Source organism: Aeromonas sp. 600886 (assembly GCF_049174935.1).
Lineage (GTDB): Bacteria > Pseudomonadota > Gammaproteobacteria > Enterobacterales > Aeromonadaceae > Aeromonas > Aeromonas veronii_A.
Genome location: NZ_JAAKUB010000013.1, coordinates 1 through 115,343 on the forward strand (window position 1 = coordinate 1; position 115,343 = coordinate 115,343).

Sequence of the window (115,343 nt, forward strand, 5' to 3'; positions counted from 1 at the left end):
GTTGCGGGGGCCGGATTTGAACCGACGACCTTCGGGTTATGAGCCCGACGAGCTACCGAGCTGCTCCACCCCGCGTCCGAATTGTCACCCTCAAGCCGAGCAGTAGCTTGATGGCGTTTGTCTGCTTTCGACTGTTGACACAATCGCAGGCTGACGAAAAGTTGGTTGCGGGGGCCGGATTTGAACCGACGACCTTCGGGTTATGAGCCCGACGAGCTACCGAGCTGCTCCACCCCGCGTCTGAGGTCGCCAATAATAGGCGCCAGCGCACAGATTGCAAGTAAATATCTCAAAAAAAGTTTATTCGTAGATTAATCAGACAGAGAGTGAGGACATTAGCAGCATCATGCTGTTTTTTCAGGCAATAGAGTCAAAGCCACATACCAGGCACTACACTCAGTGAGATGAACACTCCTCATTTTGGGTAGGTATGATATGCGCATCTCCGCCGGTCACTGCCGTCAGTTGGGGGCGACACCCGACAACCGCGGCGTCAACTTCGCCATCTGGGCCCGCTTGGCCAGCCGGGTAGAGCTGCTGCTTTTCTCCAGAGCCGAAGATGATAGTCCCGAGGTAATTCCCCTCTCCCCCCGTTTCAACCGAACTGCCTACTACTGGCATATCCATATTGAAGGACTCCCCATCGGGCAACGCTACGCTTACCGTATCCAGGGACCATGGCGTCCCTATTGTGGCACCCGCTTTGATGGTGACAAGGTTCTGCTCGATCCCTATGGGCGCAGTATTGAACTGGGCCCCAACTATGACCGATGGGCGGCTGCACGCCCCGGCAGCAATATGGCTTGCTGCGCCAAAAATCGGGTAGTCGATACCCGCCACTACAACTGGGAAGGAGACAAACTGCCTGCTCACTCTCTCTCCCGCTCGGTGATTTACGAACTCCATCTGGGGGGGTTTACCAACTCCCCGAGCTCCGGGGTTGATCCTGCATTGCGGGGCACCTATCTTGGATTGATTGAGAAGATCCCCTATCTGCAATCTCTCGGAGTCACCGCCGTTGAACTGCTGCCGGTGTTTCAGTTCGATCCTCAGGATGCTCCCAAGGGGCTATCCAACTACTGGGGATACAGCCCCATGTCCTTTTTCGCCCCCCATGCCCAGTACGCCTGTGGCGATGATCCGCTGACCGAATTTCGCGATATGGTCAAGGCGCTGCACAGGGCCAATATCGAGGTGATCCTGGATGTGGTCTACAACCACACCGCCGAGGGGGGAGATGATGGCCCCACCTTCTCGTTTCGCGGCATCGACAACGAGGCCTACTACATCCTCGACAACAACCAGAAGGACACCAACTACTCGGGCTGTGGCAACACCTTCAACGGCGCACACCCGGTGGTACTGCGGATGATCATGGACAGCCTGCACTTCTGGCGCCAGGAGATGCACGTCGATGGCTTCCGGTTTGATCTGGCTGCCATTTTGTCGCGGGATGAATCGGGCCAGCCACAGGCCAATGCCCCGACCCTGCGCACCATAGATACCGATCCCAAGATCGCCGATATCAAGCTGATCGCCGAGGCCTGGGATGCAGGGGGGCTCTATCAGGTGGGATCACTGGCCGGCGCCCGCTGGCGTGAGTGGAACGGCCAGTTCAGGGACGACGTACGCCGGTTTCTGCGCGGGGATGACAACAGCGTCACCGCCTTTGTCGAACGGTTGTGCGGTAGCCCCGATATCTATCACTATCACCATGCAGATCCCGAGAAGAGCATCAATTTCGTCACCTGCCACGACGGCTTTACCCTGTGGGACTGGGCCAGCTACAACAACAAGCATAACGAGGCCAATGGCGAGCAGAACCGTGATGGCTGTGATCACAACTTCAGCTGGAACCACGGCCATGAAGGGGTAACGGACGATCCCCAGATCAATGCCCTGCGCACGCGCCAAGCCAAGAACATGATGGTGGCAACCCTGTTATCGGTGGGATCCCCGATGCTGTTGATGGGGGATGAACTGCTGCGCACCCAGCACGGCAACAACAACGGTTACTGTCAGGACAACGCGACCTGCTGGATGGATTGGCAACCAACTCCCCGCAGCCAGGAGATGTTCCGCTTCATGAAGGAGCTGATCCAATATCGCAAACATCTGTTCCAGCGCCCGGAGCAGGAGAGCATGCCACTGTCGCTCACCGAAATCCTGCGGCACAGCGAGATCTGCTGGCACGGAGTCAATGCCATGCAGCCAGACTTCAGTCCCCACTCCCATGCAATCGCCATGTCGGCCCTGTCAAGCGAAACCCGACTGGCCCTTTACGTACTGTTTAACGCCTACTGGGAGCCCCTCACCTTCAACCTGCCCAGCCCGCCCAAGGGAGTTGGCGGCTACTGGCGGCGGATCCTCGATACCGCCCTCCCCTCACCGCAAGATATCTGCACTTTCGGCATGCCACTGGAAGGGTTGACCAGAGAGTATCTGGCCCAGCCACGCAGCAGTTGCCTGTTTATCTGCGGGGCCGATGACTTCTATTGATTCTCGAGAGTCAGATATGAAAAAGCCCCGGGCCTTGGCTCGGGGCTTGCTCTTTTCAGTACCAGTGTCAGATCAGCTGGTACAGCACGCTGGTAGCGGCGATCTGGGCGATAAGCAGGCCACACAGGGAAGTGGAAACCACCACAGGCGCGGTATCACGCTGCAAGTAGAGCGGGCTGAACCAGAGCAGCAGGGAAGCCACCAACAAGGCAGCCTGTGTCACCACCGCCGGGATCAGATCATCGAGATTGGCTTCAGCCCCTTGCCAGCCCACCAGCACGGCCAGCCAGATAAGGCTGGCCATGGCGCCCGCCAGCGCAGCCAGCGGCAGAAGAGTATTAAACGCCTTGAGGCGGTGACGGGCTCGCAACAGCATCAGGTGAGCAAAGGCCGCTCCCAGCATCACCATCTGCAATAAACCGCTCACCCAGCCCTGCAGCTGCAGCAGCCCGAAGCCATAAACAGCGAGTGGCAACGCCGGTAGCCAGAGCAGCGTTGAGGGGACTGCACGCTTGCCCTCCAGCCGTGACTGGGCCAGCGACAAGCCGACCCCGAGCACCAGTGCGGCACCACCACTCCAGATCAGCCAACTGGCCGCCTTGGCCTCTACCGCCAGCATCAAGGAGAGCGCGGTAATGACCCAGATGGAGAAGAGCTGCTGAGTGATGCGTGAGCGCTGGCCGGGGCAGATATCACCGCGCCATAACACGATACCGAGGGCAATGAGGGCACCAAGCGCCATCAAGCCGGTAAGGGGAAAGAGCCAAAGTGGGAGTTGGACGAACATGACGCCTCCAGCAGCAAGAATTCGGGAGCGCCACCGGGGCGCCAGAGAAGAGTGGGCGAGTATACCCAAACCTGCGGCTATCCCCAATCACGACAAACAGACCGGCAAAAAATGAGCAGATGCCCCGAAGGTCATGATGCAGCCGACAGGCCCATTATCACACCGACTTCACACCTGACCGCGAGCCAGTGCCACTACCCGCGCAAACATCTGACGCAGCACGGGAGGAATATGCTCGGCACCAAGCCGCTCGGCTTCTTCCACCACCGCCAGTGCCATCCCCGGCTTGCTGCGGTGATGAATCGCCTTATTGATGATATGACTGGCACTCCACATGGCTCGTCCGCCCACCCCTGCTTCCCGCCGGAACACGGCTTCAAAACCATTGTGATAGAGGTAATGTTCAATGTCAGAGGCTGGCAACTGAGTCAACCGATCCCGTTCCCGCTCCCCTTTGAGTTGGCCCCGGGCCGAAGCAGCATACTTGAGCCCCGCCTCGTCGCCATCGGTCAACAGGTGCCACTCGATACCAAAATCCCGCGCCACCTTGATCAGCGGTGACTGGCCGCACTGGGCAAACTCGATAATCCGCACCCCTTCGGCCCGCAAACTGTAACCACAGATCTGGGCCAGCTCGGAGAGCAGCCAGATCTCGGTCTCCCCCTCCACCAGCAGCCAGCAACGGGCAAACAGCGACATGGGGCGGTTGATCCGCACGTGGAAGGCGATCTTGCGCAGATCGTCGCTGCTGTAACGCTCGCCCCCCAGCTGGTGACAGAGGATATCCTGCTGACGGCGCACCAGTCGTCGCACCTGATTGAGCGGCAGGGAAGAGAGCAGATCTCCCGAGTTGGTGGTGAGCAGCTTCTGGCCCGGCAGTTGTTCCAGCAGCCCCCACGCCAGCGCCAGCATGGTCGGGTGCAGCCGGCTCTCAGGATCCTCCAGGATCATGATGGGACGGGCCCCCTCCTCCAGCTCGCGATTGCCTCGCGCCTGCAGCAGGGTCGCCGCCATCCCGGCCATCGCCAGTTGCAGGGTGCGGTTATCGGCATGGCGCAGCAGGGTGTGCAGGTTGCCAGGATTGCGCAACGTCATGGGACGATTGATGATGTCACGCTGGCTGCGCGGTTTGTTCTTGATGGGGGCCAGAGCGTTGAAATAGTGATCCATCAGCTGGCGCACTGCTTGCAGCGCCTCCTTCAACTCCGGCTCCCCGATGCGCTGGGGCTCATCGATCAGCTTGTCGGCCAGTTCACTGAGTCTGTGCTCCGAGAGATCTCCCCACTGCAGGGTTTCCACCCCGTTGCGGGCACTGCGAGCGTCCCGCAGCCGGAACACCGGGTTCATGGTGATCAGCAGGCTAACCAGTTCGTTAGTATTGGCAATAGGCAGGCTCTTGCCCACCCCGTCGAGAAAGTCGTGAATGGTGAGCACAGAGCCATCAGCTTGCAGCTCGGCACTGGCACGATAGTGGATGCGATGAAACTTGTCCTTGTGCAGCACCCAGGAGGCGCCAAGACGAGCCAGACGGCGAGAATGCTGGCACATTTGTGGCCTGTGCTCACTGAAGGTGAGCACCAGTTGCAGATGACGCGAAGGGGCCAGCTCGGGATCTTCCGGTTGGTGAAAATCCTCGGCGGTGAACTGATAGGGCTCGGCATTCTGCCCCAGCAGACACCAGAGCGCGCGCAACAGGCTCGACTTGCCCCAGGTATTCTCGCCAATCAGCACTGTGGTGTGATCCAACCCGAGCGAAAGACGATTTATACCGCGAAAACCTTTGACTTCAATACGTTCCAGAAACATCCAGCAATGTCCACGTCACTCAGATTGAGCAATAGTGGCAAAGTTAACTGGAAAATCCTATCGGCAGCCGGGCTTTTTCAACGTGAACTGTGAGGCACTGCAGGTTCGGGAGGGGTGACGACAGCGGTGCGATCTTGCGGGGCATTCCAGTGGCTGAACCAAAGGTGACGGGTACGGATTTGACGTTTGCGATAATTCAATGGGCATTCCTTTCAATGGATAGTGGTAGAGAGTACACCTCTTTTGCCCAAAGTCTCAGGGTTATCTGTGACGGGAAGATGACAATTGTGCCCGCCACTGCCCCGGCGTCAAACCAAACGCCTTGCGAAAACGATTACCAAAATGGGCCTGGGAAGAGAAGCCACACTGACTGGCGATGCTGGCCAGCGGCTCGGGGCCAGCCAACAGCTGCTTGGCCCGTTTGAGCCGCAGCCCCAGCAGATAGCGGTGGGGCGGGCAGCCGATACTCTGGCCGAACATGCGGGCGAAGTGGTACTCGCTCAACCCAGCCTGCTGCGCCAGCTCTGCCAGCGTGACCGAGTCGGCCAGATGGGCCTGCAGATACTCCTGCACCCGTTTGATCACCACGGGCGCCAGCCCGCCGCGCAGAGGCGGCAAACCTGGGGCCTCCTCGGTATGGTGGCGGTAGGCGTGGAGGATCAACATCCAGGCGCCGTGGGAAAGCGCCAGCCGATCGACCCCGTGCTGCCACTGAAGTTGCATCAACTGGCGCTGCACCAGTCCGGCCGCCTGCGGATCATCGATGAAAGTCTTGTCCACCAGTTGCAGGTGGCGCCCCTCCTTGTCACACACCTCCTCGGCGATACGGGTGAGGTGAGTCGGGGTGAAGTAGAGATGAAAGAAGCGAAACTCTTCGCGCACCAGCCACTCGGATCTGTGGTGATCCGGCATGATGCACACCTTGCCGGTGCCGCCGTGGCCACCCGGCCCATCGAGTCGCTCGGTCTGCTCGCCTCCTTGCAGATAGACGCTCAGGGTGTGGTGGCCCGGCTTGTGATAGCGGGTCTGGTCATAGCAGTTGCGCCAACTGGCGACGCCAAGCCCGGGTTCGAGCCAGCAGGCGTCCTCCAGCCGGGCGCCGGTGCTGACCAGTGCATCGAATACCCTTGCTGTTTTCATTAGTCCCTGCCAACTGTTCTGGTTATGTGTACGGGTTATTCCGCTGCCATCCATCTTACCGACCGCGCCCGCAGATGACAGCGCAGGGCGATGAAAAACCGCAAGATGGTGCAATCCAGCCATCAGGGCTTGCCCCATAGTGGGTCATCTCTCCCTGACTCACCGGAACTGTGATGAACCTGATGCTCTATCTTGCCACCGTGCTTATCTGGGGCAGCACCTGGATTGCCATCGCCTGGCAACTTGGCCCCATTCCCATCGAGGTATCGGTGCTCTACCGCTTCCTGCTGGCAGCGGTGGCACTGTTTGCCCTGCTCACCGCCAGCGGCCGCTTTCCACGCCTCCCCTGGCACGGCCAGCGTTACGCCGCGTTGCTCGGAGCCCTGCTCTTTTCCACCAACTTTCTCTGCTTCTACCACGCCACCCGTTACATCCCGAGCGGCATGTCGGCGGTGATCTTCGCCAGTGCCAGCATCTTCAACGGCCTCAACCTCTGGCTGTTCGAGGGCAAACGTCCGAGCATGCGCTGGCTGCAAGGGTCGTTACTGGGGCTCTTTGGCACCCTGCTGCTGTTCTGGCCGGTGCTGGCAGATGCGCAACTGGGTGCAAACGGCTGGAAGGGATTGCTGTTCGCCTGTGGCGGCACCCTCTGTTTTTCGCTGGGCAATCTGGTCTCGGCCCGCGGCCAGCGCCACGGCTACCATGTGTTGCAGATGGTGCCCTGGGGCATGGTTTACGGCGTGGTGCTGTTGCTGGGCTGGGTCACATTGCTCGGGCAGCAACTGGTGGTGCCGACCGACAGCCACTATCTGGCGGCCATGGTCTACCTCGCCCTGTTTGGCTCGGTGATCGCCTTTACCGCCTACCTGACCCTGGTTGGGCGCATCGGTGCCAGCAAGGCCTCCTACGCCACCGTGCTCTTTCCTCTGGTGGCGCTTACCCTCTCCACCTTCTACGAAGGCTTTGTCTGGCAGGCGGTCTCGGTGGCCGGGGTGGTGGTGAGCCTGATCGGCAATCTGGTGATCTTCGCGCCGCCCTTGAGCGAATGGCGCATTCGACCGGCCAAGGCAGCAAACGACCCTTGCTCCTGAACCAGTCAGCCCCTAAGGTAACGCTCAATCTGTGACGATCCTGATGGCGATAAACAAGGGGGCGAGATGTTACTGGAAGGGCTGGAGACGCTGAGCCTGCTGGCAAGTGAAGGAACCATGGCCAAGGTGGCCAGTCGCCTCTATATCAGCCAGTCGGCGGTGAGCAAGCGGATTGCCCAGCTGGAGCAACGCCTTGGCAAGAAGTTGATCGAGCCGGAGGGGCGCCAGATCCGCCTCACTCCGCAGGCGCAGGAGCTATTGGAGCGAGTGGCCCCGAGTCTGGCCGAAATGAAGGGGGTGCTGGCCGATAGTCAGGATCTGGCGGACCAGAGCCCCCTCCCCATCGCCTGCTCCGAAACCCTGCTGGCGGGCTACCTCGCCCACTTTATGCGCGACTATCTGGAGCGCGATCCCCACCTTGCCCTCTCTACCCACCACACGCCGGTCATTCTGGCGCGGGTGCGCAGCGGCGATGCCCTGCTCGGCATCTGCGCCGGTCGGCTCCCGCCCGGCCATGGCCTCGGCGCCGATCTGCTGCTTGAGGAGCCCTTCTATCTGGTTGGCGAGGCGCAGCAGAGCCTGCCGCCAGCCAGCTCAGAAAGCAGGCGCAAGATCCTCACCATGGATCTGGAGAACCCCTCCAATCGCTACCTGCGCGAACCGTTGGCTGATTTGGGGCTGGAGCCCGCCATGGAGCTCGACTCCTATCTTGCGCTCATCGAACTCGCCAAGGCAGGCATTGGCCCTGTGCTGCTCCCCGCTGGCCTGCTGGGGCTGGTGGGAGAACAGGGGGAGATGGCACGCCCACTGCCCGGGCTGGGCCGCCCCCTTCATCTGGTCTACCGACCAAACAGCCTAAAGCGCGAGCGGATCGCACGGCTGGTGAACGCCCTGCACCAACACTTTCGCCACCGCAGCGTCACGCCGAGCTAACTGCTCAACCCAGCAGATGTGACAACGGGGCCCGAGGGCCCCGTTAACAATTGCGATGCGGCAAGCAAGGCGCACATCAGATCCAGGCAAACAGCTCCGGATACTGGCTCCACACCAGCTTGGCAGACATCAGCAAGGAGACGGTCACCAGCAACGGCTTGATCAGCTTCACCCCTTTTTTCAGCACCATTTTGGAGCCAAAACGGGCGCCGATAAACTGCCCCAGCGCCATGCAAAAACCGACACTCCACACCACCTTGCCACCGAGCGCAAAGAACAGCAGGGAGGCGATATTCGAGGTGAAGTTGAGCAGCTTGGTATGGGCGGTGGCGCGCGCCATGCCAAAGCCCGCCAGCGCCACGAAACCAATGGCAAAAAACGAACCTGTGCCCGGCCCGAAGAAGCCGTCATAAAAGCCGACACCGCCCCCCACCAGCAGCGCAAACAGCATGGGAGTCAGACGGCGGGAGCTCTCGGCATCGCTTACCCGCGGCGAGAAGTAGAAGTAGCAGGCAAAGGCCATCAGCAGGAAAGGGAGCAGGCGCTCGAGAATGGCGGCATCTATGGTCTGCACCGCCAGCGTGCCGATGGCCGCACCGATAAAGGTGCAGATCACCGCAGGCCAGATCATCACCCACTCCAGCAGCCCCTTGCGAGCATAGAACCAGGTGGCGGAGAAGGAGCCAAAACTGCTCTGCAGCTTGTTGGTACCGAGCACCAGCGCGGGCGGCATGCCGGTGGCCAGCAAAGCCGGCACCGTCAGCAGACCGCCGCCACCGGCGATGGCATCGATAAAGCCGGCGACAAGCGCCACACCGAACAGGGCAAACAGGGTAACCAGTTCCAATTCCATCCATAGACCTCACGAGAGTGGGTTGCCCGAAGGGGGCGGGCAACCGGAGAACACCAAAACGACGTTGTGCGGGGGCACAGGCTGTTCGCTATCCTAGCGGGCCACTGACCATGAATCTAACGAAACAGTGGCAGCCAATTGATTCCTGATTTTCATTAATTTGAGCGGCCACGCCCCTGCCCCAACCCTCAGAGGGCCCGTTACAGCGCGGGTGACGGGACTTCCGCTTCCTTGATGGCCGCCAGCGCCTCACATAGATGATCCTCATCGGCACCGGGGAAACGGCTGACCCGACCGGCCATGTAGCGTCTGCTGAACAGATTGAACCAGTGCTGCAATGCCTGCCCCGCCTTGAGCTCCCCCGCCACTTCCAGCACGCAGGCCGCCACTTCGGCGGTGCAGAGGTGCTCGTCGCAGTTGGCCACCCGCATCCCATAGGTCGAGAGCGCATCGGGCTTGATGGCGAGCACCGGAAATCCGTCGAGATAGGGGCTCTTGTTGAACATCTTGCGCGCCTCCGGCCAGGTGCCATCGAGCAGGATAAAGAGCGGTTTTTTACCCGGTGCCAGCGTCACCTCGCCGGTCAGGCGGGCAGGCTCCTTCTCGCAAGCGGGAAAGACCACATAGGGCTGCCAGGCTGGATCGGCCAGCAGGGCCAGCAGCTCGGGATGGGGCTGGGTACGTGACCAGAGAAACGCCCAGGTGGTATCCGGCAACACATCGGCAATGAGGCGACCGGTGTTGGAGGGTTTCATCGGCTCACTGTCATACATCAGCAGGCAGAAACCTGCCTCTGCTTTGAGTTCGGGGCGCCACTCGCAGGCACACCAATCCTCGCGCAGCTGACAGGCCGGACAGCGGGCCAGAGTGCCGCCACGGGCAAGAAACGGTCGGGTAGAGATACTCTTGCGCCAGGCCCGCAGGCGGTTGACGGCGTGATCAGGAACAGGCTTCATCTAGGTTCACAACTGGAGTCAAAACAGGAACGGCAGCGGTGCCAACATGTCACGGCGCCACAGGGCGCGATAACAGGGGGACTGCCGGAAAAGCGCAAGATTGTACCGAGTTACGCGCTGGCGGAACAGCAATCCCTGCCCTTTTCGCCAGACACTGCGCCAACTCCTCTTGTCTTACGACTCCTGACAGCTGCGCAGCAGCTCCAGCAACAGGCTGCCATCGCGCAGCGCCTTGTGCACCTGCACCGAGGTGGGCTTGGTGGGATCTTCGTAGAAGTGGGTGGATTCAATCTGCAGCCGAACCAGATATTCGGCGGGCAACTGGCTGGCCAGCGACTGGTGCAGCATGGGGAACAGCAGCCGATCGGCACGGGTGATCTCGCCCCCCAGCAGCAGCTTGCCCGGATTAAGCAGGCAGATGAGGTTGGATAGCACCTTGGAGAGGCGGCCCGCCGCCTGATGGAGAATATCCTGACAGAGGCTGTTGCCCGCCAGCGCCAGCTCGCACAGCTCGCGGATGGTAACGCTCTCGGGCAAGTCGTGCTCCTGCATCCGCTCGCGCAGATCCCGGTATTGCGCCTCCAGCGCCTGATTGGTCACCAGGGTACAGGCGCAGCCAAAGCCGCCGCAGTAGCAGCGCTGGCCATAGGGCTCGAGCTGCAGGTGGCTGAGATCACCGAGCAGCGCATTCTCGCTCTCGATAAGCTGGCCATTGACCACCATGCCAACCCCGATGTCGTTGTGGACAAACACCAGCACCGCATCGGCGCAATTTTTGGCGGCCCCCCACTCCCGCTCTGCCTGGATCCAGGTGCGCACATCACCACTCACCAGCACAGGTACCGAGAACACCTCCTGCAAGGTCGGCCCAAGCGGCCAGTTGCGCAGATCATAGAAGGGGAAATGTTTGACCATACCGGAGTGACGCTCTACCTGTCCGGGTAGACAGAGAGCGATACAGGCCAGATTGAGGGACTTTCTCGGCAAGAACCCCTGGATCGCATGTACTAAGCTGCCCAGCAGGTCGTTACGCTCAAGCTCGGTAAAGAGATGGCGATGGCGGGCCAGGGAGCGGCCTGAAAAGTCGAACAGCGCCATATCCACGTAACCACGACCAAGACGCATGGAGAGAAACTGGAAGCGGCGCTCGTTAATACGCAGCAGGGTCTGACGACGGCCGCGCCCCACCGAACTTTCACCACAGGTCACCACCAGACCCCCATCGAGCAGTTCCCTGGTGATCTTGGTGATACTGGCTGGCGAGAGGCCGGTCAGGCGGGAGAGATCGGTGCGCGACAGCTCCTTGTGCTCCTCCAGACTGGCATAGACCAGGCCATAGTTGAGCTGACGGATCAAATCGATACTGCCTTTCACGATCTCATTCATAGGGTATGGATTAAGGGCTGAAACTGGGGCCACCGATTTTCACACATTATTGCTCGATCCCCAAATAAAGCGCGGTCTGAACCGGGGTTCAGACCGCATTGTTGAGTGAATATCATCGAGATGGTCGGGCTCAATAACGGAACTGGGAGACCAGTTTGCGCAATTTGTCACCGGTATTGGCCAGATCGCGGGTGGTGCTATTGGACTCCATGGCTGCATCGGTCAGCTCGCTGACTATCTGCTGAATGGCTACCAGGTTCTTGTTGATCTCCTCCGACACCGCGTGCTGCTCTTCGGCAGCGGTAGCGATCTGAATATTCATGTCGTTGATGGTACTGACCGCCATCACCATGCTGTCGAGGGAGCTGGCAATATGGCTCGCCTCCTGCACCGTCTCCTGACTGCGATCCTCGCTCGCCTGCATCACATCCACCGCCTGCTTCACCCCCCCTTGCAAGCGCTGGAGCATCTCATTGATCTCCTTGGTGCTCTGCTGGGTACGACCGGCCAGCGAACGCACCTCGTCCGCCACCACCGCAAAACCGCGGCCCTGCTCGCCCGCCCGAGCAGCCTCGATCGCCGCATTCAGCGCCAACAGGTTGGTCTGTTCGGCAATGCCGCGAATAACCTCGACCACAGAACCAATCTTGGCGGTCTCTTGGGCCAACTGTGCGATGACGCCAGCCGCGGTATGCACCTCCCCCACCAGTCGGTTGATGCTGTTGATAGCCGTGCTGACCACACCACGAGCGGCGTCCGATTCACGGGCTGCATCACTGGTTGCCGTCGCCGCGTTGGAGGCACTGGCAGCCACCTCCTGGGCGGTGGAGCTCATCTCGGTCACCGCAGTCACCACCTGATCGGTCTCCCGGCTATGACCATGCATCTGCTTGTCGTAGTGCTCACTCAGATGGTGCAGCTTGTCAACGGCGGTGAAGAGATGGTTACTGGTCTCGCCAACCTGACTCACTACCGACTGGATCCGCTCGACAAAGCGGTTGAAGGCGCTAGCCAGTTGCCCGATCTCATCGTCACTCTGCACCTTGAGCCGCTGGGTCAGATCCCCGTCTCCATTGGCAATATCGTTCAATGCCAACACGGCATCTGCCAGCGGCTTGGTGACACGATTCCCCACGATCACAGTCGCCGCCAGGGTAATACCGAGGATCAGCAAGATCACCAGCACACTGCTCTGCAGCGACTCGTGCATATTGCTTTCGCGCTCGGCGCGCAGGGCCGCCAGCTCGTTGTCGATGTCATCGATATAGAAACCGGTACCGATAACCCACTGGTATTTGTCGAGCGCAATGTTGTAGGCGAGCTTGGGAGCATCACGACCAATGGAAGGTTTGGCCGTCCAGTACTCGGCAAAGCCATCCCCCTGACGGGCCACCTTGATAATGTCCTGGATCAGCAACTTGCCCTTGGCATCCTTGTCGTTCCAGCGATTTTTTCCCTCCAGCTCGGCACGGGTAGGCAGCAATATAGTGTTGCCCTCGAAGTCATAGACAAAGAAATAGCCATCGCTGCCGTAACGCAACGGCCTGAGCAGCTCTTTGACCTTCTGACGATTTTCCGGAGAATCCGGCTGTGCATAAACGGCATCGACGGCGGTTTTGGCCATCATGATGTAACTGCTGAGCAGCGCTTTACGCTCCTTGATGGCATTCTCCCTCGCCACCACCAGCTCAGACTCCAGGTCGCTCTTGGAGACCATATAGTTACTGAGATTGACCACCAGGGCCATCAGCAGCACGGGTACTGCACCCAATAACAGGATTTTCTGTTTTAGCGTCATCTTTCACATCCTTGCAGCTGTTTTTATTGGAATTCCTTGCTTACCCATCAGTATAGGTGCTGGCAGGGCGAGCCCAGCTTTCGTTACAATTCCCTTAAACAAATCGGCCAGAACGTGAAAATCATGAATCTTTGTCCTTGCGGCTCAACCCTTTCTCTCGAATTGTGCTGTGGCTTACGTCACAGTGGCGCGGTGGCTGACACCCCGGAGCAGCTGATGCGCTCGCGCTACAGTGCTTTTGTGCTTGGTCTGGGGGAGTATCTGGTCCATAGCTGGCACCCGGCCCACCTTGGCGGCCTCACCGCCAAAGAGCTCTCTCGCATCGACACCCGCTGGGACGGTCTCGAGATCATCGCCAGCCAGGGCGGCCCGGAGGATGAAACCGGAATGGTGGAGTTCAAAGCCTGGTTTCTGGAAGGGGATGAGCGTCACTGCCTCCATGAGCGCTCCCGCTTCGTGCGTTATCAGGGACGCTGGGTCTACACCGAGGGAGAGCAGGATCCGGCGCCCCTCAAGGCGGGGCGCAACGATCCCTGCCCCTGTGGCAGCGGCAAAAAGCACAAGAAGTGCTGCGGCTGACGCATCACACACCCTCCAGACTCGTCAAACAGTGACAAGGGGCATCCGATGCCCCTTTTTTGTGTCTGCCATTCGCCACCAGCCCATCAACCGATGCGATAACAAGCGTGACAAATGTCACATAATGCTCATTAACGCGCGAGCAAATGAGCGTTTGCGAGCGCAAATTTGGCCCATATCAAACATTTCCACTCAGAAGTAGGCCACACTGGCCTCATCTGGAAGAGATGAGACGGGCAACAATGAAAAGAATAACTACACAAGTCGTCATCATAGGCGGCGGTGCCACAGGGGCCGGTATCATGCGCGATTGCGCACTGCGCGGCATCGACTGCATCCTGCTCGAGCGCGATGATATCGCCGCCGGCACCACCGGCCGCAACCACGGCCTGCTCCACTCCGGTGCCCGCTACGCGGTGACGGATCAGGAGTCCGCCCGCGAATGCATCCAGGAAAACCGCATCCTCAAGCGGATTGCCAGCCACTGTGTCGAGGACACGGGCGGCCTCTTCCTCACCCTGCCGGAAGATGACATCAATTTCCAAACCACCTTTATGGATGCCTGCGCCCTGGCCGGTATCGAAACCCGCCAGCTCGATCCCGGTGAAGCCCTGCGCATGGAGCCCAACGCCAACCCGGCGATGATCGGCGCCATCCATGTACCGGACGGTACGGTCGACCCGTTCCGCCTCGCCGCCGCCAACGTGCTGGACGCCAAAGAGCATGGCGCCCGCATTTTCACCCACAGCAAGGTACTGGGACTCTTGCGCACGCAAGATCGGGTGCACGGGGTCAAGGCCATCAACACCCGCACCGGCGAAGCGTTCGAGGTGGAGTGTCAGGAGGTGATCAACGCCGCTGGCATCTGGGGCCAGCAAATTTGCGAATACGCCGATCTCGGCATCCGCATGTTCCCGGCCAAGGGCTCCCTGCTCATCATGGATTACCGCATCAACCAGCTGGTGCTCAACCGCGCCCGCAAACCGGCGGATGCGGACATTCTGGTGCCGGGCGATACCATCTCCCTCATCGGTACCACCTCCAGTCGCATCGATTACAACAAGATTGACCAGCTCACCGTCGAACCCGAAGAGGTCGAAGTGCTGCTGCGCGAGGGGATCAAGCTCGCCCCCATCATGGCGCGCACCCGTCTGCTGCGCGCCTACGCCGGGGTGCGCCCGCTGGTGGCGGTGGACGGTGACGACACCGGCCGCAACATCAGCCGCGGTATCGTGCTGCTGGATCACGCCGAGCGCGATGGCCTCAAGGGCTTCAACACCATCACCGGCGGCAAGCTGATGACCTACCGCCTGATGGCGGAGTGGGCCACCGATCTGCTGGCCAAGAAACTCGGTAACAACAAACCCTGCCAGACCGCCGAGCTGAGCCTGCCCGGCTCGCGGGATCCGGAGAAGGTCTCCGCTCCCGGTCTCTCGGTGCCGGTCGAAGGCTCCGCCCAATACCGCCACGGCGAGCGGGTCATCGCCTTCTTCCGTGACAATCCCAAGGCCAACGCCCTGATCTGCGAGTGCGAAATGGTCACCGCAGGTGAAATCGAATACGCCCTGCGCGAGCTGGATGTGGACAACCTCATCGATCTGCGCCGCCGCACCCGTCTGGGCATGGGCCCCTGTCAGGGCGAGCTCTGCGCCTACCGCGCCGCCGGTCTGATGCAGGAGTACGGCAAGGCCGATGGCCGTCAGGCCTGCGTCATGCTGCGCCAGTTCCTTGAGGAGCGTTACAAGGGAACCCGCCCCGTTCTGTGGGGCGATGCCCTGCGCGAGGCCGAGTTCACCTACTGGATCTACGAAGGGCTGTTTGGCCTGGGGGAATGGACGGCGCCACAGCTGGTCGCCGATACCCCACGCGACCCAACCAGCGAGACCACTCACAAGGAGAGCCGTCATGAAGTTTGACAATATCGTTATCGGCGGTGGCATGGCGGGACTCTCGGCCGCCCTGCGGCTGGTAGAGGCGGGCCAGAAGACCCTGCTGATGGCCTCCGGCCAGAGTGCCCTGCACTTCTCCTCCGGCTCGGTCGATCTGCTCGAAAGCGAGGGAGATCCCCGCGCCGCCCTGCCCGCCTTTATGGCTGCCCATCCGGATCACCCCTACAGCAAAGTCGGAATGCAAAATATCGAGGCAAGTCTGGCCGATCTGCAGCGCCACTGCGCCGAACAGGGATTGCCGCTGGTTCGCCACGAGACCAATCACCAGCGTCTGACCCCCATCGGTACCCTCAAGCGCACCTGGCTCTCCCCCGATACCTGCGCCTGTGTCACCGATGCACCGATCCCGGACGTGCTACTGCTGGCCACCCTCGAGGGCTTTCGCGACTTTCATCCGGCACTGGCTGCCGCCAATCTGGCGACCCATCCGCGTTTTGCCCACTGCCGCATTCTGACCGGCGAAATCCGCCCGCCCCAGCTGGCGGAATTCAGCCGCAATCCCCACGAGTTTCGCTCAGCCGATATCGCGCGCCTGTGTGACAAGCACCATCTGGTGGCCGATCTGGCCCGCGAGATCAGCCGCATGGTGCAGGAGAGCGGTGTACCCGGTTGCCGCCATATCGTGCTGCCCGCCTGTCTTTCGCTGGGGCTGGTAGGCCCGCGTCTGACGGAGCTGGAGCAGCGTACCGGCTGCACCATCAAGGAGGTGGCCACCATGCCGCCATCACTGATCGGGATGCGGATGCAGGAGGCGCTCAAGCGCCGCTTTATGGCCCTTGGTGGCACCTTCCTCACCAGCGAGCGGGTGCTGGGCGCCCGTTACGACGGTGACCGGGTGGTCGGCGTACATACCCAGAATGGCGATGATCAGCTGTTTGAAGCGGACAACTTCGTGCTTGCCTCCGGCAGCTTCTTCAGCCGTGGGCTGGAATCCCGTCTGCGTGGCATTCGCGAACCCATCTTCGATGCCGATGTGTTGAGTCTGGAGGAACGTGATGCCTGGGCCGGTCGTCGGCTGTTCGACCACCACCCTTTCATGGGCTTCGGGGTCAAGACCGACGACAAACTCAGAGTGCTGCGTGGCGGCAAGCCGCTCACCAACCTCTATGGCGCGGGCAGTGTCTTGGCCCATTACGACCCAATTCGTGAAGGTTCCGGCTCCGGCGTTGCCGTTGCCACCGGCTGGCAGGCTGCCGGCCATATTCTGGGCGCGGCCCAATGATTACTACGTCCCATATCCCGTGTCTTCATCATCGCCGGGAGGAGAACTGACATGCTACTGGATCACGCCAACCAAACTTTCGATCAGTGCATCAAATGCACCGTCTGTACCGCCTACTGCCCGGTGGCCAAGGCCAACCCCGCCTACCCCGGCCCGAAACAGGCGGGCCCGGATGGCGAGCGGCTGCGCATCAAGAGCCCCGAGCTGTTTGACAGCGCCCTCAAGCACTGCACCAACTGCAAACGCTGCGAAGTAGCCTGCCCGAGCGGGGTGCGCATCGGCGACATCATCGCCAAGGCCAAACACCAGTACAGCGGTTTCAAACCGGGGATCCGCGAGTTCGTGCTCTCTCACACCGATCTGATGGGCAGCATGTCTACCCTGATGGCCCCGGTGGTCAACTTCACCACCGGCCTCAAGCCGATGAAGCTGGTGCTGGACAAGGCGCTGGGGGTCTCCTCCCACCGCGACCTGCCCAAATACTCCCAGGGCACCTTCCGCGGCTGGTACAAGAAGCAAAAAGAATCTCAGTCCCGCTTTGCGCGGCAGATCGCCTACTTCCACGGCTGCTACGTCAACTACAACCACCCGCAGCTTGGCAAGGAGCTGGTGCAGGTGCTCAACGCCATGAACATCGGTGTGCAGCTGCTGGAGCGAGAGAAGTGCTGCGGCGTGCCGCTGATTGCCAACGGCTTCATGGACAAGGCCAAGCAACAGGCGGCCTTCAACATCAAGCAGATGGAGAACTCCCTGCTGGGTAACGAGATGCCACTGCTGGCTACCTCCTCCACCTGCGGCTTTACCCTGCGCGATGAATATCCCCACCTGCTGGAGCAGGACAACCATAAGGTGCGGGATCGCATCTCGCTGGTGACCCGCTTCCTGTGGAACGAGTTCTACAAGGGCAACAAACCGGCGATGAAGCCGCTCAATCTGCACATCGCCTACCACACCCCCTGCCACATGGAAAAAATGGGGGGCGTCATCTACACCCTCGAATTGCTGCGCGCCATTCCCGGGGTCAAGGTGACGGTACTGGAGTCCCAGTGCTGCGGTATCGCCGGCACCTACGGCTTCAAGTCGGAGAACTACCAGACCAGCCAGACCATCGGCGAGGGGCTGTTTGATCAGATCAACCGCCTCTCCCCCGATCTGGTGATCACCGATTGCGAGACCTGCAAATGGCAGATCGAGATGAGCACCAGCTTCCGCTGCGAGCATCCCATTCATCTGCTGGCCCAGGCTCTGGCATAAGATGAGCGTGACCATATCCGCTGGTGTAAACCCCGAAGCCGGGGTATTCGTTGGTTCACCACCATGCCTTTGGGGCTGCAACCCAAACAGTATCTGATCACGATAAGACCTGAGAGGAGCCGGCATTGCCGGCTTCTCTCATTGATGTTGCCGACCATCTCGCCCATCGGCGGAACGCCCGGCCCGTACAGACTGTAACCGACAGCCCTCTCAAAAAAGAATATTTATTCATTTATTATTTTTATACCCATAAATAGATAATTGATATGACAGATAACCCTGCATGCCTTGCCAAATAACACAGGCATACCTCAGGTGTCGCTCCGTCCCGCCACAGAGACTCATTACACTTCCAATGTTCTGACTTTCTTAATAATTTAACCGGGATCTCATTTCTGTCTGTTGGTGCTCTCGGTAATTGATCTAGCGCAAGCCCCCCTCTGATAAATCATCATTCTTTTTACCCATTTGGTAATATCCAACTCGATCAATCGCATAAAAACATGGGTTTTATTCACTAATAACAATGAAGCGGCCTGCCTGCTCCTGCTTGGCGGGGGCGAACCAATGCCCACATCCAGGATGGAACTGTCAGGTCTGGCAATGAGATCGATTAGGGAGTGATGATCGTGAGTTCACGCAACAGACAGATCAAGCTGGGCCTCGCCGCCCTGCTGCTGACTACCAGCCTTGGCACCAGCGGCTGGGCACAGGCAGCCGATGACACGCAACCCAAAGGCAAGATCGAGGCGCGCAGCGAGCTGTTCGCCAAGGATCACGCCGATCAGTTCACCAGCTGGCAAGCCACCAGCGAAAGCAAGGAACGCACCGATGCGCTGGCGGAAGATCCCAACATGGTGGTGCTGTGGGGCGGTTACCCCTTCGCCAAGGATTACAACAAGCCACGCGGTCACTTCTATGCCCTGACCGACGTGCGGGAAACCCTGCGCACCGGCGCCCCCAAGACCGCCGAAGATGGTCCGCTGCCGATGGCCTGCTGGAGCTGCAAAGGCCCGGATGTGGCCCGCGTCATCGACGAGCAGGGTGAGGATGGCTACTTCAAAGGGATGTGGGCCAAGGGTGGGCCGGAAGTAGTCAACACCATCGGCTGCGCCGACTGCCACGACACCGCCTCGAAGGAGTTCAAGGAGGGTAAACCGGCCCTGCACCTCTCCCGTCCCTATGCCGATCGGGCCATGACCGCCATCGGCAAGCCGTTCAAGGAGCAGGGGCGCTTTGATCAGCAGTCCCAGGTGTGCGGCCAGTGCCACGTGGAGTATTACTTCAGCGGCCCCACCAAGGCGGTCAAATTCCCCTGGGACAAGGGCACCACTGTGGAGCAGATGGAGGCCTATTACGATGAAATCGGCTTTGCCGACTGGACCCATGCCCTCTCCAAAACCCCCATGCTGAAAGCCCAGCACCCCGAGTACGAAACCTGGCGCGCCGGCATTCACGGCCAGAACAACGTCGCCTGTGTCGATTGCCACATGCCCAAGGTGCAGAACGAGCAGGGCAAGGTCTACACCGATCACAAGGTGGGTAACCCCTTCGATCGCTTCGAGCAGACCTGCCGCAACTGCCACACCCAGAGCAAGGAGATGCTGCAAGGGATTGTCAAACAGCGCAAAGAGGCGGTGATCGAAACCAAGCTGAAGGTCGAGAAGCAGCTGGTACACGCCCACTTTGAAGCCAAGGCGGCCTGGGATGCCGGCGCCACCGAGGCAGAGATGAAGGATATTCTGCAGGACATCCGTCACGCCCAGTGGCGCTGGGACTACGCCATCGCCTCCCACGGGGTGCAGATGCACGCCCCCGAAGTGGCCCTCAAGGTACTTGGCAGCGCGCTGGATAAAGCCGCTGACGCCCGCACCAAGCTGGCGCGCCTGTTGGCCAGCAAGGGGATCAGCCACGAGATCGCCATCCCCGACATCTCCACCAAGGAGAAAGCGCAAGCCGCCCTTGGCATGGATATGAAGCAGTTCAACAGCGACAAGGCCCAGTTCCTCAAGACCACGGTCCCCGCCTGGGATGCCGAGGCCAAAGCGGCCGGACGGCTGGCACAGTAACGGCGCCTGCGGGCCCGGCCAGACCAGGCCCGCAGCGGATGGAGGCTTCCTATGGGTGATTTAACGATGGATTTTTTACGACTGATGCTGATGGCAGCCATGCTGTTCACCAGCCTGCAGGGTCAGGCGGCCGAGCCGACAGCAGCCCCTGTTCCAGCTGCACATGAGGTGGAATTTTTACGCAATCCCGACAAGGCCTGCACCGACTGTCACAAGGAGCAGAGCGAAGGGATGCACGGCAAGCATGGTCAGGCGACCAATCCCAACAACCTGGCACCTGTCACCTGCACCAACTGCCACGGCCAGCCCTCTCCCCAGCACAGGGAAGGGGTCAAGGATGTGATGCGCTTTAGCGACAGCTTCAATAACAAGCAGAGCACCCAGAGCTACCCCATCGCTGAGCAGAACGGAGTCTGCATGAGCTGCCACGAGCCCAAACCACTGCGCGAGGCGCTCTGGGCCCACGACGTGCACGCCACCAAGCTCACCTGCACCAGCTGCCACCAGCTGCATCCGGTCAAGGAGCCCATGGTGGCGATCCCGGAAAAATCCCGCATCAAGCTCTGCGTCGACTGCCACAGCAAGCAACATGAGGCCAGCAAGGCCCGGCAGGAGCAGTCCAAACCGGCTACCGGCAAGGAGGCATCATGAGCTGCTCTCGCCGTGACTTTATGGCGGGCATGGGCGCGGGGGCCCTTATCATGATGACGGGGCCGACTCGTTCCCTTGCTACCCCCCTCGCCCACAGCCAGACCATCGACGGGATCCGCTATGGCATGATCCACGACGAGACGGCCTGCATCGGCTGCACCGCCTGCATGGACGCCTGCCGGGAGGTCAACAAGGTGCCGGAAGGGGTCTCGCGCCTCGAGATCATCCGCTCAGGCCCGGTCGGGGAATTTCCCGACGCCGAGTACCACTTCTTTCGCAAGTCCTGCCAGCACTGTGACAACGCCCCCTGCGTGCACGTCTGCCCGACCGGCGCCTCCCATATTCGCAAGGAGGATGGCATCGTCGATGTCGACGCGGATCTCTGCGTCGGCTGCATGTATTGCCTCGCCGCCTGCCCCTATCAGGTGCGCTTTATCAACCCGGTCACCCGAGTGGCGGACAAATGCGACTTTTGCCGCAAGACCAACCTGGCGGCGGGCAAGGAGCCGGCGTGCGTGGAATCCTGCCCCACCAAGGCGCTGGTGTTCGGCAATCTGGATGACCCGGACAGCCCCATCGCCCAACGGCTGGTGAAAGAGACCACCTATCGCTACAAGCAGGCACTCGGCACCTCGCCCAAGATGTACCGCGTGCCCAAAGGGGAGATAAAGTCATGACGATGCAAGAGGCATTTCACTTCCCTTCCCTCGTGTGGGGATTTGTCCGATCGCCATCTACCGCAGTAACAGAAGGAGGAATGGATCATGTTGCATGACGCATTTCACTTCCCTTCACTTGTCTGGGACTGGCCGATCGCCATCTACCTGTTCCTGCTCGGCATCTCCGCCGGGGCTACCACCCTCTCGGTGCTGCTGCGCCGCAAGGGGGCCGGCAGCGAGAGCGGCATCATCAAGGCGACCGCCATTCTGGCGCCGGTGAGCGTGGTGCTGGGGTTACTGATCCTTATCTTCCATCTGGCCCGCCCCTGGACCTTCTGGAAGCTGATGTTCCACTACCAGTTCGACTCCGTGATGTCGATGGGGGTCATGCTGTTTCAGCTCTATATGGCGGTGCTGTTCGCCTGGCTGGCGGTGGTGTTTCGCGCCGAGATTGAGACCTTGCGTCGTCACCTGCTGCAAGAGAAGTTCGCTTTTGTGGATGAGCTGATTGGCTGGCTCGCCCGCATCGAACGGCTGCTGGCGCCGCTGTTGCTGCTGCTCGCCGTGCTGCTGGGGGCCTACACCGGCTTTCTGCTCTCGGCGCTCAAGACCTATCCGCTCTTGAACAACCCGGTGCTGCCGGTGCTGTTTCTGGTCTCGGGCATCAGCTCAGGTATCGCCTCCACCATCTTGCTGGCGGTGACGCTCTTCAAGGAGAACCACCACAGCCAGGGAGTGAGCTTCGTGCATCGCTTCGAGCTGCCGGTGCTGGCGGTGGAGGTGTTGCTGCTGGTCTGCTTCTTTACCGGCCTCTACTTCGGTGGCGGCCAGAAAGAGGTAGCGATGTGGGCCGCCATCGGCAGCGGCTTCTGGGCTCAGGTGTTCTGGCTCGGCGTGGTGGGCATCGGCATGCTGCTGCCCCAGCTGCTGGCTCTGCTGACCCCGGCGCCACTGCGGGAGCGCAACGGCCATCTGGTGCTGGTCTGCAGCCTGACCCTGGTGGGGATCCTGCTGCTGCGCTACTTCGTGCTTTATGCCGGCCAGATGACGGTAGTTTAAAAACCGGTTCACGCTCCTGTTGCGAGGCCGTGATCAAGGCTCATGTGCTGCTCGGAATCCTCATGTATTCACATACATTGCGGTTCCTGCGCTGCTCTTTACCTTGCTGACGACCTCTCACGACGGATCGTGAACCGGTTATTGAAAGCTGGGGATAAGCACCAGCCACCCTCGGGTGACTGGCGCTAGTTTGTTGCTGGCCCAATGAATTTCTGGTGATGCCACACCCGTTGCTTGGCAATATTCCCCGCCAAAGGGAGACGACGCTACGTGTGTGCCATGACATGAATGACATCAAAGATTGACTGGAGGTTGTGTGCTGGCGGAGCTCGGCTATCTCTCACTGTTGCTGGCGGCGGCACTCTCCTTGCTGCAGGGCACACTGCCCTGGCTGGGATTACGGCTCGCCTCCCCGACTCTGCTGCGCTGCGCCACGCCGCTGGCGCTGATCAATGCCATCCTGTTGGGGGCCGCCCTGCTGCTGCTCGCCAGCTGCTTTGGCCAGGATGATTTCACCGTCAGCTATGTGGCCCAGCACGCCAACAGCGCCCTGCCTCTTGGCTTCAAGCTGGCGGCCGTGTGGGGCGGCCATGAAGGCTCCATGCTCTTTTTCGTCTTTGCGCTGGGGCTGTGGGGCGCTCTGGTGGCCCTTTGCTCCAAGCGGGTCGATCCGCTGATCACAGCCCGGGTATTGGCCATCATGGGGCTGATCGTCGGGCTCTTCGGCCTCTATACCCTGATCTTCTCCAGCCCGTTTGACCGCCAGTTTCCGGGGCCGCAGGAGGGGCGCGATCTCAACCCCATGCTGCAGGATATCGGCCTTATCATCCACCCACCCCTGCTCTATCTCGGTTACGTCGGCTTTGTAGTCAACTTCGCCTTCGCCATGGCGGCGCTGCACTCGGGCCGGCTCGATGGCGCAGTAGCCCACTGGAGTCGCCCCTGGGCGCTCGGCTCCTGGGTCTTTCTCACCGCCGGCATCGTGCTGGGCTCCTGGTGGGCCTACTACGAGCTCGGCTGGGGCGGCTGGTGGTTCTGGGATCCGGTAGAAAATGCGTCCCTCTTGCCCTGGCTGCTGGGCACTGCCCTGCTGCACGCTCTGATTGTCTGCGAGAAGCGCGGCGCTTACGGCCACGCCGTGCTGTTGCTCTCCATCTTCACCTTCGCCTTGAGCCTGCTCGGCACCTTTGTGGTGCGCTCCGGGGTGCTCACCTCGGTGCACGCCTTTGCGGTGGACCCCAGCCGCGGCCTCACCCTCTTGTTGCTGCTCGGTTTGCTATTGACCTGCGCCCTCACCCTGTTTGCCCTGCGCGCAGACATTCGCACCCCCTATGCCCGCTTTGGCTTGCTGTCAAAAGAGGGGCTGCTCGGCGCCGCTATCCTGCTGCTCTGCGTGGCCTGCGCCAGCGTGCTACTCGGCACCTTCTACCCCATGGTGTTCCAGTCGCTCCATCTGGGCTCGCTCTCGGTGGGCGCCCCCTATTTCAATACCATCTTCGTGCCGCTGGCCCTGCTGCTGATGGCGCTGATGACCCAGCTGCCGCGCCTGCGCTGGCAGCAGCTTGCGGCACATTCCCGACTAAACGCTCTGTTACCGCCGCTGTTTGGGCTGCTTGGCGGCGGGCTGCTTAGCCTTGCCTATCTGGAACAGGGATCGTTTTCCGATAGTTGGATTGGCATCCTCGCCAATATGGTGAGCCTCTGGCTGATGGCCAGCCTGTTGCTCCCGCTCTTGCAACTGACTTCATTCCGCGATTTCACCCTTAACCGACTCGGCAGTCTGCTGGCCCACCTCGGGGTGGCGGTGTGCGCCCTTGGCATTGCGCAGGTGAGTCACCACAGTCAGGAGGGGGGCACTGTGCTAAGTGCCAACCAACCCTACCAACTCGGCGCGTTCGAGTTTCGTTATGAGAGGCGCGAGCCGGTGATCGGCCCCAACTATACCGCCGAGCGCATCACGCTTAGCGTGCATAAGCACGGTAAAGAGGTGGCGCGGCTGACGCCGGAGCGGCGCCACTACAGCGTGCGCACCATGAACATGAACGAGCCGGGCATCGCGTGGGGAATGCTCGGCGATCTCTACGTGGTGCTGGGTGAGAAGATGGGACCAGATGCCTATGCCATGCGGCTGCACTACAAGCCGCTGGTGCGCTGGATCTGGTTCGGTGGCCTGTTGATGATGGCTGGCGGCACCCTGCGCCTGCTCGCCCGTCGCCCCTTGCTTGCCTCCCGCCCCGTTGTGGTTAGCGCCTCCCATCCCCGGCTCGAACAGGAGGCGTTATGAGATCCCGCCTGCGCCTCTTTCTTCCACTGCTGCTGACCCTGAGCCTCGGCATCCTGCTCTGGCTCGGCCTTGGCAACAATCCCTACAGCCAGGATGAGGCGACGCTCGGCCGTACCCTGCCTGCGTGGCAGAGCGACAATCTGCTGGACGGACGTCCGATCCAGACCGCCAGCCTCAAGGGGGAGCCCTTTGTGCTTAACGTCTGGGCCAGCTGGTGCGCCAACTGCCGCGCCGAGCATCCGCTGCTCAGCGAGCTCGCGGGCACAGTGCCCCTCTACGGTCTCAACTACCGGGACAAGGGGGATGCGGCCCGCGCCTGGCTTATCCAGGCGGGCAACCCCTATCGCGCCGTACTGGCCGACCCCGACGGCCGACTGGCGCTGGAGCTCGGCGTCTACGGCACGCCGGAGACCTATCTCTTCGCCGGCAACGGCACCCTGCTGACCCGTCATACCGGCCTGCTCACCAGGGAGATCTGGCAACGCCAGTTTGCCCCCCAGCTCGACAAGGCGCGAACTGACGCGCAAATGAAGGCCGCCACAACGGCACCCGCGATTGCGCCATCTATTGCAACATCAGCTCGGGAGACACAGCCATGATGCGCCGTTCTCTTGCCTGCACCCTGCTGGCCCTCGGCATGCTGCTGAGTGCCACTGCATATTCCAGCGGGGTCGATACCTATCAGTTTCGCCATCCCGAGCTGCAAAATCGGGCGCAAGAGCTGGCCCGCGCCCTGCGCTGCCCCCAGTGCCAGAACCAGAACCTGGTGGAGTCCAACTCCCCCATCGCCCGGGATCTGCGGTTAGAGGTCTACCGCTGGGTGGACGAGGGGCAGTCTGATGAGCAGGTGATCGCCCGCATGACGGAGCGCTTCGGCGATTTCGTCCGCTACGATCCCCCCTTCAAGAGCAGCACGGCGCTGCTGTGGGGCGGTCCCCTGCTGCTGTTGGGGCTGGCGCTGTTGACCCTGTTTCGCCGCCTGACACGCACAAAGGCGCAACCCATCCCTGTCGTTAAGGCCATCGTTGAGGCCTCCCCCCAACCCGTCGCAGATCCGCGCAGCGAATTGAATTTGCTGATCATGCACGGGGAGCAGGCAGGTCTCTCCCCTGACCAACCACTCTACAAGGAGCTAGTTGCCGTCCGCCTGGCCAACGCTATCCCGGCGGCTGAGCTGGCCCTGCGCGCGCAACTGGCCAGCCAGCGTGACAATCGCGGCCGCCATCATCGGCACGGGCGGGCCTTGTTGCGGCTTGGCATCATGGCCATCGCGGCTGTTGCCGCTGTGTATCTGAGCACCGGCCGCTATCAGGCATGGCAGGCTTATCAGTCGCGCCCCGATCCGCTGGCGAGATTGAGCCCGCGGGATCTGCAGGACAAGGAGCTGGGCGCCCTGCACCAGCGCCTGCAAACCAACCCTGCCGATCTCGACCGCTGGGCGGCGCTCGGCCAGCTCTATCTCTATCGCGGCGAATATGACAACGCCCTGCTCGCCTACCAGCGAATCGCCCTGCTGGAGGGGGGGGCCAGCGCGGCGACCCAGGCCGCGCAAGCCACCGTGCTCTACTATCAGGCGGGCCAACAGCTGACTCCCGAGGCAACCCGCCTGCTGGAGAGCGCTCTCAAGCAGGACGCGGGGGAAGTGAGCGCCCTGATGCTGCTCGCCTCCGATCACTTCCTGCATGGCCGCTACAGCCAGGCCATTGCCCTGTGGCAGCAACTGCTCGATGGCGAGCGCCCTCGCATCAACCGGGCTGCACTGATCGAGGCGATCCAGACGGCAAGCATAATGGGCGGGTAACCCCTTGATTGAAGGAGGGTAATCGTGGTGATATGGCGCCGCGACCACGCAAGTGGCTCAGTACTCTCTTTCAATAGACAAGGATGTCTGGATGCAACTCACCCTGTTAAACGACTCGGGCAAATTCGATGGGCTCGATGACACCATTAGGCACGTTTTTGCCGAGACGGCGCACAAATTGAATGCCTTGTTCGATCTCTCCCAACTGGATGTCACCTTCAGCCCTTTTGCCGAGGGGGATGCTCCCGACTCGGGTATCGGTGGCTGGGCCATCAACATGTATCGAATAGAACTCCAGCTTGATCTGGAACGGCCTGATATCAAAAAGGTGATCATCACCGAATTGCCTGCCGTGCTGGCCCACGAAGTCCACCATATCGTGCAAAAGAAGAACAAGGTGGAAGCAGAAACACTGGCTGAAAACCTGATTTTTGAAGGGCTGGCCTGCTACTTTGAGCAGAGGTTCAATGGTGGCACACTCCCCTCGCTGTTCAAGGAGTCTCATCACCATGACTGGCAATCGCTCCTGGCAGAGATGACGCCCCATCTATCCAGCAAGCAGTTCAACTATTTAGACTTTTTCTACTGCCGTGATAACCGGCCATTTCCCAAATATGCCGGTTACTGGGTGGGGTTCAATCTGGTGGCCAACTATCTGGCCCAAAATGGCCTGAATGAAATAGAGGTCATGGGCCTGCCCGCCGAGGCATATTTCAATTAACACGCCTTCACACTGTTCATGGCTATCACAGAGCCCAAACCCGGAGAGAAGATCATGATCCCCATTCGCTGCAAGGCCGTCTCTGGTGTTGCCCTTACCACTGTCGATGGCGAAACCAAATTGCTGGTGATGAAACGGGTCAAGGGGGGCTTCTGGTGTCATGTGGCGGGCACGGTGGAGGCGGGTGAAACCGGCTGGCAGACCATTATTCGGGAGTTTGGCGAAGAGACGGGGATCAGAGTCACCGAACTCTACAACGGCCAGTATCTGGAGCAGTTCTACGAGGCGAGCTTGAATACGGTGGAGGTGGTGCCGGTCTTTGTGGTCTATTGCCCGCCCAATCAGGCGGTGACCCTCAACGACGAGCACACAGACTATCGCTGGTGTTCCCTGGCCGAAGCAAAAACGCTGGTGAGTTTCCCCGGCCAGAAGGCGCTCTACGACCATATCTGGCAACACTTTGTCGACAACGCCCCCTCTCCCCTGATGCGGGTCGATATCCGCTGACCGCGCACAACTTCCCCCTTTAAATGCAACACGCCCCCGGATGGGGGCGTGTTATATCTAAAGCCAGCCAAGCGCTTTTGTTAGACCCCACCGATGGCCTACGGCCGCTCGCCAGCGGCCAGACGACGGTTGATATCGGCGATAACCGGGGCGATGTCGGCCAGGGTATCAATCACATAGTGTGCCCCCGCCGCCCGCAGTTTGGCCTCGGCCGGTGCACGCCGGGCGGCGATCTCAGCCTCACTCATGGAGGCAAACTCGTCCCAAGTGGCACCAAATTCGTTGCCGGAAACCGACAATCCCACCGTCCACATGCCCGCGTTAAGCCCTTCGCTGATACCCGGCACGGCGTCATCCACCTTGATGCAGCGATGCACCGCACTCACTCCGAGCTCAATTACGTTGGCCAGCGCCATCCAGGGGCCGGGGCGACCACCAGCCTTGAGGTCGTCGGTGGCGACCCAGTGATCCGGGCGGTAGCCGTGATCGGCCGCAGCAGGTACCAGCGCCTCCATCACCGGACGGGGATAACCGGAGCAGGAGCCGATTTTCATCCCCCGCACCCGCAGAGCGTCCAGCACTGGCAGCACACCGGGGATGGGGGTGGCAAAGCGGGTCACGGCGGCAATCTGCAGCGGCATAAAGGTGTGATAAATGTGGTCCACCTCGGCGTGCCTCATGGGGTGGCCGAAGCGAGCCTGCCAGCGCACATCCACCGAGGGCAGACGGCCCAGCGCGGCGATATGATCCCACTTGCCCAACCCCATGGGCTGGCGCGCCTCATCCAGGGTCACGGGGAAGTCATAGGCGCGGGCGAAGGCCTCGACGAAGATGGAGGTGGGGGCGAAGGAGCCGAAATCGACGACGGTGCCGGCCCAGTCGAGGATCAGCGCCTCCACGTCGGTGATCGGGTCTACAGCAATCTGCAAGTCAGTCATGGTGGTGTTCCTGTTTCGGTGAAAGTGCGATCTCGCCAAGGGCGCGATCGAGAATGGTGATGGCGCGCACCAGATCGGCGCGGGCGATATTGAGCGGTGGCGAGAGCTGGATGACGTTCCCTTGGGAGACCTTGAAGCTGAGCCCCAGCTCCAGACAGCGGTAGAGCAGCCGCTCGGCGGCCTGGCTATTGCGGGTGCGACTCTGATGATCGACCACCAGATCGAGCGCCCACAGGAGGCCGATACCGCGCACCTGCCCGATCAGCGGATGACGTTCGGCAAGCGCCGCAAGCTCTGCCGCCATAAAGCGGCCATCCTCCTGCGCTTTTGCCAGCACCCCCTCTTCACGGATGGTACTGATGGTGGCGAGTGCCGCCGCGCAGCCGATAGGGCTCTTCTCGTGGGTGTAGTGACCGAGCGAAATAGCTGCGGCCTGATTGAAACGGTCGCGGGTGATGAGCGCGGCAAACGGCACCACCCCGCCCCCCAGCCCCTTGCCCAGACAGATGATGTCGGGCTCGATGCCGAACTCTTCAAAGCTGAACCAGTGGCCGGTGCGCCCCAAGGCATTGGGGATCTCGTCGACGATCAACAACACCTTGTGGCGATCGCAGATCTCCCGCACCCGCTGCCAGTAGGCCTTCGAGGGCACCTGCACATCGGTGTTGCGGATAGGTTCGGCGATAAAGGCGCCGATCCCTCCCTCCTTCTCGATGACGTACTCCAGATAATCGGCGTAGTGCAGGTCATCCCCCTCCCCGCGATACCAGACGCCGCGATAACGGGTGGGCGGTGGGATGCGCTCCACGCCGGCCATCAATGGGCCCATACCGGCGCGAAAACAGGCCTCGCCGCCGACCGAGATGGCATCGAGGGAGGCGCCGTGAAAGGCATCCCACAGGGACACCACCTTGCTATTGCCGGTAATGAAACGGGCGAGCTTCAGGGCAATCCCCACCACCTCGCTGCCGCCGGGGGCGAACAGCACCCGGTTGAGATCGCCGGGAGCCAGCTCGGCCAGGGTACGGGCGCAGTCGATGGCAACCTGATGGGTGTAGCGGCGGGGCGCAAACGGCAGATCGGCGAGTTGCTGCTGCACCACGGCCACCACCCTGGGGTGACCGTGGCCCAGCTGATGGACGCTGTTGCCGTGAAAATCGAGGTAACGCTTGCCCGATACGCTGGTCAACCAGCTCCCCTGCGCCCCCTCGATCAAATCCAGACAGGGGGTGGAGAGTGCCTGATGGAGAAAGTAGCGGCTATCCTCCGCCAATCCGGCCTGTACCTCTTCGCTCTGGCCCGCCCACCAGCGCGCCCGCCCCTCGCCGAGGTTGACATCCCCTTCGCTGTCGGCGCGGCCGCTGCCGTGCAGCTTATGGTCATGCAAATCGCGGCCACGCAGATCACGACCCTGAGCCAGCATGCTGGTCATCGCGCGTCCCCTTGCCAGTAGCAGGCGCTGGCCATGGCGGCGAGCAGATCGCGCACCCGCTCTGGGGTCACATCGCCGATATTGCCAATCCGGAAGCAATCGGCCTGGGAGACCTTGCCTGGATAGATAACAAAGCCCTGCGCCTTGAGCCGCTGGTAGAAGTCGGCGAAGCGGTAGTCAGGGTGGGCCGGAGAGTAGAAGGCGGTGATGATGGGAGATTGCCACTGTTCTGGCAGCAGTGGCGCAAAGCCGAGGGCAGCCATCCCCGCCAGCAGCGTGCGCTGATTCTCGCCGTAGCGCTGATGGCGGGCTTCAATGCCCCCCTCTTCGTCCAGCTCGCGCAGGGCCTGGGCAAAGGCGAGCACGGTATGGGTGGGCGAGGTAAAGCGCCACTTGCCCCCCTGCTGCTCCATGGTCTGCCACTGGGCATGCAGGTCGAGGGAGACCGAGCGGGCGCGACCGGCGCAAGCTGCCAACGCGGCGCGGCGAGCGATGACGAAACCAAAACCCGGTACCCCCTGAATGCACTTGTTGGCCGAACTGATAAGAAACTCGATGCCAAGGCGGCCCATGTCGATGGGGATGCCGCCAAAGCTGCTCATGGCATCAACGATCAGGCGGATGCCGCGGCGCAGGCAGAGCGCAGCCACCTCATCGAGCGGATTGAGCATGCCGGTGGTGGTCTCACAGTGCACCATGGCCAAGTGGGTGATCTCGGGGTGGCGCGCCAGCATCGCCTCAATGGCGGCGGGTTCCGGGCGGGTGGTCTCGCCGCAGTCCAGCTCATGGTGGCGCAGGCCAAGGCAGCGGGCCATCTCCCCCATGCGGGCACCGTAGGCGCCGTTGTTGATGATCAGCAGGCACTCATCGACGCCTATCGCCGAGCCCAGCACGCTCTCCACCACATAGCTACCACTCCCTTGCAGCAGCACGACGCTGTAGTCACTTTCATATTCCGGGCCAGTAGCGAGGCGCACCAGCTCGCGGCGGATGGGCTCCACCACCCCCTGGTTGTAGTCCGCATCCCAAGTGCAGCTGTCTTGCAGCATGGCGGCACGCACAGTCGCGGTGGTCGAGAGGGGGCCCGGGGTCAGCAGCAGGTAATCGACGGCGGCGGGAGCCGCAGGAATATGGGTCATGACTTTGCTCCTTTTGGTATATACCAGAATGAGCGCATTGTGGGTAACTCCCCCGCCAAGGTCAAAGGGGTGGGGCTACGTGCAACAAAAAATTCATTTTCAGCGCCGGGATCGCGATAATCTAGGAGGCCTGAACAACAGGGGCGATGTTGGTATCTACCAACGCATGTTGATGTTGCCCTTTAGCGACCGGGCAGATGACCTGCCCTGTGCCCAGCCCATTGCCCAACTCATTGCACAACTTATTGCAAAACCAGGGATTTTCATGAGCAAACCGCAATATCTGCAGATCAAGGATGCCCTCGCCAACCAGATCCTAGCGGGGGGCCTGGCCCCCAACGACAAGCTCCCCTCCGAGCGGCTGCTGGGGGAACTCTATGGCACCACAAGAGTCACCATCCGCGAGGCACTGGTACAGCTGGAGGCGAACGGCCTTATCTATCGGGAGGATCGCCGCGGCTGGTTCGTCACACCGCCACGCTTTCGCTTGAACCCCAGACGCACCTCCAACTTTCACCAGATAGTGCGGGAGCAAGGGGGTGAACCACGTACCGAGCTGCTGGAGAAAAGCCGCCAGGCGGTGCCGCCCGCGTTGATGGCGCAGCTGCAGCTCAAGCCGTTCGACAGCCTGTTTCTGCTAAAACGGCTGCGCTACGCCAACGGGCGCGCCATCTGTTACTGCGAGAACCACTGCCTGCCAGAGCGGGTGCCCGGCCTGCTGGAGCTGGATCTCAACGGCAGTCTGACCGAGATCTACCAGGCCCATTACGATCTCCACTACGCCCGCATGCAGGTGCGTTTCTTCCCCACCGCCCTGCCGGACGAGGTGGCCAAGGCGCTGGGGGCCACCGCCGGTCTGCCCGCCCTGCGCCTCGAGCGGCTCAACTTCGATCAGCACGGCCGGGTGCTCGACTTCGATCTGGAGTACTGGCGTCACGACAGTCTGGAGATCGAGGTGGATACCCAGGATTAGTCACGGATAAATCAGGAACGGCAAAACGTCACGGGGCTGTCACGGTCACGTCATAAAGATCCCCTAGCCTCTCTCTCGACCAATCTGGTTTATACCAAACCAATTTAACTGGAGAAGAGGATGAAACAGGGAACCCATCTGCTGGCCGCCGCCGTGCTGGCTGCCATGACCGCCCCGGCACTGGCCGCGACCGATCTCACCGTCTACACCGCCTTCGAACCGGAGCAGCTCAACGAGCTGAAAACCGCGTTCGAGCGCCAGCATCCGGACATCAACATCAAGTGGGTGCGTGACTCCACCGGCGTGGTCACCGCCCGCTTGCTGGCAGAAAAAGCCCAGCCCAAAGCGGATGTGGTGTGGGGACTGGCCGCCACCAGCCTGATGCAGCTCGATCAGCAGCAGATGCTCAATGCCTATGCACCGAAAGGGCTGGAGAAGCTCGACAGCCGCTTTCGCGACAGCAAGGCCGAGCCGCACTGGATCGGTCTGGACGCCTTCTTCAGCGCTATCTGCTTCAACAAGGTAGAGGCGGAAAAACAGGGGATCCCGGCCCCCACCAGCTGGGCCGACCTCACCAAGCCCATCTACAAGGGCAAGGTGATCATGCCCAACCCCAGCTCCTCCGGCACCGGTTACCTGAGCGTTGCGGGCTGGCTGCAGACCATGGGCGAACAGCAGGGCTGGCAATTTATGAACGGCCTGCACCAGAACATCGACCGTTACACCCACTCGGGCTCTGCCCCCTGCAAGCTGGCCGCCAGCGGTGAGACGGTGATCGGTATCTCCTTCGACTTCCCGGCGACCAGCCTCAAGGCCAAGGGTGCCCCCATCGAGGTGGTATTCCCGAAAGAGGGGTCGGGCTGGGATATGGAAGCCGCCGCCATCATCAAGGGCACCCCCAAGCTGGAGGCCGCCAAACAGCTGCTCGACTTTGCCGCCACCGAACAGGCCAACGCCCTCTACAACAAATCGTTCGCCGTGGTCGCCATCCCCGATGTAGCCCAACCGAGAGCGGGCTATCCGGCGGATATCAAAGGCCAGATGATCGACAACGACTTTAGCTGGGCAGCCCGCGAGCGTAACGCCATCCTGGCCCAGTGGAGCGCCAGCTTCGACGGCAAGACCGAAGCCAAACAGTAAGCGTGAAGGGCGGCGGTTTGTTCACGCCAGACACACCGCTGCCAATAAACTGCCAGTCGAAGGCCAACAGGTGTTGGCCTTCGCTTTTTGGTTTTAACTTCCCGAGTGTGTATTGCCTTCAATTAGCGACGCTTCGCCCATCCACACAGGGCCCAACTACTTGCTGGCGACCCGATCTCATTTGACTGTCATCAAGCTGTCATCCCCCGATCACCTGACCGTCACACTTCGCCCGCAAACTGGTATATACCAAATCAGTAGCGAGTCGAACCATGACCCAGCCCTATCTGGACATTCAACATCTCAACAAGCAGTTCGGTGCTTTTCAGGCCCTTAAAGAAATCTCTCTGACCATTGAGCCGGGGGAGTTTATCTGCTTTCTCGGCCCCTCCGGCTGCGGCAAAACCACCCTGCTCAGAGCCATCGCCGGGCTGGATCTGCCGGACAACGGCGAGATCTGGCAAGGGGGGCGCAATATCTCCCGCCTGCCGCCCCAGGAGCGCGATTTTGGCATCGTGTTTCAGTCCTATGCCCTCTTCCCCAACCTGACGGTGGCCCAGAACATCGCCTTCGGCCTTGAGAATCAGGGGTTGGCGCGGGATCTCATCAAGGAGCGGGTGGACCACTGGCTGGGGCTGGTGGATCTCACTGCCCAGTCCCACAAATACCCGAGCCAGATCTCCGGCGGCCAGCAGCAGCGGGTGGCGCTGGCCCGGGCGCTCGCCCTTTCCCCCGGTCTGTTGTTGCTGGACGAACCGCTCAGCGCACTGGATGCGCTGGTGCGCACCCATCTTCGCAGCGAGATCCGCGCCCTGCAGCAGCGCCTTGGCATCACCACCATCATGGTGACCCACGATCAGGAAGAGGCGCTGACCATGGCCGATCGCATCGTGGTGATGGAGGGTGGCCGTATCGTGCAGGTGGGCACCCCGCAGGAGATCTACCACCAGCCTGCCAGCCGTTTCGTGGCAAGCTTTGTCGGTACCATGAACTTCCTCGACACCCTGGTGCTGAGCCCCACTCAGGTGCGCCTTAACGAGCAGCCACTGCAACTCGCCAACCGGGCCGCAGCCGGCAGCAAATTGCAGGTGGCGATCCGCCCCGAGGCGATCACCCTGAGTGCGCCGAGCGAGCTGTCTCTTGGGCAACATGGCGTTGAAGCAACCATCGATCAGGTTGAGTTTCTCGGCGCCGCCCAACGCCTTATCTGCACAGCCGACACCTATCTGGGCCCGCAGCAAATTCTGGTGGAGCGCCCGACCCACGAGCTGCCCCGCCACGAACAGGGTGGCTGGCGCAGCGGCATGCGCTGCTCGCTGCACTGGCCTGCCGGGGCGATGCAGCTGTTTGAAGGAGAGCGCCCATGACTGCCCCCCTTGCGACCTCCTCCCTGCTGCCGCCAGCGACAGCCCGGCAAGAAGGCCGCTGGCAGCGGCTCTGTCGCGGCTGGAGCCGGGATCAGCTGCTGCAACTGTTCCTGCTTGCACTCGGTATCGCCCTGCTCACCGGCGGTCTGCTGCTGCCGCTGCTCACCATGTTGCAAAAGAGCCTGCAAGATGAGAACGGCATCTGGGTGGGCCTTGCCAACTTCAGCGCCTACTTCGACTCCCCTCATCTGGGGCGCACCATCGGCAACACCCTCTGGCTCGGGGTGCTGATCACCGCGCTGGTGGTGACCATCGCCTTTGGTTACGCCTATGCCCTCACCCGCACCTGCATGCCGGGCAAGCCCCTGTTTCGCCTCATTGGCCTTATTCCGCTGTTGATGCCCTCCCTGCTGCCCGCCATCAGTCTGGTCTACTGGTTTGGCAATCAGGGGATCGCCAAGGGGCTGCTCGGCGGCGAGAGCATCTACGGCCCTATCGGCATCGTCATTGGTCTGGGCTTCTGGTGCTTCCCCCACGCCCTGATGATCCTTATCACGGCGCTCGGCCAAAGCGATGCCCGCCTCTATGAAGCCTCCCGGGTGCTCGGCAGCAGCGGCTGGCGCACCTTTGTCACCGTCACCCTGCCTACCGCCCGTTATGGCCTGCTCAGCGCCGCCATCGCCGTCTTCACCCTCACCATCTGCGACTTCGGGGTGGCCAAGGTGATTGGCGGCCAGTACAGCGTGCTGGCCACCGACATCTACCGGCAGGTGATCGGAATGCAGAACTTCTCGCTGGGCGCCGTTGCCAGCGTCACCCTGCTGCTGCCGGCACTGTTGAGCTTTGCCCTGGAGCACAGGGTGCGCAGCAAGATGCAGGAGCAGAGCAGCACCAAGGCGGTGCCCTATCAACCCAAACCCCATCAGCTGCGGGATCTGCTGGCGCTCGGCTGGTGCACGCTCTGGGCCCTGCTGTTTCTGGCACTGGTGGGGATGGCGGTTTACGGCTCGCTGGTACAGTTCTGGCCCTACAACCTCACTCTGACGCTGGATCACTACGCCTTTGACAGCAATAGCGTCTATGGCTGGCAGCCCTTTACCAACACCTTGCAGCTGGGCCTCTATAGCGCGCTTATCGGTACCGTGCTGGTGATGGTGCTGGCCTGGGCGCAGGAGAAGGGGCGCCACTTCGCGCCGCTGCGCCAGTTGTTGCATCTGCTTGCCATGCTGTCGCTGGCGGTGCCCGGCATGGTGCTGGGGCTGGGTTACATCTTCTTTTTCAACGGCAATCCGCTCTTTGGCGGCCTCTACGGCACCCTGCCACTAATGGTGCTCTCCTGCGTCATCCACTACTACACGGTGGGCCATATGACGGCGCTGACCAGCCTCAAGCAACTGCCCAAGGAGCTGGAGCTGGTGGCCATCTCATTGCGTATTCCGCTCTGGAAGGCGTTCTGGCGAGTCACCCTGCCCGCCTCCCTGCCAGCGCTCTTGGAGATCTTTATCTATCTGTTCGTCAACGCCATGACCACCACCTCGGCGGTGATCTTCCTCTATTCGAGCGACAGCGTGCTCGCCTCCATCGCCGTGCTCAACATGGAGGATTCCGGCGATACCGCCGCGGCTGCCGCCATGGCCACCCTGATCCTGCTGGCCGCCGCCACCGTCAAGCTGCTCCAGCTCTTTTTGAGCCGCGCCCTGCTGGATCGCACCCAGCGCTGGCGCCACCAATAACCTTATCGAGGAGTCATCATGTCCACTCTCCCCTTCTGGCTGGCCGAAGCGCTCGCCGCCGAACAACCCGCACCGCCCACGCCCCTAGTCGGCCACCACGAGGCCGATGTCTGCATCGTCGGTGGCGGCTTTACCGGGCTGTGGAGCGCCATCGCCCTTAAACAGGCCGAGCCCCACCTGCACGTCATAGTGCTGGAGAAAGATCGCTGCGGCAGCGGTGCCTCCGGGCGCAACGGCGGCTGCCTGCTCACCTGGTCGGCCAAATACCTGACGTTAAAGCGCCTCTTTGGCGAAGAGCAGGCCGCCTGGCTGGTACAAAGATCCGAGCAGGCGGTGCACGAGATCGCCCGCTTCTGCGAAACGCACAACATAGAGGCACAGCTGAGGGTCGAGGGCACCTGCTACACCGCCACCAGCGAGGCGCAGCGCGGCCTGATGGAGCCGGTATTACGGGAGCTACAGCGAGCCGACCTTAACCAGTGGCAGGCGATTGCAGAGGGTGAACTGGCGAGCCAGAGCGGCTCCCACGTTCATCTGGAGGGGCTCTACAGCCCGCACGCCGGTTCGGTGCAACCGGCGCTGTTGGTGCGCGGCCTGCTGCGGGTGGCGCGGGAGCTGGGGGTCGAGGTCTATGAGCACTCCCCCATGCAGCGCCTTGAGGCGGGCCAGCCTGCACGGGTGCAAACGCCGCAGGGTGAGGTGCGTGCCCGCAAGGTGGTGCTGGCCCTCAACAGCGCCATGGCGCAGCACTTTCGCGAGTTTCGCCGCAGTATCGTGCTGGTCTCCTCCGATATGGTGATAACCGACCCCGCGCCGGATGCACTGGCCGCCCAGCAGCTTGCGCACGGCCGCAGCGTGGTGGATGGCCGCACCTTTGTCCACTACTACCGCTCGACCCCGCAAGGACGACTGATGCTGGGCAAGGGGGGCAACACCTTCGCCTTTGCCAACCGCCATCTGGCCGAGTTCGATGCCCCTAGCCGTTATCTTGCCCCCCTCACCCGCACCCTGCGCCGCTTCTTTCCGGCGCTCAAAGAGGTGCCCATCGCCGCCAGCTGGTGCGGCGCCTCCGACCGCTCGGTGGATGGCCTCCCCTTCTTCGGCCACTGGCGAGGGCAGCCCAATATTGTCTATGGCCTCGGTTACTCCGGCAACGGGGCGGCGCAAAGCTGGATCGGCGGCCAGATCCTGGCGGCCCTAGTGAGAGACGAGGTGCGGGAGGAGGATAAACCCTGGCGTGAATGCGCGCTGGTCAGCGGCCCGCGTGGCTACTTCCCGCCAGAGCCATTCCGCTGGCTGGGGGCAATGGCGGTACGCAATGCCATCCGTCGCAAAGAGCGGGCGGAAGACGAAAACCGCCCGGTGGCCTGGTATGACAAACAGCTGGCCAAACTTGCCGATGCGGCGGGCAAGGCGGATAAATAATCGCGCTGACTTCGCTCTTGCACGGTTCAGCCACGTCTGGCTACAACAAGCAAAGCGCCGACCCGCACACCTTGCGGCGCCTGTTATGGCGCCGCCTTTGCCTGTACTTCCGTGCCCATAAGCAGGTCTGGCCTTGCCTGCCACACCCGTGCCGGGTCGGACTCGGCAATAGCGGCGGCGATCAGCTGCTCGCTCCAGCGACGATGCAGCAACCACATCCTCTGGCCCGCCTCCCCATCACCACGGGTGCACTGCTTGGTCACATCGGCGGTGCGATAGAAGTAGCGCACCAGACTCGTGAGCTCGGCCTCCGGCCAGCGACAGCCAAAGTCGCGCAGCAGGGATGACCAGAAGTCAATCTGGCGCCGCTCGTGCTCCTGCTCGACCACGTGCAGTTCGGGGATGAGATCCATGGCGTGCCACAAGGCACCATAGCCGACAAAGCGACGATCAAGCTCTTCAAGCGCCAGATCCAGCAGCACCAGCACGTGCGGCCAACTGGTCGCCTGGGTTCGGATCTGCTCTTGCGCCTCACAGACAGCTGCCAGCCACCCCATAGCGAGACGGCAAATGATCGCCTCCTTGTTGGGATAGAGGTGGTAGAGCGATTTGATCCCGACACCGGCCCGATCAGCAATGGCATTGGTGTTGAGGGCGGCAAAACCTCGCTCCTGCAGCAACAGCAGGGTGGCCTGTTCAATGCGACTTGCCACCTCCTGACTGCGCTGCTGCCGGGGCTGACGCCGCATATGCAGGGCGGCAGGCACTCGTTGTTCTGACATCTTCTCTCCTTCGAACCACTGTGCGTCCCCTCTTTGCCTAGGTCACGACCGGTAGTGGCTCATTGACATCCATGAGACAAGGTAAACAAAAAGTTAAATAAATGCAGTAATTACTGGATTTTTTCAGAATAGCTGCAATAAACATATCTGCTCATATCTGCAGTAATTACTGCATTTAACTCAAGGAGAGCAGTGCAATGGATAGCAAACAGACCTCAACCCGATTTGGCATAACCCTCCTGTTGACCGCAGGCCTGCTCGGTGGCTGCCGAAGTGACACCAATGATACGAATGGGGCAACGACCCTCTATCTCAATGGCAAGATCCACACCCAGGATGGGCAACGTCAGGTGGCCGAGGCCATGATGATCCGCGACGGCCAGTTTATCTATGTGGGCAACCGGGAGGGGGCCGAAGCGCTCAAGCGCCCCACCACCCGAGTGGTGGACCTGCAAGGGCGTATGGTGCTGCCCGGCCTGCACGACAACCATATCCACTTGCTCGGTACGGTAGCACTGGACATGTGCGATCTCGATGGCAAACCCGTCACTCTGGATCAGCTGGCCGCCAAGATCAGCACATGTCTGCCCCGCTATGCGGCCAAACCGGGGGAGTGGCTGGTAGTCAACCAGTGGTCTCCCTACGAGGGCAATACGGCAACCGCCAGCCATGCCACCCTGCTGGCAGCCCTCGATGCCGCCGCCCCCGACAATCCGGTGGTGCTGGCCGGGGTCGATGGCCATGCCAGTGCCTACAACTCCCGCGCCCTTGCCATGGCGCAGGATAACGACGGCAACACAATCGGCTTCAATGGAACTACGCTGGCCCCCGGCGGGGTCTTCGAGCCCTTTATCCCCTATGTCGACCTGACCAGCGGAGTGGTGCGTGACACGGCCCGCAGCGCCATTCCAGTGCCCGATAGCGGCGTTCTGAGCGCCAGTGATGAGCAGGCAGCCAGCCAATACGACCAGATCCTGCCCGCCATTGCCGAGCTGATGGCCTCTCGCGGTATCACCAGCATTCAGGATGCCTGCGCCACCGACTTTATCCGCCAGCGACTACTCACCATGCAGTCACGGGACCTGCTGCATATGCGTGTCACGGCCGCCACCTGCTTTAGCGATGATGATTATCAGGGCAAACTCGATATAGAGGGGCATCTTGCCAAGGCCAGCCAGGTGAGAGAATCCTTTGCCAACAACCCGCTGATCAAGGCCGATGCGGTCAAGATCTTCCTCGACGGTGTGCTGGAAGGGGATCCCTTCACAACCCCCCCCTTCCTGCCCAATGCCGGCATGCTGGCAAACTACCACACCCCCCATCTGGCCAGAGACCCGGCTACCGATGAAGTGACCATCACAGCCGACAGCGAGGAGTCCGGCAACAACGGGATCGTCAACTACCGGGAGGCCGACCTCACCCGCTATATAGGGGCGCTGGACAAGGCAGGCTTCAGCATCCATATGCACAGCATCGGTGATCGCACCACCCGCACGGCGCTGGATGCCCTCACCGCCGCCCGCGCCAGCAACGGTGATAGCGGCATTCCCCACACCCTGGCCCACCTGCAGGTGGTCCATCCCGATGATCAAAAACGGCTCGGCGAGCTTGGGCTCTACCTCACCTTTACCTATGCCTGGACCTCCCCCCAACTGGCCTACGACATGCTGGTTGCCTCCTTTATCCAGCCGACCCGGGTGGGCCAATCCCTGAGCGATGCCCTCTATGATCCCCTCGGCTATCTGCACGGAGCCCTCTACCCGGTCGAGAGTTCGCGCAAGGCGGGCGCCATACTGGTCGCTGGCAGCGATGCCCCGGTCGACAGCCGGGATCCCCGCCCCTTCGAAAATATGGCGACCGGGATCATCAAGGCTCCCCAAAGCGGCGATGATTATCGCGCCAGCCAGCGCATCACCCTTGACGAAATGCTGGCGGCCTACACAATCAATGGCGCCCGCGCGGTGCGCCAGCAGGCTATCAGCGGCTCGATCGAGGCGGGCAAATCGGCCGACTTTATCGTGCTGGATCGGGATCTCTACCAGCTGGTCGCCGCCGGCAAGCCGGAGCAGATCGCCGATACCCAGGTAGTCCAGACCGTCTTTCGCGGGCAAACCATCTTTAACCAGTAGGACTCTGGTAGTAAGACAAGTCATCAGCTGCGAACAGAATGATAATACCGACCCAAGGGTCGGTATTTTTATTGCGGAGTTTTTTCTTAAGAAGACTCCTAATATTGAGAGGTTCAACACTGGCAGTCCAAAATGCTTGTGGCATACTACATGACCCCAAGCGTCTGGATATGTTTTACTGCTCGCATTGAGGGCTAAGTGCTGTAATGGAGTCACAGCGCATAAAATAATTAAATAGCACGGAGGCCTTTATGAAAGATAAAGAAAAAATAGCCGTATTTATTGATGCTGATAATGCACCCGCAGGTAAAATAGACATAGTTCTTTCAGAATTAGCTAGATACGGCGTTGTAAATATTAGAAAAGCATATGGTAACTGGAAAAACCCTAATCTTAAACCATGGGAAGATGTCCTACACGACTATGCCATACAACCAGTACAACAATTTGATTTAACAAAGGGTAAAAATGCGACAGACATGGCATTAGTCATTGATGTAATGGACGTAATATATACAAAGGATATTGACATAATATGCCTTGTATCATCGGATTGTGATTTTACACCTTTAGTTACCAGAACACTTGCTGATGGGAAATTTGTCATCGGATTTGGAGAACGGAAAGCACCATTACCATTCGTTAATAGTTGTTCTCGATTTCTATATCTGGATGCCGAGCCAGTGCTGGAGCTACCCATTCAAAAACAAAGTAAAAACATAAAGGGTGACACAAAACTCATCAATTTACTCCGGCAGGCAATAGATGCTATTGGCGAAGATGATGGCTGGGCTATGCTTGGTGAGATTGGCAACCACATTTCAAACCATGCTTCATTTGATCAACGAAACTACGGATTTAGAAAGCTGAGCGATCTATTCCAGTCCATCGATCTCTTCGAGATGAAAAAAACAAATGGTTCAGTTATTTGGGTTAGAGACAAAAGAAAAGCAAAACAACTGAATAAGTCCACTCCACCCTTACAATCCGTAGCAAGTAAAAACTAATCATAAGTCTCTAGGGTCGAAGAACGACACGAATCCTGACATACGAAAATATACTCCCTAATAAAAACAGTTAATACGTTAGTGTCATCGTTAGGGAGTTATGTGAAGTGATAACAGAAAGCCATTGTCTTGTTAAATAGGTTTATGATTAATGACAACATCCTTATTTTTTTAAATGATTAACGTGAAAGCACCAACCCCAAAAAAGTCTAGCGCTAGAATAAGATATAATAATTCCGAACACGGCAATGCCCACCAGCTCCTGACAATACCCCATCAACTGTATATAGTTTGCAAATTTCCAGAGAAGACCACCCGTTCTCCTACTAAATGTCACTATTTCACATGTGTCAGCCAAAACAATATTGGTGCCGATAAGCAAAAATCCAGCGCCGACAAAAAAGACAAGCAGCACATGACCAACCACAAGTAACTGGGCGCGCTTATCTCCATCAGAAAAAATAAAATCCAAACCAGAACATAAGCAAAGATTACGGGATCAGTTTAAACGCAATGTCACCAATACTTTGGTAGATGAAGAATTATCAAAAATTGCTGCGTTGCCAACCACAACAAGCATCATGATAAACAGCAGAAAAAACCACCTCATTGTTTCCTCCAAGCACCGAGAGCGCGGCCATAAAAATGTTAGCACCTCATCGCCTCAACTTGTGACGTCAAATATCAAGTGCGCATTATTGCGCCAACAAAAGCGGAATAAATAAGGATGTGGTTAAGCCGTAAAACAGATTTATAGGCATATTTATGTGATGGCATGCCATACCATAATGGTCGTTTCCCAGTGACCGTGGGTTGATTTATGTATTGCGTTGAAGCCTTGCTCACGATAGAAGCCAACATTATGTGTTTCACACTGCAAGTAGAGTGTCGCAACACCACGGGAAACAGCCATATTCCTGGCAACATTCATCAATTTTTTAGCGATACCTTTTCTGCGGTGTACTGCTGAAACATAGATACCACTAATCCAGAACTCATATTCAGGGTGATTTTTATTTTCCTGAATTTTAATCTCCAATGTTCCAACCAGTTCTCTATCGTCATGCGCCACCAAGCTAAATGGGATATCTCTATTTAAAGCTGTGACTTCAACCTTTTTACGTACCATCTCTTTCGTAACGCCGGGCACATGAGAGGCCCATTCATCGAAATACCAGCCGACTATTGTCGATATATGATGCGGATGATCTGCAAGCAATGAAATTTCCATATATCCTTTTTCCCAAGGCAAAACATATTCTTTAATTCGCGAGAATAGATAATGATGTCCTATTATTAGGCATAAAAAGCCGCCCATCGGGCGGCACTTTTATTAGAGATAACGGGCTAACAGGAATTACCAGCCGGTCACTTCGCGCAGGGCCTTGCCGATATCGGCCAAGGAGCGGACGGTTTTCACGCCAGCATCTTCCAGCGCGGCAAACTTCTCGGCGGCAGTACCCTTGCCACCGGAGATGATGGCGCCAGCGTGGCCCATCCGCTTGCCGGGAGGGGCAGTAACACCGGCGATATAGGAGACCACCGGCTTGGTGACGTGGGCCTTGATATAGGCAGCCGCGTCCTCCTCGGCGTTGCCGCCGATCTCGCCGATCATCACGATCGCTTCGGTCTGCGGGTCGTTCTGGAACATCTCCAGAATGTCGATAAAGTTGGAACCCGGGATGGGGTCGCCACCGATACCGACGCAGGTGGACTGGCCAAAGCCCTCGTCAGTGGTCTGCTTGACCGCTTCGTAGGTCAGGGTGCCGGAGCGGGAGACGATACCCACCTTGCCCGGCTTGTGAATGTGGCCCGGCATGATGCCGATCTTGCACTCACCCGGAGTGATCACACCTGGGCAGTTGGGGCCGATCATCCGCACGCCGGTCTCTTGCAGCTTCACTTTGACGTCCAGCATATCCAGCGTCGGGATGCCTTCGGTGATGGTGACGATGAGCTTGATGCCCGCGTCGATCGCTTCTAGGATCGCGTCCTTGCAGAAAGGTGCCGGCACATAGATGACGGAGGCAGTAGCGCCGGTCGCTTCGACCGCGTCACGGACGGTGTTGAACACCGGCAGGCCCAGATGGGTGGTGCCGCCCTTACCCGGAGAGACGCCGCCCACCAGCTGGGTACCATAGGAGAGCGCCTGCTCGGAGTGGAAAGTACCCTGACCGCCGGTAAAGCCCTGGCAGATGACTCGGGTGTCCTTGTTGATCAGTACGCTCATCAGTTGGCCTCCGCTGCTTTGACGACTTGCTGCGCGGCATCGGTCAGACTCTTGGCCGCAATGATGTTGAGGCCGCTCTCGGCCAGCTTGATACCACCCAGCTCGGCGTTGTTGCCTTCCAGACGGACCACGACGGGCACCTTGACCCCCACTTCCTTGACCGCACCTATGATGCCTTCCGCGATCATGTCGCAGCGCACGATGCCGCCAAAGATGTTGACCAGCACCGCTTTGACGTTGCTGTCGGAGAGGATGATCTTGAACGCCTCGGTTACCCGTTCCTTGGTGGCGCCGCCGCCGACGTCAAGGAAGTTGGCCGGCTTGCCGCCGTGCAGGTTGACGATGTCCATGGTGCCCATGGCCAGACCCGCGCCGTTGACCATGCAGCCGATGTTGCCATCGAGGGCCACATAGTTGAGCTCCCACTGGGCGGCGTGCGCTTCGCGGGGGTCATCTTGTGACGGGTCGTGCATCTCGCGCAGCTTGGGCTGACGATACAGTGCGTTGGCGTCGATGTTGATCTTGCCATCCAGGCAGTGCAGGTTGCCCTGCGCGGTGATCACCAGCGGGTTGATCTCCAGCAGCGCGAAATCGCAATCCAGGAACATCTGGCCCAGACCCATGAAGATCTTGGTGAACTGTTTGATCTGATCGCCGACCAGACCCAGTTTGAAGGCCAGTTCGCGGGCCTGATAAGCCTGCGGACCCACCAGCGGATCGATGGCCGCCTTGTGGATCAGATGGGGGGTTTCGTGGGCAATCTTCTCGATATCCACGCCACCTTCAGTCGAGGCCATGAAGACCACGCGGCGCGAACCACGGTCAACCACGGCGCCCAGGTAGAGCTCTTTGGCGATGTCGGTGCAAGATTCCACCAGGATCTTGGTGACCGGCTGGCCGTTGGCATCGGTCTGGTAGGTCACCAGATTTTTGCCAAGCCAGTTCTGGGCAAAAGCACGGATCTCGTCCTTGCTCTTGGCCACTTTCACGCCGCCCGCTTTACCGCGGCCACCGGCGTGTACCTGGCATTTGACGACCCAGGTATTGCCGCCAATCTTGTCGGCCGCTTCGGCCGCTTCTTGTGGGGTAGCACAGGCATAACCTTCGGAGACCGGCAGGCCATACTCGGCAAACAGCTGTTTTGCCTGATATTCATGCAGATTCATAGATGCTCTATCCGTGTTGTAGGTATTTCCGTCCGGGGCTGGTGTTTCTCAATCCCCTGTGAAGGGGGCCTGGGCGGCCCCTCGTTATCTTTCAATCGCTCGGGTATTACTCAAACGTCCAGCAGCACATCCGGCTCGGGGCGCAAACCCCTTGCCCGGGTGCCACAGGCTTAGACGTCCAGCAACAGACGGGTCGGGTCTTCCAGCAGCTCCTTGACGGAGACCAGGAAGCCTACCGATTCGCGTCCGTCGATGAGACGGTGATCGTAGGAGAGCGCCAGATACATCATCGGCAGGATCTCGACCTTGCCGTCAACGGCCATCGGGCGATCCTGGATCTTGTGCATGCCCAGAATGGCGCTCTGGGGCGGGTTGATGATCGGGGTGGACATCAGGGAGCCGAACACGCCACCGTTGGTGATGGTGAAGTTGCCGCCAGTCAGTTCATCCACGGTCAGCTTGCCGTCACGGCCCTTGCCCGCCAGATCCTTGATGGCCTTCTCAATGTCCGCCAGGCTCATGTTGTCGCAGTCGCGCAGCACCGGCGTCACCAGACCACGGGGGGTAGAGACGGCGATGCTGACGTCGAAGTAGTTGTGATAAACCACGTCATCACCATCGAGCGCCGCGTTCACTTCCGGATAGCGCTTGAGGGACTCCACCACCGCCTTCACGTAGAAGGACATAAAGCCGAGCTTGATGCCGTGCTTCTTCTCGAAGATCTCGCCGTACTGCTTGCGCAGATCCATGATGGGCTTCATGTTGACCTCGTTGAAGGTGGTCAGCATGGCGGTGGTGTTTTTCGCTTCCAGCAGACGCTCGGCGATGCGCTTACGCAGACGGGTCATCGGTACCCGCTTCTCGCTGCGACCGGCCAGTGCGGCAACCGGAGCGACCGGAGCCGCAGCAACGGGAGCGGCGGCTGCAGGCTTGCTCAGGGCCTTGATGTAGGCTTCCACATCATCCTTGGTGATGCGACCGCCCTTGCCGGTGCCGGTCAGCTTGGCCACGTCGATGTCGTGCTCGCCAATCAGACGACGCACCGAGGGACTCAGGCCATCGGCGCCATCATCGGCCACCGCTTCGGCCGGCTTCTCCTTGGTCTCTTCACCGGCTACGGCAGCCGCCTTGATGGTGGCAATCAGCTGGCGGGAGAGGACGGTCGCCCCCTCTGCCTGCAGGATGTCGCCCAGCACGCCAGCTTGCGGTGCCGGTACTTCCAGCACCACCTTGTCGGTCTCGATGTCGACCAGCACTTCATCACGGGCAACCAGATCACCCGGCTTCTTGTGCCAGGTGGCAATGGTGGCATCCGCCACTGATTCCGGCAGATCCGGTACCTTGATCTCGATAGTCATCTAATCAGTTCCTTGTTACTTCTTGTTCAGGGCTTAGGCCAGAGTAAGGGCATCTTCCACCAAGGCTTTCTGCTGCTTGGCATGGACGGACATGTAACCAACCGCCGGTGAGGCGGACGCCGGACGACCGGCATAACGCAGGGTGGCTCCGGTCGGCAGCACGTCATCGTAGTTGTGACGGGTGCAGTACCAGGCGCCCTGGTTTTGCGGCTCTTCCTGACACCAGACAAAATCGGTGACGTGGCTGTAATCGTCCAGAATGGCGCGCACTTCCTCTTCCGGGAAGGGGTAGAGCTGTTCGATACGCACGATCGCCACATCCTTCTGCTCCGCCTTGCGACGGGCTTCGAGCAGGTCGTAGTAGACCTTGCCGGAACAGAAGACCACCCGCTTGACCGCTTTCGGATCCAGCGCGTCGATCTCGCCAATGGCGTTCTGGAAGGTGCCTTCCGCCAGCTCTTCGAGCTTGCTCACCGCCAGCGGGTGGCGCAGCAGGGATTTGGGCGTCATGACGATCAGCGGACGGCGCATCGGACGTACCACCTGACGACGCAGCATATGGAACACCTGCGCCGGGGTTGAGGGCACGCACACCTGCATGTTGTGCTGGGCGCACATCTGCAGATAACGCTCCAGACGGGCGGAGGAGTGCTCCGGGCCCTGCCCCTCGTAACCGTGCGGCAGCAACATGGTCAGGCCGCACATCCGGCCCCACTTCTGCTCACCGGAGGAGAGGAACTGATCCACCACTACCTGGGCACAGTTGGCGAAATCGCCGAACTGGGCTTCCCATATGGTGAGGCCAGCCGGCTCGGCGCTGGCGTAACCATATTCAAAGGCCAGTACCGCGTTCTCGGTCAGCACAGAGTCATACACCTCGAACGGGCCCTGCTCGTCGTGCAGGTTGCACAGCGGGGTGTAGGTGCTGGCATCGGTCTGGCTGTGCAGCACGGCGTGGCGGTGGAAGAAGGTGCCACGGCCGGAGTCTTCACCGGTAAAGCGGATGCGGGAACCCTTGTCCACCAGAGTGGCGTAGGCCAGGGTCTCGGCAAAGCCCCAATCCACCAGCTTCTCGCCCGCTGCCATCAGACGGCGGTCTTCGTAAATCTTCTCGACCTGACGCTGCAGCACGTGGGTTGCCGGATACTGGCTCACCCGCTCGCCGAGGCTCTTGAGGTGATCCATCGGCACGGCACTCTCATAGGCCATGTTCCAGTCGTGGCCCAGATACGGCGTCCAGTCGACGGAGTGTAGCTCCATCGGCCGCCACTCCTTGCTCACCCGCTCACCGCGATCCAGCGCTTCACGATACTCGTTGACCAGTTCGGTCGCCCGCTCCTGAGCGAGGCTCCCCTCGGCCACCAGCTGATCGGCGTAGATCTTGCGCGGGGTCGGGTGCTGCTTGATCTTCTGGTACATCAAAGGCTGGGTCGCGCTCGGCTCATCCGCTTCGTTGTGGCCGTGACGACGGTAGCAGACCAGCTCGATCACCACGTCGCGTTTGAAGGTATTGCGGTAATCCAGCGCAATCTGGGTCACCAGCACCACGGCTTCCGGATCATCCCCGTTGACATGCAGCACCGGCGCCTGCACCGCCTTGGCGATGTCGGTGCAATATTCGGTGGAGCGCAGGTCACGGATATAGGAGGTGGTGAAACCAACCTGGTTGTTGATGACGATGCGCACCGTCCCGCCGACACCATAGGCGCGGGTCTGGGACATGTTGAAGGTCTCGGCCACCACGCCCTGACCGGCCATGGCCGAGTCACCGTGAATGGTGATGGGCAACACGCTGGAGCCATCCTTGTCACCGCGACGATCCATACGGGCACGGACCGAGCCGATGACCACAGGGTTGACGATTTCGAGGTGAGAGGGGTTGAAGGCGAGCGCCAGGTGGACGTTGCCGCCCGGGGTGGCGAAGTCGGAAGAGAAGCCCATGTGGTACTTCACATCACCGGTACCCCAGGATTCGCCGTGCTTGCCGGCAAACTCGTCGAACAGATCCTGCGCACGTTTACCGAGCACGTTGATCAGCACGTTGAGACGACCGCGGTGTGCCATACCGATAACGGCCTCTTTGCAGCCCTGCTCACCGGCGCGACGGATCAGCTCCTTGAGCATGGGGATCATGGCGTCGCCACCTTCCAGCGAGAAGCGCTTGGCTCCCGGGAACTTGGCGCCCAGATATTTCTCCAGCCCTTCGGCGGCGGTCAGGCTCTCGAGGAAACGGGTCTTCTCTTCGAGGGTGTAGCTCCCCTTCCCTTCAATGGATTCGAGACGCTGTTGCAGCCAGCGCTTCTCTTCCGTGGAGGTAAGGTGCATGTAGTCGGCGCCTATGCTGCCGCAATAGGTCTTCTTCAGCGAGGCGTAGAGGTCGGAGAGCACCATGGTCTCGCGACCGATGGCGTAGGAGCCCACATTGAAGGTGGCCTCCATATCTGCGCCCTGCAGGTTGTGGAACGCAGGATCCAGTTCGGCAACGGTTTCACGCTGCCACAGGCCCAGCGGGTCCAGATTGGCATTCTGGTGACCACGGAAACGGAAGGCGTTGATCAGCTGCAATACCCGCACCTGCTTGGCATCCACTTGCGGATCGGAGACGGGGGCACTGTAGCGAGAGGGATCCTTGGCCAGACGACGGAAATAATCGCGGACCTGGGAGTGGGGTTGTTCAACCGCATGGCCATTGACCTGGGGCAGCTCGCTAAACAGGCTGCGCCACTCGTCGGACACGGAGTCAGGATTTTCCAGGAAGGATTCGTACAAATCCTCGATATAGCTTGCATTCGCACCAGCCAGGTGAGATGACTCCAACCAGGCCTTCATCACGCCGTTATGCATTTCTATCCCTTGTACTTCTTGTTACTGCTGCGCAGCTTGTAGGGGTCAAATAGCCATCCTGCCACGGGTGGGATGGCTATCCAGAGGTCGGGCCAGCACGTGGCCGGCCCTGATACTAAACAGCCCGATTGAGCAACATCGACTTGATCTGACCAATCGCCTTGGTCGGGTTCAAGCCTTTCGGACAGACGTTCACGCAGTTCATGATGCCATGACAGCGGAACACGCTGAATGCGTCGTCCAGATTCCCCAGTCGTTCGGTGGTCGCGGTGTCGCGGCTGTCAGCCAGCCAGCGGTAGGCGGCGAGCAGCCCGGCCGGACCGATGAACTTGTCGGGATTCCACCAGAAGGAGGGGCACGAAGTGGAGCAGCAGGCACAGAGAATGCACTCGTACAGGCCGTCAAGCTTGGCGCGCTCTTCGGGGGATTGCAGGTGCTCACGCACCGGCGGCAACTTGTCATCATTGATGAGGAAGGGTTTGACCTTCTCCCACTGGGTGTAGAACTGGGTCATGTCGATCACCAGATCACGGATCACCGGCAGGCCGGGCAAGGGGCGGATAACGACCTTGTTGCCCTTCTTCAGCAAATCGGAGAGCGGGGTGATGCAGGCAAGACCGTTCTTGCCATTCATGTTGAGACCGTCAGATCCACAAACCCCTTCGCGGCAGGAGCGGCGGAAGGCGAGCGTGGGATCCAGCTCTTTCAACTGGATCAGTGCATCGAGCACCATCATGTCGGAACCTTCAGGAATATCAAGATGATAATCCTTCATATGGGGGACGTTATCAACATCCGGATTGTATCTGTAGACAGAGAATGTGACGTTCATAGGGCTGGCTCCGCAATCAGTAAGTCCGAACCTTGGGCGGGAACGCCTCACGGGTCTTGGGTGACATGTTGACAGCACGACGGGTCATGGACTCGGTGTCCGGATGATAGAGGCTGTGGCACAGCCAGTTCTCATCGTCGCGATCCGGGAAGTCGAAGCGGCAGTGAGCACCGCGACTCTCGGTACGGAAGTTGGCGGCAACCGCCGTGGCAAACGCCGTCTCCATCAGGTTGTCCAGCTCCAGGCACTCGATGCGCTGGGTGTTGAACTCTTTGGAGGTGTCATCCAGACGGGCTGACTTGAGGCGCTCGCGGATAACCTTGAGCTCGGCCAGCCCCTCTGCCATCGCAGCCCCTTCGCGGAACACGGAGAAGTTGTTCTGCATGCAGCGCTGCAGGTCTTTGCGGATCTGCACCGGGTCTTCCCCGTCACGGCAATTTTCCCAGCGGTTGAAGCGGGCCAGTGCGGCATCCAGATCCGACTCAGAGGCATCGCGACCATGTTCCATCTCGCCCAGAGTGTTGACCAGATGCATGCCGGCCGCGCGGCCGAACACCACCAGATCCAGCAGGGAGTTGCCACCCAGACGGTTGGCGCCGTGCACCGAGACGCAGGCAATCTCGCCCACCGCAAACAGACCGACCACCGGCACATCGTTGCCGTTCTTGTCCTGGGTCAGGCACTGGCCATTCACGTTGGTCGGCACGCCACCCATCATGTAGTGGCAGGTCGGGATGATCGGGATCGGCTCTTTGACCGGATCCACGTGGGCGAAGGTGCGAGAGAGCTCGCAGATCCCCGGCAGACGGGATTCCAGCACCTCTTTGCCGAGGTGATCCAGCTTGAGCTTGATGTGCGGGCCCCAGGGACCGTCGCAGCCACGGCCTTCACGGATCTCGATCATGATGGAGCGGGCCACCACGTCGCGGCCGGCCAAGTCCTTGGCGTTCGGGGCGTAACGCTCCATGAAGCGCTCGCCATCTTTATTGAGCAGATAGCCGCCTTCACCACGGCAGCCTTCGGTTACCAGCACCCCTGCCCCGGCGATACCGGTCGGGTGGAACTGCCACATCTCCATGTCCTGCACGCCGACGCCGGCACGCAGCGCCATGCCGACGCCGTCACCTGTGTTGATGTGGGCATTGGTGGTGGACTGGTAGATACGACCGGCACCGCCAGTCGCCAGCACGGTGGCCTTGGCCTTGAAGTAGACCACTTCACCGCTCTCCATATCGATGGCGGTACAACCCACCACGTGGCCATCCTGGTTTTTCACCAGATCCAGCGCATACCACTCGGAGAAGACGGTGGTCTTGTTCTTGACGTTCTGCTGATAGAGGGTGTGCAGCAGGGCGTGACCGGTACGGTCGGCGGCCGCTGCGGTACGAGCAGCCTGCTCGCCACCGAAATTCTTGGACTGACCACCAAACGGACGCTGGTAGACAGACCCGTTATCGAAACGGGAGAAGGGCAAGCCCATGTTCTCCAGCTCATAGATAGCCTCGGGACCGGTTTTGCACATGTATTCAATGGCTTCCTGATCACCGATGTAATCGGAACCTTTTACCGTGTCATACATGTGCCACTGCCAGTTGTCGTCGTGGGCATTGCCCAGCGCAACCGTGATCCCGCCCTGAGCGGAAACAGTGTGAGAACGGGTTGGAAAAACCTTGGACAACAGAGCGCAGCTCTTGCCGGACTGGGCAATCTGCAGCGCGGCGCGCATACCGGCACCACCGGCACCAATCACCACAGCATCAAATTCACGAGTTGGAATAGTCACCTTACACACCCCACAGCACGACGAAACCCGTCATCAGATAGACAAACAGCACCACGACCAGGGCAAATTGCAGCGCCCCGCGCAGCCCTACCGGCTTGATATAGTCGGTCAACACCTGCCACAGACCGATCCAGGCATGGATCAGTACGCAGAGCAGGGCCAACAGGGTGAATACCTTGGTGAAGGTATTGGCGAAGAAACCTGTCCACACCTCGTAGGTGATGTCGTTGAACGCGACAAAACTCACCAGATAGAGGACATAGCAGGTCATGATGAGGGCGGTGGCGCGGATCAGGATGTAATCGTGAACGCCGCTGCGCCCGAAAGTTGCAGAATTGGTTACCATACAAGCACTCCCGCTAATACAGCCAGGATCGCGGTGATCACGAAGGCCACACGGGCACTCTGATTACCGGATTCCAGCTCTTCCCAATAGCCCATGTCCATGACCAGATGACGCAAACCGCCCACAATGTGGTAAGCCAGCGCAGTCAGGATCCCCCACAATACGAATTTGACCAGGAAGTTGTCCATGATGGACACCACGGTCTCAAATCCTTCGGGAGAGGCGAGTGAAGTGCCAAGCATCCACAGCAAGATGCCCAGTGCAACAAAGGTAATAACCCCTGAAACACGGTGCAGGATGGATGCAATGGCAGTGACAGGAAAGCTGATCGTTTGTAGGTCGAGGTTGACCGGTCTCTGTTTGTTTTTCACGCTTGCCCACTCAGCTCTATTGAGCACGTTAGTTATTGTTTTAACTCACACTTGAGGGCACGGGATGGTGATTGTTGGCTATTTGTTACCAAAACACTCTGAAAAAGCCAAAACGCGAATTTTTGGTTTCACATCAGGCTTTGCCAAAGCGTTTCAAACACCAGCAGCCATGACCCACGTGGCGCAGTATATCGACGGCCTTAACCGAAGACAATCAAACAGCTACAAAGAAAACACAAAACCGCAAACTTGATCGCATATTTAATTTAACATTCCGTTAATGCCTTTAATGCCGCCCCAGCAAAATTGACATTGATAGGGAACTCTGTTTCAAATAGGGCGCTCCAGCCACCTCGGTATGGGTAACAACCTTTGCCAGCGTCATAAAAGTCGTAATAGAGTAGGACTGGAACCAAATTATAAAGAGCAAAGGAGACGTGCTATGGCTGATAAGATAGCCACCCTACACCTGCCCGGGAAAGATCCGGTTGAACTGCCGATCCTCTCTGGAACCGTTGGACCGGATGTTGTCGATGTTAGAAAGCTGGGTGGGCAAGGGTATTTCACCTTTGACCCGGGCTTTATGGCGACCGGTTCTTGCAAATCTGCCATCACCTACATTGACGGGGATCAGGGTGTCTTGCTGCACCGTGGCTACCCCATCGCCCAGTTGGCCAAAGAGTCCAACTACCTCGAAGTCTGCTATATCCTGCTCTACGGCGAGGCGCCCACCAAGGCACAGTTTGCCGATTTCCAGCGTACCGTGACCCGCCATACCATGGTGCACGAGCAGATCGCCTTCTTCTTCCGCGGCTTCCGTCGTGACTCCCACCCCATGGCCATCATGTGTGGTGTGGTGGGCGCACTCTCTGCCTTCTATCACGACGCCTTGGACATCAACAACGAACAGCACCGCGAGATCTGCGCCTTCCGCCTCATCTCCAAGATGCCGACCCTGGCGGCCATGTGTTACAAGTACTCCATCGGCCAGCCGTTCATGCATCCGCGCAACGCCCTCTCCTATGCAGGCAACTTCCTGCATATGATGTTTGCGGTACCGACCGAGGAGTACAAGGTCAATCCGGTGGTCGAACGCGCCATGGACCGCATCTTTACCCTCCATGCGGATCACGAGCAGAATGCCTCTACCTCAACCGTCCGTCTGGCTGGCTCCTCCGGTGCCAACCCGTTTGCCTGTATCGCCGCAGGTATCGCCTCCCTGTGGGGTCCGGCCCATGGTGGTGCCAACGAAGCCTGCCTGCGCATGCTGGAGGAAGTAGGCTCGGTGGATCGCATCCCCGAGTACATCGCCAAGGCCAAGGACAAGAACGATCCGTTCCGTCTGATGGGCTTCGGTCACCGTGTCTACAAGAACCATGACCCTCGTGCCACCGTGATGCGCGAAACCTGCCACGAAGTACTGACCGAGCTGCAGATCAAGGATCCGCTGCTGGACGTGGCCATGGAGCTGGAGCGCATCGCGCTCTCCGACCCCTACTTCATCGAGAAGAAACTCTACCCGAACGTGGACTTCTACTCCGGTATCATCATGAAGGCGATCGGTATCCCGATGAACATGTTCACCGTGATCTTCGCCATCTCCCGTACCATCGGCTGGATTGCCCACTGGAACGAGTTCCACTCCGATCCGGATAGCAAGATCGGCCGCCCGCGCCAGCTCTACGTGGGCCACCCGCAACGGGACTTCACGCCGCTTGATCAACGCTAATGAACTGAATCAACATGGTTTGTTACAAAGGCGGTCATTGACCGCCTTTTTGTTTGCCGCTTTAATGCCCTTTTAAGCTCAAGGAGCCCTTATGAAACCTCTGCTTGCCAGCGCCGTCCTGCTGCTCACCGCCTGTCAGGGCACCACGGTCCAACAGGGTGAGACCCTCTATATCAACAGCCAGCTGGTCGATTGCGTCGGGGTTGGCCCGATCCAGTGCATGCAGGTTCGCAGCGACGAGCAGCAGCCCTGGACGCTGTTCTACCAGCAGATAGAGGGCTTCCAGTTCGAGCCGGGCTACCGGTATCAGCTCACAGTCAGCAAGGAGCAGCTCACCGATGTACCAGCCGATGCCCCCTCCCTGCGCTATCAGCTGATCAAGGTGGTGAACAAGGTCGCCAGCAAGTAACAAACACTATCAAAAAACGGGGGATGGCTGATGCCATCCCCCGTTGGTTTATGGGTACTGCGCCTCATCAGGCACGATCAGGTCGGCGCCAGCGCCATATGTAGCAGCGGATAGGGCTTGCCCTGACCATCCAGCGGCGAGCGACCCGTCACGGTGAATCCCATCTTCAGATAGAAGCCCACCGCCTGTTCGTTCTGCTCGTTGACGTCAACCAGCGTCGCGCCGCACTGGCTGATGGCATGTGCCACCAGCAAACGCCCCACGCCACTGCCGCGCACCGCCGGTGCCACAAACAGCATCTCTATCTTGCCATCGCATAGCCCGCAAAAACCGGCAATACGCCCCTCTTCTGTGCGGGCACAGTGCAGTGTCACCGCATCGAAGTAGTGCTCCAGAATAAGCGGCTTGAGCGCGAGGATCTCGGCCTCGGGCAGGAAGTGGTGGGACGCCCGCACCGAGGCCTCCCACAGCGCGATCAGGGCCGGATAATCGGCCCGCGTTGCAGTATCAATCTTCATCAATGACTCTTTGTTGCAGCCCGCAGGATGACTGTGGCCTCCCCGCGAGCCAACCTGATTAGCGCGCCTGTACCGCTTGCAGCAGCACCGACATATCAGCATCAAAGTGGCGGCTGCGGATCGCTTCGCGAATATCCGCTTCGCTATAACGGCTGCCCGGGTAGACCACCACGCAGGAGGTGTCGCCCGGTTTGAGGAAGTGGGTCTCGCCAAACGGGGTATAGCGGGTGGCACCGATACTGATGAGCGCATGGGGAGGATGTCCCGCCTGCGCCAGCAGTCCCTGAATGTGCTCCGCCGGCCCCTCATCCTGCTGATGATTGAACTTGTCGATGGCCCAGTCGAGCAGCTTGCCGTGGAAGTAGCTGTAGTCGATGGCGGCGCTGTCTACCCCGTAAGCGTGCAGCTCGCCATCGCGCTCCAGATAGCAAGCGATGCGATAGTCATCGAGCTCGCAACCGGCGGCAAAACCGGAAAGCGGCAGCAGCTTGGCCGCCAACCCCTTGCTCTCTTCGCCCCAGTTCTTCTTCTCGCTGATCTTCTTGGCATTGGGACGACGGATGGAGCAGTCGTTATAGGCGCCAAAGGCACGGGGATGGATCGCTACCACCTGCTTGCCGGCATACTCCAGCTCGCACCAGAGGGCCACTTCCGGCTCGATCTGCACCTTCTCGTCACCACTGACCGCCGCCTCCGGCAGGAAGATAGCCTTGTCGCTCAACGGGAATACCCCGAGCTGACCCGGATGGCCCGGCACGAAAAAGGGGAACAGCGCCTTGGGCGCCGTGGTATCCCGCACGACTACCGCCACGAAATCCGACGCTTCACCCGCCTGCTCCAGATGACCGGCGAAATTCCCCGCGACCCCGAGTCCGATAAATTTGCTCTCTGCTGCTATCTGCATCTTGCTCACCTGCATCTTGACCACGCAAGGTAGCAGGCCCGTCGCCCACTACCGCTAAAGTGGCAAGATTAAACCACAAGGGCCCCGCCTTCGCCCAGTCCGGCCCTGTCGTGGTGTGCGCCAGTCCACTTTTTTAGGGACGAGAAGGCTGTGGTGAAACAGCCATTGCGTACTCTTCCAGCTACGCTGGTCACCACGCAGGAAACAGTGCGTTTCCTGCCTCTCCCCTCTTTCTCCTTGGGACTCAACCTCATCTTTGTTAGGCTGCCTGCATGCAAAACAACGGTGCGCTTGAGTGCGCCACTGCTCATCACGGTAACCCCACTGGAGAGAAAACGGATGATCGACAAACTAGCCTGGCTCACCTTTAAAGATCGGCAACTGCTCTGCGCCCGCTCCCACGGCAAAGCCATCTACTACATCCCCGGCGGCAAGCGGGAACCGGGTGAGAGCGACGAGGCGGCGCTGATCCGCGAGATTGAGGAGGAGCTGGCTGTCACCCTGCAGCCCGATACCCTGCGCTTTGCCTGCGAGTTCAGCGCCCAGGCCGATGGCAAACCGGCAGGAGTCGAGGTGCGACTGCGCTGCTACACCGGCGAAGCGAGCGGCACCCCAATCGCCTCGGCCGAAATTGCCGAGCTGCGCTGGCTCGATAGCTCTCACCTCGATGAGCTCTCCCCCGTCTCTCGTCTGCTTTTTGCCTGGCTGGTTGAGCAGGGGTTGATCCGCTGACCCCATAGCCGGGAGCGATACAAACAAAAAAGAGGTGAGCCAATGGCTCACCTCTTTTGCTTCAGACATGGCAGCAATCAGGGCAGTATCACCGCTCGCACCTCCACCTTCGGCGAATCAAACGCATCTTGCGCGGCGATCAGTTGCAGCTCGTAAGCCTGCTGGCGCCAGGTCTCCTGCAGCACCGCATCCACCGAGGCGTTGGTGCGCTCGAACGCGCTGACCGCATCGTGACCGGCCAGCAAATTGGCCAGCATCAGGGCGCTGATAAGATCGCCAACCCCCACCGGCTGGCGGGCAAAGTCATAAAGCGGACGGGCAATCAGGTAATCCCCTTGCGGGGTGGCCAGCAGCATCTCGAAGCGGCTGGAGTCCTGCGCCGCACGACCGAGATGCTTGACCAGCACCAGCTTGACGCCGCGGGCCAGCAGCTGATGGGCAGCCGCGCGGGTCTGATCCAGATCAGCCAGATGGGTATCACAGAGGGTCTCCAGCTCCAGCAGGTTGGGGGCCATCATGTCGGCCACCGGCAGCGCCTGCTCGGTCAGGAAACGGGTGACGCCGGGAGCAACGATACACCCCTTCTCCGGGTGCCCCATCACGGGGTCGCAGAAGTAGATGGCATCGGGGTTGGCCGCCTTGACGGCGTTGACCACGGTCAGGATCTCGTCCCCCTGTTCGGCGGAGCCAAGGTAACCGCTCAGCACGGCGTCACACTGGCTCAACACCTCGATATTGCCCAATCCTTTCACCAGCGCACTGATATGACCCGCCGGCATCGCCATCCCCTGCCACCCCTGGGCATATTGGGTGTGGTTGGAAAACTGCACCGTGTTGATGGGCCATACATCCATACCGAGGCGGCGCATGGGGAAGACGGCCGCGCTGTTGCCGGCACAACCAAAGACCACGTGGGACTGAATAGAGAGAACGGATTTCATCGGGAATACCACAGCAAAGGATCAGCAAGGTGGGCAATATATCGGATGAAGATAACGATGCGCCACCTTGGCGCGGGATGAACAGGCAATTTCCTGACTAAAGACAGGTTTTTTGCGCCATTTGGCCCGCATCGACAGGATGAGCGGCGCCATGATGTGCCGCGTCCCCGTCGTCACATGCCGTTGTGCTCAACGCCATGGGCAAAGTGATAGACCCATCCCTCATCACACGGCATGTCACTGGGTGGCGAAATCAGCTCAGGCAATACCGTAACCTTGCCACCAGCGGCATATTGCAGCGCCATCAGGGCGCAGAGCGCCGCATCGTAGCGATCCGTATCCGGCACCACATCGGCAGGCAGCAGCGCCGCCAGCTCGGGTCTGGCAGGGGATGCCTTGCCGCCCACTTTGGTCAATGCCGGATAGACCTCCAGCACGGCACGACTGGCCTTCGGGGCAACGGTCGGCACCAGTTGCAGATCCGAGAGTCGCGGCAGCATGGAGAGCGCCAGGGTGGCGTTGTTGCCGAGCCGGTCGAAGGTAGCCGAGAGCGGCTTCTTGCCGTACTGCTGATACAGCCAGCGCTCGCAGTCGCGGTAGGCGTAGGGGTTGTCTATCTCCCGTTCGGGCACGGCGCAGCTATGTGGTTGGCCGTTGAGCAGATCCCGCAAGGCGCGGGGAAAAGCGAGCGGCGCATCGATACCGAGCGCCAGTTGCGGGCAGGCTTCTACCTGCATCAGGGTCAACTCATTTTGCAGGGCGGGACGCAGCAGAGCGGCCAGATCCGGCGCCACCCGCGAGCTCAGACGAAACAGCGGCGACACCCCGAGCCAGTGCAGGCGGTTGGATTCGGCCTGCCAGCCCACCACGGCCACCGCCTGGGCACTGCCCTGCCAGCCACGCACATCCCAGCCGATCCCGATTGCACTCATTTGCCCTGCCGTCATCAATTACCTCTGTTCGCCTGTCACAAGTTGCAAGAGACACAGGGTAATCAGCAGAGGCCCTTAACGCAAAGCGAACCGCCCACTCAGAACGATTTCTGGAAGTTCACCAGCGGCAGAATGGGGAACACACCGTTGGCGGCATAGTTGGCCAGCCCGATCTGCAAGCCGTCGAGGTGCTTGGTCGCATTGATAAAGCCAATCTGGAAGGTGGTACGCTCGGCATAGTTGACGAAGCCAACGTTGGCCAGCGCATTGCCCTTGGCAATATTGACCGCCCCCCAGTTGAGCCCCTGTACATTGTTGGTCAGGTTGACCAGCCCCAGATTGACGCCGGTATCCTGCCCTTCGTGCCAGTTGATGGCGTTGATGGCGACCCCGCCAAACTGGTGGCGCACCCGACCAGCCCCCAGGAATACCCCGAGCTGCAGGCCGCTGAACTGATCCACATCGGAGAGGGCGAAGATCGGCAGATCAATACCCTTCACCTGACCGGTCCGACCGTAGAGCAGCGAGGCGCGCGCTCCTTCCACCTGATGGGACGCGGGCAAATTGACCCCGGGCAGCGAGACCTGCACCGGAGTACTGGCCTGCGCAACACCGCACAGAGTAAGGGCGCTGCATGCCAGCAGCAGGCGGGAGAGTGTCATGGAAAGTTCCTTGGGCCATTGAGAGTGGCCCGATCCTAACAGTCAGGGGAGAGTGTGGGCACACCAGCATGGACGAGGTGCGTCACGATACGTCACGGGTGGCCCTCTCACCTCTCCATCAGGACTTGCGAAAGCGCCACCTCAAGAACAATCGGCCACTTTTTCACAGCGAGTAGTCCCTCTTCCTTTCTTTGCCTGAGCGAACTGCCTAAAATAGTCGCCCTGCTGTATCCGGCATTCATCCATCTAGAGGATTTCCCATGGAGACGTTTCTGCTCGAAGGTCACCCCTTCGTTGCCTTGTGTGACCTTATCAAACATCAGGGGTGGGCCGATTGTGGCGGCGCCGCCAAAGCCCTCGTTGCCGAAGGGCTAGTCGAGGTGGACGGTCAGGTCGAGACCCGCAAGCGCTGCAAGATCGTGGCCGAACAGGTGGTCAACTTCAACGGCATGAAGGTCGTGGTGAAAGAGGGCGTCAGCCCGGAGATTGGCTAACCCCGTTTCGGGGAGCCACTCTCCGGCAACCCGCTAGCTGGCCTTGATCGACAGGGTCAGCACAAAACGCGCCATCGCCTCATCCCCGTTCAATGACGGACAGGTGGCCACCACCTGGATGGGGCGATTGATGCGCTGACCGCTTGCCAGCGATTCATCGATCATGGCGTCAATCTCCTCCCCCGCTGCGCAGTCGAACTGCACATCCCCCTCCGGTCGTTTCAAAAACTCCCCCTGCACATCCTTGAAAGCAAAGTGCACCTTCTTGCGCCGCTGCCGCCCCTTCTCCATCACCAGCAGACCGCCCACCAGATCGGCGCCGGTCGCCAGCGCGCCAAAATACATGCTGCCCAGATGATTGCGGGTACGCCAGCCAAGGGGAATGCGAATGCGCAGTGCCTTGGCGTTCATCTCTTCGATGATCGGGGCACAAAACCCGATGACGGGAATGTAGCGCCAGGCAAACAGCCGAAGCGCCAGATTGGCTTTGAAGCGTTGCAAATCCATATGCGAACTGATCCGATGAGTTAATGTAAACAACATGTTGCCTGCATCTGTGCCATTCGACAAGCACAGGGATCACGGTTACGACCTTTACCCAACGCAAAAAAACAGAGGGAACCGCACCGGTTCCCTCTTTTCGCGCATGTCGCTGTTACAGCAAATGTGCCGATCAGGCGCGCTTCTCTTCCAGCCAGGCCCCCTGACTCTGCATCTCGAACAGCTGGGCATAGTGACCGCCGAGGGCCATCAACTCACCATGGGTACCCCGCTCATTCACCTGACCGCGGGAGAGCAGCAGGATCTCGTCCGCATCGACGATGGTCGAGAGGCGGTGGGCGATGGCGATGGTGGTGCGGCCACGACGGGCAGCAGAGATCGCCTGCGACAGCGCCAACTCGGTCTGGGAGTCCACGCTGGCCGTCGCTTCATCCAGAATGAGGATACGCGGATCTCCCACCAGTGCACGGGCAAAGGAGAGCAGTTGCCGCTGACCGGCGGAGAGGTTCTTGCCCCCCTCCTCCATCAGGGTGTTGATCCCCTGTGGCAAGCTGCGCACAAAGTCGGCCAACTGCACCTCGCTCAACGCCTGCCAGAGCCGCGCGTCATCTATGCCGGCGCGGCCGAGACGCAGGTTCTCCGCCAGGGTGCCGACGAAGATAAAGGGATCTTGCTGCACCAGCCCGATGCTGCGGCGCACCGCCGCCAGCGACAGGGTATCCAGTGCGTGATCATCGAAGCGGATCTGCCCCTGATCCAGCGGATAGAAGCCCATCAGCAAGCTGATGATGGTGGACTTGCCGCTGCCGGTATGGCCCACCAGCGCCAGCATCTGGCCCGGTTTTGCGGCAAAACTGACCTCCCGCAGCACCTGCTGCTCACCATCGTAGGAGAAGCTCACCCGCTCGAAACTGACCCGCCCTTCCAGCGGGATCATCTCGCCCTCGGTGCTCTCGCGGGTTTCATCGAGCAGGGCAAAGACCCGCTCCCCCGCCACCATCGCCTGCTGCAGCTGGTTAAGCTGGTTGGTCATCTCGATGAGCGGCTCGATCATCCGGCCCAGATAGCTGATAAAGGCGTAGAGCACACCCACCTGAATGGCACCAGTGCTGCTCAGTCCCTCGTGGGCAAACAGCGCCAACAGGCCAATCAGCACCATCATGTAGAAGAGATCGATGAGCGGACGCAGCAAAATGCCGTTGATCTTGAGGCTCTTGATCCGTGCCGACCAGTGCTGCTGATTCACCTCGGCAAAGGCGTTGGCAAAGTAGCGCTCCTGCACCATCGCCTGGATCACCGGCATCCCCTGCAGCGACTCGTTGAGGCGGCTGTTGATGTCGGAGAGCAGGCTGCGGGTCGCTCGCACCACCGGCACACTCAGTTTCTGGTAGAGCCACATCACCCCGCCCACGGCGGGCAGCAACAGGGAGCAGACCAGCATCAGCCGCAGATCCAGCAGCGCCATGGAGATGAGGATGCCGCACAAGAGCACCACCTTTTGCACCAGCAAGCCGATCACCTGCACATAGAGGTTCATGATCGCCTCGGTGTCGTTGGTGATGCGGGAAATCAGCGAGCCGGAGCGATGCTTGTCAAAGTAGCGGGCCGGCAAACGGATGGCGGTAGCAAATACCTGCTCGCGCAGGGTTTGCACCACCGCCTGAGCGATACGGTTAAAGCGCAGGGATTGCAGATAGAAACCCGCCGCCGACAGCACCTGCAAGCCCAGATAGCCCGCTGCAATCAGGGCTATGGTGGGCAGCACGATATTGCGAGGCGCCAGATAGTCATCGATAAAGAGCTTGATCAGCAGCGGCCCGGCCACTTCGGCGCCGGTAGCAAGCAGCAGGCAAATCCCAGCCTGGATCAGCCAGCGAGGATAGCGGGCGCAGTAGGCGAGCAGTCGTTTAATGGTCGGATTCACAGGCTCTCCTCCACCGCTTCTTCGAGTCGCTGGTAACGCACCATATCTGCATACCAGCCATTGTGCGCCATCAGGGTACCGTGATGACCCCGCTCGCTGATGGCCCCCTGCTCCAGCACCAGGATCTCGTCGGCCTGCTCTACCGCCGTCATGCGATGGCTGACCAGGATCAGGGTGCGACGATGGGCCTTGAGGGCATGCAGAATTTGCTGCTCGGTGTGGGCATCCACCGCCGAGAGCGCATCATCGAGCACCAGAATGGGCGCATCCAGCAGCAGGGCGCGGGCAATGGCCAGCCGCTGTTTCTGGCCGCCGGAGAGGGTCACCCCTTTCTCCCCGACCTCGGTCTCATAACCCTTGGGGAAACGCACGATATCATCGTGGACACAGGCAATGCGTGCCACCCGTTCGACCTCCTCGCGGCTCGCATCGGGTTTGCCGAGGGCGATATTGGCAGCGATGGTGGTGGAAAACAGGAATGGCTCCTGCGGTACATAGGCAAACTGGCTGCGCAGTGTGGCGAGCGGCAACTGGTCAATCGGAACGCCACCCATGACAATCGAACCGTGAGTCGGATTGGCAAGGCGCATCAACAGCTTGAGCAGGGAGCTCTTGCCTGCCCCGGTGCGCCCCACCACCCCGAGCATCCCCCCTTGCTTGAGGGTAACGTCGATATCCGCAAGCAGGGTGCGCTGCTCAAGTTGATAGCTCACCCCTTTGATCTGCAAAGGAAAGGCAGAGGTAAACGCGGCCGGCTGGGCGGGCTCTTCGATATCGCTGCGCTCCCCCAGCAGGCTTTCGATACGGGAGTAGGCGGCGCTGCCCCGCTCGATGATGTTGAACAGCCAGGCGATGGCAAACATCGGCCAGATCAGCTGGCCGAGGTACATGGTGAAGCTGGTGAGCTCACCCAGAGTCAGCTCATCGCGCAGCACCAGCACACTGCCCCCCGCCACCGCGAGGAAGTAGGAGCAACCGATACAGAGGTAGATGACCGGATCGAACTTGGCATCGATGCGGGCCACCGCCATATTGCGCTCCCCCGCCTGTTTGGTCAGCTCGGCAAAGCCTTCATCTTCCAGCGATTCAACCGCATAGGATTTCAACACCCGCACGCCGGAAAGAGCCTCCTGGGTCTTGTTGTTGAGCCTGGAGAAGGCCCCTTGCGCCGCCTTGAACTGGGTGTAGATCTGGGTGCCGAAGCGGTTCATGAAATAGGCCATCACCGGCAGCGGCAGCAAGGAGACCAGCGTCAACTGCCAAGAGTACTGGCTGCACATGATGGAGAGCACCAATACCCCGACCATGATGGAGTCCACCAGAGTCAGTACCCCTTCGCCAGCGGTCATCTCCACAGCCTGAATGTCATTGGTGGCATGGGCCATCAAATCGCCAGTACGGTGGCGCTGATAAAAATCGGGGCTCATCCGGGTGAAATGGCTGAAAAGGCGATTGCGCAACACATAGGCCAGACGGTAAGAGGCACCAAACAGCATCACCCGCCAGACGTAGCGCAGCAGATAAATCAGCACACCCAGACCAAACAGCCCCGCCAGATAGCGCATCAGGGTACCATTGTCGAGACCGCCCTTGGTGATGCCATCCACCACCCAGCCCACCACTTTGGGCGGAATAACGGTCAACAGGGCCACCATCAGCAGCAGGGAGATGGCAGCCAGATAACGGGGCCACTGCTCCTTGAAAAACCAGCTCAATCGTAGAAATACGCTCACACCACCAACCTTTAGCGCTCTCTGCCCGTGACAGCGCCCAAGAGCGGCCATCAGAGAAGCCACGCAGAAATAGAACAATGAAAACAATCGCCTCCGGCTGGAGGCGATTTGAACAAAAGCTCATCATATCCCGAACCGGGATGGTTGAGAATAATTACTATTTAATTCACTGTGACATGCGATCATCCCCTGATGAATAGGGATTATACGAATTTTCATGCTGCTCACCGGTCAACAGGAAGTGTGACACCTCTTCCCGGGTCTGGCTGAAGACCTGTTGCAACTGCTCCAGATCCGCCTCGCTCAGCACCTCGTTTTGCCGCAGGCGCCACTCCAGCTCGCCAGCCACCAATTGCAGACGGGCCGCCGAGATATTGGCAGACACCCCCTTGAGGGTGTGCAGCAGCTTGCTGGCCACCTCGGGCTGCTGACGGCGCAGGGCGGAGCGGATCTCCCACAGATCGTCCTTGTGCTCCGACATGAACAGCTTGAACAGGATCTGCAATGCCTCCTTGTCCTGCTCCAGCCGCTTGAGTGCATCCTGCAGATCGAGGATCCCGATCATATCCGGCGGTTTCACCTCCATGATTCCCGCCTGCTCCACCCCTTGCGGCTTTACCCACTGCAGCAGGTTGTTGTAGAGATCCAGCTTGCTCACCGGCTTGGTGACATAACCATTCATCCCCACCCCCAAACAACGCTCCTTGTCACCGGGCATGGCGCTGGCGGTGAGGGCAATGATGGGCACATCGTGTTTGTCGACCATCTTGCGGATCTGGCGGGTGGCATCGAGTCCGTCCAGCACCGGCATCTGCAAATCCATCAGGATCACGTCAAAAGGCTGCTCGGCGACCCGCTCCACCGCCTCCCGACCATTGCTGACCACACACACTACCGCATCGACGCGCCGCAGATACTCGATGATGAGCTGCTGATTGACCCGGTTGTCTTCCGCCAACAGCACTCGGGTGCCCTGCAACAGGGATTTGAAGTGTTGCTGATCCCCCTGTGCCTCGGCCTTGCGCAGGTTGAGCTCGTAGGAGCTGCCGTTGAGCAGTTCGTCCACCTTGGCCAGCAGGGCATTTTCGGTCATCGGTTTGGGCAGAAAATGGGTCAGCCCCATGCTGTCCATCCTGGCGTGTAGCCCCTCTCTGGCCCAGGCACTGATCATCAGGATGGGGATCCGCCGCCACTGGCTGTGCTGATACATCTCCAGCGCCAGATCGAGCCCATCCTCCTGACCCATGCGCCAGTCGAGGATCGCCAACCGCAGATTCGGTCCCTCTTCACGGAGCAGCTGACGGGCACGGGAAAGGGAGTTGACCGGCAGCACCCGCACTCCCGCGCGAGTCAGAATGTCCCGGGCCAGATCCAGCACCAGTTCGTTGTCATCCATCACCATCACCAGCGGCTGGTTTTCGAAGAAGACTTTCCGTCCAGCCACTCCGTAGACCGCCTGCGCCATCGGGATATCGAACTTGAACAGAGAGCCGACGCCAGGCTTACTCTCTACGGTGATCCGCCCCCCCATCAGCTCCACCAGCCGCTGGGAGATATTGAGCCCGAGTCCCGAGCCGCCATATTTTCGGGTATTACCCGCCTCCAGCTGGGTAAACGCCTGAAACAGTTGGGTCTGCTTCTCTTCGGCAATACCGATGCCGGTATCGCGCACACTGAAGCGGATCCGCATTGGATGGGAGTTGGCCAGATCGATGGAGACTTCGACCTCACCACGTTCGGTGAATTTGATGGCATTGTTCACCAGATTGACCAGAACCTGCCCCAGCCGCAGAGGATCCCCACGCAAGAAGACAGGCACCTCCGGCGATTTGCGAATGATCACCTCCACATGTTTGCGCTCCGCCAGATCGGCAAACATGCCCGCCAGCGAGTCGAGCTGCTCGCTGAGATCGAAGTCGATCTCCTCCAACGTCAGCTTGCCGGACTCCACCTTGGTCAGATCGAGAATGTCGTTGATAAGCAGCAGCAAGGTATCTGATGAAGACTTTATCTTGCCCAGATAGTCCCGTTGTTGCTGATCCAGCTCGGTCTGCAGTGCCAGCGAGCTGAAACCGATGATGGCATTCATGGGGGTGCGGATCTCGTGGCTCATATTGGCCAGAAAATCGCTTTTGGCCTGTGCCAGCAAGGCCGTCTGACGGGACAACTCGCTCAACTTCTGATTACGACGCCATAGGGTATAGGCCACCAGCACAAAACTGATCAAGGCACCGCCAAGCACCATTAAATAGAAGCGGTTCAGCAATGACGAAGCCCGCTCCAGCTTATCCATCTTCCAGCGCACCAGGTTATCGCTCACCTGCATATCGATGAGACGATGGCGCAGGGTATGATAAGCCATCACCTGACGACTCAAATCCTTGCTCAGGTTAACCAAGGTGATCACCTCGGGTTGCGAGCCGTAATGGGAAGCAAGAGCACGCTGCAACAAGCTCAGCTGTTGCTGATACTGGTTATCGGCGCTGTGTTGCAAAAAATGGCTAAGTTGGGCCAACTCATTGAGATCACGATGCAAGAGGCTCTCTGCCGGCGTGATAGCGCGTACCTTCTCAAGCTGATGCTGAAAGGGTTGCACGATATATTCCACCGCCTTTTCCATGCTGTACAGTCTGGCCAGCTCCATCTGGTAGAGATCCAAATCCTGCAGCAACCTCTGTGAAAGAGGCGTTTGCTCAACCTCAGCATCACTACGAACCCTGTGAACAAAGCTATCGAGGATACCGGATAACTGGACGAGCCGTTGCTGAACATTGCTATCATTGGCACTCTCACGACCAAGCAGGTAAACACTGTCGGTGTTGATCCGGTTCAGCACTGCCTCCGCAGCCTGATTCAGGCTGTATGCACGCTGCTGTTGACTAAGCAGTTGCCAGCAAAGAACCGAGAAGCCGAGCAACAAGGCAGCAACAAGCAGCAGTACCACAGGGCTCTTCCGTGATCCTTTATTCATCCCGTTTTGACTCTCTACTTATAATGGCCGCTGAATTATCCGGCTTGGGCAGAGCTCGGAGTGGAAGTGTCCACCCCAGCCGAGCGCTGTGTTAACGTTATTTCACTATTTTAACTCTGGCACTATTTTCATCACAGCCACCAGAACCGATCTTCAAGGAGACTATTATGTCATTTATCACTACTTATTGTAGCCACTGCTTTACAAGAAACCGCCTGCCCTCCACCCATGTAACCCACTCCGCCAAATGTGGGCACTGCAAGGCGTCCCTGTTCAGCCAAACCCCTTGCCTCGGGAAGGCGGATAACTTCGATACCCTGATCAACTCCGATATTCCGGTCGTGGTCGATTTTTGGGCCAGCTGGTGCGGCCCTTGCCAGCAGTTTGCTCCAGTATTTCATGATGTTGCCCATGAACTCGAACCACAGATGCGCTTTGTCAAAGTCAATACCGAGCAGCAGAGCACCATTGCCGCCCGTTACGCCATTCGCAGCATCCCCACCCTGATGATCTTCAAACAGGGCAAACTGGTGAACCAGATAAATGGATCCCTGCCCAAGAACATGTTCAAGCAGTGGCTGGAACAGTTTACGGATGTTTAATTTATGTTTCAGTCATGTTTGATTTATGTATTTATTTCCTCATTTTTATCAATGAGTGTGTGAGTAGAGACTGATTTTCAATATGTGAGCCTGTTTCAAACAAGTGAATGGATGTAATCTCGGCAACACAAAAACAACCATAAATTAACCGAGAGAACGATATGCACACATCGGCTGTACCCGCTACTCCATCTCGTTGGCTGGATATCAAGACCGGGATCGTGATCCTGGATCTGCTCCTGCTATGCATCATGCTCGCTTGGCTCCCTTTTGATCCTATGGTCAACAAGGGGCTGGGCATTCTGGTCTTTATAGCTATTCTCTGGCTGACCGAAGCGGTCAACATCACTATCACCGCGATCTCCATCCCGGTACTTGCCACCCTGCTCGGGGTGTTTGATATGAGCAAGTCGTTGACCGACTTCGCAAACCCGGTGTTGTTCCTCTTCTTTGGCGGTTTTGCCCTGGCGGCAGCGCTATCCAAACAGGGGCTAGACACCCAGATTGCCGGTAAGGTGATGCAACTCGCCAAGGGACACCTCGGCTGGGCTGCCATCGTACTCTTCAGTATTACTGCGGCACTCTCCATGTGGATCAGCAATACCGCTACCGCCGCCATGATGATGCCGCTGGCCCTTGGCATGCTCAAAGGTCTCGACATTCACAAGGAGCGCCGCACACTGGTCTTCGTATTGCTTGGTGTGGCCTACAGCGCCAGTATTGGCGGCATCGGCACCCTGGTAGGCAGCCCGCCCAATGCCATTGCGGCCGCCCAGATGGGGCTGGGCTTCACTGACTGGCTGAAATTTGGCATTCCTGTTGTCCTCATCTTCATGCCAGTAGGCATCGGGCTGCTCTATCTGGTAACCCGCCCCAACCTCTCACATCAGGTCAGCACCGAGCGAGTGACCATAGAGTGGACCGGCCAACGCAAGGTGACCATGCTGATATTTCTGACCACAGTGCTGTTGTGGATTGGCTCCCAGCCTATTGCCCAGGCGCTGGGAGGAATACCTCAATTTGATACACTGATCGCCATGGGAGCCATCATCGCCATCGCCGTCAGCCGGGTGGCCAGCTGGGATGACATCAACCAGAACACCGACTGGGGAGTACTGATGCTGTTTGGTGGCGGCTTGACCTTGAGCGCCATCCTTAAGCAGACCGGGGCCAACGCCTTCCTGGCGGAGCACCTATCCAACGGTCTGGCCACCATGCCGATCTTCGTCATCCTGCTCTGTCTTGCCACCTTCGTGGTGTTCCTGACCGAGCTGGTATCCAACACCGCTACCGCCGCTCTGCTGGTTCCACTGTTTGCCGGAGTTGCAGAGGCACTGGGAGTCTCTCCCATTGTCGTATCCGTGCTGATCGCTGTCGGTGCCTCCTGCGCCTTCATGCTACCAGTGGCTACCCCGCCCAACGCCATTGTCTTCGCCAGCGGCCATATCCAGCAGCGTGAAATGATGCGGGCCGGCCTGGTGCTGAACCTGGTCTTCACCGTCATTTTGACCCTGCTTGCCTATTTTATGGGCGACATACTGCATTGATGGCTGGTGGCTCGCTCGCCGGGCTCCTCAATCTACACCAGGTTCCAACAAAGCCCCGTATCATCGGGGCTTTATCTTTTCCTGCACCCCAACGGCCATCTGTCACATCCCTGACCATCGTCAGCTTGTGCCATGCGACAGCAGCGAGAGTACACATGATGATGACTTCAGACTTATGAGCGATACGGGTGCCATGAGATGAGGTGTTCCCGGGAAAGGCTGGTAATAACGACATTAAAATAATATGTGATGCCCTGTGCATCTATCACAGATGATCAAGCTTTTTGCAAATGATGTACAAATATTTACGAATCCAAGCAGCTATAAAAAAACCCCGCATAGCGGGGTTCTCATATTAAGAGGTGATCAACCGATGTTGCAGGGTTTCAGCTTCCAGATACGATCCACATAGTCCTGGATGGAACGGTCTGAGTTGAACTTGCCCATGGTGGCCGAGTTGATGATGGCCTTCTTCGCCCACAGCGCCGGATCCCGATACCAGGTATCGATCAGCTTGTGTGCATCCGAGTAGGACTGGAAGTCCGCCAGGGTCAGGTAAGGGTCTCCCCCTTCCAGCAAAGAGCGCTTGATGGAGGCCAGCTCACCCGGACGACCCGGCGTGAAGTAGTCGGTATCAAACCAGTCCAGCACGGCTTTGAGCTCGGAGTTGGCATAGTAGAAGTCGTACGGGTTGTAACCGCGCGCCTTCAGCGACTTCACTTCGTCCACGTTCAGACCGAAGATGGCACAGTTTTCGGCCCCCGCCTCTTCGGCGATCTCGATGTTGGCTCCATCCAGCGTCCCGATGGTGATTGCACCGTTGAGTGCCATCTTCATGTTGCCGGTACCGGATGCTTCATAACCTGCAGTAGAGATCTGCTCGGAGACATCTGCTGCCGGGATCAGCTTCTCGGCCAGACTCACGCGGTAGTTCGGCATGAACACCACTTTCAGCTTGCCCTGGATACGAGCATCGTTATTGACCCGATCCGCCAGCTTGTTGATGGCATAGATGATGTCTTTGGCCAGCTTGTAACCGGGCGCCGCTTTGGAGCCGAAGATAAACACACGCGGATGCATGTCATAGTCCGGGTTGGCCAGCAGACGACGATAGAGTGCCATGATGTGAATAAGGTTCAGTTGCTGGCGCTTGTACTCGTGCAGACGCTTGATCTGAACGTCAAAGATCGCCTCGGCACTGACATCGATACCGGTTTCGTCTTTGATGACCTTGACCAGCTTCTCTTTGTTATGACGTTTGATGGTCATGAACTGCTGCTGGAACGCCTTGTCGTCGGCAAATTTCACCACGCCACGCAGTTTGTCCAGTTGCAGCGGCCACTCCTTGCCTACCACTTCGTTGTAGAGACCCGCCAGCTCCGGGTTGCAGGCCAGCAGCCAGCGACGCGGGGTTACCCCGTTGGTCACGTTGCACATTTTTTCCGGCCACAGCTCGGCATACTCGGGGAAGAGATCTTCATTCACCAGCTTGGAGTGGATCTCGGCCACACCGTTCACCTTGGACGAACCGATCACGCACAGGTTGCCCATGCGAACCTTGCGCACGGCCCCCTCTTCGATGATGGAGAGCTTGGCCTTGATGGCGTCGTTGCCCGGCCACTTGGGCTCCACCAACTCGTTCAGGAAGCGGGCGTTGATCTCGTAAATCACCTCCAGATGGCGAGGCAGTACTTTCTCGAACAGGCTGACCGACCACTTCTCCAGCGCTTCCGGCAGCAGAGTGTGGTTGGTATAAGAGAAGACCTGATAGCAGATGGCCCAAGCGGCATCCCAGTTCAGATCTTCCTCGTCAACCAGTACCCGCATCAGTTCCGGGATGGCGACAGTCGGGTGAGTATCGTTGAGCTGAATGGCAATTTGCGCGGCAAAGTTGCTGAAGTCGGCGCCATGCACCCGCTTGTAGCGGCGCATGATGTCCTTGATGGAGCAAGCACAGAAGAAGTACTGCTGGATCAGACGCAGCTCTTTACCGGCATCGGTCTCATCGTTCGGATAGAGTACCTTGGATATGGTCTCGGCCTGGGCTTTCTCAGCCTGGGAGTCGATGTAACCACCGGCGTTGAATACGTCCCAGTCGAAAAACTCGGAGGCGCGGGATTCCCACAAACGCAGGATGTTGACGGTGTGACCGCCAAAACCGACCACCGGAATATCCCAAGGCACCCCTTTAATCTTGCGACCGGCGTGCCACACCTTCTTCAGGCCGCCATTGTCACCAAACACGGTCTCGACGTAGCCATAGAGCGGCACTTCTTGCACCGACTCGGGACGGCAGATCTCCCAGGGGTTGCCATATTCACGCCAGGAGTCTGGGCGCTCAATCTGGCGACCATCCTGAATTTCCTGACGGAACAGACCGTGTTCGTAGTGGATACCGTAACCAACCGCCGGATAGTTCAGGGTGGCCAGCGAGTCGATAAAGCAGGCAGCCAGACGACCCAGGCCGCCGTTGCCAAGTGCCATATCCGGCTCTTGTTCGCACAGGTCGGTCAGTTCCAGGCCGAGTTCGCCCAGCGCCTCTTCGCAAGTCTTGTAGAGGGAGAGGTTGTGCAGGTTGTTGGAGGTCAATCTTCCCATCAGGAATTCAGCAGAGAGGTAGTGAATCGCACGAGTATCTTTCTTGAAATGAGTCTGCTGAGTGCGGGTCAGGCGCTCGTACACCTGTTCATTGACGGCCGCCGCAGTGGCTTTCCACCACGCTTCGGGAGAGGCTTTCTGTTCGCTTGTTCCCAAGGTAGAACGCAGGTGACGCACGATACTCGCCTTGAGCTGATCTTTATCCAGTTGGAGATCCTGGTCTGTCTTCTTCTTGGTAGCCATAAACCATATTCCTTCGTTACAAATAAAATTGTTATCCCGCTTGCGGGACCGGCGCTGTTGTTATCTCAAAATATGTACCGGCGTGAGAATACTAACTAAAGCGGCAGAATTAAAAGTTAACGCAAGTCACACTTTAACCGATAAAAACAGCCTGAAAAGCTTGAAAACCCTTTCCTTAAATTGATCGCACAAAAACAAACATTCCCTTTATTATCATAAGCTTAATGAAAAAATAAAAATATTCTGGCATGAATAGGTTTTCAGAGATTGCCAAGCCTTGAAAATCCCTGAAAATAGGCAGCAAGACGGCACATTGAAACCGGTTTCAATGTGCCTGAAAAATTACCGTATAAATATGAAGCAATCATTGCATCCTTAAAGATGTGCTTTGAACTGATTGCTCAATGGATCGTAATGGTACCCAATCTGATCCAGACGTCCTGCCAACTGCTCTTCACTCATATCGTAATAGGCCAGCAGCTCCTCCAACCCGTCACACTCAAGCCTTAGCTTCTCATTGATGATGCCCAGCAAGATGTTGGCATCAAGACGTTGCAAGGTACTGATATCCATGGCGGCACCTCCTGTAAATGACCTGTATAACCATGGGCGGTTACGCAAGGTTTGTCCATAGTACGAAAAACACCCAACCAGCTTTATATTAAATAGTGTTTAAAAACATAACCTTACTAACGACACATGCCAACACCATCACATTTTTCAGCAAAAACACCTTGTCACTGCCACAGGATAGAACTACTGTATACGCATACAGCTTGGATATTCATACAGGAACCCCATATATGAACCAGCCCCTGCACTCACTGCCCTTTGCGATGAATCGTGTCATGAGCAAGCCCTGGCCAACCAGAACCGCCTGCAAAGCGGAGTTGGCTCATTATGGTGTGACTATCCAGTCTGATGATCAGTTTCTGAGCGAGCTGACCAAGCTTGGGGAGGCTCATACCGGCTGGATCTTGTTGATCGCCCCGCCGGGACGCCCCACAGTCAGCCGTCTGGAAGAGCGAGGTATCGATCCCAAGAGAGTGCTGGTGGTACATAGCCCCAAAATCAAGAACTGGCAGCAAACCCTGGAGCGCAGTCTGGGCAATGGTCACTGCGCCGCCGTATTTACCTGGCTACCCGAGCAGATCGAGCTGGATCACGTCAAGCTGCAGCGACTGGGACAGCAATCTGGCGTACTCACCCGCTTCTTTGGCGCGAAACGGACTAACCTCGGCACACCTCTGCTGGCTTATTCAGAGCAAGATATCTATCTCAATCATTAAGACAAAAAACGAACGCCTACGCAGGCTCTCCCGCGGGTCGCAGTGACAGAAGGGCGCAAACAATATGTGACCAGCGGCTTTATTTGAAAGACAAGCTTGCAACAGCCTGACGGTAGGCATCGGAGATCATTTGACCCTGCTTGCTGCAAGCAGACAAACATCAAAAGATGTAACGGATAAAGAAGCAGAAAATAAAACCTGAACTGGACAATCATGCAGCCCAAGTATTCAAACCTGTGGGACTTCCTGCCCACCAGCGAACCCGTTTGAGCAATATGATGAGGCTGAAAGTCATTGCATTCATTTGAGCTGATCACGACAAATTTCCCCCCGGAGTGACCCTCTCCTTGAAATACCGGGTAACAAGGGGTATAACCACGCGTTTTATCAGGTGTAATAAGTGAGCGGTATGATGCAAGCCCCCTTTTGGCAGACCAAGAGTCTGCAGCAGATGACTGAATCCGAATGGGAATCCCTCTGCGATGGTTGCGGAAAATGCTGCCTCAACAAGCTGATCGATGAAGATACCGACGAACTGGTTTTCACCAATGTCGCCTGCAATTTGCTTAACACCAAGACCTGTCAGTGCTCTGATTACGCCAATCGTTTCAAAAAAGAGCCTGACTGTCTGCAGATCACCCATGACAAGATCGCCGAATATGACTGGCTCCCCTCAACCTGCGCATATCGCCTGCTGTCTGAAGGTGACGCTCTTCCAGAGTGGCATCCTCTGCTGACCGGCAGTCGTTCCGCGATGCATCAGGCTGGTCAATCCGTCCGTGGCAAAGTCATTCACGAGGATCAGGCGGGTGAATGGATCGATCACATCATCACCTGGGCCAGCTGACACGCTCAACCCGCTATTCTCCAGAGGCAAGGGCTGCACAATGTGCAGCCCTTATTGTTTCTGCAAGCAGGGTTTGTAGCTGCACACATATCTGGCTGGCTAAACCAGACCCCCTCCCAACTGCACATTGAGAGAGATAGAGGCAGAGGCAGAGGCAGAGGCAGAGGCAGAGGCAGAGGCAGAGGCAGAGGCAGAGGCAGAGGCAGAGAATGATTCCATAGTCACAGGCTTATGGGTATTGCTTGATACCCGCGATGGCGCCTCTGTTCACCCCTTAAACCTGATCAGCTGTTCCACGAGCCATAGCAACACTGATGCAATGGCAGGCAAAGCAACCGCCTATCCCCTTAGAGCGCGAATAAAGCATAATCGCATTACAGACGAGGCCTAGGTCAATCCTGGTGAGCCCCTCCCCTTAATCCTCTTCAAATACCCAGTAACAACTGTTGTGGTTGCGATGGAACTGGGGGCGAGTCACAGGGGATGATTACTCCCCCTGAATCGCACGCATAAAAAAACCGGCGCCTTGGCGCCGGTTTTTGCTCACTATGTCTCGATTACAGAGAAGCAGTGAAGGTACGGGTGATGACGTCTTGCTGTTGCTCTTTGGTCAAAGAGTTGAAGCGAACGGCATAACCGGATACGCGGATGGTCAACTGCGGATATTTCTCCGGGTTTTCCATGGCGTCCAGCAGCATTTCACGGTTCATCACGTTAACGTTCAGGTGCTGACCACCCTCTACGTTGGATTCGTGGTGGAAGTAACCGTCCATCAGGCCAGCCAGGTTGGCTTTCTGGGCTTCCATATCTTTACCCAGTGCGTTCGGAACGATGGAGAAGGTATAGGAGATACCATCTTTAGCGTAAGCGAACGGCAGCTTGGCTACGGAAGTCAGGGAAGCAACAGCACCTTTCTGGTCACGACCGTGCATCGGGTTTGCACCCGGACCGAACGGAGCACCAGCACGACGGCCATCCGGGGTGTTACCGGTCTTCTTGCCATATACCACGTTGGAGGTGATGGTCAGAACAGACTGGGTAGCAACAGCACCACGGTAGGTGTTCAGCTTCTGAATCTTCTTCATGAAGCGCTCAACCAGGTCACAGGCGATATCATCGACGCGAGCGTCGTTGTTACCGAACTGCGGGTATTCGCCTTCGATTTCGAAGTCGATGGCAACGCCATCTTCGTCACGAATCGGCTTGACCTTGGCGTACTTGATGGCAGACAGGGAGTCAGCCGCTACAGACAGACCAGCGATACCACACGCCATGGTGCGATATACGTCACGGTCGTGCAGCGCCATCAGAGAGGCTTCGTAGCTGTACTTGTCGTGCATGTAGTGGATGATGTTCAGCGCAGCAACGTATTGCTTGGCCAGCCAATCCATGAAGTGGTCCAGACGATCCATTACGTCGTTGTAGTCGAGGTACTCGGACTTGACCATCTCGGTTTTCGGACCGACCTGGATCTTGAGCTTCTCGTCCATACCACCGTTGATTGCATACAGCATGGTCTTGGCCAGGTTGGCACGAGCACCGAAGAACTGCATTTGCTTACCAACGATCATCGGGGATACACAGCAAGCGATGGCGTAGTCATCGTTGTTGAAATCCGGACGCATCAGATCGTCGTTCTCGTACTGAACGGAAGAGGTCTCGATGGATACCTTGGCACAGTACTTCTTGAAACCGACCGGCAGCTTCTCGGACCACAGGATGGTCAGGTTCGGCTCAGGGGACGGGCCCATGGTGTACAGGGTGTTCAGCATACGGAAGCTGTTCTTGGTGACCAGAGTACGGCCATCAACGCCCATACCAGCCAGGGTCTCGGTCGCCCACATCGGGTCGCCGGAGAACAGTGAATCGTATTCCGGAGTACGCAGGAAGCGAACCATACGCAGCTTCATGACCATGTGGTCCATCAGCTCCTGGGCTTCTTGCTCGGTGATCAGGCCTTTTTGCAGGTCACGCTCGATATAGATATCCAGGAAGCTGGAGGTACGACCGAAGGACATGGCTGCACCGTTCTGGGACTTGACTGCCGCCAGGTAGGCGAAGTAGGTCCACTGTACGGCTTCTTTGGCGTTCTTGGCCGGTACGGAGATATCGCAACCGTACTTGGCAGCCATCACCTTCATCTGTGCCAGGGCACGGTGCTGCTCGGAGATCTCTTCGCGCAGACGGATGGTGGCTTCCAGGTTGACGCCGTTTTCCAGGTCAGCTTGCAGGGACTTGAACTGGGCCAGTTTGTCGGCCATCAGGAAGTCAACACCGTACAGAGCAACACGACGGTAGTCACCGATGATACGGCCACGGCCGTAGGCATCCGGCAGACCGGTGATAACACCAGACTTGCGGCAGTTCAGGATGTCTTTGGTGTAAACGTCAAACACGCCCTGGTTGTGAGTCTTGCGGTACTCGGTGAAGATCTTCTCGACCATCGGGTCCAGTTGACGACCGTACACTTCGCAAGAAGTTTTAACCATCTTGATACCGCCGTTGGCGATGATGGCGCGCTTCAGCGGCTTGTCAGTCTGCAGACCAACGATCTGCTCCAGGCTCTGATCGATATAACCGGCATCGTGTGCGGTAATGGTGGAGGGCAGGTCAGTATCAAAATCGACCGGAGCATGAGTGCGGTTTTCGATTTTGATCCCTTCCATGACCTTGTCCCACAGCTTGGTGGTCGCTTCGGTCGCGCCAGCCAGGAAGGACTCGTCACCTTCATACGGGGTGTAGTTCTTCTGGATGAAGTCACGGGTGTTGACAGAGGTCTGCCATTCACCGGCCGCGAAGCCTTCCCATGCTTTTTGGAACTGTTCGTTAAGTTCTGCCATTTTTCATTACCTCACACGGTATTGATGTAGTATCCCGCAATCATCCTTAATGATGACGACGGAAGATAAACCAGTAAGTCAGACCAACCATCACGCCACCACCGATGATATTGCCGATGGTCACGGGGATGAGGTTGTGTAGGACGAAGTTGGATACGGTCAGGTCAGCAAAGGTTGCCGGATCCTGGCCGATGGCCTGCCAAAATTCCGGACTAGCCACGCTGTGGATAGCGATACCAACCGGAATCATAAACATGTTTGCGATGCTGTGCTCGAAACCTGAGGCAACGAACATGGCAACCGGCAGCAGCATAACCACGACCTTGTCAGTCGCGCTGCGGGCACCAAAAGCCATCCAGGCAGCAAGACATACCATCAGGTTACAGAGGATACCCAGCGCCACCGCTTCAAAGAAGGTGTGGTGAATTTTGTGTTGGGCCACTTTGAGGGCGTTAAGGCCCCACTGACCGTCTGCTGCCGTGTACTCGGCAGAAACGATGATCAGCGCCACCATCAACAGACCACCAATCAGGTTGCCGAAGTAAACCAGACCCCAATTCTTGAGCAGCTGAGCCCAGCTGATGCGATTGGCAGCCTTGGCCACCAGCGTCAGGGTGGTGGAGGTGAACAGCTCGGCGCCGAGCAGCACACAGAGAATAAGTCCGAGAGAGAAGCAGAGACCGCCCACCAACTTGGCCATACCCCAAGGCATGGAGCCGGTTCCCGTCGTCACTGTGATGTAGAAGATAAATGCGATGGCGATGAAAGCGCCTGCGGTGATGGCCAGTGGAATGACCTTGTATGCCGGCTTGGTAGCCTTGGCATAGGTGATGTCTTCAGCCAGTGCAGCGATGGCTTCGGGCTTGAGACAATCGAATGGAGATTCAGCTTTCAATTATTTTCTACCTGAATGTTTTGCCTGTTGAAATCATAACAAAGGGCCAAATAGCCAAAATTGACATTGATCAAGTTTATCAGAGTGCGAATGTAATTTTACTACAAATATTTTAGTGTGATGGCTACGCCACTTTACACCAGGTATCAGCTGAAACAGAAATATCACATTTTTAATGCAATGATTTTAAAGAATTTATTCCAGTGCATGGAAATATGGTATTGGCAAGATATCTTTGCAGATCGACAGCACACCCCCTGCCCTGCCATCAACCCCCTTAGGGGTATTTTTTGTTTTTTATTTCATCTTTGAATAACTATCCCGTGCCTTGCCGCACGATAAACAGAAGGGGCCACACGGCCCCTTCCTTTACAGCAACGATCACGCCCAGTGATGGGCACGCTTGGCCTTTTGCAGCTTCTCGTAAGCCGCCAGCAGCTTCTGGTGCAGCGGGAATTGAGAGAGCGACAAGTCGGCCGTCTCCAACCCGTGGAAGCGCGCTTCGCCACTGGCGTTGGCCCAGGCCTGTGCCAGCGTCTCTTCACCATACATGCGGGTGAAGACGGCGCGATACTGCTCCGGATCCCGCTCCTCGTCGAGGAACAACTCGACGCAGGCGCGCAGGGCGCGGTAGTAGCTGGCACGCTCGGCAGTGAACACCGACTGGTTGAACTCCATGGTCCAGTCGATGAGATCCAGTGCGGTCTCCAGCTCACCGGCGGCCAGCGCCAGCATGGCTTTCAGCTCGCCAACGCGCAGGGTGTGCAGCGCGGTACCCTTGGCAGCGGCGATGCCCAGCAGCTCGCGTACACGGGTGCGCTCGTCGTGCCCCTCTTCATCCAGTTGATCAAACAACGCCATGTACTGCTCGGCGTCCCAATCAAGTGATGGCAATGCCAGGATCACTTCGCGCAGGTTGGCGCCCATATTGTTGTTGGCCAGCAGCAGATCTTCGGCCGGATAGATGTCGGACATGCCCGGCACCAGAATGCGGCAGGCGTAGACACCCAGATGCTCGTAGTCGGCGATATAGACCGGCTGCTCCAGCTCATGGAAGATGCCGATCAGGTGATCGAACTCCTCCTGCGAGGTGCCACGAAAATCCCAGTCGGCAAACTCGAAGTCCGCATCCTGCTTGAACAGATCCCAGCTGATAAGGCCCGAGGAGTCGATGAAGTGGGTCTCGAGGTTGTGGTGATCCGCCACCTGCTCGTTGTCGAATGACGGCGGCACGAACACGTCGAGATCCTTGAGACCGCGGCCCTGCAGCAGCTCAGTGACGGTCCGCTCGAAGGCCACTTCGAAGCGCGGGTGGGCGCCGAAGGAGGCAAAGCAGGTGCCATTGCTCGGGTTGAGCAGCACCACACAGATGACCGGATAACGGCCACCGAGGGAAGCATCGAAGCTGTAAATGGGGAAGCCTTCCGCTTCGAGGGCGGCGATGGAGGCGGCAATCCCCGGATAACGGGCAATCACCTCGTCCGGGATCAGCGGCAAGCTGATGGCCTCGGCGATGATCTTGTTCTTCACGTGGCGCTCGAACACTTCGGAGAGCGCTTGAGTGCGCGCTTCGGTCTTGGTGTTACCAGCGCTCATGCCGTTGGAGACATAGAGGTTGCCGATGATGTTCATCGGGATGTAGACGGTCTCGTGATCGGACTGACGCTCGAACGGCAGGGCGACGATACCGCGCTCTTCGTTGTTTGACTGCAGATCCACCAGCATGTCGGCGGTCACTTCACCATCCGGGTTGTAAAACTTGCGGGTGAAGCTGTCGAGCAGACCGGCCGGGAACTGGTCACCCTCGATGGGGAACCACTTCTCGTTCGGGTAGTGAACGAAATCGCCGTTGGCGACCTGCTCACCCAGATAGAAGTCGGCAAAGAAGTAGTTGGTGGAGAGACGCTCGAAATATTCGCCAAGGGCGGAAGCGAGGGCCGCCTTCTTGCTGGCACCCTTGCCGTTGGTGAAGCAGAGGGCGCACTCTTTGTCCCGAATATGCACCGACCAGACGTTCGGCACGGGGTTGAGCCAGGAGGCCTCTTCGATATCAAACCCTAAGGCTTGCAGCTTGGTCTGGAAGCGTTCGATGGAGTCTTCCAGCGCCGCGTCCTTGCCGGGAATAAAAGTGTGGTCAGTCATCACGATATCCTGATTTTTATTGGCTCATGTTCGGCCGCAGATAATAGCAGGGGTCGGCGGCTTTGGCAGGACAAAAATCAGCAAACAGGGATGAGTCGCACGGTGAGAAACCGGCTTGCCCCCTCTCCCCCGCCACAAACAGCGTGGGCCTGGGGATTGCCCAGGCCCACTGGTTACGCGACGCGATAAACCGTCAGAGCTGCTTGCCCTGGCTCGCAATCACCTGGCTATACCAGTGGAAGCTCGCCTTCTTGATCCGGCGAAGGGAGCCCCCCTGCTCGTCACGCTCCACATAGACGAAGCCGTAGCGCTTCTGATAGCCGTTGAGCCAGCTCAGGATGTCGGTGAACGACCAGGCGCAGTAGCCGAGCAATTCCACCCCATCCTGCATCGCCTCCTGGCACGCCTTGACGTGGCTGCGCAGGTAATCGATGCGGTACTCATCGTTCACCTTGTAGCCCGCCTCCAGCTTGTCGAACTCGCCAAGACCGTTCTCGGTGATCATCAGCGGCAGGCCATAGCGGGAAGAGAGGCGACGCAGGGCGATGCGCATCCCGGTCGGGTCGATGGCCCAGTCCCAGTTGCTGGTCTCAAGGTGCGGATTGGGTGCCGTCTTGTAGAGGCCGGGGATGCCGCTGGACGGGGTAGTGCCCTTCTTGCCGGTGGTGTTGATCCGCTGCAGGGTCTGACCGCCCAAGGGGTTATCTGTGTAGGTCAGGGTGTAGTAGTAGTTGACGCCGATGTAGTCGGGCGTCCCCTCTCGCAGTAACTCCATATCGCCCGGCAGGATCTCCGGCGCCTCGCCGTTTTCCCGCAAGTAAGCGAGCGCCGCCTGCGGATAGCGGCCGAAGCAGTAGGCATCCAGCCACCAGAGGTTGTTGAACTCCTCGGCGTTCTCGTAGGCCAGCATATCTTTCGGATCGCACGACGCCGGATAGGCTGGGGAGTAAGCAAAGCTCGGGCCGATGAGGCCATTTGGCACATGCTGGCGAAACGCCTTGATCACCCGGGCGTTAGCCAGAAAGGCGATATGGTTGGCGGCGAAGAAGCGCTTGCGATCCTGCACAGCGGGCGGATGGGTGCCGAGCTGATAGGCGTTAGTCAGGTTGTAGTTCTGCTCGTTAAGCGACACCCAGTACTTCACCTTGCCGGCAAAACGCTGATAGAGGGTCACGCAGTAGCGTTCGAAATCCTCGATAATGCGTCGGTCTTCCCAGCCGCCGTACTCATCTTGCAGCGCCTGCGGCAGATCCCAGTGATAAAGGGTCAGCACCGGTTCGATTTTGTGGGCCAAGAGGGTGTCGATCAGCTTCTCGTAGAAGGCCAGCCCCGCCTCGTTCACCTCCCCCCGACCGGTGGGATAAATGCGCGGCCAGCTCACCGAGAAACGGTAAGCCTTGAGCCCCATCTCGGCCATCAGCGCCACGTCCTCTTCCATGCGGTGGTAGTGATCCACCGCCACATCGCCGTTGCTCCCCTCAAAGGTCTTGCCCGGCAGCTTGGTGAAGAGATCCCACACCGAGGGCCCCTTGCCATCGGCATTCCAGCCCCCCTCCACCTGATAGGCAGCGGAGGCGGCGCCCCACAGAAAATCGCTCGGGAAGTCGTTGAACTTGTGGTGATGCATCTGGTGTTGCTCCTTCTGCGCTGATGGTGTCAGCCATCTCTGATAACTCGGCGCCCCCTGTCGGGGCGCCCGAAATGAATTGGCATAAGCATCCATCACTTCTAAAATTCCGTCCAATGACAAATATGACCACTCAACATTCCCAACAGGAATGAAAGGAGCCCTGATGGAGCTACGGGATCTGAAAGCCTTCGTCACTCTGGGGGAGGTGCTGCACTTCGGCCAGGCGGCGGTACGTCAGCACGTTACCCAGTCGGCCCTGAGCAAACAGATAAGGCGGCTGGAGGAGGAGCTGGGCGGCGAGCTGTTCGAGCGCAACGCCAGTACCACTCGCCTCACCGGACTGGGCAGGGCGCTGTATGAGGATGCCCGCGCTGTGGTCATCCAGAGCGAGCAGCTCTCGCGCACCGCCCGCGACGTGCTGGCGGGCAATGTCGGCACCCTGCGCATCGGCTTTGGCGTGGCCACCAAGATCCTAGTGCCCGCCGCCATCGCCCGCTTTCGCGCCGAGCGGCCGCAGGTGACCATAGAGCTCAACGATCTCTCTACCCACCACCAGCTGCTGGCGCTGAGTGAAGGCAAGCTGGACCTCGGTTTTTGCCGCCTGCCCGCCCCCAAGGGGTGGCACGCCCTGCCAGTGGTCGAAGCCCACTTTGTCGCCGTGCTGCCCGCCAGCTACCGCGATGTGAGGGAGTTGGCGGATCTGGTGGACAAGCCGCTGGCGATCCTGCGTCGTGACAAGGCCCCATCCTTTTACGATCACCTGATGAACTATCTGGCCCAGAGCGGGCTGCGTTTTCGCGATATCCAGTACGTCAACGACTTTGCCGCTGGCGTCGCCACCGCGGCAGCCGAGATCGCCTGGACCCTGGTCCCCTCCTCCACCACCATAGAGCACCCGGATGTGCTCACCCTCCCCTTGAGAGACGGGGAAGCCTGTTGGACCATTGGCCTTATCCGTCCGCCCCACAGCAAGGGGCCCTTGATCGATGCCTTCTGGGCAACCATCGCCGATATGACGCCAAGATAGACACGCCCTTGGCAAACCGCAGATGGCGGCAACGCATCAACGATAGCGTTCGACGATACGCGCCAACTCGCCGCTTTGTCGCAGCTGTTGCAGGGCACGGTTGAACTCGGTTATCCGGGTATTGAAGCGGGAGTGCTTGCCGATGCAGAGATTGAACGGGGTAGAGGCAAGCTGCAGCGGCACCTCGACCACCTGCCCGGACAATCCCAGCTGGTTGAGTTTGAAACGTGCCACCAGTGGGTCGGTCACCATCAGGTCCCCCCGCCCCGCCGCCAGCATTTTGAAGACATTATCGACATTGATGGTGTGATGAACGGTGAAGCCCGCCAGATTCTCCTTGCCCCAGCCGTTACCGAAATAGTCGAGAAAGGTAAGTGATTTGAAGTCGCTCAAGCGGCTGGCACGCTGAAAATCGGTCATCTGGGGGTGGCCAAGCCGGGTAAATACCGTCAAAACCGTCGTGGTCACGGGCTCCTCCACCACCAATGTGTAAGAGCGGCGCTCCCGGGTGGCGATGGTGACAAAGCCATCGGCCTGCGCCATCCGCACCAGTTTTTGCGCCCGTTGCCACGGATAGCCTTCGTGGTGCACCCGCAGCCCCATCTGCGCCGCCACCCGATCCATCACGTCGATCATCAGCCCGCGCATCCTGCCCTGTTCGTCACGCCACGAATATGGGGCAAAGTCGTCAAAGTAGACCATCTTCAACTCGGCCACCGGCGCTGCCCATGCACTCTGCCACATCAGCAATCCCCACAGGATTGCGCTCCCCAGACTGACTCTCATGGCCGCGACTCCATCCACTTCTGCCAACTCTGAGCCTAGTGCAAAGCGGGCTGCGGCAAGGTTCAGGATCCAGTGGAAAAGTGGCCAACGAAAAAAGAGAGAGGAAGCAATGGCTTCCCCTCTCTCGTTCGTTTGTCAGCACGCCACCTTACCGATGGCGGTCACGGCTAGCCGGTTACGCCAGCTCGGCCCGCAGCGCCCTGGTGGCATCGACCATCACCTTGAGGGCGGCCTCAGTCTCTTCCCAGCCCCGGGTCTTGAGGCCGCAATCCGGGTTGACCCAGAGCCGCTCGGCCGGGATCTGCTTGGCCGCCTTGCGCAGCAACCCCTCAATCCAGCTCTGGCTCGGCACGTTCGGCGAGTGGATGTCGTAGACGCCCGGGCCAATCTCGTTGGGGTAGTTGAAGCGTTCGAACGCTTCGAGCAGCTGCATCTGGCTGCGGCTGGTCTCGATGGTGATCACATCCGCATCCAGCGCCGCCACCGCCTCGATGATGAGGTTGAAGTCGCTGTAGCACATGTGGGTGTGGATCTGGGTGCGGTCCGCCACCGGGCTTGCGCTCAGACGGAAGGCGCGCACCGCCCAGTCGAGATAGGCCTGATGATCCTGCTTGCGCAGGGGCAAGCCTTCGCGGATCGCCGGTTCGTCGATCTGGATGATCTTGATGCCGGCGGCTTCCAAGTCAGCCACCTCGTCGCGAATGGCCAGCCCGATTTGCAGGGCGGACTGCTCGCGGCTCACATCTTCCCGCGGGAAGGACCAGCAGAGGATGGTCACAGGGCCAGTCAGCATCCCCTTCACCGGCTTGTCGGTCAGGCTCTGGGCAAATCGGGTCCATTCGAGCGTCATGGGAGTCGGGCGGTCAATATCGCGGGTGATCACCGGCGGCTTGACGCAGCGGGAGCCATAGCTCTGTACCCAACCGAAGCGGGTGATGGCAAAGCCATCCAGCAGCTCACCGAAATACTCCACCATGTCGTTGCGCTCAGCCTCACCATGTACCAACACATCCAGCCCGATCGCCTCCTGACGCGCGATGGCATCGCGGATCTCGGCCTTAATGCCAGCCTCGTAGGCACTGTCATCGATGCGACCGGAGCGCCAATCCTGCCGCAACACCCGGATCTGGGAGGTCTGCGGGAAGGAGCCGATGGTGGTGGTGGGCAGCAGCGGCAGCTTGAGATCCGAGCGCTGCAGCTCGGCCCTGACCGGATAGGGGCTGTGGCGATCAAAATCGCTGTTGGTGAGGCTGGCGAGCCGTGACTGCACCGCTTTTTTGTGCACCCGGCTGTCGGACTCCCGATCCACGATGGGCTGGCTGTAGGCGGTGATTTTGTCGAGCTCGCCCCCATCCAGATACTCTCTGAGCAGTCCCAACTCGAAACATTTTTGCAAGGCGAAGGCGAACCAGCTGCGGGTCTGGGGATCCAGCTCCTGCTCCAGAGTCAAATCCACCGGGCTGTGCAGCAATGAGCAGGATGAGGCCACCCAGAGCCGCTCGCCGAGTTTGGCTTTCAGTGCCTTCAGAGTCGGCGCCAGCTTGGCCAGATTGGCACGCCAGACGTTGCGGCCGTTGATCACCCCGGCTGAGATGACCCACTGGGCGGGCAGATGCGGCAACAGGGTCTCCAGCTGCTCGGGGGCGGCCACCAGATCCAGATGCAGGCCATCTACCTTGAGGCTGGTGATGATGTCGCGCTGATGGGCCACCGAGCCGAAATAGGTGGTGAGCAACAGCTTGCAGGGGCCGCTCAAGCGCTCGTAGGCGTTGAGGTAGGCCAGCCGCCACTCGTCCGGCAAGTCCAGCGTCAGCGCAGGTTCATCGATCTGTACCCACTCCACTCCCTGGGCGGCCAACTTGGCCAGGATCTCCTGATAGACAATCAGCAGGCGATCGAGCAGTTCAAGGCGGGAGAAGCCGCTCTCTTTCTCCTTGCCGAGCCACAGATAAGAGACCGGTCCCAGCAGCACCGCCTTGACCGGCAGCCCCAGTGCTTTGGTCTCTTCTACCTCGTCAAACAGCTGGCTCCAGCCCAGCTTGAAGCGCTGATCACGGCTGAATTCCGGCACCAGATAGTGATAGTTGGTGTTGAACCATTTGGTCATCTCGGCGGCGGCCGCCGCTGGGCCGGTCGGCGCACGGCCCCGGGCCACCCGGAACAGGGTGTCGAGATCGGTCTCGCCATGGCGGTGACGGGCAGGCACCGCATCCACCAGCAGGCTGGTACCGAGCACCTGATCGTACCAGGCAAAGTCACCCACCGGCAGCAGATTGACCCCGGCGCCGTGCTGGGCCTGCCAGTGGCGCTCACGCAGCGTCTTGCCCACGGCAACAAGTTCGGCCTGAGTGGTCTCGCCACGCCAGTAGGATTCGAGGGCAAATTTCAGCTCGCGCTTGGCGCCGATACGGGGGAAGCCCAGGGTGTGTGCTCGTGTCATAGGTTCATTTCCTTATGCTCATTCATCTGATGGGAAACTGGATGATTTAGCCATCCAGATGTTTACACATCCAAAATGACAAGATAAGGTGACGCTGGCTATTGAATCCTCTTCAAGTGGCTCTCAAATAATCCTCAACTGACCGCCAGTCAGGTTCACCGCGAGGATACAGAGGCCGATTTTTACAGGTGCAAGAGGTGCCGGAGTCAAGAAGCGCAGCAGGCCACCGCCGACCGCAACCTCAGCGCCATACGCAATCTCACAAGGAGCCATCTTATGGCAGTGCCAAGCAATGCAGGGATAGAGATCAAACACTTGAAAACATTGACCGCGCTGGCCGAGCAGGGCTCGCTGGCCGGTGCGGCGCTGACCCTCAACCTCACCCAGTCCGCCCTCTCCCACCAGCTCAAAGAGCTGGAGACCCGCCTCAATCTGGAGCTTTACCTGCGCAAAAGCCGCCCGCTGGTGCTGACCGCGGCAGGCAGCCAGCTGCTCGCCCTTGCCCGTCAGGTACTGCCCGCCCTGGCCCAAACCGAGAAACAGCTGCAGGCCTTGCAGAGCGGCGATGCGGGAAGGCTGCATTTGGCGCTCGATTGCCACAGTTGCATCCAGTGGCTGCTGCCGCTGTTGCCCGATTTTCGCCGCCAGTGGCCCGGGGTAGATCTGGAGGTGGAGTCAGTGCCGGGCTTTGATGCCATCAATGCCCTGCTCGGCGGCCAGCTCGATCTGCTGCTCACCTCCGATGTGCAGGCCCGCGGCGATCTCCACTTCGAGCCGCTTTTTGCCTTCGATCTGACTCTGGTGATGGCGCCGTATCACCCCCTCTGCCACCAGAGCCGCATCGAGCCGGTCGATCTGGAGCCGGAGGTGCTGCTGGTCTATCCGGTGGAGCGCAACCGCATGGATATCTTCAGCCGCTTTTTGCAACCCGCCGGGGTGGAGCCCGCCCGCTGCAAGCCGGTGGACAACACCTCGGTGATGCTGCAGATGGCCGCCGCTGGCCTCGGCGTCGCCGCCTTGCCGCGCTGGGCCAGCGACGAGTTTGTCAGACAGGGGATGCTCTGCGCCCGACCCCTCGGCAGCGGTATTCGTCGCCATATGTACGGCGCGGTGCGGGCCGCCGATCGGGATCAAGCTTGCCTGCAGAGCCTGTTCGAGCGCATTCGCCGCAAGATGGAGGGATAGCCCTCCTCAGCGTGGCTGACCGACCTCTGCCAGCAGTGCAGGCAACTGCGCCTTGATAAAGTCGATGAGGGCCCTGACCGCCGGTGACAGACCGCGCCGCGCGGGATAGAGCATCACCAGCTTGCCATCTTTGGGACGCCACTCGGGCAGCAGTTGTTGCAGCCGCCCATCCGCCAGCTCATTCACACAGGCGTAAAGTGGCAAGCCCACCATCCCGAGCCCCGCCAGCGCCGCCTGTTTGAGGGTTTGCACATTGTCGCTGCGCAGCAGCACATTGACCGCCACCTCCTCACTCTCCCCACTGTCGTGCCGCAGCCGCAACAGATCGGCCTGACGCTCCAGCGAGCTGAAAAGCAGGGCATCCTCTCCTTCCAGCTGGCGTGGATGCGCCAGCGCATTGTGGCGCGAGAGCCACGCCGGGGTCGCCAGCACGCCCCACTGCACCGTACAGAGCGGCACCTGCACCAGACTGGAGGGGGGCTGCTCGAAGGCCACCCCGCGGATCACCACATCCAGCCCCTCCTCCAGCAGATCCACCTGCCGGTTGCTGGCTTGCACGGCGAGCCTCACCTTGGGGTATTGCGCCATAAACGCGGGCAGCAAGCGGGCGAGCAGCGCATCGGCGATGGTAATGGGCACGCTGATCCGTACCAGACCGCTCGGCTCCTGCTGCCGTTGCCGCACTGCCGCCTCTCCGGCCTGCGCCTCGGCCAGCATCGCCTGACAGTGGCGATAGAGCACCTCACCGGCATCGGTCAGGCTGAGTTGGCGCGAGGTACGTTGCAGCAGCCGGGTATCCAGCCGCTCCTCCAGCAGCCTGATCCGGCGCGAGATCCGCGACTTGGGTACGCCAAGCGCCCGCGCGGCGGCAGTGAATCCCTGTCGCTGTACCACATGGGTGAAGAGATAGAGATCATTCAAATCAAGTTCCAGTGGTGTCATCGGGCAGCCTTGGTCAGGGTGAGGTGCATTTACATCGTTCCATTTATGGAACGATAAGAACCTATTTCACCAGATTGTCGCCATTTTTGCAGCCATCATAATGGCCCTGTCCCCATCAGACGGTTGCTGCGCGGGCAATCCGCCCCACCAGCAAGGACCGTTTGACTGTTCCGATATCACAAGGAGTTCACCATGAAACTGCGACAAATCTGCTCTGCCACCCTGCTCGGTCTGGCGACCCTGACCGCCACGCTGGCCACCACAGCAACACCGGCCATGGCCGGTGTTGCTGCCAGCCATCCGACTGTATCACCCAACCGCTATCTGAAGATGCTCTCCCGAGACAATGCGGTACTGCTGCTGGTCGACCATCAGGTCGGATTGCTGAGCGGCGTGCGCGACACCACGGTGGGCGAGCTCAAGCACAACGTGGTGGCACTGGCCAACGCCGCCCGCGCCCTCGGCGTGCCGGTGATCGTGACCGCGACCATGCCCGATGGCATGTGGGGCCCCACCATGCCTGAACTGACCAGTGCCCTGCCGAATGTGAAGGTGATCAACCGCACCGTCATCAACGCTTGGGACGATCCTGCCGTGCGCGCCGCCATTGAGAAGACCGGCCGCAAACAGCTGATCATCGCCGGGGTATCCCTCGAGATCTGCGCCAGCTTCCCGGCCCTCTCTGCCAAGGCTGCCGGCTATGATGCCCGGGTGGTGCTCGATGCTTCCGGCACCTTCAACGAAGCCAAGCGCACCACTGGGCTGCAACGCTTGCTGGGGGCCGGTATCCCGGTCACCGACTACGCCTCTGCCGCGGTCGAGATGCTACGCAGCAACGTCGACCCCAAGGCGCACGATGTCTACAACGCCCTCGACATGCCTTTCGCCACCCTGGTGTGGCAGATGCAAGAGGGTGCCAAGAAGTCGTAACTCGCCCGCCTTCGGTCAGATGACCGAAGGCTTCTTTATGTCTTCAAGAGGTTATATCGATGACCAGACGCCTGACTCTCTCCGCCCCCGTCAAGGGCCAACCGCTGCGCATTGGCAGCGGCTTTGAAGCCAGCCATTTTGGCGAACACTTTTTCAACGGTCTGATAGACCCCGTGGTGATGGTGGATCACTTCCAGATGACCGCCCCCACCTTCGAGCCCCATCCCCACGCCGGGATCTCTGCCGTCACCTATCTGTTCGAGGATTCGACGAGCCCCCACGTCAACTACGACTCCCTCGGCAATCAGGGCCCCATCGAACCGGGGGCGCTCCACTGGCTGGCGGCCGGGCGCGGGGCCGTGCATACCGAGCAGCCGGAAGGGGCATCGCCCTATGTCCACGCCCTGCAGATCTTCGTCAACCTGCCTGCCCGTCAGAAGATGGCGTCGCCTTTTGCCGTCCACGCAGCCGCTGCCACCATCCCCGAGTTTCATGGCGAAGGGGTGCGAGTACGGGTGGTCGCAGGCCACAGCAACGCGGTAACGGCGCCACACTCGGCGGCACTGCCCCAACCCTTTACCCTGCTCGATGGCCATTGCGCGCCCGGTAGCCGCTTCACCCATCAGCTGGCGGCGGGCTGGAATGCCATGATCTATCCCCTGACCGGGTCGCTGACTTTGCAAGCTGAGGGAGAGCGGCACCTCATCCCGGCAGGTCACGGGATGGGGGTCAGCCTCCCTGCCGATGGCGGCGAGGCGGTGGCTCTGCAGCTTGAGGCCGCCGAGTCCTGCCACTTCGTGCTGCTCTCAGGCCAGGCGCTCAATGAACCCCTGGTCAAACATGGCCCCTTCGTCATGAATAGCCACGACGCCATTGCAGATCGGCTGCATGCCTATCAGCGCGGCGAATTTGGCCAGCTCAACGATGAGTGGCTGCGCAACGGCCAATATCGGCCATGAGCACGCTCGCTGGCCACCAGCCACAAAGCACGCGCTGGCCTCTGGTCTTCCTCGCCATTTTTGCCGGTGCCAGCGGCGCCCTCTGCCTTGGCAAAGTGCCCGCCGTACTCGGCATACTGCGCAGCGAGCTGGGGCTGACACTGGTTGAAGCCAGCTATCTCGCCTCGGCTTTCAATACGCTGGCGATCCTCTGCAGTCTCTTTCTCGGCCTGTTGCTGACCCGCTGGAGTGGGCGGCAAACCGGGGTTGTCGGGCTACTGGTTATCGTGGCAGGCGGGGCGTTGGCACTGCCCGCCACCGGGCTGGCCATGATGCTGCTATCGCGCATTGTCGAGGGGATTGGCTTTTTGCTGGTCTCGGTGGCCATGCCCACCTTTATCGTGGCGGTGACCCGGGAGGAGGATAAACGACTAGCCCTGAGTCTGTGGGCGGTCAACCTGCCCCTCGGTGCGGCGGCCGGCATGCTGCTCACCCCCTGGCTCACGGCGCAAGGTGGCTGGCGCCTAGCCTGGCTGCTCCTGATGGCTCTGCAACTCTCGGCCCTGCTGCTTCTGCTGGCCAGTTGTTCGGCAGATAAACTGCGGGTCTGGGCCCCCCAAAACTCGATCAACTCGGGCCACCCGCTGCGCCAACTCACGGTGCTCCGGCAGAAGGCTCTCTGGCGCTACGGGTTGGCGTTCACGCTCTACAGCCTGATGCTATGGGCGCTCTTTGTCTGGCTGCCAACCATGTTGCAAGGCACTCCCGGGATTGGCCAAAGCCAGATCGCCCTGCTCTCGGCGCTGGCGGTGGTCGCCAATATTCCCGGCAACCTGATGGGGGCATGGCTGCTGCGCTGGGGCGTAGCGCGAGATCGGCTCATCAGCTGGGCACTGGGCCTGATGGCGCTGTGCGGCATGCTCGCCTTCTGGCCCGGCCTGTCGCCGTGGTGGGCCTATGGATTGTGCCTCGTCCTCTCCCTGTCGGGTGGCATGGCGCCGCCAGCTATCCTCTCGTCTGCGCAGGGAGTGAGTCAGGGGCCGGTGCAACTGGCCATCGTGCAGGGCTTTTTTGTCCAGCTCGCCAACCTCGGTCAGCTGCTGGGGCCCTTGCTGCTGGCGGCCCTGATGACGGACAGCGGCCATTGGGGGAGCGCTCGCTGGCTCTTTCTGGGCGGCTTGCTGCTGGCAATCGGACTCTATCTGTGGCGCCGCCAGCCCATTGGCGGGCAAGAGCCCAACTGACAGCTAGGCCAAGCTGCATTGATATGTGTCAGGAAGTGCCTGCGAAGTAGCTGCGTAGCGCCTCCACCACCCGCCGAACCTTCTCCGGGATCTCCCGCTGCGGCGTGATGGCGTGGATCTCCATCGGCGCCACCCGAAAACCGGGCAACAGTTCGAGCAGACGCCCCTGCGCCAGATCCTCGCCAATCTCTCCCTCCGGCTGCAGCGAGATCCCCTGCCCCGCCAGCGCAAACTGGCGCAAGGGCAACACGTTATTGCAGAGCACCTTGGCCTTGAACCTCACCCTGTGTTCGCCCCCCTTTTCATCCTGCAGCAGCAAACCGTTGCCCAGCATGTCGCCGCAGAGCCAGTCGTGGGTGGCCAGATCGGCGGGCATGCGCGGCGTCCCCTTGCGCGCCAGATAGGCGGGAGCGGCGCAGAGCAGCATCCGGGTCTGCCCCAGTTTGCGGGCCACCAGGGTCGAGTCAGGCAAGGTGCCGACCCGCAGCGCCACATCGATCCGCTCGGCAATCAGATCCCGCTTCTCGTCGTCGGCGATGATCTGGATGGTGAGGCCGGGATGGGCCTGCAACAGCGGCGAGAGGGCCAGAGCCAGCGGCTGGCCCGCCATCCCCACCGGGGCGGTGATCCGCACTTCCCCGAGCAGGGCGTCGCGCACCTCCGAGAGGCGCAGCTCGGTCTCGCTCAGAGTCTGCTGCAACGCCCGGCAACCTTGCCACACCACCTCTCCCGCTTCGGTCAGACTGAGGCGACGGGTGGAGCGATGGAGCAGGGGCAGCCCGAGCAGGCTCTCCAGCTGGCTGATATGCTGACTGACGGCAGAGGGGGTCATGCCAAGGGATTTGGCCGCCCCTGTCATGCTGCCCGCGTCCACCACGGCGGCGAAGATGGCGTAACGTCTGAGCTGTTCCATTATTAAATCCAGCTTATAAGTGAATACATTTTCGAGGTGATTATTAAATCATAAATGGCGGCGTAGGATAGCCCCATTCCAACAGTGAAGGAGAGTTCCCCATGAAGATTGCCCTGATCGGTGCCAGCGGTTTTGTCGGTTCAGCCATCCTGAACGAGGCCGTCAGCCGCGGCCATCACGTCACCGCCATCGTCCGCGATGTCAGCAAGGTGGCCGCCCATCCGCAGGTCACCGCCGTGGCGGTGGATGCCCAAAACCCGCAGGCATTGGCCGAGGTGCTCAAGGGGCACGATCGGGTGATCAGCGCCTACAACCCGGGCTGGACCACACCGGATATCTACGACCAGTACCTCAAGGGCGCCAACGCGATTGTCGCAGCAGCCAAGGCGGCCAACAGCTGGCTGCTGGTAGTAGGTGGCGCCGGCAGTCTGGAGGTTGCCCCCGGCGTGCAACTGGTGGATACCCCGGAGTTTCCGGCCGAGTGGAAACAGGGGGCGCTGGCGGCCCGCGACGGTCTCACCGCACTGCGTCGTGAAACCGCCCTCGACTGGCGCTTTGTCTCTCCCCCGGTGTTCCTGGAACCGGGTGAGAAGCGCGACGGCTATCGGATTGGTGGCGATCAGGTGCTGTTCAGTGGCGAACAGCCTGCCGGGATCACCGCCGGTGATCTGGCCGATGGCGTGCTGAACGAGGTGGAAAAACCGGCTCACCAGCGCCAGCGCTTTACCCTGGGTTACTGAGAGCCAGCAACCGGTTAAGGCCAGAATGCGCGGTCACTCGCCTGCGCACCCGGTCAGGTGAACACCCGCTCAAACAGAAGGGAGGCATCCGCCTCCCTTCTGTTTTGGCCATTTTTGCCGCTGGCAGCTTGCCTGCCTCCCAATCATTCCCCTTTTAGCTCTCAATGGCTGCGCAAAAAACCATCATCCCATTAGATGCCGAATTCCATTTCGAATTTTGTATATAACTAAGAATAATTTGTTGTTTCCGTCTTATAACACCGAACAGTAGCATCCCCTTCATTCCAGATGGCGCCACACCGCAAGCGCATACCGCCACACTGTCGCGCCATCCCGTTTGCCACTCATCAGGCCTGCCCGCACCAGAGGCAGCAGAAGAGATGGCGCCAGAGATAACGAAAGAGTGAGGAGGTGCACATGGAACATTCACCACTGCCGATCATCGATCTGGCTGCCCTCAACGGGGCACCCGACCTGCGTCGCCCTATGCTGGCCCGGCTGGCCGCGGCCGCCCGCGACGTCGGCTTTTTCTATCTGACAGGGCATAGCCTGAGTGACGCCGAGCAGCGAGAGACTCTGGCGCTGGCAGAGCGCTTCTTTGCCCTGCCGGAGCAGGAGAAGCTGGCGGTGCAGATGGTCAACAGCCCCCACTTTCGCGGCTACAACCGGGTCGGTGCCGAGCTGACCCGCCAGAGGCCGGACCTGCGGGAGCAGTTCGATATCATGAACGAGGCGCAAGCCCTGCCTGCGGCCCAGCTCCGTGAACCCTGGCAGCGGCTGATCGGCCCCAACCAGTGGCCAACCGCCCTGCCAGAGATGAAAGCCCATCTGCTGGCGTGGCAGGAGCGGCTGAGCGACATCACCCTCACCCTGCTGGCCGCTTTTGCCGAGGTGCTGGAGCAACCGGCCAACGTGTTTGACGACAGCATCCGCGGCGCCCCCTATCAGCACATGAAGCTCATTCACTACCCGGGGCAAGAGGCGGGCGGCAGCAGTCAGGGGGTTGGCGCCCACAAGGATCCCGGCTACCTGACACTGGTGATGCAGGACAATCATTCGGGGCTTGAGGTCGAGACGGCCAACGGCTGGATCTCCGCGCCCCCCCTGCCGGGTGCGCTGGTGGTCAATATCGGCGAGCTGCTGGAGCTGGCCTCCAACGGCTATCTCAAGGCGACCCTGCATCGGGTGGTAAGCCCGCCGCCCGGCGTCTCGCGCCTCTCCTGCGCCTTCTTTATGGCGGCGCGGCTCGATGCCACCGTGCCACTGCTCAGCCTCTCCCCCAAGCTGGCCGCGCAGGCGCAAGGGCCGGAGAGTGACCCGACCAACCCGCTCTTCTATCAGGTAGGGGAGAACGTACTCAAGGGACGGCTGCGCTCCCACCCGGATGTGGCGGCGCGTCACTATGGGCCGGTGGAACCCGCTCGCCTCCCACGCACTGAAAGCGAAGCGGTACCGGCCTAAGCAGCGCAAAGATCCGCAGGCGGGTATATGCATAAGCCACAAGCAGCATGCACATACCCGCGCAGACAAAAACAACAAGCAACGAACAACAAAACAAGTCATGGCCAGAGCGTAGCCATCACGGAGCAACACGATGAAATTCAAGACCATGAGCGTACACAGCGGCCAGCGGATCGACCCCCAGACCGGCGCCCTCACCACCCCGCTCTACCAGAGCAGCACCTTCAGCTACTTCAACGCCCAAGCGGGCAAGGAGCGCTTTGCTGGTCAAGCCCCCGGCTTTATCTACAGTCGCTTTGGCAACCCCACCACTGCCGAGCTGGAGCAGAAGCTGGCAGCCCTCGAAGGTGCAGATGAGGCGCTGGTGGTGGCGAGCGGCATGGCGGCAGTGAGCGCCATCATGTATGCGCTGGCCGACAGCGGCGATGAGGTAGCCTATATCGGCCCACTCTACGGCGGCACCGATGCCTTCTTGAAGCAGACTTTCAGCCGCGCCGGTATCAAGGTCACCGCCTACGAGAGTGACCGGGATCTGCTGGCCAACATCCGCCACGCCACCAAGGTGGTACTGTTCGAAACCCTGACCAACCCCACCCTCAAGGTGGTGGATCCGCGGCTGGTGGTAGAAGCCGCCCGCAAGGTGGGTGCCATCACAGTGTGTGACAACACCTTCCTCACCCCCTACCTGCTGCGCCCGCTGGAGCTCGGGGTCGATGTGGTGATGCACAGCGGCACCAAATATCTGGGCGGCCACGGCGACATCATCGCCGGGGTGGTGGCAGGCTCTCACGCCCTGATGAAATCGATCCGCACCGTGGCCCTCAAGCATATCGGCTCCCCCATCGGCCCGCAGGAGGCCTACCTGCTGCAGCGCGGGGTCAAAACCCTGCCCCTGCGGATGGATGCCCACCTGCACAATGCCCAGAAAGTGGCCGAGTTTCTGGCCGCCCATCCGGCGGTGAAGAAGGTGATCTACCCGGGGCTTGCCAACCATCCGGGCCATGATGCCCTCGGCGCCTTCGCCAGCGGCTTTGGCGGCATGGTGAGCATTGAACTTGAAGGAGGGTTTGCACGCTGCGCCACCCTGCTCGACAACCTGCAACTGTTTGTGCAGGCGGTAAGTCTGGGCGATTTGGAGAGTCTTGCCTGCCATCCCGCCAGTACCACTCACGCCGCCATGGACGAGGCGAGCCGTCTCGCCGCCGGGGTCAATGACGACCTCATCCGCTTCAGTATCGGGGTGGAAGATGCGGACGACCTGATCGCCGATCTGGCAGCCGCGCTGGCGCAGATCTAACCGGGAGCGAGTTTCTCACTTGCCCGCCAAATTGCTGCGAGTGATAACACCCAGACACAACAACGGCCCATCAAGGGCCGTTGTTGTTTGTCGCGATGTGGAAAATGCGGGATTTACTCCTCCCACACCACCACTTGCGATGAGGGCCAGCGCTCCCCGACATGGGCATATTTTTGCTCCAGCAGGTGACGCTTGATCTTCATGGTGGGGGTCAGCACGCCGTTCTCGATATTCCAGGGTGTCTTCACTACCAGAATGCCGCGAATTTTGGCATGGGATTCCAGCTGATCGTTGACCCGCACCCGCGCCGCTTCCAGTCTGGCGTTGACCTCCTCCCGATTGCCCTTCATGGCACTCTCGGCCAGCTGCACCAGCGCAATGGGCTGCGGCATGCCGTAACCAATCACGCAGAGCTGTTCGATGATGGGTTCCTGCCCCAGCTGCCCCTCGATGGGCACCGGCGCCACATACTTGCCCTTGGCGGTCTTGAACACATCCTTCATCCGGCCGGTGATGGTGAGATAACCCTCCTTGTCCAGCTTGCCCATATCGCCGGTGTGGAGCCACCCCTCGGTATCGATGGCCTCGGCGCTGTGCTCGGGATCCTTGTAGTAACCCAGCATCATCCCTTCGCAGCGGCAGAGGATCTCCCCCTCGTCAGAGATCTTGATGGTCACTCCGATCCCCGCCTTGCCGACGGTGCCGATCTTGTCGGCGCGGAACGGGTAGTTGATGGTGGAGTAGGCGTGGTTCTCGGTCATGCCCCAGGCTTCCGTCACCTTGAGGCCAATGCTCAGATACCACTCAAGCAGCGCAGGGGAGACAGGCGCGGAGCCGCAGCCGAGTACCCGGGCCTGATCCAGTCCCAACCCCTTTTGCAGCTTGCGTTTGATAAGGCCGGAGATAAGCGGGATCTTGAGCAGCAGTTCGAGTTTGTTCTGGGGCAGCTTCTCGTGGATCTTGATGCGGAACATGGCCCACAGCCGCGGCACCGAGATAAAGACGGTGGGACGGCAGCGTTTGACATCTTCGATAAAGGTGTCGAGGGATTCGGGGAACGCGATGGTAGCGCCGCCATAGAGACTGCCGCCATAGATGTAGACCCGCTCGGTAATATGGGCCAGCGGCAGGTAGGAGAAGCCCCGATCGGCCTGGCTCAGGCTCACCGTCTCCACCAGCTTCTCGCACGACCAGGCGTAGCGCTCGACGCTCAGCATGGCCCCTTTCGGCTTGCCGGTACTGCCAGAGGTGTAGACCAGACTCAGCAGGGAGTCAGGGGCCTGCACCGGGCTGTCAGGGATCGGCTCGTGCGCCTCCAGCAGGTCATCCCACTGGTGGCTGGCCGGCATGGTGTCATAAGGGAAGGCGATGCGCAGCAGATCGGCGGGTACGCCAGCCTCCTGACTCTTCCAGTCATCCAGCTTGCCGACGAAGATCGCTTTGGCCTCGCTATGGCGCAGCACATATTCGATGGTATCGACGTTGGCAGTCGGGTAGATGGGCACGCTCACATACTGCCCCATCTGCATCGCCAGATCGGCGATAAACCACTGGGCGCAGTTCTTGGAGAGCAGCGCCACCTTGTCACCGGCCACCAGACCGAGGTGACGCAAGGCCGTCACCATCCGCCGCGCTTCATCGGCCACTTCACCCCAGGTGAAATCGACATATTCGCGGTTGATGGTTTGACGCAGGTAGGTTCGATCAGGACACTGCCGCTCCCAGTGATAGAGCATCTCGAGCGGCAGTTTATTGGCAATGCGTGAGGAGGAGGCCATAGTTTAATCCCTGAAACAAAAGGCGAAACTTATTATTAACCTTTCACTAACTTCAGGGGAAGAATAAACTCAAACTTCAGTTTGAATTGTGTATCCGATCAAGCTTCTGCGTCTTGTTGCAAACGACTCCACATCGCCTGCACCAGTTTTTCATCCTCTTCAGATAGCTCACCCTGCAAGATCGCCTCGTTGAGGCTGCGCAGCACATAGCTCTTGACGTCCCGCACCAGGGTCTTGCCTTCCAGCTCGGCCCGGGCAACGGCCAATGAGATATGACCTCGCAGGTAACCCCCCGCAAACAGCTCATCGTCGGTCGCGGTGGCAACCATGCTGTCGATCAGTCCCAACAACTTGTGCTCAAAATCGTGAATCGTCATGTAACGCAGCCTCATTTGCGGCAAAAAATTCGGGGGTATGGAACCGCAATCCGGTTGATTGCGGCTCTCTGGCGCCAGGCCAGCAGCGTCCTTGGCGTCCTATTCCGGGTTGGCCACCGGGTAGATGACCTGATCCTTGTATCCCGTGGTTATTCGCCGATAACCACGCAACGCCCGGTTTAATTGCGGATCATCGGTGTCCACCAGCAGCGGCCTGCCCGCAAGGGCGGCAAGCTTGGCTTTGGTTGCCAGCACCTGGATATTGTCCAGCCCGACACACCGAATCACCTCAGGACTCAATTGCTGATTTCCGCGCCCGAACAGATGTCCCTGTCCGCCTATCAGGGTAATGATCAGTCGGCAGCGACGGCCGCGGATCCGGGTCAGGATCTCGGCGGCGCTGAGATCCTGCCCGATAAGTCGGCTATTTTCCACCAGATCCACACCGAGCAAAGTATTTTCCAGACCGAGCTCAGCCATACAGGCTGCCACCGTGCTGCCGGAGCCCATCAGATAGAGGGTATCGGGCTCCATCTGCTCCACCACACCGGCTGCGAGATCCGCCAACACCAGCTCTTCGGACTCCTTGCCCCCCTGTTTTACCGCCTGTACGTAACGCAGATCGCCGGGCACCTTCAGCTGGCCGTAGTGGCGGGCCCGCACCTTGCCCACGCGAAACGCCTCCTCGTCGATGTCGCGCACCTCGGCATCGATCAGGCTGAGCAGTTCCCCTGCGATCATCCGCGCTACCACCCGCCCGCTGGCAGCGGGCGTCACCCCGTAGACGCCGGAGTGGATCTTGCACCCCGCCGGAATGCCGAGCACATGGCAAGACTCCCCCACCGCGGCGCAGATATCCCGCGCCGTGCCATCGCCACCGGCAAACAGCAGCAGATCGACCCCGGCTTCGCGCATCAACTCGGCGGCGTGGCGGGTATCATCAGCCGAGGTGCTCTCCCCGACCGGTTGATAGATGACCCGACAGGGCAACCCCAGCTCGCGGGCCACCGCCTCCCCCATCTCTCCCGCCACCGTCAGCAGTTCGAACGGGATGCTCAGCTCGCACAGTGGCAACAGAGCTTGCCGCGCTCGATCTTGTGCTCTGGGCACGGCACCACGAGCAAGCGCCTCATCCACCACGCCGTCACTCCCCTTGAGCCCCACTGCGCCGCCAATCCCGGCGACCGGATTAATAATGAACCCTAATCGAAACATGCCTGCCTCCCTTGCGATGGCCCCCATTTTTATCTTTTCGCCCCTCTGGGACAAGCAGTGGCACCCCTGCTAGAATTCGCATCTTCAATTTTCCAACCAATGTTCAATCAAGGTTCAATCATGCTGGAATGGGTTCTTGATCCCTCCGCCTGGGTCGCTCTCGCTACCCTTACCCTGCTCGAAATCGTGCTGGGCATCGACAACATCATCTTTATCTCCATCCTGGTAGGTCGCCTGCCGGAGGCTCAGCGCCAAAAAGCGCGCATTCTGGGTCTGGGGCTCGCCATGGGCACCCGGATCCTGTTGCTGCTCTCGCTCGCCTGGGTGATGCGTCTCACCGAACCGCTCTTCACCGTGCTGAACGAGGCTATCTCGGGCCGCGATCTCATCCTGCTGCTGGGTGGTCTGTTCCTTATCGGCAAGAGTACCCACGAGATCCACGCCACTCTGGAAGGCGCCGCCGAGCCACAGAGCGTCAGCAAAGCGGCCTCGGGCTTTATCAGCACCCTGATCCAGATCGCCATTCTGGACATAGTGTTCAGCCTGGACTCGGTGATCACCGCGGTCGGCATGGCCGATCACGTGCCGGTGATGGTGCTGGCCATCATGATTGCCGTCTTCATCATGATGTTTGCCGCCAAGTCTATTGGCGATTTCGTCGATGACCACCCCACCATCAAGATGCTGGCCCTCTCCTTCCTCACCCTGGTGGGGTTTGCCCTGATGGCGGAGGGGATGGATCTGCACATACCGAAAGGCTACATCTACTTCGCCATGGCCTTCTCGCTGGTGGTGGAGATGATCAACATCCGCCTGCGCAGCCATCACGACAATAACGGGCAAAATAGCGCGCAGTAACCCTGCCCCCACATGCCCTCGCGACCCCAGCTGTCGCGATCAAAAAGAGCGCCGATCGGGCGCTCTTTTTTATGGGTAACGAAACGATGAAAAGGTTATTGATCGCTGATGACGATGGCAACCCGGCGGTTGGCGGCCCGGCCCTCTCTGGTCTTGTTATCCGCCAGCGGCATGGTCTCGCCACGGCCATGGATCTCCAGATTGGCTGGCTTCATGCCGACCGAGACCAGCACATCGGCCACCGACTGAGCCCGCTTCAGGGAGAGCTGCTGGTTGTAGCTGCTCTCGCCGGTATTGTCGGTGTGGCCATCCACCCGCGCCTTGTCCAACCCTACGCCAAGCAGTGTTTTACCCAGTTTTTCAACGGATTGGCGAGTCTGGGGATTGAGCGCCCCCACGTTGTTGGCAAACAGCACCCGGTTGGCCAGATCCAGCGTCCACCCCTCATCGGTCAGATAAAAGCCTTGCTCCTTGAGCACGGCGATTTGCTCCGGGGTCAACCCTTTGGGCGCGCTCTGGCAACCGGCCAGCAGCGACAACATCAACCCCAGCAGGGTCACTTTCAACAGGTGGGTGATCTTCATGGTTTGCTCCTTGTTTATGTTGTTATTCTTGCCAGTCAGGCGATGGTTTGCTGTTCGCTGCGGCGCGCCCGTTTCGCCAGATACATGGCTGCATCGGCCTGATCACACAGCACGCTGGCACTCATGCCCGCCTGATAGACGGCGAAGCCGACACTCACCTCTGCCACCAGCTGACGACCGTCACGCAGCGCCACCGGTTCGCTCATCGCTTGCTGGATGCGGCCAATCACCTCTTCCACCTCATGCTGTCGCTGGAGTGGGCCAACCAGCACCGCAAACTCGTCACCACCGAGGCGAAACACCAGATCATCCGGACGCAGCTGATGTTGCACCCGTCTTGAGAGCGCGATCAGCACATCGTCACCGGCGTTGTGCCCCAGCGTGTCATTAATTTGCTTGAAACGATCGCAGTCGAGATAGAGCAGCGCAAACCCCTCTTGCTCGCCGAGGGAGATGGCCTGCGCGAGCCGCGCTTCAAACAGGGCGCGATTGGGCAGTCCGGTGAGGGCATCGTGGGTCGCCTGATGGAGCAGGCTGGCATTTTCGCGGGCCTGCTGGGCCTGCCAGGCTTGCAGCTCGTCCAGCAGGGCGTTGAAATCCTCTCCCAGCTCATTGAGCTCGACGATATCGGCCGGTGGCGCCCGCATTCCCAGGGTGCGCTGTCGACGCACCGAGTGGGCGACCTGTGCCAGTTGTCGCAGTGGCGAGGTGATCGCGACCTGCATCCGCCCGGCGACATAGAAGGCGCCCATCACACTCAACACCAGGCAAACCACCATCACCAGCAGCACCGAGAGCAAGAACAGCAACAGATACTCGCCATGACCGCGCAGCTCTATGGTGGCAATCTGCTCACCGCCCCGCAGCATGGGATAGGTGACCGGTCCCGGTAACAGCAGGCGGGCAAGATAATCTTCGACTGTGGCCAGCGGATTGCTGACGGGACGAACCCATTTAGCGAGCTGTTGACCATTGGCCAGCAAGATACTGGCTTCGGCCACCTCTTCCTTGGCAACGATGCCGCTAAGTGCCTCGCTCGCAGCCTCCTCATCGTGGAACACCACCGCAGCCTCGGCGCTGTAGCTGATGGCGCGGGCCACCAGCTCCAGATTGTGATCGGCGTAGAAGCGTACTACCAGCAAAGCAACCAGGGTAAAGAAGAGTCCCGCCACGCTGACGGCCGTGATGGCGGCCACCAGATGGGTTCGCCCCAGGCTCTGACGTAGGGTCGGACGACGGGGATCCGCGCTGACCTGTCGTCTCATGGGACCCCCTTGTCGGCACGGGCCAGCTTGAGCACAGCGGGATGTACTCGTACGCCGCTCAGGGCCAGGGCATCGAGGTTCACTTTAAACCGCACTCGCACGCTGTCCGGCGAGGTCTGCAGGCAGAACACCGAGCTGGTGGAACAGTCGTGGTTGTATTCGCTGATGCTGAGCACTGAATGACCCTGCAAGCGCGCAAACAACGCAATCCGGGTCGGCTCGTCGACGACGCCGAGATAGAGCACATCGCAATTATCACTGATGGCCGGATCACTCGCCTCGTAGCGATTGACCTGCACGGCACGGCCATTGGCCTGACGATCGATGGTAAAGAGGGCTCCGGCATACTCCGTCGGCGCCGCCACACACAGGCGCAGCACCGCAGGCTCGGTGGGCCAGCGAGTGTAACTCAGGATATCGAGCACCAGCTCTCTGACCGCCGTCGCCCGGCTCTCTGCGGCCGTTTCCGCCAGCGCGTGAGGCAACAGCAGACCAAACCCTAACAGCAAGGGCGCCAGGCGAGCGGCGAAACGGGGAGAAAAGAGTAACAGCATGATCGGGAAGTGGCCGCCTTGACAACACCGCTGCAGTGGCATAGCGGTTCGGGTACATGTATCCAGATAGTAAGTTGGTGGACACTGGCCTGACAAGTCTCCCGAAGCCCTCCCGCCCGGAAGCCGTGTAAAGAAAACAGAGAGCCCGTCTGGTGACGGGCTCTCTGTTGGCTGGCATCCGGAACAACTTACTTCTTGCTGATGCCATATTCCCGCAGCTTGTTGGCGATGGCGGTATGCGACACGCCCAGGCGTTTGGCCAGCTGACGGGTCGACGGGAAGGCGGGATAGAGCCGGGCCAGCAGCTGGCTCTCGAAGCGCTTCACCGCATCGTCGAGATTCCCCTCAAACCACTCGTCGATCAGCGGCATGGTATCGGCCGCCACCGGCAGGTCGATCTGCTCAGGCCCCAGCTCATCCCCTTCCAGCAGGGTCATGGCGCGGTAGAGACAGTTGCGCAGCTGACGCACGTTGCCCGGCCAGCGGTAGGCGGTCAGGTAGTCGGCCATGTTGCGGGTAAAGCGCGGACGGGGTCGCTGCAACTCGCTGGCAAAGCGGGAGACAAACTGCTGGGCCAGCACCATGATGTCAGCCTTGCGCTCGCGCAAGGGGGGCAGCGCCAGACTGAGCACGTTGAGACGGTAGTAGAGATCCTCGCGGAAGGTTCCTTCGTGCACCAGATCCAGCAACTGCTTCTGGGTGGTGCAGATGAAACGCACGTTGACCTTCACCTCCTGCTCGTCACCGACCCGGCGGAACACCCCATCCTGCAACACCCGCAGGAACTTGGTCTGCAGATGGGGAGACATGTCGCCGATCTCGTCCAGCATCAGGGTGCCGCCGCTCGCCAGCTCCAGCACGCCGCGCTTGCCCTCGGTGTTGTTGCCAAAGGCGCCGGGGGCATAACCAAACAGCTCGCTCTCGGCCACGTTATCGGGCATGGCGGCGCAGTTGAGGGCCATAAAGGGGTGGCTGGAGCGCAGGCTGGCACCGTGACAGGCACGGGCCAGCAGCTCCTTGCCGGTACCGGTCTCACCGACAATCAGCAGCGGCGCGTCCTGCATCGCCAGTTTTCGCGCTTGCGACAGTACCTCTTTCATCTTGGGGCTCTCGGCCTGCAGATGCTCGAAGCCCCCCACTTCCACCGCATGAAGCGCGCTGAAGTGCAGGCCGACCCGACGGGCAGATTTGAGCACCACCACGGCACCGGCCAGCGCCTGCTTGCCGCGGGCTTCTGCCACGAACAGCGGCATCAGATCTGCCAGATACTCTTCGCCATTGAAACTGAGCTTGCAGGTCTGCGGCTTGATCTCGCTCGCCTCCAGCCAGCGGGTGAAGGAGAAACCCTTAACCAGCGAACCGAGCGCCACGCCGCGCACCTCCTCCACCGGCAAGCCGAGGGTGGTGAGGGCCGACTGGTTGGCCTGGGTCACCTTGCCCTTGCTGTCGAGGGAGAAGACCAGATCCGGCAGCGCCTTGAGCAGCGCCTCGATTTCGTGGTGCTCTCGCTCGGAAGGCATGTAGGGGATGGTCTTTACGTCGTAGACGCCGGGAATGCGGCGGATCTCCGGCATCAGGTGCTGAAAATCACTGAACTCCAGCTCGGGAAAGTTGAGATAGATGATGCCTGAGGTATCGATTTCGATGCCGCGCAGATCGATATTGTGCTCCACCAGGCGGTCGAGCAGTTCCCGGGTCAGGCCCAGGCGGTCTTCACAGCTGACTTCAAGACGCATTCGGGACACACTTCCTAGCTAACTCTATGAATGAGCGGATAATACAGTCTCGATCCCCCCAGTGCGAGCGCCAGCCCATAAAAATGCGGGCCCGCCCCGCTTTCGCAGGCAGGCCCGGGTCAACCGATGACGCTGGTGTGGGGCGCCATTACCGGAGCAACTGATCGGTACGCGCCGCCATGATGAAGTCGTTACGATGCAAGCCGCCGATCTTGTGGGTCCACCAGCTGACGGTCACCTTACCCCACTCGGTCAGAATGGCCGGATGGTGGAACTCCGCCTCCGCCAGCTCGCCCAGGCGGTTGGTAAAGGCCAGCGCCTCCTTGAAGTTGCGAAACGTAAATTCCCGCCGCAGTTGCAGCGCCCCCTCCTCCACCAGCGGCTGCCAGTCGGGAATAAGCTGCATCAGCTCACGCAGCTCCTCATCGCTCACCTTGGGGGCATCGGCGCGACACGCTTCACACTGTTGGCTGGCCAGTTCGGACATGGGTTACTCCTGCTTGAATTAATGAAAAATTAATGAAAATGAAATAGGGTTGTTTGCTTTTGGTCAGCTCGCCTGTTTGCCAGCGGGAACCTCAAAACATGGCGGATAGAGGCCAAGCCGACTGGCCTCCGCCAGAGCAGCCATGATCTCCTCCCCGGTCAGCTGGTAGAGATGATCGAGACTCGGCAGCACAAAATAGGTGGGCTGCATGATGTCGATGCGATACGGGGTGCGCAGCACAGTCAGTAGATCGAAGGGTTGCAGCAGCGGTTTGCCACAGAGGGCATAGGCGGTCTCGCCGATGGAGGAGAGAATACCGCCGCCGTAGATACGTAGCCCGTCCGGCGTTGCCAAGAGGCCAAACTCCACGGTGAACCAGTAGAGACGGGCCAGAAAGACCCGCTGCTCCTTGCTCGCCTGCTGGCCAAGCTGGCCATAGAGGTGGGTGAAGTGGGCAAAGGCCGGATTGGTCAGCATGGCGCAGTGGCCAAAGATCTCGTGAAAGATATCGGGCTCTTGCAGGTAGTCGAGCTCGTCCCGGCGCCGGATAAAGGTCGCCACCGGAAACTGGCGATTGGCCAGCAGGGCGAAGAAGCGATCGAACGAGATAAGCGCGGGCACCGCCGCCACCGACCAGCCGGTCGCAGGCTGCAAGACGGCGTTGATCTCGGCCAGCTGGGGGATGCGATCACGGGGCAGCCCCAGTCTGTCGAGACCGGCCAGATATTCGTTACACCCCTTGCCATCGAGGGCGGCGAACTGGCGTTCGATCAGGATCTGCCAGGTGCCATGCTCCTCGTTGCTGTAGTGGATTACCCCGTCAGCATCCGGCTGGTGGGCGGTGTAGAAGGTTGCCATAGCGGTTCCATCCTCTGGCGCCACATCAAGGCGCCTTGCCGTTTCATCACGGTTTCACTGTAACGAAATGGCAACAAAAAAAGCAGCCGACCCATGAGTCGGCTGCCTGAAACAGTTGTAAATAAATTGTGACAACCCGCTAACCAATCCCCACTACAGCTTGACCATGATATGGCGCGGCACCGTGTAATCCTCCAGCGCATAGAGGGAGAGATCCTTGCCGTAGCCCGACATCTTCATGCCGCCGTGGGGCATCTCGGAGGTGAGCATGAAGTGGGTATTGATCCAGGTGCAACCATATTGCAGGTGGCTGGCCACCTTGCTGGCGAGGCTCAGATCTTTGGTCCAGACCGACGAGGCGAGGCCATAGTCCGAGTCGTTGGCCCACTGCACCACCTGCTCGGCATCGTTGAAACGGGTCACCGACACCACGGGGCCAAACACCTCGCGGCGCACGATCTCATCCTCCTGCCGGGCCCCGACAATCAGGGTCGGCTCGAAGAAGAAGCCGTTGCCGGGACGGATCTTGCCCCCCGCCGTCACCTCCACATGACCGCTGCTCTGGGCCCGCTCGACAAAGCTGGCGACCCGGTTGCGCTGTCTGTCCGAGATAAGCGGCCCCATCTCCACCCCCTCCTCGTACTGGCTTCCCACCTTGATGGAGGCCACCGCATCGGTCATGGCGGCGACGAACTTGTCGTAGATCTTGCCCTGGGCATAGATACGGCAGGCGGCGGTGCAATCCTGGCCTGCGTTGTAGAAACCGAAGGTGCGAATGCCTGCCACCACCGCCTCCAGATCCGCATCGTCGAAGATGATCACCGGCGCCTTGCCCCCCAGTTCAAGGTGGGTGCGTTTCATGGTGCGGGCGGCGCTTTGCAGGATCTTCTGGCCGGTGGCGATATCGCCGGTGAGCGACACCATCCGCACCAGCGGGTGCTCCACCAGCGGCGCCCCTACACTCTCGCCCCGCCCGCAGATGACGTTGATAACGCCGCGGGGGAAGATCTCGCTGGCCAGCTCCGCCAAACGCAGCGCGGTGAGCGGGGTCTGTTCGGAGGGTTTGAGCACCACCGTATTGCCCGCCGCCAGCACCGGCGCCATCTTCCAGGCCGCCATCATCAGCGGGTAGTTCCAGGGGGCGATACTGCCCACAACACCTATGGGATCACGGCGGATCATGCTGGTGTGCCCCTCGAGATACTCCCCCGCCAGCGGCCCTTGCAGGCAGCGGGCCGCCCCGGCAAAGAAGCGGAAGCAGTCCACCACCGCGGGCAGCTCGTCGTTGAGCACAGCCAGATAGGGTTTGCCGCAGTTGAGGGATTCCAGCGCCGCAAACTCCTCGGCGTGGCGCTCGACGAGATCCGCCAGACGCAGCAGCAGGTTGCTGCGGCTTGCCGGGGTGGTGCGGCTCCACTGGGCGAAGGCGCGCTGGGCACCGTTCACCGCCCGGTTCACCTGTTCGAACGAGGCTTCGGGCACGGCGGCGATCTGTTCGCCGTTAGCCGGGTTGAGAATGGGTTCGGCCTGCCCCTCGCCGGTCACAAACTGGCCATCAATCAAGAGTTGGGTTGAGAGTTTCATGGTTGCATCCTTGCGCACGCGTTGAATCATCATTTGCCACTGCCAGCAACATCATGGGTGTCGCGAGTGAGGTAGTAGGCAAGCAAAATGGGGATAGTGGTGAAGGCCACTATGATGAGGGCCACCACGTTGGTGACCGGCCTGTCTCGGGGACGGATCAGCTCCTGATACATCCAGATGGGCAGCGTGGTCTGCTGGCCCGCCGTGAAGGTAGTAACGATCACTTCGTCAAAACTCAGGGCAAAGGCCAGCATGCCCCCCGCCAGCAGCGCCGTGGCCAGATTGGGCAGGATCACGTAGCGCAGGGTCTGGAAGCCGTCGGCCCCGAGATCCATCGACGCCTCGATGAGGCTCTGGTTGGTGCGGCGAAAACGGGCCAGCGCATTGTTGTAGACCACCACCACACAGAAGGTGGCGTGGCCGATAACGATGGTCCAGAAGCTGAACGGGATCTCCATCAGGCCGTAAGCCGAGCGTAGCGCGATACCGGTGACGATACCGGGCAGCGCAATGGGCAGCACCAGCAAGAGCGACACCACCTCCTGACCGAAGAAGCGGCTGCGGGCAATGGCCCCTGCCGCCAAGGTGCCGAGGATCATGGCCGCCAGCGTCGCCAGCCCCGCTACCTCCAGTGACAGCTGGATGGCACGCCACACATCGGGACGATTGAGGGTCACCTCGAACCACTTGAGGGTGAGCCCGGGGGGCGGAAACTGGTAACTCTTGCTCTCGCTGGTGAAGGCGTAGAGGAAGATAAACAGAATGGGAAAGTGCAGGAACAGAAGGCCACCGATGGCGGCGTACTTGAGCAGACCCGAAGGGTGCTCTCCCTGACGGCTCACTGAGCTAGCTGACATGAAGGCCTCCTTGCTGCCTGTTCAAATCGATAGGGTCAAAGCGCATCAAAAGCCCCCAGTCGTTTCGCAATCGCCAGATAGATGGCGATGATAAGGATCGGCACCAGCGAGAAGGCGGCGGCAAAGGGCAGATTGCCCGCCGTTCCCTGCTGCATGTAGACCACCTGACCGATATACATGGTCGAGTTGCCGATGATGCCGGGGATGATGTAATCACCGAGGGTCAGCGAGAAGGTGAAAATGGAGCCCGCCACCACACCTGGCAACGCCAGCGGCAGGATCAGGTTGCGAAAGGTCTGGGCGGGTGTCGCCCCCAGATCGCTGCTCGCCTCCAAAAGGGATCGCGGAATACGCTCCACCGCCGCCTGAATGGGCAGGATCATGAAGGGCAGCCAGACATAGACGAACACGATAAAGGTGCCGAGCCGCGAGAAGGAGAGCGACGGGCCACCTATCACCGGCAGGGAGAGGATGGCATCGAGCAACCACTCCAGCCCCATGCTGTCGGCCAGCCAGCTCAACACCCCCTCTTTGGCCAAGATCAGCTTCCAGGCATAGACCCGCACCAGATAGCTGGACCAGAGCGGCAGCATGATCCCCACATAGAACAGCGCCCGGGTCTTGCCACTGGTGTAGCGCGCCATGTAGTAGGCAACCGGAAAACCGAGCAGGGCGCAGGCCAGGGTCACCAGCAGCGACATGCCGACGGTGCGGCCGATCACATCCAGATTCTCCGGTCGCAGCAGGGCGACGAAGTTTTGCAGCCCCAGCTCGTGGCGTACCTGACCGCTGAACTCGTCCAGCCCGAACAGGGAGTTGGAGAGCAGCATCAGCAAGGAGCCGACATAGATGATGCCGAGCCACAGCAGCGGCGGCCCCAGCAGGATCGCCAGCAGCAGGCCGGGTCGACCATAGAGCAGGGTCGAGAGGCGCCGCAGCGGCCTGAAACGGGCAGGTTCGGGCTGATGGTTCATGGCAAGACTCGCACTGTGAGGGGCACTCATGGCTGCGCCCCCTGATGGGCGCCGCTCAGGCGGTGGATGGCCTGCTCCGGCCAGCTGAGGCTGACCCTGCTGCCACGGGCCAGACGGGCCTGCCCCTCATTGGGGTGATTGACGATGATCTCGAGCTGCTCCCCGAGATCAACCCGATAACGGACGAAGGGGCCCAGATACTCCACCTCGCGGATCTCCCCCGACCAGCCCGGCGCGCCCGCCTCACCGAGCCGGATCCGCTCCGGGCGCACCATCATCTGGCTGCCGTCACCGCACAGCCGTCTGGCCTGCTCCCCTTCGAACAGATTGACGGTACCGACGAAGCGGGCCACAAACGGCGTTGCCGGAGCGTCGTAGATAGTATCGGGCGCAGCGATCTGCTCAATCTTGCCCTGACTGAAGATGCAGATCCGGTCGCTCATGGAGAGCGCCTCCTGCTGATCGTGGGTGACGAAGATAAAGGTGATGCCCAGCTGGCGTTGCAGCGCCTTGAGCTCAAGCTGCATCTGCTCGCGCAGCTTGAGATCGAGGGCCCCCAGCGGCTCGTCCAGCAGCAGGATGCGTGGCTGGTTGATAAGCGCCCGGGCGATGGCGATGCGCTGGCGCTGGCCGCCGGAGAGCTGGCTTGGGCGGCGCTTGCCGACCCCGGGTAGTCGCACCAGCTCCAGCATCTCGTCCACCTTGCGGTAACGCTCCGCCTTGGCGACCCCCTTGAGCATCAGGCCATAGCCGATGTTGTCGCGCACATCCATGTTGGGAAACAGGGCATAGTCCTGAAACACGGTGTTGAGGTTGCGATCATAGGGCGGCACGGTGGAGCAGGGTTCGCCAAACAGGCGGATCTCTCCGTCACTCGGGTACTCGAAGCCCGCGATCATCCGCAGGCAGGTGGTCTTGCCGGAACCGCTCGGCCCCAGCAGGGTAAAGAATTCCCCTGAGGGGATCTGGAAAGAGATGTCGTCGACCGCCTTCACCTCGCCATAGTGGCGACTGACCCGGTCAAATTGTACGGCGTTCATGGGGCGTCCTTGTCTGTGCTGGGATGGGCCGGACTCCTGTCCGGCCCGCTTGATTATCCGCTCTCTGCAGTCGTGCAGAGGAGGCGCAGCTCCCCTGCCGTTGGCAAGGTGGCAGTGGTTCCGACCACCTTGCTCACCCCGCCTCAGCGACCGCCCAGAATGGCGATATAGTCGGAAACCCAGCGGTAATAGGGCACGCAAGTTCCCTGGCTCTTGCACTGGGAGACCGGAGTGCGCCAGAAGCGAACCCGATCGAAGTTGTCGATACCGTTGGTTTTGCACCCGGTCGGGCCCAGCAGGGCATTGCCCTCACAGGCGGCAGGTACCACAGGCACCGAGCCAAACCAGGCGGCGAGATCCCCCTGCAGCTTGTTGCTCAGGGAGTGCTCCAGCCACTTGTAAGCGCAGGTGAGGTTCTTGGCATCGCTGTGCACCATGCTGGTATCGGCCCAACCGGTCACTCCCTCTTTCGGCACAGTGGTGGCGATGGGTTGCTTGTCGGCAATCAGGGCATTGGCCTGGAACGGCCAGGAGCCTGACGCGACCACCCCTTCGTTCTTGAAGTCATCGATTTGAACGAAAGCATCATGCCAGTAGCGTCCCACCAGCTGGCGCTGCTTGCGCAGCAGATCGAGGGAGGCCTTGTACTGATCCTCGTTCAGCTCGTAAGGATCCTTGATACCCAGGGCAGGCTGATGGGTCATCAGATAGAGGGCGGCATCGGCGATGTGGATCGGGCCGTCAAAGGCCTGCACCCGCCCCTTGTTGGACTTGCCATCCGCCAGGGTCTGCTCCTCGAACACCACGTTCCAGGAGTCCGGTGCCTTGGGGAACACCTTGGTGTTGTACATCAGGATATTGCCGCCCCACTGGTAGGGCACGCCGTAGTGCTTGCCATCCACAGTGTGCCAGGGGGCATTTTGCAGCCGGGGATCAATCTTGCTGTAGCTCGGGATGAGCGCCAGATTGAGCGCCTGCACCTTGCCACCGGCAATCAGACGCAGACTGGCATCGCCGGAGGCGGTCACCAGATCGAAGCCCCCCTCGTTCATCAAGGCCACCATCTCGTCCGAGGTGGCCGCCGTCTTGACGCTCACCTTGCAACCGGTCTCTTTCTCGAATCCGGTCACCCAGTCGTAGTTCTTGTCGGTCTCGCCACGCTCAACGTAGCCAGCCCAGGCCACGATATAGAGCTGGCCTTCACCCTTGCCGAGCTCGGTCGGGGCAGCCTGGGTCTGGCCTGCCAGCAGCGCCGGAACAAGAGCCAGCATCAGAGGGGTCAATTTCATCATGCACTCCTTGCATTGTGTTGACTTGCATCAGGTGAAGGAACGCCACCATCGGCGTTAACATCCTGTTAACCAGCAATGAGCTTAGGGGAGTGGCAATACGATGAATATTTCAATTTTTGATGGCTCAGGTATCAGCTAAATCGATATCGAGTGCAGATGAATCTGATTTTTGGTGGCTACCCCGCAAGAGATGGCTAGCGAGGGAGCGCCTGACGGGCCCGCAACCGGCTCTGATCCCGCGCAATATCGATAAATTCCCGCGCCGTCCAATCCAGCCGAGAACCACGGCGCCACACCAGCCCGATATCGATGGCGGGAATGGGCTCCTTGATGGCGCGCGCCTCGACCCGCTCCTGCTCCAGCGACCAGGGGCGATAGGCAAAATCGGGCAACAAGGCGACCCCGAGCTGGCTCGCCACCAGACTGCGCACTGCCTCCACCGACGCGGTGCGCAGCACGATACGGGGGGAGATGCCGTAGCGGCGCAGGCCGCCACCGATGATCTGATCGAGCTGATCGGCGGTCAGCGAGATCATCGGCTCCTCCCCCAGCGCGGTGAGCGAGAGGGTCGACTCGGCGCAGAGCGGGTGGTTGGCGGCCAGCCAGAGCCGCAGCGGCGAACGGGTCAGCAACTCGGTATCAAACGCCTCTTGCCGGATGGTGCGGTTGGTCATCAGGATCCCCACATCCACCTCGCCGTTGACGATCTGGTGCTCCAGAAAAGGCTGTTCATCCTCCTTCACCTCGATCTGTACCGCCGGAAAGGCGCGGCGAAAACGGCCGAGCGCCTCTGAGAGGTAGTAACCCGCCACCAAGGTGGTCACACCGATAGTGAGCCGTCCCTGATCCTGCTGGGCTACTGCTTTGAGGGAGTGGCTCGCCTCGGTCATGGCGCCGAGAATACGGCGGGCGTGGAGCAAAAACTGGTGGCCCTGAGTGGTGAGGGTGACGCCGCGCGGATTGCGCTCGAATAGCGGGGCGCCGAGCTCGGTCTCCAGCTCGCGAATGGCGCTGGTGACCGCCGACTGGGAGATATGCAGCTCGGCGGCGGCGCGACTCACTGAGAAGCTGTCGGCCACGGCCACAAAATAACGGATCTGGCGAAAGGTAAAGTTCATCGGGCATCCTTGCCGATTGGTAATATTGGTGTGATTGGTAAGATTGACTGCCAGCTTAACCGTAAACGGGCGCCTCGCCAAAACCGGGCACTGCTGCCAACTCAATGATCTGCCGATTAAAACCATGCCCCTGCGGCTTGGCGAGCACAACAGGGGCATGGGTCATCGCAGCAAGGTGCAGACAGAGCTATCAGGATTTGTTGAGATACCCCGCCAGCTGGCCGATCAGCCGCTTGCGCAGCTCGCCGAGTTTGGGTTTTTCGTCCGCACACCAGGGCAGCGGGCGGCACGCCTCTATGGTGCGCAGGCCAAGGCGAGCGGTGAGCAGCCCGGCCCCCACCCCTTGTGCGGCGCGGGCAGAGAGCTTGGCGGCAAACTCGGCGCCCAGCAAGTCCATCCCCACCTCGGTCACCAGCTCGGTGGCACCGGCGTAGAGCATGTTGCGAAACACCTGACGGATGAGGCGTATACGGCTCCAGTAGCCGAGTTCGATGGCATAGACATCGGCGATATCTTCGATCATCCGCAGGTTGCGCCACAGCATCAGCATCATGTCGACGGTGGCGAGCGGGCTGAGCGCCACCAGCACGGCGGCCTCCCCCGACCATTTGGCCACCCGCGCCTGCGCCAGCTTGTCGCGTTCGCTCAATACCAGCTGACTGTAAAGGGTCAGCACCTCCCGATCGCTGTGGCTCTCGTCGAGCTGGGCCAGCCAGGTTTGATACCCCTCGCGCCCCTTGTCGCCACTTTTGACCGCCAACCCTTCGCAAAAGGCCTGCCCCTGCCCGACTCCCTGATGGGCCAGCAGATCTTCTGCCCGCGAGCGCACATCCTGGCGCCGCTTGAGGGTGCGCAGCCGCAGCCACTCGCGCCCCACCACGCTGGCGGTCCCCGCCGCCACCAGCGCCGAGGCCGCCAGCCAGGCGCTGCCCCAGAGCGGGGTGGTGAGGAATTGATCGTAAAGAAAGGCGCCATACTGGCCCAACGAGAGCAGACCGACTGCCCCAAGCCCCCAAGCCAGCAGCCGATGGCGGCGGCGCGGTTTGCTGACGAGGGCGCTCTCCACCTCGGTGAACTCGTCCAGCTCGTCGAGGCGCTCGAAGCTCGCCTCCTCCAGCCGCTGGGCCGGTGCGGGCGGTCGCTCGTCACTGGCCACCGTCAAGGCAGGCTCAAGAATCACCTTGCCCTGCAACGGTGGCCGCTCTTTTATCTGATCGTTCATCGCCTTATTCTCCTGAAAACAGTCTCCTGCGGGCGGCGCAGGAAACAAACCCGAGCCGCACACCGTTATTCGAGGTGATCCCCGAGCAGAAACTCCAGCGCCGCATCGAGCCGGATATGGGGCAGCGCCTGATGGGCGCTCATGGGCATGGGGCGAAACGCCTGAAAATCAAAGCCCTGACTGTTCCACCACTGCGCGGGCGGAATATGGGGCGGCACTTCACCCGGGAACAGCAGCAGCGGCTCACCGCTCAGACTGGTGCCGCGGATGGCGGGGAACTCGCGGCCATTGGCCACCCCCTTGCCCACTTCGGTCGCCTTGATGGCGGCAAGCGCCAAGCACTCAGTGGTGATCCCCTCAAAACGGGCTTGGCCGCGGCCGCTGCGCACCAGATGCTGCAGCAGTGAGACCATGGGCGCATGTTGTTCGGGGGTGACGTGATCGGCCTTGCTCGCCACAAACAGCAGCTTGTCGATACGGGGCGAGAAGAGTCGCCGCCACCAGTTGCTCTTGCCGTAGGCAAAGCTCTCCATGATGCGGGCGATGGCCTGCTGCATATCGCCAAAGCTGGCTGCCCCTGCGTTAAGCGGCTGCAGGCAATCCACCAGCACGATCTGGCGATCAAAGCCGGCAAAGTGCTGCTCATAAAAACCCTGCACCAGATGCTGTTTGTACTGCTCGAAGCGCTGCTTGAGAGTGGCGTAAAGAGTGCCATCGGCGGGATCGCTGGCAGGCATCTCCCACACCCAGGGGACAAATTGCAGCATGGGGGCACCGGCATACTCCCCCGGCAACACGAAGCGACCGGGTTGAATAAGGTGCAATCCCAGCTCCTGTTTGCAGGCATGCAGATAGGTGGTGTAGCGCTCGGTCAGCTCAGCCACCGGCCGCTCTTCGAAGCGCTGATCGACCTGCCACCCGGGTGTCAGCCAGCTGGCGGCAAGTGCCTGCAGCTCTGGGCGACGAAGCTGCTCGCGCACCTGTTCGCTCCACTGCTCGTAGCTCATCTCAAGGAGCGGCAAGTCGAGCAGCCACTCCCCGGGGTAGTCCACCAGATCCACGTAGAGGGTGGAGATCTCCCCCAGATGCTTGCGCAGAGGGTGACGGGTGCGATAGCGAATTTCGAGACGCACTTCGGCCACGCCGCGGGTGGGCTCGGGCCAGGCTGGTGGAACGCCAAACAGGGAGTCGAGGCCACGTTCGTAGGCAAAGGTGGGAATGTGGGCATTGAGCTGCGGAACCCGGCGGGCGCCGAGGATACGCCCCTGACGCAGGGCATCCCACAACGGCAAACGGCCGTCGATGGCCGCGTGTTCCAGCTGGTTGACCAGTGCCGTGATAAAGGCGGTCTTGCCGCTGCGAGAGAGGCCGGTCACCGCCAGCCGGATATGGCGATCCCGCACCCGGTTCACCACGTCGTTCGCCTTGTGTTGCAGGCGAGTCAACTTCTGTTCCAGTTTATTGAGTATCAAGGCTTGATCCGTTCTCCCTTGGTGGTTGCATCCGGCGTGATTGGCCGTGCGAGAGGTCGACCGCTTATCCACGTCTGGATAGTTGTC

The 115,343-nt window shown here is 59.9% G+C and carries 98 protein-coding genes and 2 tRNA genes; 41 read left to right on the top strand and 59 right to left on the bottom strand.

The features are described from left to right. Nucleotide 1: 1 nt before the first annotated feature. A tRNA-Met gene (locus tag G5179_RS11535) sits at nucleotides 2-75 on the bottom strand. Nucleotides 76-162: 87 nt separating this feature from the next. Further along, a tRNA-Met gene (locus G5179_RS11540) sits at nucleotides 163-239 on the bottom strand. 196 nt (nucleotides 240-435) lie between these two features. On the opposite strand from G5179_RS11540, the gene glgX reads away from it, so the two are divergent. Beyond that, nucleotides 436-2,499, top strand: a complete 2,064-nt coding sequence (gene glgX, locus G5179_RS11545) for a glycogen debranching protein GlgX (protein WP_421258400.1) — start codon at nucleotides 436-438, stop codon at nucleotides 2,497-2,499. Between the two features lie 67 nt (nucleotides 2,500-2,566). On the opposite strand, the gene G5179_RS11550 is transcribed toward glgX, so the two are convergent. From G5179_RS11550 to G5179_RS11560, 3 genes are all read right to left on the bottom strand, one after another. Continuing rightward, complete coding sequence (locus tag G5179_RS11550; protein WP_151285685.1) at nucleotides 2,567-3,286, bottom strand: hypothetical protein; 720 nt, start codon at nucleotides 3,284-3,286, stop codon at nucleotides 2,567-2,569. Between the two features lie 168 nt (nucleotides 3,287-3,454). Continuing rightward, a complete protein-coding gene (locus G5179_RS11555) occupies nucleotides 3,455-5,092 on the bottom strand; it encodes an ATP-dependent endonuclease (RefSeq protein ID WP_421254591.1) in 1,638 nt (545 codons plus the stop codon). Nucleotides 5,093-5,353: 261 nt separating this feature from the next. Continuing rightward, nucleotides 5,354-6,232, bottom strand: coding sequence for a helix-turn-helix domain-containing protein (locus tag G5179_RS11560; RefSeq protein WP_421254590.1), 879 nt, complete (start codon nucleotides 6,230-6,232; stop codon nucleotides 5,354-5,356). A gap of 173 nt (nucleotides 6,233-6,405) precedes the next feature. On the opposite strand from G5179_RS11560, the gene G5179_RS11565 reads away from it, so the two are divergent. Beyond that, nucleotides 6,406-7,323 (top strand): DMT family transporter, encoded by a 918-nt coding sequence (locus tag G5179_RS11565; RefSeq protein WP_421258401.1) that lies wholly within the window; start codon nucleotides 6,406-6,408, stop codon nucleotides 7,321-7,323. 66 nt (nucleotides 7,324-7,389) lie between these two features. Further along, a complete protein-coding gene (locus G5179_RS11570; protein ID WP_421258402.1) occupies nucleotides 7,390-8,256 on the top strand; it encodes a LysR family transcriptional regulator in 867 nt (288 codons plus the stop codon). A gap of 76 nt (nucleotides 8,257-8,332) precedes the next feature. On the opposite strand, the gene G5179_RS11575 is transcribed toward G5179_RS11570, so the two are convergent. The 4 genes from G5179_RS11575 to G5179_RS11590 form a co-directional block, all read right to left on the bottom strand. Then, entirely contained in the window at nucleotides 8,333-9,109 is a 777-nt protein-coding gene (locus tag G5179_RS11575) for a TSUP family transporter (RefSeq protein WP_421254587.1), read from the bottom strand. Nucleotides 9,110-9,309: 200 nt separating this feature from the next. Further along, nucleotides 9,310-10,065, bottom strand: coding sequence for a tRNA-uridine aminocarboxypropyltransferase (locus G5179_RS11580; RefSeq protein ID WP_216953485.1), 756 nt, complete (start codon nucleotides 10,063-10,065; stop codon nucleotides 9,310-9,312). A 174-nt stretch (nucleotides 10,066-10,239) separates the two neighbouring features. Further along, nucleotides 10,240-11,451, bottom strand: coding sequence for an ROK family transcriptional regulator (locus tag G5179_RS11585; RefSeq protein WP_216978887.1), 1,212 nt, complete (start codon nucleotides 11,449-11,451; stop codon nucleotides 10,240-10,242). A 130-nt stretch (nucleotides 11,452-11,581) separates the two neighbouring features. Continuing rightward, complete coding sequence (locus G5179_RS11590; RefSeq protein WP_421258403.1) at nucleotides 11,582-13,249, bottom strand: methyl-accepting chemotaxis protein; 1,668 nt, start codon at nucleotides 13,247-13,249, stop codon at nucleotides 11,582-11,584. A gap of 123 nt (nucleotides 13,250-13,372) precedes the next feature. On the opposite strand from G5179_RS11590, the gene G5179_RS11595 reads away from it, so the two are divergent. From G5179_RS11595 to G5179_RS11655, 13 genes are all read left to right on the top strand, one after another. After that, the gene (locus G5179_RS11595) at nucleotides 13,373-13,828 is read left to right on the top strand and encodes a YchJ family protein (RefSeq protein ID WP_421258404.1); all 456 of its coding nucleotides are present in this window, start codon (nucleotides 13,373-13,375) and stop codon (nucleotides 13,826-13,828) included. A gap of 242 nt (nucleotides 13,829-14,070) precedes the next feature. Next, nucleotides 14,071-15,744, top strand: a complete 1,674-nt coding sequence (gene glpA, locus G5179_RS11600) for an anaerobic glycerol-3-phosphate dehydrogenase subunit A (protein WP_421254585.1) — start codon at nucleotides 14,071-14,073, stop codon at nucleotides 15,742-15,744. Further along, nucleotides 15,734-16,999 carry a glycerol-3-phosphate dehydrogenase subunit GlpB gene (gene glpB / locus G5179_RS11605; RefSeq protein ID WP_421258405.1) on the top strand — a complete coding sequence of 422 codons (1,266 nt, stop codon included), beginning with the start codon at nucleotides 15,734-15,736 and terminating at the stop codon, nucleotides 16,997-16,999. The genes glpA and glpB overlap by 11 nt, the downstream gene beginning before the upstream one ends. A gap of 51 nt (nucleotides 17,000-17,050) precedes the next feature. Next, nucleotides 17,051-18,253 carry an anaerobic glycerol-3-phosphate dehydrogenase subunit GlpC gene (gene glpC / locus G5179_RS11610; RefSeq protein ID WP_158111129.1) on the top strand — a complete coding sequence of 401 codons (1,203 nt, stop codon included), beginning with the start codon at nucleotides 17,051-17,053 and terminating at the stop codon, nucleotides 18,251-18,253. A 623-nt stretch (nucleotides 18,254-18,876) separates the two neighbouring features. Beyond that, a complete protein-coding gene (nrfA, locus tag G5179_RS11615) occupies nucleotides 18,877-20,322 on the top strand; it encodes an ammonia-forming nitrite reductase cytochrome c552 subunit (protein ID WP_227342727.1) in 1,446 nt (481 codons plus the stop codon). A gap of 51 nt (nucleotides 20,323-20,373) precedes the next feature. Beyond that, on the top strand, nucleotides 20,374-20,973 hold the full coding sequence (nrfB, locus tag G5179_RS11620) for a cytochrome c nitrite reductase pentaheme subunit (protein WP_421249911.1): 600 nt from the start codon (nucleotides 20,374-20,376) through the stop codon (nucleotides 20,971-20,973). Continuing rightward, nucleotides 20,970-21,650, top strand: a complete 681-nt coding sequence (nrfC, locus tag G5179_RS11625; protein ID WP_421258406.1) for a cytochrome c nitrite reductase Fe-S protein — start codon at nucleotides 20,970-20,972, stop codon at nucleotides 21,648-21,650. Before nrfB ends, nrfC begins: the two co-directional genes overlap by 4 nt. An 87-nt stretch (nucleotides 21,651-21,737) precedes the next feature. Further along, nucleotides 21,738-22,691 (top strand): cytochrome c nitrite reductase subunit NrfD, encoded by a 954-nt coding sequence (nrfD, locus tag G5179_RS11630; protein WP_421258407.1) that lies wholly within the window; start codon nucleotides 21,738-21,740, stop codon nucleotides 22,689-22,691. Nucleotides 22,692-23,007: 316 nt separating this feature from the next. Continuing rightward, nucleotides 23,008-24,975: a heme lyase NrfEFG subunit NrfE gene (gene nrfE, locus G5179_RS11635; RefSeq protein WP_421258408.1), complete on the top strand. Its 1,968-nt coding sequence runs from the start codon at nucleotides 23,008-23,010 to the stop codon at nucleotides 24,973-24,975. Then, nucleotides 24,972-25,574 carry a DsbE family thiol:disulfide interchange protein gene (locus G5179_RS11640; protein ID WP_421258409.1) on the top strand — a complete coding sequence of 201 codons (603 nt, stop codon included), beginning with the start codon at nucleotides 24,972-24,974 and terminating at the stop codon, nucleotides 25,572-25,574. Before nrfE ends, G5179_RS11640 begins: the two co-directional genes overlap by 4 nt. Continuing rightward, entirely contained in the window at nucleotides 25,571-26,776 is a 1,206-nt protein-coding gene (gene nrfF / locus G5179_RS11645; protein ID WP_421258410.1) for a heme lyase NrfEFG subunit NrfF, read from the top strand. The genes G5179_RS11640 and nrfF overlap by 4 nt, the downstream gene beginning before the upstream one ends. Before the next feature lie 91 nt (nucleotides 26,777-26,867). Next, nucleotides 26,868-27,497 carry a DUF2268 domain-containing putative Zn-dependent protease gene (locus G5179_RS11650; protein WP_421258411.1) on the top strand — a complete coding sequence of 210 codons (630 nt, stop codon included), beginning with the start codon at nucleotides 26,868-26,870 and terminating at the stop codon, nucleotides 27,495-27,497. A 54-nt stretch (nucleotides 27,498-27,551) separates the two neighbouring features. Beyond that, on the top strand, nucleotides 27,552-28,004 hold the full coding sequence (locus tag G5179_RS11655) for an NUDIX hydrolase (RefSeq protein WP_421258412.1): 453 nt from the start codon (nucleotides 27,552-27,554) through the stop codon (nucleotides 28,002-28,004). Nucleotides 28,005-28,102: 98 nt separating this feature from the next. On the opposite strand, the gene phnX is transcribed toward G5179_RS11655, so the two are convergent. From phnX to phnW, 3 genes are read right to left on the bottom strand one after another with little or no spacing between them, the layout of a single operon-like run. After that, entirely contained in the window at nucleotides 28,103-28,942 is an 840-nt protein-coding gene (phnX, locus tag G5179_RS11660; protein WP_103251168.1) for a phosphonoacetaldehyde hydrolase, read from the bottom strand. Then, entirely contained in the window at nucleotides 28,935-30,374 is a 1,440-nt protein-coding gene (locus G5179_RS11665; protein WP_421258413.1) for an aspartate aminotransferase family protein, read from the bottom strand. Before G5179_RS11665 ends, phnX begins: the two co-directional genes overlap by 8 nt. Next, nucleotides 30,371-31,513: a 2-aminoethylphosphonate--pyruvate transaminase gene (gene phnW / locus G5179_RS11670; protein ID WP_421258414.1), complete on the bottom strand. Its 1,143-nt coding sequence runs from the start codon at nucleotides 31,511-31,513 to the stop codon at nucleotides 30,371-30,373. Before phnW ends, G5179_RS11665 begins: the two co-directional genes overlap by 4 nt. A 265-nt stretch (nucleotides 31,514-31,778) precedes the next feature. On the opposite strand from phnW, the gene phnR reads away from it, so the two are divergent. The 5 genes from phnR to G5179_RS11695 all read left to right on the top strand — a co-directional run bounded on the left by phnR (nucleotide 31,779) and on the right by G5179_RS11695 (nucleotide 38,151). Beyond that, nucleotides 31,779-32,486, top strand: coding sequence for a phosphonate utilization transcriptional regulator PhnR (gene phnR / locus G5179_RS11675; RefSeq protein WP_005300236.1), 708 nt, complete (start codon nucleotides 31,779-31,781; stop codon nucleotides 32,484-32,486). A gap of 120 nt (nucleotides 32,487-32,606) precedes the next feature. After that, complete coding sequence (locus tag G5179_RS11680; RefSeq protein ID WP_043824248.1) at nucleotides 32,607-33,626, top strand: putative 2-aminoethylphosphonate ABC transporter substrate-binding protein; 1,020 nt, start codon at nucleotides 32,607-32,609, stop codon at nucleotides 33,624-33,626. 272 nt (nucleotides 33,627-33,898) lie between these two features. Then, entirely contained in the window at nucleotides 33,899-34,993 is a 1,095-nt protein-coding gene (locus G5179_RS11685; RefSeq protein ID WP_421258415.1) for a putative 2-aminoethylphosphonate ABC transporter ATP-binding protein, read from the top strand. After that, nucleotides 34,990-36,726, top strand: a complete 1,737-nt coding sequence (locus G5179_RS11690) for a putative 2-aminoethylphosphonate ABC transporter permease subunit (RefSeq protein ID WP_421258416.1) — start codon at nucleotides 34,990-34,992, stop codon at nucleotides 36,724-36,726. Before G5179_RS11685 ends, G5179_RS11690 begins: the two co-directional genes overlap by 4 nt. An 18-nt stretch (nucleotides 36,727-36,744) precedes the next feature. Beyond that, a complete protein-coding gene (locus tag G5179_RS11695) occupies nucleotides 36,745-38,151 on the top strand; it encodes an FAD-dependent oxidoreductase (protein WP_421258417.1) in 1,407 nt (468 codons plus the stop codon). Between the two features lie 83 nt (nucleotides 38,152-38,234). Here the strand turns inward: G5179_RS11695 and G5179_RS11700 are convergent, their stop codons facing one another. Beyond that, the gene (locus tag G5179_RS11700) at nucleotides 38,235-38,933 is read right to left on the bottom strand and encodes a TetR/AcrR family transcriptional regulator (RefSeq protein ID WP_421258418.1); all 699 of its coding nucleotides are present in this window, start codon (nucleotides 38,931-38,933) and stop codon (nucleotides 38,235-38,237) included. Nucleotides 38,934-39,130: 197 nt separating this feature from the next. Between G5179_RS11700 and G5179_RS11705 the strand changes: the two genes are divergently transcribed. Together G5179_RS11705 and G5179_RS11710 are read left to right on the top strand one after the other, a co-directional pair. Further along, nucleotides 39,131-41,062: an amidohydrolase gene (locus tag G5179_RS11705; protein ID WP_421258419.1), complete on the top strand. Its 1,932-nt coding sequence runs from the start codon at nucleotides 39,131-39,133 to the stop codon at nucleotides 41,060-41,062. Between the two features lie 251 nt (nucleotides 41,063-41,313). Continuing rightward, nucleotides 41,314-42,069, top strand: coding sequence for an NYN domain-containing protein (locus tag G5179_RS11710; protein WP_216953471.1), 756 nt, complete (start codon nucleotides 41,314-41,316; stop codon nucleotides 42,067-42,069). A gap of 163 nt (nucleotides 42,070-42,232) precedes the next feature. On the opposite strand, the gene G5179_RS11715 is transcribed toward G5179_RS11710, so the two are convergent. The 10 genes from G5179_RS11715 to sdhC form a co-directional block, all read right to left on the bottom strand. Further along, nucleotides 42,233-42,541 (bottom strand): hypothetical protein, encoded by a 309-nt coding sequence (locus G5179_RS11715; protein WP_421258420.1) that lies wholly within the window; start codon nucleotides 42,539-42,541, stop codon nucleotides 42,233-42,235. Nucleotides 42,542-42,832: 291 nt separating this feature from the next. Further along, nucleotides 42,833-43,300: a GNAT family N-acetyltransferase gene (locus tag G5179_RS11720; RefSeq protein ID WP_421258421.1), complete on the bottom strand. Its 468-nt coding sequence runs from the start codon at nucleotides 43,298-43,300 to the stop codon at nucleotides 42,833-42,835. A gap of 126 nt (nucleotides 43,301-43,426) precedes the next feature. After that, nucleotides 43,427-44,299: a succinate--CoA ligase subunit alpha gene (gene sucD / locus G5179_RS11725; RefSeq protein WP_005333542.1), complete on the bottom strand. Its 873-nt coding sequence runs from the start codon at nucleotides 44,297-44,299 to the stop codon at nucleotides 43,427-43,429. Continuing rightward, nucleotides 44,299-45,465: an ADP-forming succinate--CoA ligase subunit beta gene (gene sucC / locus G5179_RS11730; RefSeq protein WP_005361097.1), complete on the bottom strand. Its 1,167-nt coding sequence runs from the start codon at nucleotides 45,463-45,465 to the stop codon at nucleotides 44,299-44,301. The genes sucD and sucC overlap by 1 nt, the downstream gene beginning before the upstream one ends. Nucleotides 45,466-45,635: 170 nt before the next feature. After that, nucleotides 45,636-46,823, bottom strand: a complete 1,188-nt coding sequence (gene odhB / locus G5179_RS11735; RefSeq protein WP_041210302.1) for a 2-oxoglutarate dehydrogenase complex dihydrolipoyllysine-residue succinyltransferase — start codon at nucleotides 46,821-46,823, stop codon at nucleotides 45,636-45,638. A 33-nt stretch (nucleotides 46,824-46,856) separates the two neighbouring features. Further along, nucleotides 46,857-49,667, bottom strand: coding sequence for a 2-oxoglutarate dehydrogenase E1 component (gene sucA, locus G5179_RS11740; protein WP_335819352.1), 2,811 nt, complete (start codon nucleotides 49,665-49,667; stop codon nucleotides 46,857-46,859). Nucleotides 49,668-49,782: 115 nt separating this feature from the next. Further along, nucleotides 49,783-50,499: a succinate dehydrogenase iron-sulfur subunit gene (locus G5179_RS11745; RefSeq protein ID WP_421258422.1), complete on the bottom strand. Its 717-nt coding sequence runs from the start codon at nucleotides 50,497-50,499 to the stop codon at nucleotides 49,783-49,785. Nucleotides 50,500-50,515: 16 nt separating this feature from the next. Continuing rightward, entirely contained in the window at nucleotides 50,516-52,282 is a 1,767-nt protein-coding gene (sdhA, locus tag G5179_RS11750; protein ID WP_013723668.1) for a succinate dehydrogenase flavoprotein subunit, read from the bottom strand. 1 nt (nucleotide 52,283) lies between these two features. After that, nucleotides 52,284-52,628 (bottom strand): succinate dehydrogenase, hydrophobic membrane anchor protein, encoded by a 345-nt coding sequence (gene sdhD / locus G5179_RS11755; protein WP_216953466.1) that lies wholly within the window; start codon nucleotides 52,626-52,628, stop codon nucleotides 52,284-52,286. Beyond that, complete coding sequence (gene sdhC / locus G5179_RS11760; RefSeq protein ID WP_005346101.1) at nucleotides 52,622-52,999, bottom strand: succinate dehydrogenase cytochrome b556 subunit; 378 nt, start codon at nucleotides 52,997-52,999, stop codon at nucleotides 52,622-52,624. The genes sdhD and sdhC overlap by 7 nt, the downstream gene beginning before the upstream one ends. A 64-nt stretch (nucleotides 53,000-53,063) precedes the next feature. On the opposite strand from sdhC, the gene G5179_RS11765 reads away from it, so the two are divergent. From G5179_RS11765 to G5179_RS11775, 3 genes are all read left to right on the top strand, one after another. Further along, nucleotides 53,064-53,252 carry a hypothetical protein gene (locus G5179_RS11765; protein ID WP_216953465.1) on the top strand — a complete coding sequence of 63 codons (189 nt, stop codon included), beginning with the start codon at nucleotides 53,064-53,066 and terminating at the stop codon, nucleotides 53,250-53,252. A gap of 189 nt (nucleotides 53,253-53,441) precedes the next feature. Beyond that, nucleotides 53,442-54,728 carry a citrate synthase gene (locus tag G5179_RS11770; RefSeq protein WP_005346116.1) on the top strand — a complete coding sequence of 429 codons (1,287 nt, stop codon included), beginning with the start codon at nucleotides 53,442-53,444 and terminating at the stop codon, nucleotides 54,726-54,728. Nucleotides 54,729-54,819: 91 nt separating this feature from the next. Then, complete coding sequence (locus G5179_RS11775; protein ID WP_421258423.1) at nucleotides 54,820-55,137, top strand: DUF4377 domain-containing protein; 318 nt, start codon at nucleotides 54,820-54,822, stop codon at nucleotides 55,135-55,137. Between the two features lie 77 nt (nucleotides 55,138-55,214). Here G5179_RS11775 and G5179_RS11780 read toward each other — a convergent pair whose 3' ends face one another. Both G5179_RS11780 and G5179_RS11785 read right to left on the bottom strand, forming a co-directional pair. Then, complete coding sequence (locus G5179_RS11780) at nucleotides 55,215-55,655, bottom strand: acetyltransferase (protein ID WP_227342699.1); 441 nt, start codon at nucleotides 55,653-55,655, stop codon at nucleotides 55,215-55,217. 58 nt (nucleotides 55,656-55,713) lie between these two features. Further along, on the bottom strand, nucleotides 55,714-56,559 hold the full coding sequence (locus tag G5179_RS11785) for a DUF5718 family protein (RefSeq protein WP_421258424.1): 846 nt from the start codon (nucleotides 56,557-56,559) through the stop codon (nucleotides 55,714-55,716). Between the two features lie 339 nt (nucleotides 56,560-56,898). On the opposite strand from G5179_RS11785, the gene G5179_RS11790 reads away from it, so the two are divergent. Further along, nucleotides 56,899-57,291 carry an NUDIX hydrolase gene (locus G5179_RS11790; protein ID WP_216953461.1) on the top strand — a complete coding sequence of 131 codons (393 nt, stop codon included), beginning with the start codon at nucleotides 56,899-56,901 and terminating at the stop codon, nucleotides 57,289-57,291. A 77-nt stretch (nucleotides 57,292-57,368) separates the two neighbouring features. Here G5179_RS11790 and pdxY read toward each other — a convergent pair whose 3' ends face one another. From pdxY to G5179_RS11805, 3 genes are all read right to left on the bottom strand, one after another. Beyond that, nucleotides 57,369-58,232: a pyridoxal kinase PdxY gene (pdxY, locus tag G5179_RS11795; RefSeq protein WP_216953460.1), complete on the bottom strand. Its 864-nt coding sequence runs from the start codon at nucleotides 58,230-58,232 to the stop codon at nucleotides 57,369-57,371. A gap of 173 nt (nucleotides 58,233-58,405) precedes the next feature. Next, on the bottom strand, nucleotides 58,406-59,179 hold the full coding sequence (locus G5179_RS11800) for a DUF429 domain-containing protein (protein WP_216978909.1): 774 nt from the start codon (nucleotides 59,177-59,179) through the stop codon (nucleotides 58,406-58,408). 83 nt (nucleotides 59,180-59,262) lie between these two features. Then, nucleotides 59,263-59,826 carry a VC2662 family protein gene (locus tag G5179_RS11805; protein ID WP_005352548.1) on the bottom strand — a complete coding sequence of 188 codons (564 nt, stop codon included), beginning with the start codon at nucleotides 59,824-59,826 and terminating at the stop codon, nucleotides 59,263-59,265. Nucleotides 59,827-60,086: 260 nt separating this feature from the next. Between G5179_RS11805 and ybcJ the strand changes: the two genes are divergently transcribed. Continuing rightward, entirely contained in the window at nucleotides 60,087-60,320 is a 234-nt protein-coding gene (ybcJ, locus tag G5179_RS11810) for a ribosome-associated protein YbcJ (RefSeq protein ID WP_005361116.1), read from the top strand. A 33-nt stretch (nucleotides 60,321-60,353) separates the two neighbouring features. Here the strand turns inward: ybcJ and G5179_RS11815 are convergent, their stop codons facing one another. From G5179_RS11815 to G5179_RS11830, 4 genes are all read right to left on the bottom strand, one after another. After that, nucleotides 60,354-60,827 carry a DUF4442 domain-containing protein gene (locus tag G5179_RS11815; protein WP_019446113.1) on the bottom strand — a complete coding sequence of 158 codons (474 nt, stop codon included), beginning with the start codon at nucleotides 60,825-60,827 and terminating at the stop codon, nucleotides 60,354-60,356. 166 nt (nucleotides 60,828-60,993) lie between these two features. Beyond that, nucleotides 60,994-62,745, bottom strand: coding sequence for an ABC transporter transmembrane domain-containing protein (locus tag G5179_RS11820; protein WP_421258425.1), 1,752 nt, complete (start codon nucleotides 62,743-62,745; stop codon nucleotides 60,994-60,996). Continuing rightward, complete coding sequence (locus tag G5179_RS11825) at nucleotides 62,742-64,478, bottom strand: ABC transporter transmembrane domain-containing protein (RefSeq protein WP_421258426.1); 1,737 nt, start codon at nucleotides 64,476-64,478, stop codon at nucleotides 62,742-62,744. Before G5179_RS11825 ends, G5179_RS11820 begins: the two co-directional genes overlap by 4 nt. 166 nt (nucleotides 64,479-64,644) lie before the next feature. Continuing rightward, on the bottom strand, nucleotides 64,645-67,449 hold the full coding sequence (locus G5179_RS11830; protein ID WP_421258427.1) for a response regulator: 2,805 nt from the start codon (nucleotides 67,447-67,449) through the stop codon (nucleotides 64,645-64,647). A gap of 167 nt (nucleotides 67,450-67,616) precedes the next feature. Here G5179_RS11830 and trxC point away from each other — a divergent pair, with 167 nt between their 5' ends. Together trxC and G5179_RS11840 are read left to right on the top strand one after the other, a co-directional pair. Beyond that, entirely contained in the window at nucleotides 67,617-68,051 is a 435-nt protein-coding gene (trxC, locus tag G5179_RS11835; RefSeq protein WP_421258428.1) for a thioredoxin TrxC, read from the top strand. Nucleotides 68,052-68,212: 161 nt separating this feature from the next. Continuing rightward, complete coding sequence (locus G5179_RS11840; protein WP_216978914.1) at nucleotides 68,213-69,598, top strand: SLC13 family permease; 1,386 nt, start codon at nucleotides 68,213-68,215, stop codon at nucleotides 69,596-69,598. 366 nt (nucleotides 69,599-69,964) lie between these two features. Here G5179_RS11840 and G5179_RS11845 read toward each other — a convergent pair whose 3' ends face one another. Further along, entirely contained in the window at nucleotides 69,965-72,439 is a 2,475-nt protein-coding gene (locus G5179_RS11845; RefSeq protein ID WP_421258429.1) for a glycogen/starch/alpha-glucan phosphorylase, read from the bottom strand. A 375-nt stretch (nucleotides 72,440-72,814) separates the two neighbouring features. Then, nucleotides 72,815-73,012, bottom strand: coding sequence for a DUF4250 domain-containing protein (locus G5179_RS11850; protein ID WP_005333612.1), 198 nt, complete (start codon nucleotides 73,010-73,012; stop codon nucleotides 72,815-72,817). Between the two features lie 230 nt (nucleotides 73,013-73,242). Between G5179_RS11850 and G5179_RS11855 the strand changes: the two genes are divergently transcribed. Beyond that, the gene (locus G5179_RS11855; protein WP_064335890.1) at nucleotides 73,243-73,728 is read left to right on the top strand and encodes a hypothetical protein; all 486 of its coding nucleotides are present in this window, start codon (nucleotides 73,243-73,245) and stop codon (nucleotides 73,726-73,728) included. A gap of 412 nt (nucleotides 73,729-74,140) precedes the next feature. After that, nucleotides 74,141-74,575 (top strand): YcgN family cysteine cluster protein, encoded by a 435-nt coding sequence (locus G5179_RS11860; protein ID WP_005352569.1) that lies wholly within the window; start codon nucleotides 74,141-74,143, stop codon nucleotides 74,573-74,575. 557 nt (nucleotides 74,576-75,132) lie between these two features. On the opposite strand, the gene pflB is transcribed toward G5179_RS11860, so the two are convergent. From pflB to G5179_RS11880, 4 genes are all read right to left on the bottom strand, one after another. Continuing rightward, nucleotides 75,133-77,415, bottom strand: coding sequence for a formate C-acetyltransferase (gene pflB, locus G5179_RS11865; protein ID WP_005352571.1), 2,283 nt, complete (start codon nucleotides 77,413-77,415; stop codon nucleotides 75,133-75,135). A 46-nt stretch (nucleotides 77,416-77,461) separates the two neighbouring features. Beyond that, nucleotides 77,462-78,310 carry a formate transporter FocA gene (gene focA, locus G5179_RS11870; RefSeq protein WP_005333620.1) on the bottom strand — a complete coding sequence of 283 codons (849 nt, stop codon included), beginning with the start codon at nucleotides 78,308-78,310 and terminating at the stop codon, nucleotides 77,462-77,464. Nucleotides 78,311-78,691: 381 nt separating this feature from the next. Next, a complete protein-coding gene (gene ycaO, locus G5179_RS11875) occupies nucleotides 78,692-80,452 on the bottom strand; it encodes a 30S ribosomal protein S12 methylthiotransferase accessory factor YcaO (protein ID WP_421258430.1) in 1,761 nt (586 codons plus the stop codon). Between the two features lie 193 nt (nucleotides 80,453-80,645). Beyond that, a complete protein-coding gene (locus G5179_RS11880) occupies nucleotides 80,646-82,079 on the bottom strand; it encodes a glycoside hydrolase family 1 protein (protein ID WP_421258431.1) in 1,434 nt (477 codons plus the stop codon). Between the two features lie 166 nt (nucleotides 82,080-82,245). On the opposite strand from G5179_RS11880, the gene G5179_RS11885 reads away from it, so the two are divergent. Next, nucleotides 82,246-83,109, top strand: coding sequence for a LysR family transcriptional regulator (locus G5179_RS11885; RefSeq protein WP_021231364.1), 864 nt, complete (start codon nucleotides 82,246-82,248; stop codon nucleotides 83,107-83,109). Nucleotides 83,110-83,145: 36 nt separating this feature from the next. Here the strand turns inward: G5179_RS11885 and G5179_RS11890 are convergent, their stop codons facing one another. Both G5179_RS11890 and metE read right to left on the bottom strand, forming a co-directional pair. Beyond that, nucleotides 83,146-83,895: a substrate-binding periplasmic protein gene (locus G5179_RS11890; RefSeq protein ID WP_421258432.1), complete on the bottom strand. Its 750-nt coding sequence runs from the start codon at nucleotides 83,893-83,895 to the stop codon at nucleotides 83,146-83,148. 175 nt (nucleotides 83,896-84,070) lie between these two features. Continuing rightward, nucleotides 84,071-86,335, bottom strand: a complete 2,265-nt coding sequence (gene metE / locus G5179_RS11895; protein ID WP_421258433.1) for a 5-methyltetrahydropteroyltriglutamate--homocysteine S-methyltransferase — start codon at nucleotides 86,333-86,335, stop codon at nucleotides 84,071-84,073. 276 nt (nucleotides 86,336-86,611) lie between these two features. Here metE and G5179_RS11900 point away from each other — a divergent pair, with 276 nt between their 5' ends. Then, nucleotides 86,612-87,520 carry a LysR substrate-binding domain-containing protein gene (locus G5179_RS11900; protein WP_421258434.1) on the top strand — a complete coding sequence of 303 codons (909 nt, stop codon included), beginning with the start codon at nucleotides 86,612-86,614 and terminating at the stop codon, nucleotides 87,518-87,520. 6 nt (nucleotides 87,521-87,526) lie between these two features. On the opposite strand, the gene G5179_RS11905 is transcribed toward G5179_RS11900, so the two are convergent. Further along, on the bottom strand, nucleotides 87,527-88,462 hold the full coding sequence (locus G5179_RS11905; RefSeq protein WP_139463080.1) for a LysR substrate-binding domain-containing protein: 936 nt from the start codon (nucleotides 88,460-88,462) through the stop codon (nucleotides 87,527-87,529). A gap of 192 nt (nucleotides 88,463-88,654) precedes the next feature. Between G5179_RS11905 and G5179_RS11910 the strand changes: the two genes are divergently transcribed. The 3 genes from G5179_RS11910 to G5179_RS11920 are packed head-to-tail and all read left to right on the top strand — an operon-like array spanning nucleotide 88,655 to nucleotide 91,574. Continuing rightward, the gene (locus G5179_RS11910; protein WP_421258435.1) at nucleotides 88,655-89,392 is read left to right on the top strand and encodes an isochorismatase family protein; all 738 of its coding nucleotides are present in this window, start codon (nucleotides 88,655-88,657) and stop codon (nucleotides 89,390-89,392) included. A 59-nt stretch (nucleotides 89,393-89,451) separates the two neighbouring features. After that, a complete protein-coding gene (locus G5179_RS11915) occupies nucleotides 89,452-90,351 on the top strand; it encodes a pirin family protein (RefSeq protein WP_421258436.1) in 900 nt (299 codons plus the stop codon). Next, a complete protein-coding gene (locus tag G5179_RS11920; RefSeq protein WP_421258437.1) occupies nucleotides 90,348-91,574 on the top strand; it encodes a CynX/NimT family MFS transporter in 1,227 nt (408 codons plus the stop codon). The genes G5179_RS11915 and G5179_RS11920 overlap by 4 nt, the downstream gene beginning before the upstream one ends. 28 nt (nucleotides 91,575-91,602) lie before the next feature. Here G5179_RS11920 and G5179_RS11925 read toward each other — a convergent pair whose 3' ends face one another. Beyond that, nucleotides 91,603-92,487 carry a LysR family transcriptional regulator gene (locus tag G5179_RS11925; RefSeq protein WP_227342674.1) on the bottom strand — a complete coding sequence of 295 codons (885 nt, stop codon included), beginning with the start codon at nucleotides 92,485-92,487 and terminating at the stop codon, nucleotides 91,603-91,605. A gap of 101 nt (nucleotides 92,488-92,588) precedes the next feature. On the opposite strand from G5179_RS11925, the gene G5179_RS11930 reads away from it, so the two are divergent. The 3 genes from G5179_RS11930 to G5179_RS11940 all read left to right on the top strand — a co-directional run bounded on the left by G5179_RS11930 (nucleotide 92,589) and on the right by G5179_RS11940 (nucleotide 95,985). Beyond that, nucleotides 92,589-93,227 (top strand): NAD(P)-dependent oxidoreductase, encoded by a 639-nt coding sequence (locus G5179_RS11930; protein ID WP_421258438.1) that lies wholly within the window; start codon nucleotides 92,589-92,591, stop codon nucleotides 93,225-93,227. Between the two features lie 417 nt (nucleotides 93,228-93,644). Then, nucleotides 93,645-94,688 carry an isopenicillin N synthase family dioxygenase gene (locus G5179_RS11935; protein ID WP_421258439.1) on the top strand — a complete coding sequence of 348 codons (1,044 nt, stop codon included), beginning with the start codon at nucleotides 93,645-93,647 and terminating at the stop codon, nucleotides 94,686-94,688. Between the two features lie 133 nt (nucleotides 94,689-94,821). Continuing rightward, a complete protein-coding gene (locus G5179_RS11940) occupies nucleotides 94,822-95,985 on the top strand; it encodes a trans-sulfuration enzyme family protein (protein ID WP_421258440.1) in 1,164 nt (387 codons plus the stop codon). Nucleotides 95,986-96,098: 113 nt separating this feature from the next. Here the strand turns inward: G5179_RS11940 and G5179_RS11945 are convergent, their stop codons facing one another. From G5179_RS11945 to G5179_RS11955, 3 genes are all read right to left on the bottom strand, one after another. Next, nucleotides 96,099-97,763, bottom strand: a complete 1,665-nt coding sequence (locus tag G5179_RS11945; RefSeq protein WP_265783859.1) for an AMP-binding protein — start codon at nucleotides 97,761-97,763, stop codon at nucleotides 96,099-96,101. Between the two features lie 98 nt (nucleotides 97,764-97,861). Further along, on the bottom strand, nucleotides 97,862-98,140 hold the full coding sequence (locus G5179_RS11950; RefSeq protein ID WP_005333639.1) for a YfcL family protein: 279 nt from the start codon (nucleotides 98,138-98,140) through the stop codon (nucleotides 97,862-97,864). Between the two features lie 99 nt (nucleotides 98,141-98,239). Continuing rightward, a complete protein-coding gene (locus G5179_RS11955; protein WP_265783860.1) occupies nucleotides 98,240-99,355 on the bottom strand; it encodes an ATP-NAD kinase family protein in 1,116 nt (371 codons plus the stop codon). Between the two features lie 120 nt (nucleotides 99,356-99,475). Here G5179_RS11955 and G5179_RS11960 point away from each other — a divergent pair, with 120 nt between their 5' ends. Then, nucleotides 99,476-100,213 (top strand): TerC family protein, encoded by a 738-nt coding sequence (locus G5179_RS11960; protein WP_421258441.1) that lies wholly within the window; start codon nucleotides 99,476-99,478, stop codon nucleotides 100,211-100,213. 95 nt (nucleotides 100,214-100,308) lie between these two features. Here G5179_RS11960 and G5179_RS11965 read toward each other — a convergent pair whose 3' ends face one another. From G5179_RS11965 to G5179_RS12030, 14 genes are all read right to left on the bottom strand, one after another. Continuing rightward, nucleotides 100,309-100,797 carry an OmpA family protein gene (locus G5179_RS11965; RefSeq protein WP_005333642.1) on the bottom strand — a complete coding sequence of 163 codons (489 nt, stop codon included), beginning with the start codon at nucleotides 100,795-100,797 and terminating at the stop codon, nucleotides 100,309-100,311. 35 nt (nucleotides 100,798-100,832) lie between these two features. Next, nucleotides 100,833-102,062, bottom strand: coding sequence for a diguanylate cyclase domain-containing protein (locus tag G5179_RS11970; RefSeq protein WP_216953441.1), 1,230 nt, complete (start codon nucleotides 102,060-102,062; stop codon nucleotides 100,833-100,835). Next, nucleotides 102,059-102,616 (bottom strand): YfiR family protein, encoded by a 558-nt coding sequence (locus G5179_RS11975; protein WP_245097587.1) that lies wholly within the window; start codon nucleotides 102,614-102,616, stop codon nucleotides 102,059-102,061. The genes G5179_RS11970 and G5179_RS11975 overlap by 4 nt, the downstream gene beginning before the upstream one ends. Before the next feature lie 188 nt (nucleotides 102,617-102,804). Then, nucleotides 102,805-104,352 (bottom strand): transcriptional regulator TyrR, encoded by a 1,548-nt coding sequence (gene tyrR, locus G5179_RS11980; protein WP_005333656.1) that lies wholly within the window; start codon nucleotides 104,350-104,352, stop codon nucleotides 102,805-102,807. Between the two features lie 148 nt (nucleotides 104,353-104,500). Beyond that, entirely contained in the window at nucleotides 104,501-104,839 is a 339-nt protein-coding gene (locus tag G5179_RS11985) for a 4a-hydroxytetrahydrobiopterin dehydratase (RefSeq protein ID WP_042052889.1), read from the bottom strand. A gap of 63 nt (nucleotides 104,840-104,902) precedes the next feature. Next, the gene (phhA, locus tag G5179_RS11990) at nucleotides 104,903-105,697 is read right to left on the bottom strand and encodes a phenylalanine 4-monooxygenase (protein ID WP_421258442.1); all 795 of its coding nucleotides are present in this window, start codon (nucleotides 105,695-105,697) and stop codon (nucleotides 104,903-104,905) included. A gap of 153 nt (nucleotides 105,698-105,850) precedes the next feature. Further along, nucleotides 105,851-107,281: a gamma-aminobutyraldehyde dehydrogenase gene (locus G5179_RS11995; RefSeq protein WP_040069353.1), complete on the bottom strand. Its 1,431-nt coding sequence runs from the start codon at nucleotides 107,279-107,281 to the stop codon at nucleotides 105,851-105,853. Between the two features lie 29 nt (nucleotides 107,282-107,310). Then, entirely contained in the window at nucleotides 107,311-108,138 is an 828-nt protein-coding gene (locus G5179_RS12000; protein ID WP_421258443.1) for an ABC transporter permease, read from the bottom strand. 35 nt (nucleotides 108,139-108,173) lie between these two features. Further along, complete coding sequence (locus G5179_RS12005; RefSeq protein WP_236267855.1) at nucleotides 108,174-109,142, bottom strand: ABC transporter permease; 969 nt, start codon at nucleotides 109,140-109,142, stop codon at nucleotides 108,174-108,176. After that, nucleotides 109,139-110,152, bottom strand: a complete 1,014-nt coding sequence (locus G5179_RS12010; RefSeq protein WP_040069348.1) for an ABC transporter ATP-binding protein — start codon at nucleotides 110,150-110,152, stop codon at nucleotides 109,139-109,141. The genes G5179_RS12005 and G5179_RS12010 overlap by 4 nt, the downstream gene beginning before the upstream one ends. A 143-nt stretch (nucleotides 110,153-110,295) precedes the next feature. Next, on the bottom strand, nucleotides 110,296-111,441 hold the full coding sequence (locus G5179_RS12015) for an ABC transporter substrate-binding protein (RefSeq protein ID WP_368209480.1): 1,146 nt from the start codon (nucleotides 111,439-111,441) through the stop codon (nucleotides 110,296-110,298). A 197-nt stretch (nucleotides 111,442-111,638) separates the two neighbouring features. Then, entirely contained in the window at nucleotides 111,639-112,562 is a 924-nt protein-coding gene (locus G5179_RS12020) for a LysR family transcriptional regulator (protein ID WP_005361174.1), read from the bottom strand. Nucleotides 112,563-112,752: 190 nt separating this feature from the next. After that, entirely contained in the window at nucleotides 112,753-113,784 is a 1,032-nt protein-coding gene (locus G5179_RS12025) for a YcjF family protein (protein ID WP_139740384.1), read from the bottom strand. A 65-nt stretch (nucleotides 113,785-113,849) separates the two neighbouring features. Then, complete coding sequence (locus G5179_RS12030) at nucleotides 113,850-115,256, bottom strand: YcjX family protein (protein ID WP_421258444.1); 1,407 nt, start codon at nucleotides 115,254-115,256, stop codon at nucleotides 113,850-113,852. Between the last annotated feature and the right edge of the window lie 87 nt (nucleotides 115,257-115,343).

What these genes read in the sequence shown, in the direction of transcription:
- G5179_RS11840 (WP_216978914.1), top strand. Translation starts at nt 68,213, where the DNA reads ATGCACACATCGGCTGTACCCGCTACTCCATCTCGTTGGCTGGATATC.
- G5179_RS11815 (WP_019446113.1), bottom strand. Translation starts at nt 60,827, where the DNA reads ATGGATTTGCAACGCTTCAAAGCCAATCTGGCGCTTCGGCTGTTTGCC.
- pdxY (WP_216953460.1), bottom strand. Translation starts at nt 58,232, where the DNA reads ATGAAATCCGTTCTCTCTATTCAGTCCCACGTGGTCTTTGGTTGTGCC.
- G5179_RS11690 (WP_421258416.1), top strand. Translation starts at nt 34,990, where the DNA reads ATGACTGCCCCCCTTGCGACCTCCTCCCTGCTGCCGCCAGCGACAGCC.
- nrfF (WP_421258410.1), top strand. Translation starts at nt 25,571, where the DNA reads ATGATGCGCCGTTCTCTTGCCTGCACCCTGCTGGCCCTCGGCATGCTG.
- trxC (WP_421258428.1), top strand. Translation starts at nt 67,617, where the DNA reads ATGTCATTTATCACTACTTATTGTAGCCACTGCTTTACAAGAAACCGC.
- G5179_RS11565 (WP_421258401.1), top strand. Translation starts at nt 6,406, where the DNA reads ATGAACCTGATGCTCTATCTTGCCACCGTGCTTATCTGGGGCAGCACC.
- G5179_RS11780 (WP_227342699.1), bottom strand. Translation starts at nt 55,655, where the DNA reads ATGAAGATTGATACTGCAACGCGGGCCGATTATCCGGCCCTGATCGCG.
- G5179_RS11985 (WP_042052889.1), bottom strand. Translation starts at nt 104,839, where the DNA reads ATGTCCGAACTGGCCAGCCAACAGTGTGAAGCGTGTCGCGCCGATGCC.
- G5179_RS11705 (WP_421258419.1), top strand. Translation starts at nt 39,131, where the DNA reads ATGGATAGCAAACAGACCTCAACCCGATTTGGCATAACCCTCCTGTTG.
- G5179_RS11595 (WP_421258404.1), top strand. Translation starts at nt 13,373, where the DNA reads ATGAATCTTTGTCCTTGCGGCTCAACCCTTTCTCTCGAATTGTGCTGT.
- phnX (WP_103251168.1), bottom strand. Translation starts at nt 28,942, where the DNA reads ATGACTGACTTGCAGATTGCTGTAGACCCGATCACCGACGTGGAGGCG.
- G5179_RS11590 (WP_421258403.1), bottom strand. Translation starts at nt 13,249, where the DNA reads ATGACGCTAAAACAGAAAATCCTGTTATTGGGTGCAGTACCCGTGCTG.
- G5179_RS11570 (WP_421258402.1), top strand. Translation starts at nt 7,390, where the DNA reads ATGTTACTGGAAGGGCTGGAGACGCTGAGCCTGCTGGCAAGTGAAGGA.
- G5179_RS12020 (WP_005361174.1), bottom strand. Translation starts at nt 112,562, where the DNA reads ATGAACTTTACCTTTCGCCAGATCCGTTATTTTGTGGCCGTGGCCGAC.
- G5179_RS11910 (WP_421258435.1), top strand. Translation starts at nt 88,655, where the DNA reads ATGAAACTGCGACAAATCTGCTCTGCCACCCTGCTCGGTCTGGCGACC.
- G5179_RS11900 (WP_421258434.1), top strand. Translation starts at nt 86,612, where the DNA reads ATGGCAGTGCCAAGCAATGCAGGGATAGAGATCAAACACTTGAAAACA.
- G5179_RS11885 (WP_021231364.1), top strand. Translation starts at nt 82,246, where the DNA reads ATGGAGCTACGGGATCTGAAAGCCTTCGTCACTCTGGGGGAGGTGCTG.
- G5179_RS11880 (WP_421258431.1), bottom strand. Translation starts at nt 82,079, where the DNA reads ATGCATCACCACAAGTTCAACGACTTCCCGAGCGATTTTCTGTGGGGC.
- G5179_RS11775 (WP_421258423.1), top strand. Translation starts at nt 54,820, where the DNA reads ATGAAACCTCTGCTTGCCAGCGCCGTCCTGCTGCTCACCGCCTGTCAG.
- sucA (WP_335819352.1), bottom strand. Translation starts at nt 49,667, where the DNA reads ATGCATAACGGCGTGATGAAGGCCTGGTTGGAGTCATCTCACCTGGCT.
- glpB (WP_421258405.1), top strand. Translation starts at nt 15,734, where the DNA reads ATGAAGTTTGACAATATCGTTATCGGCGGTGGCATGGCGGGACTCTCG.
- G5179_RS11585 (WP_216978887.1), bottom strand. Translation starts at nt 11,451, where the DNA reads ATGAATGAGATCGTGAAAGGCAGTATCGATTTGATCCGTCAGCTCAAC.
- G5179_RS11975 (WP_245097587.1), bottom strand. Translation starts at nt 102,616, where the DNA reads ATGCTGTTACTCTTTTCTCCCCGTTTCGCCGCTCGCCTGGCGCCCTTG.
- G5179_RS11860 (WP_005352569.1), top strand. Translation starts at nt 74,141, where the DNA reads ATGCAAGCCCCCTTTTGGCAGACCAAGAGTCTGCAGCAGATGACTGAA.
- G5179_RS11640 (WP_421258409.1), top strand. Translation starts at nt 24,972, where the DNA reads ATGAGATCCCGCCTGCGCCTCTTTCTTCCACTGCTGCTGACCCTGAGC.
- nrfD (WP_421258407.1), top strand. Translation starts at nt 21,738, where the DNA reads ATGTTGCATGACGCATTTCACTTCCCTTCACTTGTCTGGGACTGGCCG.
- G5179_RS11805 (WP_005352548.1), bottom strand. Translation starts at nt 59,826, where the DNA reads ATGACACTCTCCCGCCTGCTGCTGGCATGCAGCGCCCTTACTCTGTGC.
- G5179_RS11950 (WP_005333639.1), bottom strand. Translation starts at nt 98,140, where the DNA reads ATGACGATTCACGATTTTGAGCACAAGTTGTTGGGACTGATCGACAGC.
- G5179_RS11785 (WP_421258424.1), bottom strand. Translation starts at nt 56,559, where the DNA reads ATGCAGATAGCAGCAGAGAGCAAATTTATCGGACTCGGGGTCGCGGGG.
- metE (WP_421258433.1), bottom strand. Translation starts at nt 86,335, where the DNA reads ATGACACGAGCACACACCCTGGGCTTCCCCCGTATCGGCGCCAAGCGC.
- glpA (WP_421254585.1), top strand. Translation starts at nt 14,071, where the DNA reads ATGAAAAGAATAACTACACAAGTCGTCATCATAGGCGGCGGTGCCACA.
- nrfC (WP_421258406.1), top strand. Translation starts at nt 20,970, where the DNA reads ATGAGCTGCTCTCGCCGTGACTTTATGGCGGGCATGGGCGCGGGGGCC.
- G5179_RS11930 (WP_421258438.1), top strand. Translation starts at nt 92,589, where the DNA reads ATGAAGATTGCCCTGATCGGTGCCAGCGGTTTTGTCGGTTCAGCCATC.
- G5179_RS11970 (WP_216953441.1), bottom strand. Translation starts at nt 102,062, where the DNA reads ATGAGACGACAGGTCAGCGCGGATCCCCGTCGTCCGACCCTACGTCAG.
- G5179_RS11745 (WP_421258422.1), bottom strand. Translation starts at nt 50,499, where the DNA reads ATGAACGTCACATTCTCTGTCTACAGATACAATCCGGATGTTGATAAC.
- G5179_RS11650 (WP_421258411.1), top strand. Translation starts at nt 26,868, where the DNA reads ATGCAACTCACCCTGTTAAACGACTCGGGCAAATTCGATGGGCTCGAT.
- G5179_RS12005 (WP_236267855.1), bottom strand. Translation starts at nt 109,142, where the DNA reads ATGAGTGCCCCTCACAGTGCGAGTCTTGCCATGAACCATCAGCCCGAA.
- G5179_RS11905 (WP_139463080.1), bottom strand. Translation starts at nt 88,462, where the DNA reads ATGACACCACTGGAACTTGATTTGAATGATCTCTATCTCTTCACCCAT.
- odhB (WP_041210302.1), bottom strand. Translation starts at nt 46,823, where the DNA reads ATGACTATCGAGATCAAGGTACCGGATCTGCCGGAATCAGTGGCGGAT.
- G5179_RS11575 (WP_421254587.1), bottom strand. Translation starts at nt 9,109, where the DNA reads ATGGAATTGGAACTGGTTACCCTGTTTGCCCTGTTCGGTGTGGCGCTT.
- G5179_RS11580 (WP_216953485.1), bottom strand. Translation starts at nt 10,065, where the DNA reads ATGAAGCCTGTTCCTGATCACGCCGTCAACCGCCTGCGGGCCTGGCGC.
- G5179_RS12010 (WP_040069348.1), bottom strand. Translation starts at nt 110,152, where the DNA reads ATGAACGCCGTACAATTTGACCGGGTCAGTCGCCACTATGGCGAGGTG.
- G5179_RS11965 (WP_005333642.1), bottom strand. Translation starts at nt 100,797, where the DNA reads ATGAAGATCACCCACCTGTTGAAAGTGACCCTGCTGGGGTTGATGTTG.
- ybcJ (WP_005361116.1), top strand. Translation starts at nt 60,087, where the DNA reads ATGGAGACGTTTCTGCTCGAAGGTCACCCCTTCGTTGCCTTGTGTGAC.
- G5179_RS11655 (WP_421258412.1), top strand. Translation starts at nt 27,552, where the DNA reads ATGATCCCCATTCGCTGCAAGGCCGTCTCTGGTGTTGCCCTTACCACT.
- sdhD (WP_216953466.1), bottom strand. Translation starts at nt 52,628, where the DNA reads ATGGTAACCAATTCTGCAACTTTCGGGCGCAGCGGCGTTCACGATTAC.
- G5179_RS11995 (WP_040069353.1), bottom strand. Translation starts at nt 107,281, where the DNA reads ATGAAACTCTCAACCCAACTCTTGATTGATGGCCAGTTTGTGACCGGC.
- G5179_RS11850 (WP_005333612.1), bottom strand. Translation starts at nt 73,012, where the DNA reads ATGGATATCAGTACCTTGCAACGTCTTGATGCCAACATCTTGCTGGGC.
- G5179_RS11790 (WP_216953461.1), top strand. Translation starts at nt 56,899, where the DNA reads ATGATCGACAAACTAGCCTGGCTCACCTTTAAAGATCGGCAACTGCTC.
- sucC (WP_005361097.1), bottom strand. Translation starts at nt 45,465, where the DNA reads ATGAATCTGCATGAATATCAGGCAAAACAGCTGTTTGCCGAGTATGGC.
- G5179_RS11685 (WP_421258415.1), top strand. Translation starts at nt 33,899, where the DNA reads ATGACCCAGCCCTATCTGGACATTCAACATCTCAACAAGCAGTTCGGT.
- G5179_RS11710 (WP_216953471.1), top strand. Translation starts at nt 41,314, where the DNA reads ATGAAAGATAAAGAAAAAATAGCCGTATTTATTGATGCTGATAATGCA.
- G5179_RS11680 (WP_043824248.1), top strand. Translation starts at nt 32,607, where the DNA reads ATGAAACAGGGAACCCATCTGCTGGCCGCCGCCGTGCTGGCTGCCATG.
- phnW (WP_421258414.1), bottom strand. Translation starts at nt 31,513, where the DNA reads ATGACCCATATTCCTGCGGCTCCCGCCGCCGTCGATTACCTGCTGCTG.
- G5179_RS12015 (WP_368209480.1), bottom strand. Translation starts at nt 111,441, where the DNA reads ATGAAATTGACCCCTCTGATGCTGGCTCTTGTTCCGGCGCTGCTGGCA.
- tyrR (WP_005333656.1), bottom strand. Translation starts at nt 104,352, where the DNA reads ATGCGTCTTGAAGTCAGCTGTGAAGACCGCCTGGGCCTGACCCGGGAA.
- sucD (WP_005333542.1), bottom strand. Translation starts at nt 44,299, where the DNA reads ATGAGCGTACTGATCAACAAGGACACCCGAGTCATCTGCCAGGGCTTT.
- G5179_RS11560 (WP_421254590.1), bottom strand. Translation starts at nt 6,232, where the DNA reads ATGAAAACAGCAAGGGTATTCGATGCACTGGTCAGCACCGGCGCCCGG.
- G5179_RS11960 (WP_421258441.1), top strand. Translation starts at nt 99,476, where the DNA reads ATGCTGGAATGGGTTCTTGATCCCTCCGCCTGGGTCGCTCTCGCTACC.
- G5179_RS11555 (WP_421254591.1), bottom strand. Translation starts at nt 5,092, where the DNA reads ATGTTTCTGGAACGTATTGAAGTCAAAGGTTTTCGCGGTATAAATCGT.
- G5179_RS11920 (WP_421258437.1), top strand. Translation starts at nt 90,348, where the DNA reads ATGAGCACGCTCGCTGGCCACCAGCCACAAAGCACGCGCTGGCCTCTG.
- G5179_RS11855 (WP_064335890.1), top strand. Translation starts at nt 73,243, where the DNA reads ATGAACCAGCCCCTGCACTCACTGCCCTTTGCGATGAATCGTGTCATG.
- G5179_RS11845 (WP_421258429.1), bottom strand. Translation starts at nt 72,439, where the DNA reads ATGGCTACCAAGAAGAAGACAGACCAGGATCTCCAACTGGATAAAGAT.
- G5179_RS11890 (WP_421258432.1), bottom strand. Translation starts at nt 83,895, where the DNA reads ATGAGAGTCAGTCTGGGGAGCGCAATCCTGTGGGGATTGCTGATGTGG.
- G5179_RS11695 (WP_421258417.1), top strand. Translation starts at nt 36,745, where the DNA reads ATGTCCACTCTCCCCTTCTGGCTGGCCGAAGCGCTCGCCGCCGAACAA.
- G5179_RS11945 (WP_265783859.1), bottom strand. Translation starts at nt 97,763, where the DNA reads ATGGCCTCCTCCTCACGCATTGCCAATAAACTGCCGCTCGAGATGCTC.
- glgX (WP_421258400.1), top strand. Translation starts at nt 436, where the DNA reads ATGCGCATCTCCGCCGGTCACTGCCGTCAGTTGGGGGCGACACCCGAC.
- G5179_RS11940 (WP_421258440.1), top strand. Translation starts at nt 94,822, where the DNA reads ATGAAATTCAAGACCATGAGCGTACACAGCGGCCAGCGGATCGACCCC.
- G5179_RS12000 (WP_421258443.1), bottom strand. Translation starts at nt 108,138, where the DNA reads ATGTCAGCTAGCTCAGTGAGCCGTCAGGGAGAGCACCCTTCGGGTCTG.
- nrfB (WP_421249911.1), top strand. Translation starts at nt 20,374, where the DNA reads ATGGGTGATTTAACGATGGATTTTTTACGACTGATGCTGATGGCAGCC.
- G5179_RS11925 (WP_227342674.1), bottom strand. Translation starts at nt 92,487, where the DNA reads ATGGAACAGCTCAGACGTTACGCCATCTTCGCCGCCGTGGTGGACGCG.
- G5179_RS11955 (WP_265783860.1), bottom strand. Translation starts at nt 99,355, where the DNA reads ATGTTTCGATTAGGGTTCATTATTAATCCGGTCGCCGGGATTGGCGGC.
- G5179_RS11720 (WP_421258421.1), bottom strand. Translation starts at nt 43,300, where the DNA reads ATGGAAATTTCATTGCTTGCAGATCATCCGCATCATATATCGACAATA.
- G5179_RS11915 (WP_421258436.1), top strand. Translation starts at nt 89,452, where the DNA reads ATGACCAGACGCCTGACTCTCTCCGCCCCCGTCAAGGGCCAACCGCTG.
- G5179_RS11800 (WP_216978909.1), bottom strand. Translation starts at nt 59,179, where the DNA reads ATGACGGCAGGGCAAATGAGTGCAATCGGGATCGGCTGGGATGTGCGT.
- G5179_RS11830 (WP_421258427.1), bottom strand. Translation starts at nt 67,449, where the DNA reads ATGAATAAAGGATCACGGAAGAGCCCTGTGGTACTGCTGCTTGTTGCT.
- glpC (WP_158111129.1), top strand. Translation starts at nt 17,051, where the DNA reads ATGCTACTGGATCACGCCAACCAAACTTTCGATCAGTGCATCAAATGC.
- G5179_RS11770 (WP_005346116.1), top strand. Translation starts at nt 53,442, where the DNA reads ATGGCTGATAAGATAGCCACCCTACACCTGCCCGGGAAAGATCCGGTT.
- G5179_RS11765 (WP_216953465.1), top strand. Translation starts at nt 53,064, where the DNA reads ATGGTGATTGTTGGCTATTTGTTACCAAAACACTCTGAAAAAGCCAAA.
- G5179_RS11700 (WP_421258418.1), bottom strand. Translation starts at nt 38,933, where the DNA reads ATGTCAGAACAACGAGTGCCTGCCGCCCTGCATATGCGGCGTCAGCCC.
- phhA (WP_421258442.1), bottom strand. Translation starts at nt 105,697, where the DNA reads ATGGCAACCTTCTACACCGCCCACCAGCCGGATGCTGACGGGGTAATC.
- G5179_RS11550 (WP_151285685.1), bottom strand. Translation starts at nt 3,286, where the DNA reads ATGTTCGTCCAACTCCCACTTTGGCTCTTTCCCCTTACCGGCTTGATG.
- ycaO (WP_421258430.1), bottom strand. Translation starts at nt 80,452, where the DNA reads ATGACTGACCACACTTTTATTCCCGGCAAGGACGCGGCGCTGGAAGAC.
- nrfA (WP_227342727.1), top strand. Translation starts at nt 18,877, where the DNA reads ATGATCGTGAGTTCACGCAACAGACAGATCAAGCTGGGCCTCGCCGCC.
- G5179_RS12025 (WP_139740384.1), bottom strand. Translation starts at nt 113,784, where the DNA reads ATGAACGATCAGATAAAAGAGCGGCCACCGTTGCAGGGCAAGGTGATT.
- pflB (WP_005352571.1), bottom strand. Translation starts at nt 77,415, where the DNA reads ATGGCAGAACTTAACGAACAGTTCCAAAAAGCATGGGAAGGCTTCGCG.
- G5179_RS11665 (WP_421258413.1), bottom strand. Translation starts at nt 30,374, where the DNA reads ATGACCAGCATGCTGGCTCAGGGTCGTGATCTGCGTGGCCGCGATTTG.
- phnR (WP_005300236.1), top strand. Translation starts at nt 31,779, where the DNA reads ATGAGCAAACCGCAATATCTGCAGATCAAGGATGCCCTCGCCAACCAG.
- G5179_RS11935 (WP_421258439.1), top strand. Translation starts at nt 93,645, where the DNA reads ATGGAACATTCACCACTGCCGATCATCGATCTGGCTGCCCTCAACGGG.